This window comes from Vibrio sp. 1402, from assembly GCF_033340275.1.
Genome location: NZ_JAWOWE010000005.1, coordinates 317,108 through 404,373, shown reverse-complemented (window position 1 = coordinate 404,373; position 87,266 = coordinate 317,108). Strand labels below are relative to the sequence as shown.

The 87,266-nt window shown below is 46.4% G+C and carries 73 protein-coding genes and 1 pseudogene (1 of these 74 cut by a window edge); 32 read left to right on the top strand and 42 right to left on the bottom strand.

Annotation, left to right across the window (positions count from 1 at the left end):
- Positions 1 to 77: 77 nt before the first annotated feature.
- The 7 genes from R7044_RS12810 to R7044_RS12780 all read right to left on the bottom strand — a co-directional run bounded on the left by R7044_RS12810 (position 78) and on the right by R7044_RS12780 (position 10,667).
- A complete protein-coding gene (locus tag R7044_RS12810) occupies positions 78 to 671 on the bottom strand; it encodes a mechanosensitive ion channel family protein (RefSeq protein ID WP_033906604.1) in 594 nt (197 codons plus the stop codon).
- A gap of 493 nt (positions 672 to 1,164) precedes the next feature.
- Positions 1,165 to 3,279, bottom strand: a complete 2,115-nt coding sequence (locus R7044_RS12805; protein ID WP_005374556.1) for a type I secretion system permease/ATPase — start codon at positions 3,277 to 3,279, stop codon at positions 1,165 to 1,167.
- Between the two features lie 15 nt (positions 3,280 to 3,294).
- Positions 3,295 to 5,208 (bottom strand): EAL domain-containing protein, encoded by a 1,914-nt coding sequence (locus tag R7044_RS12800; RefSeq protein ID WP_005383568.1) that lies wholly within the window; start codon positions 5,206 to 5,208, stop codon positions 3,295 to 3,297.
- A 5-nt stretch (positions 5,209 to 5,213) separates the two neighbouring features.
- The gene (locus R7044_RS12795) at positions 5,214 to 5,897 is read right to left on the bottom strand and encodes a transglutaminase-like cysteine peptidase (protein WP_005374561.1); all 684 of its coding nucleotides are present in this window, start codon (positions 5,895 to 5,897) and stop codon (positions 5,214 to 5,216) included.
- Between the two features lie 114 nt (positions 5,898 to 6,011).
- Positions 6,012 to 7,403: an HlyD family type I secretion periplasmic adaptor subunit gene (locus R7044_RS12790; protein ID WP_005374562.1), complete on the bottom strand. Its 1,392-nt coding sequence runs from the start codon at positions 7,401 to 7,403 to the stop codon at positions 6,012 to 6,014.
- A 173-nt stretch (positions 7,404 to 7,576) separates the two neighbouring features.
- A complete protein-coding gene (locus tag R7044_RS12785) occupies positions 7,577 to 8,800 on the bottom strand; it encodes a sigma-54-dependent transcriptional regulator (protein WP_005383565.1) in 1,224 nt (407 codons plus the stop codon).
- Entirely contained in the window at positions 8,793 to 10,667 is a 1,875-nt protein-coding gene (locus R7044_RS12780; protein WP_017634535.1) for a sensor histidine kinase, read from the bottom strand. Before R7044_RS12780 ends, R7044_RS12785 begins: the two co-directional genes overlap by 8 nt.
- Positions 10,668 to 10,782: 115 nt before the next feature.
- On the opposite strand from R7044_RS12780, the gene pdxH reads away from it, so the two are divergent.
- Positions 10,783 to 11,418: a pyridoxamine 5'-phosphate oxidase gene (pdxH, locus tag R7044_RS12775; RefSeq protein WP_005374570.1), complete on the top strand. Its 636-nt coding sequence runs from the start codon at positions 10,783 to 10,785 to the stop codon at positions 11,416 to 11,418.
- Positions 11,419 to 11,491: 73 nt separating this feature from the next.
- Here pdxH and R7044_RS12770 read toward each other — a convergent pair whose 3' ends face one another.
- On the bottom strand, positions 11,492 to 12,211 hold the full coding sequence (locus R7044_RS12770; protein ID WP_017820063.1) for a PAS domain-containing protein: 720 nt from the start codon (positions 12,209 to 12,211) through the stop codon (positions 11,492 to 11,494).
- Between the two features lie 972 nt (positions 12,212 to 13,183).
- Between R7044_RS12770 and R7044_RS12765 the strand changes: the two genes are divergently transcribed.
- From R7044_RS12765 to putP, 4 genes are all read left to right on the top strand, one after another.
- A complete protein-coding gene (locus tag R7044_RS12765; protein ID WP_017820064.1) occupies positions 13,184 to 13,996 on the top strand; it encodes an AraC family transcriptional regulator in 813 nt (270 codons plus the stop codon).
- A 406-nt stretch (positions 13,997 to 14,402) separates the two neighbouring features.
- Positions 14,403 to 17,534: a bifunctional proline dehydrogenase/L-glutamate gamma-semialdehyde dehydrogenase PutA gene (gene putA / locus R7044_RS12760; protein WP_170897392.1), complete on the top strand. Its 3,132-nt coding sequence runs from the start codon at positions 14,403 to 14,405 to the stop codon at positions 17,532 to 17,534.
- An 11-nt stretch (positions 17,535 to 17,545) separates the two neighbouring features.
- Positions 17,546 to 18,253, top strand: a complete 708-nt coding sequence (locus R7044_RS12755; RefSeq protein WP_225455617.1) for a 1-pyrroline-5-carboxylate dehydrogenase — start codon at positions 17,546 to 17,548, stop codon at positions 18,251 to 18,253.
- Between the two features lie 136 nt (positions 18,254 to 18,389).
- Positions 18,390 to 19,883: a sodium/proline symporter PutP gene (gene putP / locus R7044_RS12750; protein ID WP_005374582.1), complete on the top strand. Its 1,494-nt coding sequence runs from the start codon at positions 18,390 to 18,392 to the stop codon at positions 19,881 to 19,883.
- Positions 19,884 to 20,007: 124 nt separating this feature from the next.
- Here the strand turns inward: putP and R7044_RS12745 are convergent, their stop codons facing one another.
- Positions 20,008 to 20,541: a GNAT family N-acetyltransferase gene (locus R7044_RS12745; protein WP_017820066.1), complete on the bottom strand. Its 534-nt coding sequence runs from the start codon at positions 20,539 to 20,541 to the stop codon at positions 20,008 to 20,010.
- A 148-nt stretch (positions 20,542 to 20,689) separates the two neighbouring features.
- On the opposite strand from R7044_RS12745, the gene R7044_RS12740 reads away from it, so the two are divergent.
- Entirely contained in the window at positions 20,690 to 20,929 is a 240-nt protein-coding gene (locus tag R7044_RS12740; RefSeq protein WP_005374587.1) for an RNA recognition motif domain-containing protein, read from the top strand.
- Between the two features lie 91 nt (positions 20,930 to 21,020).
- Here the strand turns inward: R7044_RS12740 and R7044_RS12735 are convergent, their stop codons facing one another.
- Both R7044_RS12735 and R7044_RS12730 read right to left on the bottom strand, forming a co-directional pair.
- Positions 21,021 to 21,455, bottom strand: a complete 435-nt coding sequence (locus R7044_RS12735; RefSeq protein ID WP_017820067.1) for a hypothetical protein — start codon at positions 21,453 to 21,455, stop codon at positions 21,021 to 21,023.
- A 5-nt stretch (positions 21,456 to 21,460) separates the two neighbouring features.
- Positions 21,461 to 21,736: pseudogene (locus tag R7044_RS12730) on the bottom strand (GNAT family N-acetyltransferase); the annotation flags it as partial.
- A 358-nt stretch (positions 21,737 to 22,094) separates the two neighbouring features.
- On the opposite strand from R7044_RS12730, the gene R7044_RS12725 reads away from it, so the two are divergent.
- On the top strand, positions 22,095 to 22,343 hold the full coding sequence (locus R7044_RS12725; RefSeq protein ID WP_130545664.1) for a hypothetical protein: 249 nt from the start codon (positions 22,095 to 22,097) through the stop codon (positions 22,341 to 22,343).
- A gap of 292 nt (positions 22,344 to 22,635) precedes the next feature.
- Positions 22,636 to 23,112 carry an Lrp/AsnC family transcriptional regulator gene (locus R7044_RS12720; protein ID WP_005374595.1) on the top strand — a complete coding sequence of 159 codons (477 nt, stop codon included), beginning with the start codon at positions 22,636 to 22,638 and terminating at the stop codon, positions 23,110 to 23,112.
- Between the two features lie 103 nt (positions 23,113 to 23,215).
- Here R7044_RS12720 and R7044_RS12715 read toward each other — a convergent pair whose 3' ends face one another.
- Together R7044_RS12715 and R7044_RS12710 are read right to left on the bottom strand one after the other, a co-directional pair.
- Positions 23,216 to 23,923, bottom strand: coding sequence for a DUF445 domain-containing protein (locus R7044_RS12715; protein WP_005374596.1), 708 nt, complete (start codon positions 23,921 to 23,923; stop codon positions 23,216 to 23,218).
- Positions 23,924 to 24,516: 593 nt separating this feature from the next.
- A complete protein-coding gene (locus tag R7044_RS12710; protein WP_054700574.1) occupies positions 24,517 to 26,367 on the bottom strand; it encodes an ABC transporter ATP-binding protein in 1,851 nt (616 codons plus the stop codon).
- A gap of 404 nt (positions 26,368 to 26,771) precedes the next feature.
- On the opposite strand from R7044_RS12710, the gene R7044_RS12705 reads away from it, so the two are divergent.
- Together R7044_RS12705 and R7044_RS12700 are read left to right on the top strand one after the other, a co-directional pair.
- Positions 26,772 to 27,773, top strand: a complete 1,002-nt coding sequence (locus R7044_RS12705; protein WP_033906610.1) for an arginine deiminase-related protein — start codon at positions 26,772 to 26,774, stop codon at positions 27,771 to 27,773.
- A gap of 265 nt (positions 27,774 to 28,038) precedes the next feature.
- Entirely contained in the window at positions 28,039 to 29,277 is a 1,239-nt protein-coding gene (locus R7044_RS12700) for a DEAD/DEAH box helicase (RefSeq protein WP_170897391.1), read from the top strand.
- 65 nt (positions 29,278 to 29,342) lie between these two features.
- On the opposite strand, the gene R7044_RS12695 is transcribed toward R7044_RS12700, so the two are convergent.
- Positions 29,343 to 30,035 carry an MOSC domain-containing protein gene (locus R7044_RS12695; protein WP_225455616.1) on the bottom strand — a complete coding sequence of 231 codons (693 nt, stop codon included), beginning with the start codon at positions 30,033 to 30,035 and terminating at the stop codon, positions 29,343 to 29,345.
- 111 nt (positions 30,036 to 30,146) lie between these two features.
- Here R7044_RS12695 and R7044_RS12690 point away from each other — a divergent pair, with 111 nt between their 5' ends.
- A complete protein-coding gene (locus R7044_RS12690) occupies positions 30,147 to 30,962 on the top strand; it encodes an AraC family transcriptional regulator (protein WP_033906852.1) in 816 nt (271 codons plus the stop codon).
- Positions 30,963 to 31,050: 88 nt separating this feature from the next.
- Positions 31,051 to 32,043 carry a zinc-dependent alcohol dehydrogenase family protein gene (locus R7044_RS12685; RefSeq protein ID WP_033906613.1) on the top strand — a complete coding sequence of 331 codons (993 nt, stop codon included), beginning with the start codon at positions 31,051 to 31,053 and terminating at the stop codon, positions 32,041 to 32,043.
- A 73-nt stretch (positions 32,044 to 32,116) separates the two neighbouring features.
- Here the strand turns inward: R7044_RS12685 and R7044_RS12680 are convergent, their stop codons facing one another.
- The 3 genes from R7044_RS12680 to R7044_RS12670 all read right to left on the bottom strand — a co-directional run bounded on the left by R7044_RS12680 (position 32,117) and on the right by R7044_RS12670 (position 34,316).
- Positions 32,117 to 32,812 carry a VC0807 family protein gene (locus tag R7044_RS12680; RefSeq protein ID WP_005383527.1) on the bottom strand — a complete coding sequence of 232 codons (696 nt, stop codon included), beginning with the start codon at positions 32,810 to 32,812 and terminating at the stop codon, positions 32,117 to 32,119.
- 166 nt (positions 32,813 to 32,978) lie between these two features.
- Positions 32,979 to 33,509 (bottom strand): sigma-70 family RNA polymerase sigma factor, encoded by a 531-nt coding sequence (locus R7044_RS12675; protein ID WP_255209459.1) that lies wholly within the window; start codon positions 33,507 to 33,509, stop codon positions 32,979 to 32,981.
- A gap of 120 nt (positions 33,510 to 33,629) precedes the next feature.
- On the bottom strand, positions 33,630 to 34,316 hold the full coding sequence (locus R7044_RS12670; protein ID WP_005383525.1) for a DJ-1/PfpI family protein: 687 nt from the start codon (positions 34,314 to 34,316) through the stop codon (positions 33,630 to 33,632).
- Between the two features lie 126 nt (positions 34,317 to 34,442).
- Here R7044_RS12670 and R7044_RS12665 point away from each other — a divergent pair, with 126 nt between their 5' ends.
- Both R7044_RS12665 and R7044_RS12660 read left to right on the top strand, forming a co-directional pair.
- The gene (locus R7044_RS12665; protein WP_017820076.1) at positions 34,443 to 35,399 is read left to right on the top strand and encodes a LysR family transcriptional regulator; all 957 of its coding nucleotides are present in this window, start codon (positions 34,443 to 34,445) and stop codon (positions 35,397 to 35,399) included.
- Positions 35,400 to 35,526: 127 nt separating this feature from the next.
- Complete coding sequence (locus tag R7044_RS12660) at positions 35,527 to 36,066, top strand: CAP domain-containing protein (RefSeq protein ID WP_031778865.1); 540 nt, start codon at positions 35,527 to 35,529, stop codon at positions 36,064 to 36,066.
- Positions 36,067 to 36,145: 79 nt separating this feature from the next.
- Here the strand turns inward: R7044_RS12660 and R7044_RS12655 are convergent, their stop codons facing one another.
- A complete protein-coding gene (locus R7044_RS12655) occupies positions 36,146 to 36,565 on the bottom strand; it encodes a VOC family protein (RefSeq protein WP_005374615.1) in 420 nt (139 codons plus the stop codon).
- Positions 36,566 to 36,794: 229 nt separating this feature from the next.
- On the opposite strand from R7044_RS12655, the gene R7044_RS12650 reads away from it, so the two are divergent.
- Entirely contained in the window at positions 36,795 to 37,364 is a 570-nt protein-coding gene (locus R7044_RS12650; RefSeq protein WP_033906616.1) for a hypothetical protein, read from the top strand.
- A gap of 245 nt (positions 37,365 to 37,609) precedes the next feature.
- Here R7044_RS12650 and ahpF read toward each other — a convergent pair whose 3' ends face one another.
- From ahpF to R7044_RS12635, 3 genes are all read right to left on the bottom strand, one after another.
- The gene (gene ahpF, locus R7044_RS12645) at positions 37,610 to 39,178 is read right to left on the bottom strand and encodes an alkyl hydroperoxide reductase subunit F (RefSeq protein ID WP_015313693.1); all 1,569 of its coding nucleotides are present in this window, start codon (positions 39,176 to 39,178) and stop codon (positions 37,610 to 37,612) included.
- Positions 39,179 to 39,335: 157 nt separating this feature from the next.
- Complete coding sequence (ahpC, locus tag R7044_RS12640) at positions 39,336 to 39,893, bottom strand: alkyl hydroperoxide reductase subunit C (protein WP_005395542.1); 558 nt, start codon at positions 39,891 to 39,893, stop codon at positions 39,336 to 39,338.
- A gap of 305 nt (positions 39,894 to 40,198) precedes the next feature.
- The gene (locus tag R7044_RS12635) at positions 40,199 to 40,657 is read right to left on the bottom strand and encodes a MarR family winged helix-turn-helix transcriptional regulator (protein WP_020195556.1); all 459 of its coding nucleotides are present in this window, start codon (positions 40,655 to 40,657) and stop codon (positions 40,199 to 40,201) included.
- A 137-nt stretch (positions 40,658 to 40,794) separates the two neighbouring features.
- On the opposite strand from R7044_RS12635, the gene R7044_RS12630 reads away from it, so the two are divergent.
- From R7044_RS12630 to R7044_RS12620, 3 genes are all read left to right on the top strand, one after another.
- Complete coding sequence (locus R7044_RS12630; RefSeq protein ID WP_005374640.1) at positions 40,795 to 41,217, top strand: organic hydroperoxide resistance protein; 423 nt, start codon at positions 40,795 to 40,797, stop codon at positions 41,215 to 41,217.
- Positions 41,218 to 41,481: 264 nt separating this feature from the next.
- A complete protein-coding gene (locus R7044_RS12625) occupies positions 41,482 to 41,724 on the top strand; it encodes a type II toxin-antitoxin system Phd/YefM family antitoxin (RefSeq protein ID WP_005383516.1) in 243 nt (80 codons plus the stop codon).
- 13 nt (positions 41,725 to 41,737) lie between these two features.
- Positions 41,738 to 42,073 (top strand): type II toxin-antitoxin system RelE/ParE family toxin, encoded by a 336-nt coding sequence (locus R7044_RS12620; protein WP_020195558.1) that lies wholly within the window; start codon positions 41,738 to 41,740, stop codon positions 42,071 to 42,073.
- 53 nt (positions 42,074 to 42,126) lie between these two features.
- Here the strand turns inward: R7044_RS12620 and R7044_RS12615 are convergent, their stop codons facing one another.
- Positions 42,127 to 43,224 (bottom strand): YdcF family protein, encoded by a 1,098-nt coding sequence (locus R7044_RS12615; RefSeq protein ID WP_005374642.1) that lies wholly within the window; start codon positions 43,222 to 43,224, stop codon positions 42,127 to 42,129.
- A 298-nt stretch (positions 43,225 to 43,522) separates the two neighbouring features.
- Positions 43,523 to 44,422, bottom strand: coding sequence for a GyrI-like domain-containing protein (locus R7044_RS12610; protein ID WP_225455615.1), 900 nt, complete (start codon positions 44,420 to 44,422; stop codon positions 43,523 to 43,525).
- 184 nt (positions 44,423 to 44,606) lie between these two features.
- Here R7044_RS12610 and R7044_RS12605 point away from each other — a divergent pair, with 184 nt between their 5' ends.
- Both R7044_RS12605 and R7044_RS12600 read left to right on the top strand, forming a co-directional pair.
- Positions 44,607 to 45,470 carry a helix-turn-helix domain-containing protein gene (locus R7044_RS12605; RefSeq protein ID WP_225455614.1) on the top strand — a complete coding sequence of 288 codons (864 nt, stop codon included), beginning with the start codon at positions 44,607 to 44,609 and terminating at the stop codon, positions 45,468 to 45,470.
- Positions 45,471 to 45,561: 91 nt separating this feature from the next.
- The gene (locus R7044_RS12600; RefSeq protein WP_017820080.1) at positions 45,562 to 46,149 is read left to right on the top strand and encodes a GNAT family N-acetyltransferase; all 588 of its coding nucleotides are present in this window, start codon (positions 45,562 to 45,564) and stop codon (positions 46,147 to 46,149) included.
- A gap of 111 nt (positions 46,150 to 46,260) precedes the next feature.
- On the opposite strand, the gene R7044_RS12595 is transcribed toward R7044_RS12600, so the two are convergent.
- The 6 genes from R7044_RS12595 to R7044_RS12570 all read right to left on the bottom strand — a co-directional run bounded on the left by R7044_RS12595 (position 46,261) and on the right by R7044_RS12570 (position 53,513).
- Positions 46,261 to 46,527: a DUF2999 family protein gene (locus R7044_RS12595; RefSeq protein WP_004746427.1), complete on the bottom strand. Its 267-nt coding sequence runs from the start codon at positions 46,525 to 46,527 to the stop codon at positions 46,261 to 46,263.
- A 79-nt stretch (positions 46,528 to 46,606) separates the two neighbouring features.
- Complete coding sequence (locus R7044_RS12590; protein WP_047102443.1) at positions 46,607 to 47,716, bottom strand: lipocalin-like domain-containing protein; 1,110 nt, start codon at positions 47,714 to 47,716, stop codon at positions 46,607 to 46,609.
- A complete protein-coding gene (locus R7044_RS12585) occupies positions 47,716 to 50,247 on the bottom strand; it encodes an ABC transporter permease (RefSeq protein ID WP_062730887.1) in 2,532 nt (843 codons plus the stop codon). The genes R7044_RS12590 and R7044_RS12585 overlap by 1 nt, the downstream gene beginning before the upstream one ends.
- Positions 50,234 to 50,944 carry an ABC transporter ATP-binding protein gene (locus R7044_RS12580; RefSeq protein WP_047102441.1) on the bottom strand — a complete coding sequence of 237 codons (711 nt, stop codon included), beginning with the start codon at positions 50,942 to 50,944 and terminating at the stop codon, positions 50,234 to 50,236. Before R7044_RS12580 ends, R7044_RS12585 begins: the two co-directional genes overlap by 14 nt.
- Before the next feature lie 226 nt (positions 50,945 to 51,170).
- Entirely contained in the window at positions 51,171 to 51,416 is a 246-nt protein-coding gene (locus R7044_RS12575; protein WP_005374689.1) for a DUF3297 family protein, read from the bottom strand.
- A 105-nt stretch (positions 51,417 to 51,521) separates the two neighbouring features.
- The gene (locus R7044_RS12570; RefSeq protein ID WP_225455613.1) at positions 51,522 to 53,513 is read right to left on the bottom strand and encodes a U32 family peptidase; all 1,992 of its coding nucleotides are present in this window, start codon (positions 53,511 to 53,513) and stop codon (positions 51,522 to 51,524) included.
- 227 nt (positions 53,514 to 53,740) lie between these two features.
- On the opposite strand from R7044_RS12570, the gene R7044_RS12565 reads away from it, so the two are divergent.
- Positions 53,741 to 54,187, top strand: a complete 447-nt coding sequence (locus R7044_RS12565; protein WP_042772558.1) for a DUF302 domain-containing protein — start codon at positions 53,741 to 53,743, stop codon at positions 54,185 to 54,187.
- 95 nt (positions 54,188 to 54,282) lie between these two features.
- Here the strand turns inward: R7044_RS12565 and ptsG are convergent, their stop codons facing one another.
- On the bottom strand, positions 54,283 to 55,725 hold the full coding sequence (gene ptsG / locus R7044_RS12560) for a glucose-specific PTS transporter subunit IIBC (protein WP_017447155.1): 1,443 nt from the start codon (positions 55,723 to 55,725) through the stop codon (positions 54,283 to 54,285).
- A 265-nt stretch (positions 55,726 to 55,990) separates the two neighbouring features.
- Between ptsG and R7044_RS12555 the strand changes: the two genes are divergently transcribed.
- From R7044_RS12555 to R7044_RS12545, 3 genes are read left to right on the top strand one after another with little or no spacing between them, the layout of a single operon-like run.
- Complete coding sequence (locus tag R7044_RS12555) at positions 55,991 to 56,698, top strand: response regulator (protein WP_005383484.1); 708 nt, start codon at positions 55,991 to 55,993, stop codon at positions 56,696 to 56,698.
- On the top strand, positions 56,688 to 58,118 hold the full coding sequence (locus R7044_RS12550; protein WP_206970564.1) for an ATP-binding protein: 1,431 nt from the start codon (positions 56,688 to 56,690) through the stop codon (positions 58,116 to 58,118). Before R7044_RS12555 ends, R7044_RS12550 begins: the two co-directional genes overlap by 11 nt.
- Before the next feature lie 2 nt (positions 58,119 to 58,120).
- Positions 58,121 to 59,365, top strand: a complete 1,245-nt coding sequence (locus R7044_RS12545; protein WP_206970565.1) for an ABC transporter substrate-binding protein — start codon at positions 58,121 to 58,123, stop codon at positions 59,363 to 59,365.
- Between the two features lie 73 nt (positions 59,366 to 59,438).
- Here R7044_RS12545 and R7044_RS12540 read toward each other — a convergent pair whose 3' ends face one another.
- The 5 genes from R7044_RS12540 to R7044_RS12520 are packed head-to-tail and all read right to left on the bottom strand — an operon-like array spanning position 59,439 to position 66,687.
- Entirely contained in the window at positions 59,439 to 60,641 is a 1,203-nt protein-coding gene (locus R7044_RS12540; RefSeq protein ID WP_206970566.1) for a type III PLP-dependent enzyme, read from the bottom strand.
- Positions 60,634 to 62,463, bottom strand: coding sequence for an IucA/IucC family protein (locus R7044_RS12535; RefSeq protein WP_206970567.1), 1,830 nt, complete (start codon positions 62,461 to 62,463; stop codon positions 60,634 to 60,636). Before R7044_RS12535 ends, R7044_RS12540 begins: the two co-directional genes overlap by 8 nt.
- Positions 62,435 to 63,640, bottom strand: coding sequence for an MFS transporter (locus R7044_RS12530; protein ID WP_005374702.1), 1,206 nt, complete (start codon positions 63,638 to 63,640; stop codon positions 62,435 to 62,437). The genes R7044_RS12535 and R7044_RS12530 overlap by 29 nt, the downstream gene beginning before the upstream one ends.
- Positions 63,641 to 63,646: 6 nt before the next feature.
- Positions 63,647 to 65,479: an IucA/IucC family protein gene (locus R7044_RS12525; RefSeq protein ID WP_225455612.1), complete on the bottom strand. Its 1,833-nt coding sequence runs from the start codon at positions 65,477 to 65,479 to the stop codon at positions 63,647 to 63,649.
- Complete coding sequence (locus R7044_RS12520; RefSeq protein ID WP_054575389.1) at positions 65,476 to 66,687, bottom strand: ATP-grasp domain-containing protein; 1,212 nt, start codon at positions 66,685 to 66,687, stop codon at positions 65,476 to 65,478. The genes R7044_RS12525 and R7044_RS12520 overlap by 4 nt, the downstream gene beginning before the upstream one ends.
- 250 nt (positions 66,688 to 66,937) lie before the next feature.
- Here R7044_RS12520 and R7044_RS12515 point away from each other — a divergent pair, with 250 nt between their 5' ends.
- From R7044_RS12515 to fecE, 6 genes are all read left to right on the top strand, one after another.
- The gene (locus R7044_RS12515; RefSeq protein WP_225455611.1) at positions 66,938 to 68,974 is read left to right on the top strand and encodes a TonB-dependent receptor; all 2,037 of its coding nucleotides are present in this window, start codon (positions 66,938 to 66,940) and stop codon (positions 68,972 to 68,974) included.
- Positions 68,975 to 69,094: 120 nt separating this feature from the next.
- Positions 69,095 to 71,233 carry a TonB-dependent siderophore vibrioferrin receptor PvuA gene (pvuA, locus tag R7044_RS12510; RefSeq protein WP_074190320.1) on the top strand — a complete coding sequence of 713 codons (2,139 nt, stop codon included), beginning with the start codon at positions 69,095 to 69,097 and terminating at the stop codon, positions 71,231 to 71,233.
- Between the two features lie 101 nt (positions 71,234 to 71,334).
- Positions 71,335 to 72,258 carry a Fe(3+) dicitrate ABC transporter substrate-binding protein FecB gene (locus R7044_RS12505; RefSeq protein ID WP_033906853.1) on the top strand — a complete coding sequence of 308 codons (924 nt, stop codon included), beginning with the start codon at positions 71,335 to 71,337 and terminating at the stop codon, positions 72,256 to 72,258.
- Between the two features lie 74 nt (positions 72,259 to 72,332).
- Complete coding sequence (locus R7044_RS12500; protein WP_375792656.1) at positions 72,333 to 73,292, top strand: FecCD family ABC transporter permease; 960 nt, start codon at positions 72,333 to 72,335, stop codon at positions 73,290 to 73,292.
- On the top strand, positions 73,289 to 74,260 hold the full coding sequence (locus R7044_RS12495; protein ID WP_033906635.1) for a FecCD family ABC transporter permease: 972 nt from the start codon (positions 73,289 to 73,291) through the stop codon (positions 74,258 to 74,260). The genes R7044_RS12500 and R7044_RS12495 overlap by 4 nt, the downstream gene beginning before the upstream one ends.
- Before the next feature lie 2 nt (positions 74,261 to 74,262).
- Positions 74,263 to 75,027 (top strand): Fe(3+) dicitrate ABC transporter ATP-binding protein FecE, encoded by a 765-nt coding sequence (fecE, locus tag R7044_RS12490; protein ID WP_005374717.1) that lies wholly within the window; start codon positions 74,263 to 74,265, stop codon positions 75,025 to 75,027.
- A 117-nt stretch (positions 75,028 to 75,144) separates the two neighbouring features.
- Here the strand turns inward: fecE and R7044_RS12485 are convergent, their stop codons facing one another.
- Positions 75,145 to 77,031, bottom strand: a complete 1,887-nt coding sequence (locus R7044_RS12485; RefSeq protein WP_005383451.1) for a methyl-accepting chemotaxis protein — start codon at positions 77,029 to 77,031, stop codon at positions 75,145 to 75,147.
- A gap of 364 nt (positions 77,032 to 77,395) precedes the next feature.
- On the opposite strand from R7044_RS12485, the gene R7044_RS12480 reads away from it, so the two are divergent.
- Positions 77,396 to 80,146 carry a M16 family metallopeptidase gene (locus R7044_RS12480; protein ID WP_033906636.1) on the top strand — a complete coding sequence of 917 codons (2,751 nt, stop codon included), beginning with the start codon at positions 77,396 to 77,398 and terminating at the stop codon, positions 80,144 to 80,146.
- A gap of 87 nt (positions 80,147 to 80,233) precedes the next feature.
- Here the strand turns inward: R7044_RS12480 and R7044_RS12475 are convergent, their stop codons facing one another.
- Together R7044_RS12475 and R7044_RS12470 are read right to left on the bottom strand one after the other, a co-directional pair.
- The gene (locus R7044_RS12475) at positions 80,234 to 80,686 is read right to left on the bottom strand and encodes a bactofilin family protein (RefSeq protein ID WP_080276973.1); all 453 of its coding nucleotides are present in this window, start codon (positions 80,684 to 80,686) and stop codon (positions 80,234 to 80,236) included.
- A complete protein-coding gene (locus R7044_RS12470; protein WP_005374721.1) occupies positions 80,590 to 81,543 on the bottom strand; it encodes a M23 family metallopeptidase in 954 nt (317 codons plus the stop codon). The genes R7044_RS12475 and R7044_RS12470 overlap by 97 nt, the downstream gene beginning before the upstream one ends.
- 427 nt (positions 81,544 to 81,970) lie before the next feature.
- Here R7044_RS12470 and R7044_RS12465 point away from each other — a divergent pair, with 427 nt between their 5' ends.
- A complete protein-coding gene (locus tag R7044_RS12465) occupies positions 81,971 to 83,725 on the top strand; it encodes a hypothetical protein (RefSeq protein WP_017634495.1) in 1,755 nt (584 codons plus the stop codon).
- A gap of 80 nt (positions 83,726 to 83,805) precedes the next feature.
- On the opposite strand, the gene R7044_RS12460 is transcribed toward R7044_RS12465, so the two are convergent.
- The 4 genes from R7044_RS12460 to R7044_RS12445 form a co-directional block, all read right to left on the bottom strand.
- On the bottom strand, positions 83,806 to 84,450 hold the full coding sequence (locus R7044_RS12460; RefSeq protein ID WP_149191699.1) for an START domain-containing protein: 645 nt from the start codon (positions 84,448 to 84,450) through the stop codon (positions 83,806 to 83,808).
- Positions 84,451 to 84,527: 77 nt separating this feature from the next.
- On the bottom strand, positions 84,528 to 85,712 hold the full coding sequence (locus tag R7044_RS12455) for a multidrug effflux MFS transporter (protein ID WP_064376320.1): 1,185 nt from the start codon (positions 85,710 to 85,712) through the stop codon (positions 84,528 to 84,530).
- Complete coding sequence (locus R7044_RS12450; RefSeq protein ID WP_132936235.1) at positions 85,709 to 86,353, bottom strand: recombinase family protein; 645 nt, start codon at positions 86,351 to 86,353, stop codon at positions 85,709 to 85,711. The genes R7044_RS12455 and R7044_RS12450 overlap by 4 nt, the downstream gene beginning before the upstream one ends.
- Positions 86,354 to 86,499: 146 nt before the next feature.
- On the bottom strand, positions 86,500 to 87,266 hold the 3' portion of the coding sequence (locus tag R7044_RS12445; RefSeq protein WP_017820101.1) for a LacI family DNA-binding transcriptional regulator. 241 nt of this gene lie beyond the right edge of the window; the window shows 767 of its 1,008 coding nt (coding positions 242–1,008); its start codon lies beyond the right edge, outside the window; the stop codon is at positions 86,500 to 86,502.

Below are 87,266 nucleotides of genomic sequence, written 5' to 3'. Positions count from 1 at the left end.
CTTTAAAATACAAAACGCCCGATGAAGTACATCGAGCGTTTTAGTTAAAAAGTGTCAACCCATATCAGGACGGGTCATTATTTCTTTCTGCGAGTATAAATTCGAGATTTGGCTTTACTTGGCTCTGGCTTGTTTTTCGCCAGCTTTAGTACCGCTTTTTGCAAAATCTGGTTGTTTGGGTAAGTGATCAAGTTTCCGTTGTCGTGCTTAATTAACACGTGAAACATACTGATTTCTTGAATCTCACCGCAGATGTCTTCATCTTTGTCTACGACTTTAATTCGGTCACCCACTCGGTACGGGAAGACAAAAAAGATCAAAAAGCTGGCAGTGATGTTGCTCAGAATTGACCACTGCGCAATAAACGCCACACCTAATACGGCAAAAATGGACGATAGGAACAAAGACACATCGCCATAGCCAATACCTGTGATAATGGCAAAAATAGAGGCGGTCAAAAATAGCAGCGCGACATTGAAACAGCGCTGAATAAAACTCAAACGAGCCTTTTTTACACCTTTCGCTGTTGCCAAATTTAGGATGGCTCTATTTACAATCCTCTTCAGGATGCGATACGCGATCAGGACAAAAATGCCCATCAATAGTTTGTAACCGAGGGAGCCCGTAGTGAAATACTGGCTCACTTGCTCTAATTGGATCCAATCATTCATTTCTTCATCTCGACGATATCTAGAAAGCGGCTTTTATAGCTGATTTTTTGCTGTAAGTAATCACAATTTTTCTTTACACCATTTGTCTCTGTGTTGAGGTTCCACAGAGTGCTATATAAGTTAATCAAAGACTTAGTGAGTATTACAAACTCTTTGGCTTTATTACTTATATTCAACCAAAGCTGACGTGATTTTGAAAAGAGCAATCTTTGAGCTGTATCCCATATCCGACATTCTATGACGCTAGTTCCTTATAAACGAGCTGAATATGACTTTTGTCCTGATAACCTAAGGTGTATTAATTGAAATAGCTTTTAGGGCGTTGAAAAATGGAAGAAGATGAAAAGGCGATTATGATTTTATTCGTGATTGTTGGCCTTGTACTCGTTTGGGTCGCGCTTGAAGAACTTAATTATCTCGGGCTCCCAATAAAATAAGCCCCGTTAAACACAAGTTAAACGGGGCCCTTGTTTTTTATCAATGTGAATTCAGGCTAGCTAACCGCACGCACTTTGCCTTGTTTCAAATCGTTCAGCACTTGCGCTTTAGGGCCATCTGCGATGATGCTGCCTTTCTCCATCACAATTACGCGATCAACGATGTCGAGCATAGACGTTTTATGCGTAATCAGAATCAGCGTTTCACTAGGTTTCAACTGTGCTAATTGATGTTTAATGTGCATCTCTGAGCGATTATCCATCGCACTGGTTGGTTCATCCATGAGTAGAACAGGAGGACGACCCAAAAATGCACGAGCGATCGTGACTGCTTGACGTTGACCACCCGAAAGCATTGCACCGCCTTCACCAACTTGGCGTTCTAAGCCCGCTGGGTCAGATTGCGTAAACGCAGTAACACCGGCACGATTCGCTGCGTCTAGTACGTCACGGTCATCGGTTAATGGGCGACCTAGCGTAATGTTGTCGCGGATAGAACCAAAGAACAGATTCGAATCTTGCGGCACACAACCAATATTACGGCGAATGTCGACATGATGCAGTTGTGCGATGTCGGTATCATCAATGCGAACATGACCTTCCGTCGGCTGATACAAGCCCATGATGAGACGCTCTAACGTGGTTTTACCCGAACCGATACGGCCTATGATCGCTACTTTTTCGCCTGGGTTAATGGTCAAGCTCAAATCTCGAATCGACGCCACCGGTGAATCTGGGTAGTGGAAGGTCACGCGTTCAAGTTCAATTTTGCCTTGTACTATTGGACGGTGAATGTAACGTTTACCTTCTTCTTGTTCATCCGGCATTTCCATGACTTGATTGATAATTGTCATAGAAGACTTCGCTTGGTTGTAGCGCGTAGAGAGTAAGGATAACTGAACCAAAGGACCAATCGCGCGGCCGCTAAGCATGGTTGCGGCAATCAAACCACCCATGGTTAAGTCGCCCTCTGCAATCAAGTAAACGCCTAGGATGATCATCCCTACGTTACTACTTTGCTGCACAAAACCTGCTGCGTTTTGAATGCTATCCGTAATTCGGCGGCTTTTTATATTCCAGTTCGCCATGTGCGCAACTGCCTCTTCCCAGCGGTATTGGAATTGGCTTTGCGCACTGAGCATTTTTACGGTTTCTAACCCAGCCAAGCTCTCTATCAAATTGGCATATTTTTGCGATGCTAGGCGTGAACCCTCCTCAATGGAGCGGCGCAGCGGCCCTTGTATCAGTAGCGAGTGAATAATCAAAATGACCACGCCCACCATCGGTACATACACAAGATCGCCAGCCATTAGCCATATAATCACTAAGAACAAAATGGCAAAAGGCAAATCAATGAGAGCACTGACGGTCGCTGAAGTAAAAAACTCTCGAATAGATTCGAATTCTTGTAAATGGCGAGCGAAGGCACCGACCGAAGGCGGCTTCGATTCCATTCTAATCCCCATCACTTTGCTGAACAGTTTGGATGAAATCAGAATGTCAGACTTCTTGCCCGCCACATCAATGAAGTAATTTCTCAGCGACTTGAGAATGAAGTCGAACAGGAACACGACAAAGATGCCGCTTGCTAGTACCCATAGGGTTTCAAACGCAAGATTCGGAACCACTTTGTCGTACACCAAGCGAGTGAATAGCGGAGCGGCAACCGCAAAGAGGTTGATGAGAAGTGATGCGATTAAAACATCACGGTAGATGCGTTTTGACTGCCACAAGGTTGACCAGAACCAGTGGCCTTCGTTGGTTTTGAGCACTTCGGGAGAACGCTCATCGAAACGGAATTGCTTTTTAACTAAAAAGTACCGACCAGTGTATTGCTCAAGTAGGTCTTCTAATGGAATAGAGATCGGCACCATTCCACTTTCTAGGGTGGTGACTTCGGCCTCGCGTTTCTCCATATTGATGCTGTTGAGAACGCAAGAGTCACCGCCTTTAAGAACTAAGATTGCCGGCAGAATTAGGCTAGAGATGCTCTCCAGCTCTGCGCGGTTTTCCTTGGCAACCAATCCGGCCCTTTCCGCTGCTCTTGGTAGCAAAAATGGGGTCAGTTTACCGTCAGATAGCGGTAGTCCGTTGACTAGCGCTTCTGGCGAGTTAGCTAACCCATAGTAACGGCTAACGTAGATGAGCGAATTCAGTAAAGGGTCTTTCATCGTTGATAAACCTTTTTATTCCTTGTCGACGATGAATCCTTGGAATACCTCAACAAAATGTTCAGTGAGGAAGTCCAACTGGATTTGAGTTTCGATACGCGATGCGATAGTCGTAATACCAAGGTTGTGGGCAGTACGAGAGATCGACGTTAGCGTGAATTTCTGTTTTTCGTCGTGCAAGTTGTGTGTGAATAGGTAATCGAGCTTCACATAGTTCGGGCGGAACTCTTGGATGTATTCCAAAGATTGGAAGTTACGTCCGTAGTTATCTACGCCGAACTCAGCACCTGATTGGCGAATGGCATTACATAACAGTGCTGTGTGGTGAGGCTGATCGATAAAGCATTCCTCTGGAATTTCAAAGTGTAGCTTAGAGGCCACTTTGGCGTGTTTTTCCAGCATGCTAGTTGTCCAGCGAATAAACGATGGTTGAGACAAGCTGCTTTGCGCGATGTTAATCGCGACTGGGTCATTAAGTTCACCACTTTCTAGCATCTTAATCATTGATTCAATGACATACTGGTCAAAGATGTTGGTGGCGTCTAACTGTTCTAGTGCGAATAGGTATTGATTCGCACGATACGTTTCACCATCTTTTTCGATGCTTGAAAATACTTCGTTGTGGAATACTTTACCCCATGTGTTTTTCGCAGCTTGGAAACGGAATTTAACCCAATCACTATGAATGGCTTCTTCAACCAACGCTTTCCATTGCTGTTTACCCATCAAACTAGAAGGTGTATCACTGCCAATGAAGCCGTATGGCTTGTCTGGTTGCGCTTTGGCTTTCGATAGTGCGTTGTCCACCATCGAGAGGATTTCAGAGCGCGTTTTCTGATCTTTGCTGTGTGCAACCCCTAGTGACGCTTTAGGTTTTGCTAAGCCTGTTGGGTCAGTATTTAGGCCGTTCACACAATTGACGATGCTGTCCGATAAAATGCGTAACTCGCTCTCATCCATATGAGGGAAAAGCAAGCCGAACTCATCACTAGACAAGCGAGCAATAGTGGCACCCGGTACATCAATGGTGTTTTTCAAACGTTGAGACAGTTCTTTAACGTGGGCATCTGCGCGTTGGTAATCTTTGGTCTCGTAAATGTCCCCAATGTATTCAGCATGGAGTAGCGCGATACCCCCTTGCGTTTGCTCTGCAAGCCATTGGTCGATTTGGTTGATGTAGAATGAGCGGTTACCCAATTTAGATATAGGATCGAGGTAAGCCTGAGCACGCAGACGTTGCGCCTCTTTGGCTTGCTCTTTGAATGATAGCTCGATTTGAGCAGACATCATGTTAATGCCATCTACCACCGCGATAAGATCTTTGGTTCTTGGACGAGCAAGCGGTTCACCAAATTGGTTATTCGCGATTTCATGCATTTTATTTACGATGGCCGTTAATGGTTTTAGCGAGCGACGTAGGATGTATGAAATTGCCACTAAACCAGCTAGAAAAATAACACTGAATACAGACAGCAAGCCAATAAAACCTTGCCAGAGCTGCTCGTAAGCTGCGCCTGGGTGGCTAATGATTTCTACTTCGGCGAGCTGCATCCAACCACTGGTCACAACACGCTTATCGTGAATCGCTTTAAATAGATTCATGTCGATAAACCATTGTGGCACCGTACTTGGTTTAACTGGGTAAGTACGCACGATCTGGTAGTCAGAATCTAATGCTGTAAGACGAACAACGGAGTAGGTGCTGCCGTCAAACAGAGCATTAATCACGGACTCAACCGCGACTTTATCTTTGTCCTTTAGGTAAGGAGCCAGTGCCAAACCTACGGTGTTAATAGTGTTGTTGACCTCTGAACGTTGCTGTTGCTCCAAGCTGTCTCGAGTCGTGTTGAATTGGATTACGAATACTGATGCCAACAAGAGTATAAAGACCGTAACCATCCCCACCACAAGCTTCTTATATAGGGTCATGTTTCTCACTCGTCATAGTTAATTTTAGGTTTATTTAACTGCAACTTACGTTCGCGCGAGCGTAAGTCATTCCAAAGGCTCAACCGTGATGCTTTCCCTGCCAGCTCTCCAGTGCTAGCAGATGACTTCATCAACCACAGGTTTGTACCATTAAAACTGTATATCGGTAGCAAGTCGCTACGCTTAGAGGCTCGGACAATGTCAGGATTGATATTATCGAGAATGAGCGGCTCAGAACTTGGGGTAGGGTAGTAAGCTAATACCATGTGAAACTGATTCAGTTCGATGGCTTTTACGTATATTAACCGCATCTTTGAATCTGGTATTCCTAGCTCGAGTAAAGAGAAGTACTTAGCAATAGTGAAATCTTCACAGTCTCCTGCGTTACTCCCTAAAAATTCGAGTGGCGTAGCCCAATAATCTGTCTTTCCCCACAGTTTTATGTCGTCAACGAAATACAGCTGATTAAAAAAGTCGTTAACGCCAGCGAGCTGTTCATGAGTCTCTAATTGTTTAAATAAGTCGAGGTTCTTTCGCCATGTATTTACGCGCAATCCCGCACGTTCGCCGTACACCGCTGTGACCGTATTGACCCATCGTTGTTCTTTACTGTTCAGCGCACCAAGTTGGAACGACAAACAACTTAAGCTGATTAATAATGTAACTTTACGCTGCAAATTGGATCGCATATTCGACTCGTATCACAAGTATACTCTTCTAGAGAGTTCGTCAGTGAGAAATAAGTGCTTTTTATTTAATCACTTATCGCTCAATACTCCCTATCGCGAGTATCTTAATGTGGTTTACTCCTTCAAGGCGTTCGTTTTGGCACTTAAAATCGGTTTAAGTAGATATTCCAAAACGGTTCGCTTCCCTGTGATGATATCGACCGATGCTGTCATTCCTGGAATGATTGGTAAATCTGCATCTTGACCAAAGTTTGTTTTTTCGGTGCGTACACGAACAATGTAGAAGCTGTTGCCTTCTTCATCTTGAGTGGTATCCGCGCTGATATGTTCCAACTCTCCCTCTAAACCGCCGTACTTTGTGAAGTCGTAAGCTGTAAATTTCACGATAGCATGAAGATCTGGGCGTAAAAATGCGATGTCTTTTGGCGCAATTTTCGCCTCTACCAATAGTGTGTCTTCTGTTGGTACGATCTCGACGATATCCATACCAGGTTGGATAACACCACCGACAGTATTGATGTTCAGTGTTTTGATTTTGCCTGTTACTGGCGAATTCACAACCGTTCGGTTTACTCTATCTTCCAAGCCCACCGCTGATTCAACCAAGGCAGATAACTGGTCTTGGGCGCTGTTGAGTTTCTCTTGCTGTTCAGAGCGGAATTTGAGTGCAACATCAATACGGTTGAGCATGGATTCTCGAATTGCTGATTGCAATACGGGAATTTTGAGCTCACTGGACGTCATTTCACGACGGGTATCGTTGACTTGGCGCTGTAATTTGAGCAGTTCAATACGAGGAACAACGCCTTCGTCTGCCAAAGGTTTGGTGATATCGAGTTCTTTTTTCGCGTATTGGTAGCTTTGACGCAAGTTCCTTACTCGCGCTTGGATCTCTACCAAGTCCTGCTGCTTTTGCTGCACTTGTTGGTCAATAACAGAAAGTTGGTTGCGCAAATTATCTAGATCTTCGCGATATTCTGCTTTTTGACGCTGTGTGAGTTGAGGTCGAGTCTCTTCCAAGGTTGGTGGGAAGGTCAGTTTACCGTAATCAAGTAGTACACTTTGACGCCAGTTTTCCGTTTCAAAATCACGATTAACGGCAACACTGTTAATAGAAGCGGATAGTTGCAGCACAGATGCGGTAAGGTTGGCAACTTGTTGCTCACGTTCACGAAAATCTGAGCGAAAGCGGGTGTCATCAATAAGCAGTAACTGTTGGCCTTTTTCAACCAACTGACCTTCTTTGACCAAGATTTCTTTGACTAAGCCACCTTCTAAGTTTTGGACTACTTGTATCTGTGAGGAGGGAATCACTTTGCCTTGACCAACCGTGACTTTGTCGATTTCAGCCCAAGATGCCCAACCTATTGCTGCAATGAAAAATAGCACCATAACCCAGAGCATAAAACGCGCGCTGTTGGGGGTATTGAGGAGCAATGCTGCAGTTTTGTCATCAACAAAATCCAACTCTTCATCGTTGAGTTTGTTGTAGTTATCTCGGCTCATCACAGTCCCTGCTTATATAATTACGGATTATCTTTTTGATCTTATTATTATTAACCGATCATGTCAGCATGCTCGGCTAATAAAATATGAGAAGAGGGTTATTCTCTCTTCAAATGAGCTTTCTTACACTTTCTAAATCAAACAAAAGCATAATTAGCGCCGGAGTATAGCTATTACGCCTTGAACTTGGCTTTATCCAACTGATGTTTTTTTAGTTTGTCGTACAAGGTTTTGCGTGATACCTGTAATTCTAGTTGAACCTCTTTGAGTCTGCCGCGATGTCTTTGCAATGCATCGAATAACAAGCAATATTCAAAGTATTCTGTGCGCTGAGTCATACTCTGAATTTCAAGACTTTTCTCACTGTTCCAATCTTCCATTCTAAAAGTATCTGGCTTGAGGGCACGAAGTTCAGCAAATTGGCGTAGCTGCTTAACGTTTTCTGGCCATTCGAGACTGGTGAGGTGTTTGACCTCTTCTAGGCTGATATGTGGCGGCTGTAACTGATATCGACTCGCTGTGTGGCGCACAAAATGCTTGTATAAAGGCCCTATATCTTCCTTTCTTTCATCGAGCGTCGGTAAGTGAATTAGAGTCGCCAGGGATTTTAGAGGTGGCTCGGCTTGGGTGGTCGCGCCAAAAACACGTTCAAGTTTTGGGTGCTTGAACAAGTATTCCCATTGCTCAAATGATACATGCTCTGCGCTATGTAAGTACAAACTGCAGTGGCGTTTTCCTTCACTTAAGCGGTGTATGGCTTTGTCGAGCGCTTCTAATGAAAGCTCATAGAGGTCTTCACCAGAAGCGGCGATTAGCTCACTATCTGGTGTTGCATGTATGTCGTGGGCAAATTGTGCAGCGAGTCGCCGACCCGTACCATCTTGACCTACAAAAATGAGCGGCTGGCTTGTAGGCGCACTGATCAAGGCGCGACGAATGCTCACCATGGCCTTACTGTGACCAATCATTTTCGGACCAACATGAGTTTGCATGTCGAGCTCTTTCTTAAGCCAGATGTTTTCTTGCAACAAGTTCAGTTTATCGCTGGCATTGTTGAGCGATTTCATGAGCTGTTCCGTTGAAAACGGTTTTTCTAGAAAGTCGTACGCGCCGCTTTTCATCGCATCTACCGCGGTTTTCACATCTCCATGTCCAGTAAGTACGATGAATTGAAAGTGATCGTTTTTGCTTCGCAAAGTTCGCATAAACTCCAAGCCATCCATCACGGGCATATGGATATCGGTAATGATAATCGCAGGTGTATTTGAGTCGATTACGCGTAAGGCTTCTACTGCGTTTGGTAAGCAGGTGACGTCTATCCCTTCAATCAGCAGGGCTTGAGACACGGCATCACGAATGTGTGGTTCGTCATCAACAAAGAAAACTGGGTTATTCATGGTCGTTTTCCACTTCTGGGGTACGTTTATTCTGATTGACTATTGGTAGCGTCACGATAAAGGTCATCCCTCCTGCTTGTTGTTCTGTGTTCTGATGTTTATAGGCACAGAGGGAGCCGTGATAGCTCTCTATAATCCGCTTGGAGATTGTTAAACCTAATCCAAGACCCTCCGGCTTAGTCGTAAAAAATGGGTCGAACACTTTTGCTAGGGCTTCGTCTGACATCCCTGGCCCGTTATCGGAAACAAGAATGTCGCAACTGTCATCATGACACTGAACAGCAATGGATATTTGCGGATCGATACAGTGGTTTTCCATCGCTTGTGCCGCGTTGTGGAAGAGATTGATCAGCACTTGTTCTAATTCAACGCTGTGAATGGCCAGCTTCACATCATAGTCGATGGCCGGAACTTTTAGTGTTACTCCTTGCTTAATAAGCTTGTTGCTCAAAATGCTGGTGGCAGTATGTACCGCGTCGTGCAGTACTGAGATTTCATTGTGTGAATCGTGCGTGGCTTTCCGAGTAAAGACTTTTAAGCGGGCAATGACTTCCGAAATGGTGTCATTGAGTGTCAGCATTTTGCCCAAATTGTCAGCGACCATTGGGTATTTTTCCATTGCCAACAAACGCTGCGAGTTTTCGGTATAGGTTCTTAGTGCGGAGAGTGGCTGATTTATCTCATGATTAATACTGGCTGATAGCTCGCCCAACAGTGCCAATTTCGCGGCTTGCGTCAGTTCTTGTTGTGTTTGTTTAAGCTCTTGTTGGCTTTGCTCATATTGGCGGATGGTCTGTTGTAGTTTTTGGTTGGCTTCACTCAGAACTAGTGTCCGTTGCACTACTTTTTCTTCTAGGCTCACATTGAGATGGGCAAGGCGTGCTTTGTTAACTAGGGTTTGGAACCACGCTAACGCAATTAGAGCAATGAGCGCATATAAGATCAGGAAGACGATATCGGCCTGTAAAACGGCGGCAAGAACGCTGTTGTGGTTAATTAAGGCAACGACGCGAAACCCTTTATCCAATAAATGTGTTGCGTATGCGAGGTAATTCGGTGATAGAAGCAATTGATTGTCATCAAACTCCGTGACACCACTGTGTGCCGTTAACTCACCAAAATATTCGGGTAAGGTATCGCCATATTGACGCGTTTCGGTAAGTTCATTTATTGCACTCGATGACAGTGGGAAAAGTGCACGATAGCGCCAGTCTGGTAAATTGCTCATAAACACGACATTGTGTTTATCTGTAATGAGTACGTCAGTCGTGGTTTGCGAAAGGCGCTGTTCTAATTGCTCCAAATTCACTTTTACTGTGATCACGCCAACGACTTCCTCATTTACCCACAGCGGAGACGAGAAGAAGTACCCACGTTTATTCGAGCGCACGCCTAATCCAACGTATTGAGCGGGCTCACCGCGTCGCGCATTTTTAAAATAGGGGCGATAGCTAAAACTAGAGCCAACAAACGTATCTTCTTGCTGAAAGTTACTTGAGGCAATGACTAACCCGGTGCGGTCATGAACGTAAATAGTATCGGCCAAACTTTGCTTCAACCAATCTGATAACAGTAGGTTGAGCTCTTGAGAGGGCGTTCCGCGCTCTACTGCTTTGAGTAGTCTTGGGTCGTGACTTAATAGGTTTGGTATCTGTTCAAACTTTGCCAGTTCGTAGTCCACTTCTTGTGACACTTGCGCGGCTTGTCTCTCTAGCTTTTGTTGCCATTGATCATGTTGGTATTGAGTTGCGTAATGATGAGTAAGCGCAAGCCCTGAAATGCCGACGGCACACAGTAGCAGTAAAAAATGACGTAGGGCTTTGGGGTTGAGTAAGTTCACGATCGGCTCACTGGTTTTTTGTGTCATGGTATCAAATGACGCACTGTGATGCTGTGAGCGGCAACGATAACAAGCACAATGATGTCCTTGTATTTCCTCAGTATCGGGAGCACAATCGACAAAAACGAGTGAAGGAGTAAAGATGGAACTTGCTGATATTCGTCGTGAGTACACCAAAGGTGGGCTGCGTCGTAAAGATTTGAAAGCTGATCCTATTGATCAATTTAATCTGTGGCTAGAGCAAGCAGTTGAAGCGGGTTTAACGGACCCGACTGCGATGACAGTTGCAACGGTTGATGAAAATGGCATGCCGTTTCAACGCATTGTTCTATTGAAAAACGTCGACAAAGATGGTTTTGTGTTTTACACCAACCTAGGCAGTCGCAAGGCCCAGCAGCTAGAGCATAACAGCAATATTAGTTTGCACTTCCCTTGGCATCCGTTAGAGCGCCAAGTTCATATTACTGGTGTGGCTGAAAAGCTTACCGCCGTAGAGAATATGAAATACTTTACTTCTCGTCCTAAAGAGAGCCAGTTGGCCGCAATCGCGAGCAAACAAAGTAGCCGTATTTCTGCCAGAGGTGTGTTGGAAGGTAAGTTTTTAGAGCTAAAACAGAAGTTTGCTAAGGGTGAAATACCAGTACCAACCTTTTGGGGTGGCTTTCGCGTAAAACCAAAGAGCATCGAATTTTGGCAAGGTGGCGAACATCGCCTTCACGATCGTTTTCTTTTCTCCCAACATGATGGAAGTTGGGACATTGATCGTCTAGCGCCATAGGCTTATGGTCCCTCATGAATAAACAAACACCGCCGAATTGGGGCGGTGTTTTTGTAGGTAGAAGCGATGCGAATTATCGCTCTCCATTCAACACAACCGATAATTGATGCTTAAGCAGCGTTTTGGGTACAACAGAGCCGTAGCCTGCTTCCATTGCTTTATCTATTAGCTCGTTCTTGCTGTTCGCTGCAAACTTATTACGTAAGCGTGCGACGTGACCTTCAACGGTTTTTGTTGATATGCCCATGACCTGAGAGATAAATTGAGGCTTTTTGCCATAGAGCAAGAGGAAAAGCGTTTCTTGCTCGCGGCATGTGAGCTTCTCTGGTTTTGGTTGTAAGTCAGAAAAACGAAAGATGGATTGTTGATTTGGGTTGGTACTGATTGCACGACAAACCCAATACCCGACTTCAATCACGGCGGTGTCGGTGAGTTCCCTTCCGTAGAAAATGGTGCCTACGATGTCGCCTTTGTCATCTCGCCACGGTGTTTTAGTAAATATATGTGCTCGCCAGCGGCCATCTGGATAAGGGTGGATATCCAGAATTTTTAGTGACTCGCCAGTTTCGAGAACGTGTTTATCTTGGCGTTGAAATTCTTGCGCGCATTCAGTGGTTGGGCTGGCCATATCAAAATCAGTTTTACCCAAGCACTCCTCGGGCGACGTGTGCCCTAACAGTTCTGCGTATTCCTGGTTTACGTATAGGAATACCGAATCTTTATCTTTGCATCCCCAACAACCTGGTAGCTGTTTAAGGAGGGATTGTTCTATGGTATCGACTGAAATATTCACAAAAGGACTCACTACATACTGCTTTTACCAATACAGAGACGTCCGTGTTACATGGCTCGTATTGATGTTGCCAAGTAGGCAGTTACGTTGCTAGAACACGTTCGTTGATTGGCGCTCAATCCAATTAAATTCATGGTGTTCGATGTTTTCGTCAGGTAGTCATAGACAACGACGAAATGGAACGAAGAGTTTAATTGGGAAAATGGTCTGTTTCATTACAGATATGTGCGCTCACGGATGTCCGCCTAATGTTCGGCTTACAACTCGTATCGTCCTTGATCATGCTTCCTACAACTCAGTTGTAATGTGTTTGACTTTCATATCACTTGTGAGCGAAAGAGCAGCACCTAAGCATATGAGAGGGACAGTGAGACAAAAGCTATGATATCAGCTTATGCCATTGTTTTCATTGTTGAGAAGCGAAAAAAAAGCCAGCCTGAAGACGGGCTGGCAACACAAGATATAATCTTGTCGACGTGTAGAAGAGGTTCTAAATTACCTAGCGAGGGTCTGCTAAGTAAGTTAGAGGTATCAATGAGATACCGAGAGCTTTAGATCGTATGCATCTTAAAGCTCGATAACTAATGTATTGAATCAGAGGCATATTAGTAAGGGGGGAAATCCCTCTATGTTGAGCTTAAGAGTGGGTTTCGATCCGTTTCAGGGGCGACTTATCTAATATGGAGCACGGTGTTTTACAAAATAACAGATTGTTCGGTAATAAGGATCTTTACATTGATTGATTATGTATACGTAAGGTGTTGCCTATATATCCGTTTTTGTTAATAAAATTGGTTGCTCACTGACCGTAAATTAACCTCGCATGATCATCGTTCCGGAACTATGATCATGTAAATGAACTTGATCATGCTGGTTTGATCTTGTCGATTGAGTTGGGTAAAAGTTGCAACCCAACAAAGAAGGTATATGATGCGAAGACGTAAGCTGACCGTGTAAAGACGACTGTTTAAAATGAGTGATTCAGATAACCAAAAAATCCTTTCATATCAAGAGATTATACTGCCAAAGCCGGCGGAGCTGATCACACTTCCGTCTTATATGGATTGCCACGATCATTCTTATACGCAGATCGTGATTGGTTTAAAAGGGCAAGCCGAATTTGAAGTGCGCGGGCGAGGTAATCTTGTCGGCCCTGGTCAAGGTTGTGTGGTTACCGCATGCTCTGATCATGCTTTCGGTGGCGTCATCAATCAATCGGATATTTTGGTGCTGAATATGCCCAAACCGACAAATGATGATCCTGAAATGCTTCAAAAAATCAATAACCTGGAGAGAGACCATGTCTACTTCCAGTTAGATAGTCAAATTCAGAAGCTGATACAGATGTTGGTTCAGGAAATGCGAAACCATCCGGATGACCTGCTGTTAAGTCGTGCGTGTAACGACACTGTGATTGCGTTAATGCAGCGCCATATCTCGGCATTTGAGACCAGTCGAAAAGAGTCGCGCTTTGATTTGGAGGCGATTGATCGTTACATTGAGCAGCACCTGAGTCATAAGATTAGTGTGGCTCAATTGGCCGGGCGAGTGTTTCTTGGGGAAAGTCAGTTCCATTGCTTGTTTAAAGAGCAGATGGGGATTACACCTCATCAATATGTTCTCGGAAAGCGAATCGACATGGCTCGCGAATTAATCGAGCAAGGTCACCTTTCTTTAGGGCAAATTGCCGAGTTTACTGGCTTCTCAAGCCAGAGTACTTTTACTCATACTTTTACTCGCTTACAGGGAATATCACCTTCCCGTTATAAAAAACAAGTTGGATAACAACGCGTTTTTTTAGGTCAAATAATCATCAATTAGAATAAAGCCATGCACTATGCATGGTTTTTTTATGTTTTATTCACGTGATCTATCTCTCGTTTTTTTAAATTCTCTGTTCTTTGCAGTGGTTGATATGCCACTTGATCCTACATTTTCTCTTAGAACGAGCTCTTCACAAAAATCTTATTGATATTCTTGATATTTTGTTGTGAATGCAATGAAAAAATTAAAATTTACAACACAAAATATTACCTATTTGAATGTGACTATGTGGATGTTTTGTTATAAAAGCGAGTTTTTGGCAAAAATGTCGTAGTTTTTGACAAGTATTCTTATCGGCCTCAAAATACACTGCCAGCCATTGATAATCCTCGAAGCGGTTTTCGAGGAGTGAGATTGAGGAACACACATGTTTACAGCTACGAACGTGTTGACACCGGAATTTATCGGGCAGCCGCTTGATAAGTTGTGGTCACTGATCTCGCCATTATATATGGTGGACGAGTCTCAATGGCTAGAGCAACTATTGCCACTAGCGACGCCGACAGAGGATGAAAAATCGGCGATCACTACCCAAACGACCCACCTTATCGAAGCCATTCGTGCCGATAAGAAGTCAATCCAGATGATTGATGCTTTATTGCTGGAATACAGCTTAGATACTCAAGAAGGTATCTTGCTGATGTGTCTTGCAGAAGCATTAATGCGCATCCCAGATGCCGCGACAGCAGATTCTTTGATTAAAGATAAGTTGAGTGTCGCAGACTGGAAATCTCACCTGAAAAACTCTGACTCTGTGTTTGTTAACGCATCAACATGGGGCCTTATGCTAACAGGTAAAGTGGTTGGTCTTGGTGAGCAAGGCACCCAGAGCCCAGGTCAGGCTGTAAACCGTCTGGTAAATAAATTCTCTGAGCCCGTGATTCGTAAAGCCATGTATCAGGCAATGAAGATCATGGGTCACCAGTTTGTTCGTGGTCGTACGATCGAAGAAGCGCAGAAGAACGGTCGCCCAATGCGCGACAAAGGTTTCACCTACTCGTTTGATATGTTGGGTGAGGCGGCGTTAACTACAGCGGACGCGAACAAGTACTTCAAAGATTACCTAATGGCGATCGAAGCGGTGGGTCGCGAGACTTACGGTAGCGACACTAGTCCAGCGCCTTCGATTTCCATCAAGCTTTCTGCATTACACCCGCGCTACGAAGTCGCAAATGAAGAACGTGTAATGACAGAGTTGTATGACTCACTAATGCAGCTATTGAAACGTGCAATTGAAGTCGACGTTGCAATCACAATCGATGCAGAAGAAGCGGATCGCCTTGAGCTTTCCCTGAAGCTATTTGAGAAAGTGTACCGTAGCGATCTTGTGAAAGGTTGGGGCAAGTTTGGTTTGGTTATTCAAGCCTACTCAAAACGTGCGCTACCAGTCTTGGTGTGGCTAAATGCACTCGCAAAAGAGCAAGGTGACGTTATTCCTCTGCGTTTGGTTAAAGGCGCGTACTGGGACAGCGAAATCAAGTGGTCTCAACAAGCGGGTTATGCAAACTACCCAGTATACACTCGCAAAGAAGCGACGGACGTTGCATACCTAGCTTGTGCTCGTTTCCTACTTAGCGAAGGTGTTCGCGGTAATATCTACCCACAATTTGCAAGCCACAATGCTCACACAGTTACGGCAATTGCTGTCATGGCGGAGCACAAAGAATACGAGTTCCAGCGCCTGCATGGTATGGGTGATTCACTGTATAACCATGTTATGAAAATGTACGGTCAGCCAGTACGTATTTATGCTCCTGTCGGTAGCCATGCTGATCTTCTTCCGTACTTGGTTCGTCGTCTGCTTGAAAATGGTGCGAACAGCTCGTTTGTACACCGTCTAGTTGATGCGCGTTGTCCGATTTATGAGTTGACCCATCACCCTGTGGATGTGTTGACGGGTTTTGACACGCTACACAACGACAAAATTCCATTGCCTGCCGATATTTTCCCTGAGCGTAAGAACTCATATGGCGTCAACATTGACATCGACAGTGAAGCGAAGCCATTTGAAGCGCAGGTAGAAAGCTTCATGGACAATCAGTGGGTTGCAGGCCCGATGATCAATGGTGAGTGTTTTGCCGAAAGCATGATCAAGGAAAATGCGGCTGAGATCATCACCGCACCGTACGATCGCCGAATTGAAGTCGGCAAAGTGGCATTTGCAACACTTGATCATGTTTCCGCTGCAATTGATGCGGCGCAAACTGCTTTCTCTGATTGGAAAGGTGTTCCTGTTGAGCAAAAAGCGGCTTGTTTAGAAAAGCTTGCTGACTTAATGGAAGAAAATCTGGCTGAGCTGGTGGCGATTTGTCACAAAGAAGCGGGCAAGACGATTCACGATAGTATTGATGAAGTTCGTGAAGCAGTGGATTTCTGTCGTTATTACGCGAAACAAGCGCAAAACCTACAGCCATTTGAGCTAGAAGGTTTTGACGGTGTGAAACGCATTTCTAGCCGTGAAGGTCTTGGTGTGTTTGTGTGTATCAGCCCTTGGAACTTCCCGTTGGCTATCTTCCTTGGTCAGGTAACGGCAGCACTGATTGCAGGTAACACTGTGGTTGCAAAACCTGCTGAGCAAACAAGCTTAATTGCCGCTCGCGCTATTGAACTAATGCTTGATGCTGGCTTCCCTGCAGGTGTGATTCAGTTACTTACTGGTCGCGGCGCTGAGATTGGTCATGCACTGACTTCTCATGATGCTATTGCTGGTGTGGCATTCACTGGCTCAACGGCAACGGCGCAACGCATTAACGTCACGCTCGCGGAGCGCAGCGCGAAACCGGTTCCGTTTATTGCGGAAACAGGTGGTCAAAACGCAATGATTGTGGACAGTACTGCATTGCCAGAGCAGGTGGTGCGTGATGTGATTCGTTCGGCGTTTGCATCTGCTGGTCAGCGTTGTTCTGCCCTTCGTGTTCTATTTGTACAAGAAGATGTAGCAGACCGTATGATCAACCTGATTCAAGGTGCGATGAATGAACTGCATGTTGGTTTACCTTACCTACACAAAACAGATGTTGGTCCGGTTATCGACAGCAATGCAAAACAAAAACTCCTCGCTCACCTTGAGCAAATGAGCAAAACACAGACTAAAGTCGCTCAGCTACAGCTGGATGAGTCGTGCCAGCATGGTGACTTTGTCTCACCAAGTGCGTTTGAAATCTCGGGCATCGATGTGCTGAAAGAAGAACAATTTGGTCCAATCTTGCACATTGTTCGCTTTAAAGCGTCTGAATTACCGAACGTGGTTGCGCAGATCAACAAAACGGGTTTTGGATTGACGATGGGTATCCATAGCCGTAACGAAACCACGTACCGTTGGATTGAGAAACATGCTCGAGTAGGTAACTGCTACATCAACCGAGACCAAGTTGGCGCTGTGGTTGGTGTACAGCCGTTTGGTGGTCAAGGCTTGTCGGGTACTGGCCCGAAAGCTGGTGGTCCACACTACCTATTCCGCTTTACTCAACATCTTCTTGCTCAAGCAGAAAACGCATAAGGAGTCGCATTATGGTTCATCAGATCACCTATTTTAAAGATGCATTCTCTGCGTGGGAGCAGTGGAATCTGACTGATTTTGATTACAAATGCGAGCATGTTCTGGCATTTAAATCTGCACTAGAAGGGCAGCAGTCTACCGTTGCCAAGGTGGTTTCTTACCACTTGCAACAAGCATCAGCTCTTCTTGCAGAAACTCACCAGTTAGTTGGCCCTACAGGGGAAACTAACGAACTGTATGCCGCAGGACGCGGTGTGGCTTTGGTGATTTGTGAAAACAACATCGAGCCTGCTGATAATGCGTTATACAGTGCTTTTGCGATGATCACCTGTGCCTTAATTGCAGGCAACAGTGTGATCGTTTGCAGTGACAATGCAGAGCTAAACCAATTGGTTAAGCAAGCTGTAGCGTTGGCAAACTTCCCATCTAACTTAGTCCAGGTTGTTGCGTACGATGCGTCTGCCCCGTTGCTTGAGAGCGATGTACGTAGTGTGGGTTATGTTGGGCGTTCACAGATTGAGCATGCGCTCAATCTTCAACTAGCTAAGCGTGACGGTGCAATCGTCGGCTTAGTTTCTGAAACGGATTTAGAGTCACCGAAATTGGCTCATGATCCTCATCTCTCGTTGCGCTTCATTACTGAGCGCACTCGAACGATAAATATTACCGCGGTGGGTGGTAACGCAACTCTACTCGAGTTGGGGAACGAAACTCACTAACCTGACTTGTAATGCCAATCTGGAGTAACTGGACTGAGAGCCGGTCCAGATTGGTTTTTTATACTCTGATGTATTGCTGAGACGGTAAAATATCAGGGCAGGCAAGGAAGGAAATAATTATAACGAGGACTATCTAATGATAGAAAATAGCTTTGCTATCACGTCCACTTTTGTGGCGTATTTACTGATTATGGTTGCTATTGGCGTTTACGCGTATAAGAGGACTTCCAATTCATCTGACTACTTCCTAGGTGGCCGTAGCCTAGGTCCGTGGCCTGCTGCATTATCTGCAGGTGCTTCAGACATGAGTGGTTGGTTGCTGCTAGGCTTGCCTGGCTATGCGTACGCTGCGGGTATCGAGGCCTTCTGGTTAGCCGGCGGTCTACTTCTTGGTACATGGGCAAACTGGCTCATCAGTGCAAAACGCCTCCGTACCTACAGTATCCAAACTGACGCGCTAACGTTGCCAGAGTTCCTGTCACGTCGCTTCAACGATAAGTCGAAACTGATTCAGACAATCTCTGCGTTTTTCATTCTTCTATTTTTCCTTTTCTACACCAGCTCAGGTTTGGTCGCAGGGGGCAAACTGTTTGAGACGGTATTCGGTCTAGATTATACCTACGCTGTTATCATCGGTACGGTGTGTGTCGTTTCTTACACACTATTCGGTGGTTTCCTAGCGGTATCTTGGACTGACTTAGTGCAAGGTCTGCTAATGGCGGCTGCGCTAATGATTGTTCCTATAGCGGTAATGGACGGTGGTTTAGGTCAGCTAAGTTCTGATCTACATGACATCAACCCAGAACTTGCAACGCTATGGAATGACGCGAAAGGCGAACCATTGTCTGCGATTGCCATTATCTCTCTAGCGGCGTGGGGCCTTGGTTACTTTGGTCAGCCACACATCCTAGCGCGTTTTAAAGCGTCTCGTTCAAACAAAGATCTAACGACTGCACGTCGTATCGCAGTGATTTGGACGGCACTATCTATGGTTGGTGCAATGCTTGTTGGTCTTGTTGGTCTGGTTTGGGTTACGGGTCATCCGGGTACTCAACTAGAGGACGGTGAGAAGATCTTCATGCTATTGGTTAACGCAGTATTCCACCCTGTCGTTGCGGGTATGTTGTTAGCAGCAATCCTAGCGGCGGTAATGAGTACCGCTGACTCACAGCTCCTTGTTTCATCTTCAGCGCTTGCAGAAGATTTCTACAAGCAAGTATTCAAGCCAGAAGCGTCTTCTGAAGAAATCGTAATGATTGGTCGTATCGGTGTTATCGTTATTTCGCTTGTTGCGCTATTCCTAGCGATGACGCCTGATAGCTCAGTACTCGGTCTTGTATCTTACGCTTGGGCTGGTTTTGGTGCGGCATTTGGTCCTGCGGTTGTACTTAGCCTTTACTGGAGCGGTATGAACCGTAACGGCGCGTTAGCAGGTATTCTTGTTGGTGGTATCACTATCGTGGTTTGGAAGCAGCTAACTGGCGGTTGGTTTGATGTGTACGAAATCGTACCGGGCATCATCTTCTCTACGCTTGCTATCATTGTGGTAAGTAAAGCAACGGGCGGTGCTGCGCAAGACGTGTTAGACCAACACCAGTCGTTCGAGAAAAAACTGGTTGAACTAGACTAGTAACTTCCCGTATATGAACACAAAGCCCGCTATTTTAGCGGGCTTTGTTTTATCTGAAACTTAATTAACGTTAATGGTGGTAGCTTGAGATCAAAGCTTAGCATTGCTCGGTTAGATTGGAGTGTTAGTCGCGACGAATTTTGGCGTAAATAACGGTGTTACTCAACTCTCCCGATGTAGTCAGACGTTCGTTTCTGAGCTCTCCTTCGAACTCATAACCACAGCGCTCGGCTACAGCCCGGCTCTTTTGGTTGGTGCTATCAGCATGAATTGCGATTCTCTTGGCGCCCAAGTCATCAAACGCATAGCGCTCAACTTCGAGCACAGCCTCGGCAACATAACCATTGCCAACGGCAGCATTATCTAACCAATAACCTATCTCAAAGGACGGTACGTCGGGATCTCGAATCATCAAGCCGACCGCACCCAGTAAGCGATCGCTTTCCTTTTCAATGATGTAGTAACGCAGCTCTTCTTCGAAGTTTTCAAAGTTTGCGATGGCTTTCTCTGTCCCTTCTATCATCGCTTCTAATGTCAGCACATGAGGTACCCACGGCAGATAGACTTCGAGAGTTTTTTGGCTGCGAACGACAGCTTGATGCGCCTCTTCGGCTCGTTCTAAACAAGCAGGGATGAGTTTGAGACGTTTCGTTTCCATGCCGACTCTCCTATGGGTGAAAAATGAACGGAAAATCATTTAAACAGATGTACTTAGAATGATCTAGTCAACGCCGTCATATTATTCACTTGGTTTGCCAGAGAGAAACTGAGAGAATCGAACCGTTATCAAACCAACTAGGTTCATTATGAAACTTTTAGTAAGAAACTTGGCTCGTCACATGACCGAGCAAGATATCCGCAAATTATTCTCAGCGTACGGCAAAGTAGAACTGTGTTCGCTAGTGCTTGATCAAGACACGGGTTTGTCGAAAGGCTTCGGTTTTGTCATCATGCCGGACGAAGCAGAAGCCATTTCTGCTCTTGAAGCACTGAATTTGACGAACGTAGAAAAAAGCAAAATTCGCGTGAAAGTCGCACAAGACTAATACAGAGAAAAGCCAGCGTTATTGCTGGCTTTTTTGTCTTTCTATTTAGAGACCAAATTGGCAACATTCTAGAATGTCTTCTCTTTTCGTTTTAGCGAGATTGATCATCAATTCTCTCTTCAAGTTGTTTCATTAAATCCTTTAACTGTAGAGAATCGAAATTGTCTGAATTCGGCACTTGGTAAGCGTCGTTGACTGTGTAGAGCATCAAACTTTTGCTAGAGAAGAACTCTTTCTGTATTTGGACTTTGACAATGTCATCAAGAGGTAGACGGAAGTAAACCGTTGAGCCCTGGCGGTACTTCAAGGTGTTGGTGCTTGCATCGATATCTAGCGTTTTAGGATTGAACGCGCGGCGCGTGAAGTACGTTGAGAGCAGTTTCAATCCTATTATTGTGAGTGCTACGAGTCCAAACTCGACGATCTTGTCTGCTAGGTAGGAAAAATAGAACAGCGACAACAATACAGTTCCTAGCAAGAAAGGGTTGTTCTTGGGCAGATTTTGTGAAGTTTCATGGATGATCATCCGACATATCCCTCTTCTATACGCGGTAAACTCACCGCACCAAGTAACTCCTCAGTGTTTCGCAAGGTAATAGCGTACGCCACGCCTTGATGCTGCTGATACATCGGATCGTGCCTATCTATCCATGCTTGCGCCATCGGTCGCTCATAAGGATGAGGGATGTTTGCTGTCATGTCGGCAATTCGCTTATCTCCAGCGAGTAAAGCCACTTGTTGGCAGTCATCGATATTGAATGGCCGGAGGACGAGTCTTTCGGTAGTGAGAATCGGTTGTATCGTCATGCATTTCTTCCTTGATGAGACGGCTATAGCTGCTAGCAACTGGTTTGCGGGGTAAATCGAGATAACAAGGCGTCTCGAAAGCTCGATCTAGCCAGGCGTGTAGTTGTCATGCGCCTTACTAAATAATAAGCCCGAACAATTGCTTATGTGTAATGTGTCGTATTATTACACACATAAGCACGTTTGCTCATATTGATGGTACAAAAGTTGAGGTCTGACCAATGTCTCAGTTTTTTGATACTTTCGTTCAATTTTTTGAAGATAGGGCACAAAAAATTAAAGGAGCTTTTTAATTGTGGAATTATTTTGAACAAAATATGTCAATTGTCAGTAGGACGAAAAAGTAGGGAGAAGAGAAATGCCGGATATATATTGCGCAGCTTGTAGAAAATCAACGCAACATAAAGTGATTATGAAGCGTTGCGAGCCTCAGTCTGTTGAGTCGTTAACAGGCAAAATGGTGAGTTTTACACAGCTGATGGCGAAATTTGTATCAGGTGAACATTATTACGAGATGGAGCCTCAATACTACTGCCGTTGTTGTAATCATCGTGCAATTGGAGAGGTTGTTCCACATCCTACACGGCATACATCGGCCGCACTCTAACTCTGAGTGATAGCCATGATTAATGGCTAAATAGGGCGGCGTTGCCCGAACGACATATCTATACAGGCGTGTCATGCGCTTTCAAATTTGCGACTCCGCGGGAGCCGCTAGGTTGCTTTTTCTCTTCATATCACGGTTACTAAGTGAGCGGTAATAATCATAGCTCTTTCCCTCCTTCGTTGTTTTCTGGTTATTCTCTGCTGAATTTCACATGCTGTGCATTTGATGGTTTGCAATTTTTTGAGCAACGATTAATGTGATGCTTTCTAAGTGGTTACAAGGAAGTGGGTTAATGAGTTATCAATTGGACCGGATTGATTTACATATTTTGAGAGTGCTTCATTCGAGAGGCAGAATTCCAGTTGTAGAACTAGCAAAGCTGATTAACTTAACGACTTCTCCATGTTCTGATCGTGTAAAGCGACTAGAAAAAGAAGGGTATATCAATGGTTACCATGCAGAGTTGAATGCGGAAAAGTTGGGGCTGGATGTGCAAGTATTCATCCATATTCGTTTAGACCAAACCAGTTTTTCTATTTTTGAAAAGTTTGCGAAAGCGGTGGAATTGATGCCTGAAATTGAAGAGTGCTACTCGCTCTCTGGAGATTTCGATACCATGATAAAAGTTCGTGTTAAGAGCATGAAAGCGTATCAGGAGTTTATGTCGAGCAAGTTAGGCACGCTTCCGGGCGTGATTCAAACTCGTAGTGAAGTGGTCATAGAAGAACATAAAACGGGATTTGGTGTTAATCCCGAGCTCCTTGGTTAGGCGAGGCATGTGTTGAGCCTCCTTATTTAGCGTGGCTTGGTATATTACTTTTTCACGATTAAAAAAGGAGCCGAAGCTCCTTTTTTAATAAATCGGTGAGCGATTATGCCCCGATAAAGGTGCTGATGACGCCAATTAAACCACCAAAAACACCGCCCCAAACGACTAGCCAGCCAAGGTGTTCTTTGATCATCTTTTGCACCATTTCTTTAACTAATGCCGGTGTTAATTCGCTTAAACGTTGATCGATGATACCTTCAATGTTCTGCTTTATCTCATCCATCATTGCAGGAGATTCGAATTGCTCTTTCAGTGCTTCTTTGATGTTATCGCTCTTGCTCAACTCAATGATGGATTCTTGCATCTTTTCGACGAAAGGTTGGCGCATGGGTTGTAGCGCTTCCGAGCCGCCAAACATCGCTAGCATGCCGCCAAATTGAGAGCCTTCAATTACTTCCACTAGGGAATCAAATGCTGGATTTAAATCTACTTTCTCAATTACTGGTTGAAGATCGATGTTCACACCGCCCGCCATTTCTTTATTCAAGAATCGGTCAATGTTCGCTTCAGTAAAAAACTGTTCCATCATTAAGTTTTTGATAGCCAGTTTAAACTCTTCAAATCGCGCGGGGATCACGCCAGAACCGTATAATCCAGGCACTTTCTCAAACAGCATATGGATGGCAAGCCAGTTGGTGATGGCGCCTGAGAACGCAAATAGCCCTGCATACCAAAGATAGTCGTTTTGTAATTGATGACCTCCAGCCATCAAAGCGATAGCGAGGACATTCGTTAGCAAACTTTTGTTCATAGTGACCAGTTATATATGAATATCGGAAAGAATAAGTGGGCCTGATTCTATACCTAAGTCACATTAAGATGCTAGGTTTTGCCGTGATGAGTAGTCTTGTAGAGAAGGGACAAAAAAATGAATGTTCAGAAAAACAAAACCCGACAATCATTGTCGGGCCACTGCTTTTTCTTAGAAAAACTAAGATTCTATTTTTAATTTTAGATGCGGTAGATCTTACAACAAAGTTGGCATTTCCATCTTTCTGAGTAGCCGAATAGCTTGTCAGCCCAACTTGGTTTGAGTTGTACGATCTGCATTGAACCACATTTACACATAAGCTAATTACCTTATTGTTAATATAATAACTAAGCCATCTATTGAGTATAGCTGTTTCTCAAAAAGTGAAATGACAAATGAAGACGGCTCAATACTCTGTATTGTGTTCATTGCAATGGATACGCAACGAGGCGGTATATTAGCAGAAAAAGTGTGAGCTTTATCATGGAGAGTGTTTCATATATGAGAAACCAAAATGGCTATATGAGCGTCTAGCCATGGATTAAAATAAAAAACGGCGCTTAAAGCGCCGTTTTTATTGAGCTTATCACTCGTTAAGAAGCGTGTTGATTGTCTAGTTCTTCAGCGATAAATCCGCCAGTTTGATGCGCCCAAAGCTGGGCGTAAATGCCGTTATTCGCAATGAGTTCTTGATGAGAACCTTGTTCAACGATGCTGCCTTTATCTAGCACGATGAGGCGATCCATTTGTGCGATGGTCGATAATCGGTGAGCGATAGCAATAACCGTTTTCCCTTGCATTAATTCATTCAAGCTTTCCTGAATCGCTGCTTCGACTTCTGAATCTAGAGCCGATGTTGCTTCATCCAATACCAGCAATGGTGCATCTTTGAGTAGCACACGAGATATTGCGATACGCTGACGTTGGCCGCCAGACAGTTTCACACCACGTTCACCAACTTGCGCATCGTATCCGACATTACCAAATGGGTCGGTCAGAGTTTCGATAAACTCATGGGCATGCGCTTGCTTAGTGGCTTTCAGCAAATCTTCTTCTGTCGCATCTGGATTGCCATACAAAATATTGTCTCGAATTGAACGGTGTAGCAGAGAAGTATCTTGGGTCACCATACCGATCTTTAAACGCAAAGAGTCTTGTGTGACTTCTGAGATGTTCTGTCCATCGATCTTAATGCTGCCGTCTTCGACATCGTGGAAACGAAGTAACAAGTTCACCAAAGTCGATTTTCCGGCGCCAGAGCGCCCAACCAAGCCGACTTTCTCTCCTGGTTTGATGTTGAGATCGAGGTGGCTAATCACGCCTTTGTTCTCACCGTAATGGAAGCTGACGTTATCAAAGTGAATGCCTCCTTCAGTGACAACCAAGTCTTTTGCGCCTGGTTTATCTTTAATATCAATAGGCTTAGAGAGCGTTTTCATTCCATCGACAACGGTTCCCATGTTTTCAAAGAGGGCGCCAACTTCCCACATTATCCACATCGACATACCGTTTACGCGCAATGCAAGACTAACAGCAATCGCAATCGCGCCAACGCTAATGGCACTATCTAACCACAGGTAAATCGATAAAGCAGCAACGGAAAAGACCAAAATATAGTTTGAGATCTCTACAGCGACGTCGAAGCCGGTCACTAGGCGCATTTGACGATAGACCGTATTCAAAAATCCTTTCATGCCTTGCTCGGCATATTGGGTTTCGCGCTGGCTATGAGAAAACAGTTTGACGGTTTGAATATTGGTATAACTGTCTACGATGCGCCCTGTCATTGTCGAACGTGCATCGGCCTGCGCTGAAGCGACGTCTTTGAGCTTAGGGACAAAATAGATTTGGATAGCGATGTAAGCGAGTAACCAGACGATCATTGGGATCATCAAACGCCAGTCTGCCGTCGCTAACATAATGATCATGCTGGTGAAGTAAACCGTAACGTAAACAAACACATCCATAGCTTTCATTACGGTTTCGCGCACAGCTAATGAGGTTTGCATGACTTTCGTTGCGACTCGGCCTGCAAAATCATCTTGATAGAAGTTCAAGCTTTGATTGAGCAAATACCGGTGTGCAAGCCAGCGGATAGACATTGGGTAGTTGCCCAATAACGTTTGATGAACGAGCAACGAGTACAAGATCACCAATATAGGCATGACAACCAGCAATAAGGCTCCGTAGAAAATCAAATCCGATTTGTTGTCTTGTAAGAACGTTTCTGGATTGCTGATAGACAACCAATCAACCAATTGTCCCATGGCGCCAAACAACATTACCTCAACAACAGCCACAATTGTGGCCATCAAAGACATGATGATCAAAGGCTTTTCATAACCACGAGTGTAATAACGCAGAAAAGCGAACATCCCTGAAGGAGGCTGATCCGGCGTAGATTTGGGGAACGGCTCTGTAAAGCCTTCAAATCGTTTAAACATAACTCATCCTAAAGTTAAAACAGTGCCATTTGGGGTGGCTAAATCCATCGATTCACGCTGCTTTGGACGAAACCGCGTGTATGAGAGTTTCTTGCCTGCTCCTCGATAAAGCAGACCGATTGACGAGAGGGGCGAAAAAATAGTCTAACCGATTGTGTCTTAAATGTAACTAGTTGGTTATGGGTGTGATTGTCTATGGTTCTGATTCTTATGATGAATTCTTATCATGTTCATCACGGTGCAATAAAAGCTTAAACCTGCAAAGTGACAATAAAATTTAGGGAAAAATGAACTTAATGCAGCAAAAATTACTTTTGGGCAATTAAATTAATTGTCAAAACAGCAAAACTGAAGTTAACAATAAATTTACAATCTCCTCATTCTAGTGATAAGGAATGTATTGGATGCTATTACACGAATCAGTGACCCAATTTGCTAATGGGAAAGAAGAAAGCACGCAAAGTGCTCAGCGCCAAACCGCGAACTGCGTAGTGATGGTGCCACCGAAAGAGTTTCGTTTTAATGAAGAAACCGCACAAGATAATGAGTTCCAACATAAAGTGTCACTCAGCCAAGAAGAAGTCTCACGTCGAGTAATGGCCGAGTTCGCGAGTATGGTTGCAACGCTGCGTCAAGAGGGCGTTCAAGTTGTTGAGTTTGATTATCCAACTTCAGATGTTGCGACGCCAGACGCGGTATTTCCAAACAATTGGTTTAGCACTACGCCAGATGGCACGTTGTACACTTTTCCAATGGCCTGTGAAAACCGTCAAAAAGAAGTACGTCCCGATGCGCTTGTGGCAGCACTAGCGCAAGCAGGGCGAGAAGTTCATCGACGCAGCAGTCTAACTGAATATCTTGACGAGCAAGCGTATTTAGAAAGCACGGGTGTGATGGTGTTTGACCACCTAAATAAAACGGTCTATGCCGCACTCTCACAACGTTGTGATCGTCTGGTTTTAGAAGATTACGCCGATCGTATTGGCTATGAACGAGTGATTTCTTTCCAAACTCGTTTGCCGTCTGGTGCGCCGATTTATCACACCAATGTGATGATGGCGGTTGGCGAACAGTTTTGCGTGATTTGTGACGAAGTGATCCCAGAATTTGAGCGTCGTTTTGTAATGAAGTCACTCGCCAAAGACAAGCAAGTCATCTCAATTTCGCTTGATCAGATGAACCAGTTCTGCGGTAACATTCTGCAACTAGAAACGATCAACGGCGACAAGGTGATTGCGATGTCGCAATCGGCGTACGATGCATTCTCACCTGCACAAAGAAAGCAATTGGCAACGCACGGTAAATTGCTGCCATTCGACGTTTCTACCATAGAATCTATTGGTGGTGGTTCGGTTCGTTGCATGTTGGGTGAAGTGTTCTTACCGAATCGTAAAGCTGTGCTTTAATAAACTGCACATTTCTTTTCAGCCGCAGTGAAAGGCTGACGAAGCGTTCTCTTCAAGGGTTTTTAGCCGTTAGCTCTGTGGCAGTACAGACTAACGGCTTTTTTGCGCTTTTTTGTTTTCTGACGATTTGCATAGGCGACGTTTGGTTTAAGCGCCTAAAATAGGATGGTTCACCTAGCAGATTGTGGTAAAGTCCGCGCCTGCGTTTTACCGCATCTTCATTATTTTTATTGCTTCTTCAACCCAAAGTACAAGGTTTTCGTTAATGCCATTTTCTACTCTCTCATTGAGTTCTGAGCTGATTCACGCACTGCCAAAAGACTTCAAGAAACCGACCGATATTCAAGCGTTGGCCATTCCTGAGCTATTGGCTGGTCAAGATCTATTGGCTTTGGCAAATACAGGCAGCGGCAAAACCCTTGCTTATGGTTTGCCTTTGTTGGAAAAGCTGGGTGTCAATCCAGAGCAAAAAGCGCTGATTCTTGTGCCAACTCGTGAGCTGGCAATGCAAGTGAGTGAAGCAATTAACCAAGTTGGTCAAGCTCTTGACCTCAACACAGTGTGTTTGTGTGGCGGCGTTGATAAAGAGCAACAACAGCAGGCGCTAGCGACAAATCCTCATATCCTTGTCGCGACGACTGGTCGTTTGGTTGATCTGGCAAACAACGGTTTAGACTTAAGCAATATCCATTACCTAGTGTTGGATGAGGCGGATCGTCTGTTGGATATGGGCTTTTGGCCTGACGTACAAAATATTGCGGGGCTGATTTCAAACCAGCGTCAAACGGCAATGTTCTCGGCTACGTTTTCAGATGAGTTAAAGGGCAAAGCGAAGCTACTTATGCAGGCACCAAAGCAAGTCGCAGCGCATCAAGAAAACAGCACGAATCAAGACATCGTTGAAACGTTGTACTTGGTCAATAAAGGCAGTAAAACCAAGGCATTGATTGAACTGATTCAAAAAAACGCGTGGACTCAGGCGTTAGTCTTTATTGGTGCGAAAGAGAATGCCGATGGCTTAGCGAAAAAGTTAAACAAAGCGGGCATCTCAACCAATGCACTGCATGGTGACAAGAGCCAAGCAGAGCGAGAAGAAGTACTTGCGCAGTTTAAATCTGGGCAAATGCAGGTGTTGATTGCCACCGATCTACTAGCGCGCGGCATTCACATTGAGCAATTACCTGTAGTGATCAACTTTGAACTGCCAATGCATGCAGAAACTTATGTTCACCGAGTAGGACGTACCGCTCGCGCAGGCGAACAAGGTGTGGCGATGTCATTGGTATGCCATGGTGAAATGGACGCACTAAACACGATTCGTCACCTGACTCAACGTGCATTGCCAGTGCAAGATCTGGTAGGTTTTCCAGTAACGGATAAGCCATCAACTGGCGAGAGCAAACGCGCGCCACGCGATAAAAAAGCCAACCGCCGAACTAATGCTAAGAAGAGCATTAAGCAGTTCCAAGGTAAGTCGAAACGCCCAGCCCCGAGTGCGAAGTAAACCAAAAAAACACGCTCTGACGGCATAGTCGGTTCAGAGCGTGGCTTAAATTTTACTTTGGGGTGTTAACCCACAGTTGGGCCAACCAAGCGCATTTCCCAATCTTCAACTTCGCCAGTTTCTAGGCGGCGCTCGACCAACTTGCCCCAAGACTCGACTAACGGCAGCTCAGACAGCTGAGTGAGTTCTTTTCTATCTAAACAGCCAGTGAAAACCGCGCCCATGATGCGAGCCAGTGGCCATTCTGGATAAGGTCTTTCGCACAGAATAATCTCGTCACCTGCACCGATATCGCCTTCTTCCAACACTCGGAAATACCAGCCTGTTCGAAGCGTATCTTGCAGTTTTCTCGCCATGTCGTGTTGGTCAAAACGTACGTTAAGTTTCCAACAAGGCATGCGACCTTGCGACACTTCCAGTAGTGTTGAGCCGATGCGAATTTTATCTTTCAAGCAAATCGTGGATTCGGTGACGCCTTCGGAGCTGATGTTTTCGCCAAAGCCGCCGGCGGATTGGAAAATTGGTCTTTCGCCTAATTCTTGTTGCCAGATTGGGTAGTGTTCGCTTGGGTAAATATGAAGCGCTTTTTGAATGCCACCATGAAAGCGCGGATCACCTTGCTCATCACTGATAAAACCAAGCTCTGTTGCATGCTGGCGCTCAGGCAGCACTTGTTTGTTGATTGCGCTTTGCGCTCCATGAGCATAAGGGACGGTTTTCCCTGCTAGCACAGCTTTTACGACGCCGATTTTCTTCATATAACCTCCTTATTATTTGAATGAGAGATAAAGTGTTTACCTTCATTCGCGATGCGGAGCATGATAGCCTAGTAAACGTGTGTCGGAGTAGGGATGAAAAGACAACTAACAATGCTAACTCGCCAAATTGATTCGAAGTCAGGCGTCGTCACCTCCAATAAGATGATGGACGCGAATCCCCATTCTCCTGTTTTGGTGAAAACCATCGACATGCCAAAAGGTTACATTGATGCGCTGCATCAACACACTTGGCATCAAATCATCTTTCCTATCAAAGGGTTATTGCAAACACAAACTGAGCATTATCAGCACTTGGTTCCGCACACCTCTGCGTTATTTGTTCCTGCGGGTGTTCAACACGAGTCGATTGCTCTAAGCAACACGATATTTGTTGGCATTTACCTCAACCCTGAGTTTGGCGCAACGTACGAGCAACAAGTGAGAACCATTGCTTTAACGCCGTTTTTAAATGAGCTTTTACAAGAGATCCGCAGACAGTGTGAAGGTGAGACAAGCCACGAAGAAGTGCTGCATTTGCTGGCGGTGTTGCATGATCAAATTTTGAAAAGCAACGTGCAGACATTTCAGTTATTGCTGCCACAAGACAGACGACTAAAACTGATTTTCGAGCAATTGACAGACGAGCCCGCGTTAAGCTGTTCGCTAAAAGAGTGGGGGGAGAAAATTGGGGCGTCTGAGCGTACTTTATCACGGCTGTTCGCCAAGGAATTCAACACTTCATTTCTGCTTTGGCGGCAACAAATTCGGCTAATTTACTCGCTTTCTTTGTTAGATGAATCGTTGCCAATCCAAGCCATTGCAGACCTAGTGGGTTATCAAAATGACTCATCCTACATCAAAGCATTTAAAGCCTATTTTGATATGACGCCACAACAGTTTAGAGTGAACGGCGCATCGCGCAGGTAGAAATACAGAGCTTCGACTTCACTTAATGCTTTTGAGTAGAAGTCGCGAAACTTCCTTTTTGAATTTCAATTACATGGTATGAATAACAATGGCACCAACGATAAATACTCGAGTGAATCAATTCTGTTTTGGTCAGCCCCAAACGTCGCTGTCGTTGGAAAAAGAGCCCCTCAAACCGCTTGCTCAGGGCAAGGTTCGGGTGCGACTCGAAGCTACAAACATTAACCCAAGTGACTTGCTTTCCATTCATGGTGTTGGGCAATACCGCCGCGTTCACATACCACCTCGCGTGCCGGGATTTGAAGCGGTTGGGCGTGTGGTGGAAGTCAGTGCAGTTGGTCAAACTGACCTTCAAGTTGGGCAAAAGGTGTTGGTGGCGATGAGTGGTACTTGGCAATACTACATCGATGCCTCGCCTGAGAATCTTTTTCCGCTACCTGAGAGTTTGGAGAACGGCTATGCCAGTCAGTTGTACATCAACGCGTTAACCGCGTGGGTGATCACCACTAAAGTAGCTAAGTTGAACAAAGACTATGTGGTGATCATCAATGCAGCAGGGTCAGCGATCGGTAAGATATTTGCCCAGCTCGCCCATTCACTGGGTTTTACACTGATTGCTGTGACCTCAAAGCCAGACGAGTATCCGTACGATACTATTCCAGTGTTGGACGCGAAGAAAGACTTACAAGCGCAGCTGCAAACGCGCCAACTGCCACAACCAACGGTCGCTCTGGACGCGATAGGTGGTGAGGCTGGCACGGATCTCATTCGTACCTTGAAAGAAAATGGCCAATACATCAACTACGGAACATTGTCGTTAACGCCTTATACGCCTGAGTTTTTTGAATCGATGAAGGCCAACAACATCGACTTTAGTACATTCTTTTTGCGGTATTGGGAAGAATCGGTAGGTAAAGGCGGGAGAAAGACGGTGTTCGCTGAAATGTTAGAACACTTTATTAGCAGCGACATAAAGTTAAACGTTGCATATGATCTGTCGTTAGAGGACTTTCAAACAGCGATTGAAATGGTTGAGCGACGCTCGTCAGCAGTGTCAGGAAAAATCATTTTGACGCTGTGAATTACAGTGGGCCTGTTGAGAAAAGGGAGGATAAAATCCTCCCTTTTTTATGGGTTTATTTGTAATGATAGGGCTATTTTAGATGGAAGATTTGCTCTGTTTCGAGCGATGTCATCGCACGTACTTGACGCCAAATGTAATAAAAAATACCGAACATCATCAACATACTTGGGATGGCAATCATTGGGTAACTGTACAGCGTCATTTTTCCTAACTCTTCGTTAAAGGCAGCAGTACCAGAAGGGCTAGTCACAATCCAAGTCGCAAGGAAGTAGTTCATTGCAGATGAGAACGCAAAAGTACTTGCAAACAGGTAGTTAGAAGACATAAGGCAACGTTCGAACGCATCGGTTTTACCATTTTCTTTTAAACGTTGGTTAATCAACGCGAGGTTCAACACAGTGTCATTCAGTACTAACTTCTGCATCAGCGGGTAGCGGGTAAACGTTGAACCCAAAACCGCTAAACCGATCAGGCCAGGAATCAGGGCTTCTTTTAGTGCTAACCAGCGTGTATCAAGCTCTAACAAGCCGATGCCACCAGTTAGTAGAACACTGATAAAGCCCAGAGCAGAAATAAAGTTAAATTTCTTGTTACGGACAAGGTCCATACCGCCATAAATGATAGGAAATAGCAAAGCGACAACCAGCGCCATTGCTGTCCCTAGATGCTCATCGCCACTAAACTTCATCAAAATGAAGGAAGGGATAAATACGTTGAAAAGGATTTCAAATAAGGGATTCGGCTTTTTCGCCGTCGTGTTACTCATAATGTTTTACTGACTCTACTCTATGTCGGCTGTTATTGTACTTTGACAAGAAGTGTTCATCTAGTCGCGCTTGATGTAAAGCGTTAAAGCGTCGAGTTGTGTAACGACTTATGAAATAGACCGGAGCATAGCCAGTTAGTTTACATGATTGACTACTTTTTGTGTCTTAATGACTCTCCTTCTGTGCGATGATCTGATTACGCGCTCTGAATAATCGAGTCGCCACTGTGTTGTGGTTGAGCCTCAAGGCTTGGGCAATTTCATCATGATTCAACCCAGCCACTAAGCTCAAGAGCAACGGCTCTCGGTATTTGGGTTCGAGAATCATCATTTGTTTTTGAAGCCAATCTTGGGCCATGTCGTAGTCACTGCCAGGGTAGGTTTTTGTCTGTATTGCACACTCATCAATGTCGACAAAATCGTACTGTTTTCTATCAAAGCGCCGAGCATTCTCACGACGCAAAATAGTAATGAGCCAAGACTTCGCGGCGTTGGGGTCATTTAATTTATCAAAGAATCGCCACGCTTTCAGAAAGGTTTCTTGCGCTAAATCTTGAGCAAGGTGGTGATCTTTGCATAACCAATACGCGAGACGGTAAATCTCTTGGTATCGATCTTTCGTCAGTGCTTCGTAACGTTTATGTTTTTCCATAGCATTAAGATAAAAAGTTTGGAGAGCACGTTGTGTCTGCCAGATGAACGACAACCCTTTTTATCGCTTTTACAGTGATAAAAAGGGTTGTTCGATTAGGAAGACAAATTCGAAGAGTTAACCTTCCAAATATCGAAGGGTGACTCTGATTTCTTTCTTACACGCTTAAAATGGTTGGTTGGAAAAGCGTGAGTACTGGATGGCATCTGCGACTTCCTGAGCTTTAGACTCTGAAGTCATAAGGTGAAGTAGCTTAAGAGCAGCTTGATAGCTAACTAGGCTACCGTTCGAAGTGATAACGCCATCATCAATGACAAAATTCTGGTCGACTTGTACTTTGACTGCTGGGTAATCTCTTTGAAAGCCGTTTTCACCTCCGGCCCAAGTTGTTGCTTTTTTGCCGTTTAAAAGGCCAGCTTCGGCTAACAAATACGCGCCAGAGCAATTACTTGCCATCCAATCTGCCGCCTTTGAGGTAGTTTTAATAAAGTGAATGAGATCTTTATTTTCGATTAGTGCATCCATGTCATAGCTGGATGTTAAAACCAATACGTCGAGTTCCGGCAGATCACCAATCCAAGCATCCACACCAATTTTTAATCCTTCTTCAGTGGTGATGGTTTTCTGATCTGAGACGGAAATGGTGAGCACGTCATAATCACTAAACCAAGTGAGACGACTTGCGACGCCAAAAACCTCTAAAGGAGCAGTAACATCAGAGGTCAGTACGCCATCGTAAACCAGAATACCAATTCGTTTATCTGCGGCATGTGCTGTTTGAAGCATCCCAAAGAATAGGACTAGTGTCGCTATCAATAGTTGTAGTGCATTCTTCAATCCGTTTTTACCCATGGTTTTTTCCTCGTTAACAGAGCATCAAGTTATTGAGGTTCATTATATTTAGGCTAATTAGTGATTGAAGAGCCACTTTGTCTTTACTAAAGTGAATAAAATTCATGAATAGAGTTCATTGGTTATATGGATAAGATACGGTCCCTACGATTTTTTATTGCCACTTTAGATGGCGGTAGTTTTGCTGCGGCTGCCAAAGTGTATGGCACTGACCCTTCGACCGTGAGTAAAGCCATACATCGTCTTGAAAGCGATTTGGGTATACAGCTTTTTCAACGTTCTACGCGACAGAGCCGCCTGACAGAAGCTGGTCGTAGGTACGCAAATACTGCTAGGTTTGTACTGGAGGAGCTGGCGGCATGTGAGGATTCATTAAAAAGTCACAATGATGCGCTTTCAGGGCAGCTTAAGATTAATGTGCCAGTCTCGTACGGTCGCCTCTATATTCGTCCTTTATTAAAAGAGTTTTGTCGCCGCTACCCTAACATCACTATCGATATTCATTACGATGACGCCTACGTTGATATTATTGAGCAAGGTATTGATGTGTCGATTCGCTCTGGTGTCGTTCACGATAGTCAATTGATTGTGCGTCAGCTCAGCCCTATCGATTTTATCATTTGTGCCAGTCAGGATTACTTAGCGCGCCATGGTGTTCCGAGTGGCCCGGATGTATTCAATGACCATTCTTGGGTTCGTTTTCGTTTTAAACAAACGGGGAAACTGTTGCCGATTCGGATGCCAGAACCAGACGGTGCGAGTGAATATGACCCCGAAAGAAACTACATTGTAAATGACGGTGAATCCATGGCAGAGCTTTGCGCAGAAGGCTTAGGATTAACTCAGATCCCTCATTTTATCGCGAGAGACTGGCTTAAAGCGGGGCGTTTAGTGCCGATATTTCCGAGCATGCGCCAAGCAGGAAATGGCGTGTATCTTCTCTATGCCAACCGGGAATATGTGCCTGCCCGAGTGAGGGTGTTCATCGATTTTATCACTCAAGCAATACAGGATATGGATGAAACGCCATTCCATACTTGGGCTGAAACGTTGCCGATTTATCGACCGAACCAAGGCGATTGAAAACTTCATGTGAGTCTTTGGTTAAAAAAACCTAAGCTATATGGTGCTTTTATTGGTTTTTGTTAGTTTATTGGGCGTTATTATCGAAAAGCGCAGTTTGCTCTTCGTCACTCATAAAGGAAAGACAATGCCAACTAAGATCTTAGTGCCTGCTTTGGCCCTACTTCTCAGCGCATGTGGCGGCGATGGGGAGTCGTCAGCCCCAGCAGAAAGCGGCTCACAAAACACAGGTTCCACATCGTCACAAGGCACATTTGCCGAGCAGATGCTTGCAGCGGTCAACAGCGCCCGCTCTACTACACAACAGTGTGGCGCAACCACCATGCCACCTGTTGGGGCCCTGACTTGGAGCTACGATTTGGAAAGCGCCGCTTATCGACATTCAAGCGATATGGCGAACAGCGATTTCATGAGCCACACAGGCTCTGATAGCAGCAAAATGTCAGATCGAGTTAACGCAACGGGCTATGCTTGGAGCGCCATTGGTGAGAATGTCGCAGTAGGGCAAAGCAGCATTAACGCCGTCGTTAATGCTTGGTTATCGAGTGAAGGCCACTGCCTTAATATCATGAGTGCGGATTTTGATCAGATGGGCGCGTCGCTTGTCGAAAATCACTCTGCACGCTACGGGTATTACTGGACTCAGGTTTTTGCCAAACAGCGCTAATGCGATAAAGAAGCCCGATAGATAAAAAATAAAACGCCAGCAGTCACTATCTGCTGGCGTTTTATTATTTACATCTCTTTTAGCTTGTCAGGTTACGAAGTTTTGGGTCATCCGCCAGGTATTCAACAAATTCAATCTCAAAACCGGCAGGGTCAACAAAATACACATTCTTGCGGTATGGTTCATCAGCACCAGGTTGGGCAATCGGATAACCTGCATCGGTTAGTCTTTTGATGATTGCATCGACGTTGTTGGTCACATAAGCAAAATGCGCTAGCCCAACTTGGTGCCCGCTCAACTCGCGGTTTTCTCCTTCGCCATGGTCACTCATGGCTATGTATTGATACTCGTCGCCAAAATGTAGCCAGTTTCTTGGCTTGCCACTCCATTCGCCTTTACCTTCATCACGCACGTACCAATGTGGAAATGCAGTTTGGTAAAACTTCAGCATTTCAGGGATATCTTTCACGACTAAGTTAATATGTTCTAGTTGGATCATGATGTGCTCCTTTTTGTCATTTTCTAGCCAACGATGAATATGCTAAAACCTCAAGTAAAGTTGAGGTAAAGGGCTTTTTTGATTTTATTTGTAGACGCCATGTATAAAGGTCAGGCCGCTGACACTGAAGAGTTGGCTCACACAGAAATCATTGAAACCTTGTGCAAGATTGGAAAGATGTTACATGATGGGGACTTCCAGTTAACCGTTTGATTTAAGTAAGCAAAAGATGAAGGTTTTTACACTTAATCATGATGTTGAGAATTTCCCTTTTTTACAAGAAACTCAACTAGAGATTTCTATACAATACTCGGATGGCGATTTGCGGGAGTTATGTGGTGAGCGTGTCGCTGATACTTGGATGATTATTGATTTGGAGTGGGTGAGTGATAACCACATGCTTACAACAAAACCTGATTTTGCAATCTGGCGTGCAGGCGAGTTTGCTTGTTCTGAGTCCGCATATAATCAAATAAACGAAGCTCTTGATTCCAGTTGTGAGTTTTTGCCATTACGCGTCGCTGGCGAGCGTTGGTATGCTATAAACATATTCAAAACTTGCGATGCCATTGATAAGGATCGCACTGTGTTAAATGTAAGAGCTAATGGTAAGCCAAGTCGTGTAAAGCGGTTTAAAAAATTAGTGTTGAGTAGTAAATCAATCAAATCCGGAGGCTTGTTCAGGATTGAAAATAACGGAAGCGGTGTTTACTGCAATGATGAATTAGGTGGTTTGTATGAAATTTACCATCGTTGTCAGCTAAAAGGTCTGATATTTGAAGCAGTAGAAACGAGTTAAAGCCCGCAATGTTTCACCCTAAGTGTATTTCGGCAGCTTTATTTTACTCTGTTATTTCTAGCAATAATTTGTTTTCCCCCCAAAAAAACCAAAAAAGCCAGCATTTAGTACCTGCTGGCAAAGTCTTTGGGCTTCTAGGTTTTTTGATTTTATTTCTTGTTACTCATCGCTGTCACGGTGCCCCGATTGGTTTTCAGGGGAAGAAAACACTGCACCGTGCGCTTTGTGTTCAAGAAATTTGGAGATTAACCTTGCTTACGGATTAGGTAGTCAAACGCGCCTAAGCTTGCTTTTGCACCTTCACCCATCGCAATGATGATCTGTTTGTAAGGAACCGTCGTTGCGTCACCCGCTGCGAAGACACCTTCCAGGCTGGTTTCACCACGGCTACCAACTTCAATTTCGCCGCGCTCAGAAAGCGCTACTTCTGAATCTTTTAACCATTCTGTGTTTGGTACTAGACCGATTTGGACAAAGATACCTGACAGTTCAATCTCTTTGATTTCATCTGTGTTACGGTCTTTGTACTTCAAGCTTGTTACGCGAGTACCGTCGCCCACTACTTCTGTGGTTTGCGCCATCGTGATGATGTCGATGTTTGGTAGAGAGTTCGCTTTGTCGATAAGCACTTGGTCTGCGCGAAGTACGTCTGCAAATTCAAGAACGGTTACGTGCTCAACAATACCTGCTAGGTCGATAGCCGCTTCGATGCCTGAGTTACCACCACCGATAACCGCAGTTTTCTTGCCTTTGAATAGCGGGCCGTCACAGTGTGGGCAGTACGCGACGCCTTTGTTGCGGTACTCTTGCTCACCCGGAACGTTCATTTCACGCCAGCGAGCTCCAGGGCTTAGGATGACACTCTTACTTTTCAGCGTTGCGCCGCTTTCAAGTTGGATATGAATCAAGCCATCATCTGTGTGTGCTGCGCCCATCAGTTTTTGCGCTTGTTGCTCAGTCACGACGTCTACGTCGTATTCTTTTAGGTGCTCTGCTAGGTCAGTCGCCAGTTTTGGACCTTCAGTACGTTTTACCGAGATAAAGTTCTCGATTGCCATGGTGTCCATCACCTGACCACCGAAGCGTTTAGCGACAACACCAGTGCGAATACCTTTACGCGCTGCGTATAGTGCTGCTGCACTACCACCAGGGCCACCGCCGACAACTAGCACGTCGTATGGGTCTTTTTCGTTCAGTGCTTTGGCGGCTTTCTCGCTCGCACCGTCATCCACTTTGTTTAGGATTTCAGTCAGAGACATACGGCCTTGACCGAATAGCTCTCCGTTTACGAATACGCTTGGTACTGCCATGATGTCACGTTGTTTCACTTCATCTTGGAAGAGTGCACCGTCGATCATGGTTGCTTTCACTTTCGGGTTGATCGCCGCCATCATGTTGAACGCTTGAACCACGTCTGGACAGTTTTGGCACGACAGTGAAATGAACACTTCAACTTCCAACTCTTTATCTAGCGCTGCGATTTGTTCAATCACTTCCGGCTCTAGTTTGATTGGGTGACCACCAGAGTGCAGCAATGCCAATACCAGAGAGGTAAATTCGTGACCCATTGGTAAGCCAGCAAAGCGAAGTGCTGTGCCTTTTACTGGGTTGGTCACCGTCATCACTGGTTTACGTGCGCTTGCGTTGTCGTCACGTTCAACGGTGATAAAGTCGCTCATCTCTGCGATTTGGTTCGCCAGAGACAGAATGTCATTCGATGCTTTGCTTTCATCTAGACTAACCACTAGACGAACGTCTTCTTTTACATTAGCCAGATATTGTTTGAGTTGTTGTTGGATCGCTTGGTCTAACATAGTTGTTGTTACCTTAAATAAACAAAAGAGTGGTTACTCTGGATAAAATCAGTAGGGAGAGAGCAAACCAGGCAGAAGGTCGTCAAGGTATCTAACCTGGAATGCTCTCTAAGTTAAGCGTCAATTAGCATGTCAAATTGAGCTTAAATTCAGTGGCTTAGATTTTGCCTACTAGGTCTAGAGAAGGAGCTAGCGTCTCTTCGCCTTCTTTCCATTTTGCTGGGCAAACTTCGCCTGGGTGTGCTGCTACGTACTGAGCTGCTTTCACTTTGCGTAGTAGGTCTTCTGCGTCACGACCGATACCTTCAGCAGTGATTTCCATTGCTTGGATAGTACCTTCTGGGTCGATTAGGAACGTTGCACGGTCTGCAAGGCCTTGACCTTCACGCATCACACCGAAGTTGTTTGTGATGTTGCCTGTTTGGTCGCCAAGCATGTAGTACTGGATCTTGCCGATTGTTTCTGAGCTATCGTGCCAAGCTTTGTGAGTGAAGTGTGTGTCTGTTGATACTGAGTACACTTCAACGCCGCGTTTTTGTAGCTCTTCGTAGTGGTCTGCTAGGTCACCTAGTTCTGTCGGACATACGAATGTGAAGTCTGCTGGGTAGAAGAAGAATACAGCCCATTTGCCTAGAACATCTTGTTCTGTTACTTCAACGAATTCGCCGTTTTTGTATGCTGTAGCTGCAAATGGTTTGATCTTTGTATTAATCATTTTTTACTTTCCTCAGAATGTTTTAGGGTGAGCAGTTCTTGCTTTCGGAAAGTATATTCGCATCGGATTGTGTTTAAGGAAAATTGCTTGTAACTATCCTATTGATAGCCATTTCCTATTTCACTTGATAGGGAAATCCGATGTAAGTGAGTTTGCTTTGATAGGTTTTATTGAAGATGAAGGCAGATTAGCAATAGAGAATACCGATGATGACCTTAAGTGGATCGTCTGGCTAAGATCGAAAGAGCCTGCATCTCGGCAGGCTCTTTCTAATAGGAAGTGGGGAAGCGGATGCTTCTATTTTGTTAGCTCAGATTGTCGAGCACTTTGCCACACAACTTCTTCAGCATGATCATTTCATCTAGCTCTAAGGTGATTTTACACATCATGGCGTTTGGCACTGACTTGGCTTGTTCTTTGAGGACACGACCTTGTTCTGTTAGGTTTAGTACGCGAACGCGTTCATCGGTTTCACTTCGGCCGCGTTCCACATAGCCTTTTGCTTCTAAGCGTTTAAGCAGAGGTGTGAGTGTGCCTGAGTCCAAATGCAGTTGTGACCCCAATTCTTTCACGCTGGCACCGTCTTTCTCCCACAGCACCATCATCACTAAGTACTGCGAATAAGTCAGACCAAGCTCATCCAACAACGGGCGGTACGCTCGGATCACTGCATTTGCTGCGCTGTAGAGCGGGAAGCAAACTTGGTTTTCGAGTAAGAGTTTATCGTCGTTGGTCATGGTGTTGTCGGTGTAACACTGGCTCATTGGCGTTGCCTACCTGCTCATAGAGAAAGAGAGTCATAAAATAAATTGTGCACAATATAGTTGCGAACGATCTTTACTTCGATATAAGATTGCAAGCAATTAAATTGTGCACAACTTAAATTAAGAAGGACACTCGCATGACTACTCTATACAAAACTCAAGCTACTGCTTTGGCTGGTCGTAATGGTCAAGTAAAAACAGATGACGGTCTTCTCGATCTAGAGCTGTCATACCCGAAGGAAATGGGTGGCACAGGCGCAGCAACTAACCCAGAACAGCTTTTTGCAGCGGGCTATTCAGCGTGTTTTTCTAACGCGATTCTTCACGTAGCGCGTGAAGGTAAAGTAAACCTGAAAAGCGCACCCGTAACCGCGGAAGTAGGCATCGGTCCTAACGATAACGGTGGCTTTGCACTAACAGTGAGCCTAGCGGTAGAGCTAGACATGCCACAAGAACAAGCGCTAGAGCTAACGCGCATTGCACACCAAGTTTGCCCATATTCAAACGCAGTTCGTGGCAACATTGATGTGGCAGTAACGGTAAACGGCGAAGCAATTTAAGCGGTTCTTATCACTGCACAAAGACAAGAAAGCCTGCAAATACGCAGGCTTTTTCTATATTTGAAGTAGAAGTCTAAATTTAAACTTAATTTGGTTTGTTCGAAATGCACAGGTATAGTTGGCAAGATTAGGTCAAAATCTAAACGAAAAATAGAATGTGATTAGCACTTTCTATTGATTCAAATATTTCGGTCAAACCTGCAGTATAGCTCGGCTGGGTTCGCTTGTTGTTACACCAGCGAGGTTGCCGATAGGAGTCATGTGATGAGCACTGAAACGGTAAGTTATTTAAAAAAGAATGCTGCGAAGCTTGAACTGGATGAACCAATGACGATTACGCAAAATGGTAAGCCTATTTATGTCGTTGAGTCTTATGAAGAACGTCAGAAGCGTGATGAAGCCATTGCTTTAATGAAGTTTGTTAGCTTTGCTCAAAATGATGTTGCGAATGAACGTGTAAAGTCATCAGAAGATATGAAGAGCACGTTAGCAGCACTCAAAGATTGAGTTTGATACGAGCATGGAAGCAAAAGTTCTCTATACACAAACCTTTGAAAATACGGCTATTCAGAGTATTAACTATTTATCGAACTGGAGCGCTCGCAACGATGTGATTGATAGATTAATTGCGGTTCAGCAGAGGTTTGAACACAACGTTTTGAATAACCCGTCTATCTATCCCCCTTGTTATGAACTGACAACAATCGGTGTTTACGACATCCGGCAATTTAGCTTTGATGGATTCAAGCTGCTTTACCGAATTGGTGACAAAAATACTATCTATGCTCTAGTGATTCTGAGTGATAAACAAAACCTACAAAACGCATTGATTGACCATTGCATCATGTTCAAATGATTCTATGAGAGACCGCATTAACGCGGTCTCTTTTGCTTTCTGGCTCTAGTGTATTAACGCGACTCTAGCGGGTAAGAGCGGTAGCTCCACATGCCGTAAGTACGCAGAGCATCGCGGTAGATACCAAGCAGTTCGCCATCGCTGGCTTTGGCTAAGTCTTTAAGTGGTTTGTCTGGGTAGCTCACTGTGTCAAAAGTGATGTCTTGCGGGCCAGTTTGCCAGCTTGCGATTTCAAACAAGGTTTGACCACGGCGCACATGGCTCGCTGAGCTTATGATGGTTGCGTGCTTGATGTTATGACGCGCCAATGCGTAGCTGCTGAATAGGGCGTTACCTACCGTGCTGGTGGCGTAGTTTTCTTCAATGATGCGATCTTTGCTGATGCCTTTTTCAATCAGCCAATCCGCCATTAACTTGCCTTCGGTTTTGTGGTTCTTCGGTACACCACCCGTCAATACGATCAACGCGTCTGGGTTTGCTTTTGCCATGGCTAGCGTGGTTTCCAAACGCTCAACCAAGATTTGATGCATTGAACCATCTGGGTTCAGTGCGTATCCCAATGTGACGATTGCGCCTTTGTCATCCAGTTTGCCTTTGTCGGCTTTCTCTTTCAGTGGCGTGGCAAGTACGCGGTCTACGGTGTCGAAGATGCGTTGGATGTCTGCGGCTTTACCTGCATTGAGCTTAGTGAGCGTAGCCATGTGTTTCGCTGATTCCGCTTGGTTGCCCTCAAAGCGTTGCCACACTGCTAAGTAGGCGTGCAAATCCACATCGTCTGGCGCAACAGAAAGGGCTTGTTCAAACAGTTCAATCGCGCGGTCTGCATTCTTGTTGTAGATCTGCGCGTTTGCTGCAGAAATCAGTAGGTCAGTACGGTACGGCTCGAGTTTGTATGCTTCTAGTAAGCGGTCGGTAACAATCTCCATGTTGCTCGGCATTTTGGCGGTAAAACCCGCATGCGAAATACGCGCAGGGGATTTGAATGCTTGTACCGCGTCATTCAGCAGTTGGTCGACAACCTGACGTTTGGTGACGATCTGTGAGTAGTCGGCGGAAGATTGAACGGCAGCATCGTTAGCCGCGATAGAGTATGGGGCAGCAGTCAGCGCAATTACGCTACCAAGAGCAATAGCAAGTAAGTTCTTCTTCATGGAATGTCCTAGAGGTGCTGTAGTACCTAGTTTTTATTGTGCTTAGTGTTGTAGGTCGAACGGGGTCGATGGAATTTTTTCAGTCTAGGTTCGCTTCATGAATAATCTGTGAAATGAATCCCAACTCAGCCGAGCGAATGAACGCGCGTGGTCAAAACGCGAAGTAGGATCACGAAAATACTGAGGTATTCGTTTGTGTTCTAAGTCATTGGATTAAAAGATAAACAGCGTTTGGAAGAACGGATTTAAGCAACCAGAGTAAGAAATGAAAAAGCCTGCAACGATGCAGGCTTTTGGTTTATTTGATGGCAGTGCAGAAGCTAACGTCTGCATGGTGCGTTTGTGGGTCGAAGCTGTGGTAAAGCTCAAAGCAAGGACGGTCGTCGTTCTCAATACCGGATTCAATCACTTTGCTCATGACATCATCCCACGCTTTTGAGTATTGGCTCGGGTCAGTAATGTGCTGGCGCATCACGGCATATTGACCGCCGGGGAAGTCTTGCAGCTCAATGCCTTTCGGAACTTCGGTATCTTCTGGCACCATCAAGCAGATATCAGTACGGCACTTCTCGTCTGGCGTGATTTCTGGGTTGTCATGGTAGATGAAGATGCAGGTATTGCCTGCCAAACCTTTCATTCCTGCCCATTGATACAAGCGACCTGATGGCTCCTCATAGCCTTGGCCGTAAGGGCCGTTTACGCGAATGTAAGCCAGTTTTGCTTTTTCAAAGTTTTGCGTTTCCATTGTCATGCTCCATTTGGTGAGTTCAGAGCCAGTATATGAATCGCTTGGTGTTACTACGTTTCCATTCTTGCGCAACGTGTGTCCAATCTTGCTGTTTCGTGCTAATTCAGAAAACTGCTGGTAGTTTTCGCAGTCACGAAAGGCCGTCGGTGTAACGCCATAATGTTGTTTGAAGGCTTTGGCTAAGCTCTGTGAGCTAGAAAATCCGTACTCTAGGGCAATGTTCAATACCGGTTGCTTGGATTTGAATAAGTCATCGGCGGCGGCTTCTAGACGCAAACGTCGAATGAAATCGGCTAATGTCTCGCCTTGCACGGCTTTGAAGGTGCGATGAAAGTGATAAGGGGAAAGGTTCGCCAGCGCGGCCACTTCTGGCAGGTTGAGTGGTTCATTAAAGTGTTGTTCTAAATAACGAATCACAGGAACCAGTCGTTGGTGGTAGTCGACGCGCATCGGGGGATTTCCTTGTTCTGTTCAGCTTGTTTTCTCTGCTCAAAGCCTACCGCAATCCAACAAGCTTGCAAGGGAACTGGGTGAGAAATGCGTGGCGAGATGAGCGTCAATCAGTCACACTCAACGAACAGGTGTTTAAGCAAAAATGTTGCGCTTATTATCTTAACTAACCGCTAGGACAATCATGATAGCTTGGAAGCAGTCTCTGCCAGAGTACGAATGGCTCATTCATCAAATTTGGTACTTGGAAGTGCCAGAGGGTGAAGTCATTGACCCCAAGCCGCACCTTATTCCAAACCCGCGTGCTCATTTACTCTTTACGCCACCAGAGCAAGGCTACAGCTACGACACGGGAGACACAAAGCTTGCTGGCAAAGGCTGTCACTTATTAACGGCTAACGAACACTTGCTGTTGTTGGAAGATAGGGCGCCCATCAAGCGTATCGGCATCACTTTTCGCCCAGAGGGTTTGTATGCCATTGAGTCACGGTTTAGTGATGTATCCCAAGTAGCTGCAATTAACCAATGCGAATGGTTTGATTGGCTTAACGCGGCGTTTGATGAGCGCTTTCAACAAGGCTTATGGCAGTTAGAGTTGCAAGGTTCATCGCAATGTTTGCTGAACTACATCAAACAACATTTAGATGCGTTAGATATCGAACCTTGCCGTACCAAACCGTTTTTGGCGTCACAAAAAGCGGTATCCGTGATGGACGCTCAAGCGCTACGTTCACCTGAGTTAGCGATGGATATTGATGAGATAGCCAAACAGTGCGCCTGTTCTCGCAGAACGCTTGAGCGCAGTTTCAAACAAGTGGTGGGGTTGAGCGTTAAGCAGTATCAACAAATGGCGCGTCTGGAGCAGATGATTTTGACTCTCTACAAGCAACAAGAAGCGATTGATTGGGCGAGTTTCTCACAACAATTTGGTTTCAGTGACCAATCGCATTTGATTCGTACCCTCAAACATCAGCTAAGAAAAACACCGAGCAAATACCTGAAAAAACGTGACTTAACCATCGATATCTATGGCGATTTTGAGTCGTAATACATTGCTAATCAGCCCGAAAGTTGTCGCAAAAATCCAATTTTTCTCTTATCCGCTGGGCTACTATTTTCAGCAGATAACGAGGTAACACATGTCATATCAAAAACTAAAACAAGGCGAAGCCATTCCATTTAATGAATCGTTGACTATCCAACTGATTCAAGGCTCTGATCTACAAGATATTATCGAGATGCTGAACGACGATAAGGTCAATCAGTATCTGTTCTTCGCACCTGCTGATAACAACCTGTATGAAGGCTTCTTTGGCCCTATTATTGAAAATACGGCACAAGCGATTAAAGACGGTGTTTGGTCAGATAGCCCAACGTTCGTGATTCGTGACCAGCAAGGTCAGTACATGGGAATGTGTGCGGTGACCGCAGTGATGTTCTTAACTGGCAACTACGAAGTGGGTTATCAGTTACCTACTTGCGCATGGGGCAAAGGCGTCGCGACTCGCGCTTGCCAAATGATGACCGAGATTGGATTTACTGAGTTAAACGCCCATAAAGTCAGTGCCGATTGCTACGCTTCTAATGCTGGTTCTTACAAGACGTTAGAGAAAAATGGTTTTACTCAAGAAGGCCGTCAGAAAGACTACTATAAACTAGAGCAAGGCTTTGACGACAAGCTCTACTACGGTATGACCGCAGAGCAATTCGCGTCTTTAAATCGCTAATAATTAGCCGACAAAAAAGTAGCTAACAACAACGTAGCGAACAAAAAAGGCCGTTAACCCACATGCTCGGGTTAACGGCCTTTTCTATATTCAGCGCTAAATGGCTAAGACTTAGTTGCCTTGGTTTTGGCTTTGAAGCTTCTCTTTTGCTTCTTCAACCTTTGAGAAATCCAATCCCAACTCGTCTACGGCTTCTTTGATTAGCGCAGGGTTTTGCATCACTTGCGCCATCAGCATTTGTAGCTTGTCTTGTGGCAAACCTAGTTGGCTGATTGTTGCCATTGCCGCTAGAGGGTTTTGCGTCAGAGTCTGAAAAATCTCGTTGATTTGCTCATCGCTGATGTTGTTCTCTTTCAGCAAGGCGATAATTGGGTTCATCATATTTCCTTTCAATCAGTGTATGACTTGGTTGCCAGTATTTGTTCTAGTAGAATAATTGGGGCTCCCGCGCAATATTTCAATACCCTGTTAGCTCCATGTAACCAGTCCCGGAATGAGAGCCATCAATACGCACTGGACCTTCCCAATAAGGCACAGAAAGTGGCATTTTCGCATTCGGGTTGAGTGCAGAAACCATAAGTTCGATTTGCTGGTTAGGAATCGACACTTGCCACTCGGTTGGATACTTTCGCCCTTGGATTTCGGTTTGCTTGGTTGCCTCTAACTGAATGTCTTTTTGTGGGATAGCAAGGCCGGAACCATCTTGCTGCATCAGCCTTGCGCTGGAGTAGCTGGCTGCTCCAGTTTTGGAATCACGCAATTGGAACACCACCAAGCTGGTTTCGCCACTCAATCTTAAGGCAAACCAGTCCCAGCCTTGTTGTGAGTCGAGTAAGAATTGCGAGCTCCACTCTCGGTCTATCCAGCCTTTGCCGGATACTTGATGGGTTTTGCCGTCGATCGTGACTTCACCGGAGACATCAATAAACGGTTGGCTGTAGTAATACGAAGCCACCTGACCATCGGCGCTTTTGGTGCTGTACCCTTGCTCGCCTTGCTTTTGATAAGGTGCGCTGCTGGTAAGGGTCAGCGCATAGCCAAACTGTTCGGAGTTCGCCTTCAATGTTGCAGGGAAGAGGTCGTTGGTTGAAGAGGTCCACTGCCAATCATCGAGATAAACTCGAAATGGTGAAGTGTCGACGCCAGCGAGGGATGTTTGATCGCGCGACCATTTTTCATCGGCGTAGTGTTTGTCCGCGGTCGTGACTGCGCTGTGCGCCATGTAGATTTGTTGAGCTTGCCACTCGGTTTTCTTCACGTCATCTTCGTCCTTTGGCGGCGCAGCAGCAAAGCGAAATTGTGTCCACTGGACGCCAAGTGGGTTGCCGTTTGCATCGATTAAGTTAGCGGTTAAGTACCACCATTCATGACGAAAATCCGGGTGTGCTTGATGATCGGTAGGAAAGGTGAGTTCAACCCCTTTTTCTACGGGTGTGAATAGGTTGCTCTCGCTTTGCATATCTCCACTGCCCAGCAAAGTGCCCATATTTTGTTGTTGGGGATCTTCACAACCGAACAGGAACAGACTGCTCATGAATAGAGTAAGTGTGCTTGCTAATCGAACCATCACAACACCTCGCTTTGCAAACTGGATACGACAGGCTTGCTGACCAATCGCCACAGCGGAATCAAGGTTGCAATCACCGCCACCAAGATGGTGATCGCCGCAATACTGAGGGCGTCACTCCAATTCCACAGATAATTTAAGCTCCAACCAAAAGCGCGTAAGGTGACGATGTCTGTCAGCACATAACCCACCATGGCTCCGAGGGGCAGGGCGACAACCAGAGTAAAACTGACTAAAGCGACGATCTGCCCGACCACCATGGTCATTAATTTACGACGGCTGACGCCAAGTGCATACAGCCTTGCAATGGCGGCTTTGCGCGCGTCGAGCAACATAAAACAAGCACTGAACAAACCAATCACCGCGACCATCAACGTCACGCCGTTGAGTGCGCGTGTAATGGCGAAGGTCTGCGAGAAAATATCCAACGCGATGGATTTGATTTGCGCCTGGTCGTAGAGTTGACTCGGATGCAGATTCAATTGCTCGCGCAGTTGCTCGTAGACGATTTGTGGGTCCCCTGAGACTTTAATGCCAAGGCTTGTTGGCAGGTCGGTAAAGCCACTCTCTTGCCATAACTTTGGTGCTAATAAGACTTCACCGTTAGGTGAGCCGTAATCATGGAATACCGCACCCACAAGGAGGTTCTTATTTGGAACGGCATCAAGCGTGAGCTCGCTACCCAGAGATAAACCCAGTTTGACCGCGGTTGGTTCACTGATAGCGACCAACTCACCTTGGTAAAAGCGTGACCAGAAGTTCTCCAAACGCGATTTGAACACCATTGTTTGCTCTAAGGTGTCTTTGTCTTTGGTGCCAAGCAAAATCGGTAAGCCTTGCAGGTTATCGTCGACGTAGTATTGCTTGTAGACGGTCTCAACATTGTCAAACTGTCCTAATGCGCGCTCTACATCTGCGATTTCCCCTTGCGCAGGGCTGACGTAAATATCGGCGTGTAACCTTTGTTCTAACCACTGCTTTAGGGTGGATTCAAAGCTACCAACTAGCTTGTTCATCCCCATATTGGCAGTAACGGCGAGTAGCAGTGCCATCATGGCGAGAGAAAGCGGAGAAATCAGCTCACGCAGCTCAGCAAACAGATACTGCATCAAACCGGAATTGGTGCGCTTCTCACACCAATTGGCTAAGACGCTGAGTGTTTTGGGTAGGTACAAAGGAATCGACACTACAAGCACGCCGAGCCACGCCATGGTGAAGCGGTGATGCTCACTCAGCCATAACCCTGCGAGTGCGAGAGTCGTCAACGCAGCACCTATCACGAACAATTGGTTTTCGTTAGAGGCTTCAGGCGCTTGATAAAACCCGCCATGAGAGGAAAGCGGTTGGCGCACTCGCTGTTTAAAGTGCTGCCAACACGCCAACAGGGTTGCGGTTAACGTGAGCAGCAGCGCTTGCGCCCACCATTGCCACTGCCAAGTTCCGGGCAGAAGTGTCGCGCCATAAAGTTGTTCTAGAGTCAGTGCCACGGTCGGATGTAGCCAATGGCTAAGCTGCATGCCCAATACAAAACCGAGGGAAGCGCCGATGGTAACGAGAACAGTGAGTTCAACTAACAGCGCAGAGAGCACAATGCTCGGCGCAACGCCCGCCTGTTGAATCTGCACTAACAGCCGATTGCGTTTAAGCAAGCTGTACTTAACGCCGTTGTAAGCAATGAACAGCCCGACTAAAAACGCGAGTAAGCTCATTGCGGTGAGATTGAGGTGAAAGCTGTCGGTCAGTGAGCCAAGGTCTGTGCTTTGATTATTGGAAATCCATTGTCCTTGCTCGCCAATGATGCTTTGCCAATTTGCTTGCGTGTCTTTATTCCCTTTATCACCCGAATGGAAAACCGCAATGTAACTGAGCTGCCCTTTTTTATTGAGCAGTTGCTGGGCAAAGCCAATGTCCATCAACATTCGGCTACCTAACTGCCATTCGTCAGGCAACACCACCACTTGGGTTGGAATGTCGTCCAGAGTTAGGGTTTCTACCTCTCCTAAGTTTTGATGTTGAGATTGGCTCATCATCACGATTGGCTTGCCAGCTAAAAGCTCAGGTAGAGGCAAAGCACTGTCGAACAAAGACACGTTCTGTTGGTTATCTGATGACTTTTGCTTGTTATCCGTTGAGTAGCGCGAACGTGAAGAGATGGCAGCAATTAACTCGCTACCTTGTACTGACCAACGACGACCTTGTTCGTCTCTCACTCGCCCTTCGATTACAGGTAGTGCTGCACTGAGCCCGTTTTGTCTAAGGGTGAAATAAAGAGACTCGGGCAGATAGTTTTGCCCTGCTGGTGGAATAATTAAGTTCTGAGCTTGTGCGCTAAGCTGCTCGGTAGATTCCGCATAACTTCGTTTGGCATTGAGGTTGATGGCTTGCACCGCAACAAATAAGGTCACAGCCAACACGATACCGATCAGAATCGCGGCGGCTTGCAGTGGTGCTTGTCGATAATGTGCCGCAAACAGATCCAGGGCGAGTCGAGTATGCGTGAATCTGGTGGTTGATAGCTTAGCTTGCTTCATGGCGAAGCTCATGTTTGTTTACTTGATGACTGTTCTGTAGCTGACTGTTATCCAATCGCAGCCGTGCTTTCATAAATTCAGCGCATTCATGGCTGTGTGTTACCAATAGCACCGCCGTATTGCCCTGGGTGGTGATTTCACTGAGCAGTTTCATCACTTCCAAGCCTGCTTTTTGGTCGAGGTTACCTGTGGGTTCATCAGCAAGTAGCAGTTTAGGTTTGTGTGCTAAAGCACGTGCGATAGCGACTCGTTGCTGTTGACCGCCGGAAAGGGCTGAAACATGCCTGTCGAGCAGTTGGCTGATGCCTAGAGTCTCGACCAAATAATCGCACCAGTCGTTCCATTTTTGTTGATTCAAATGCAGAGGGAAGGCGATGTTTTGCTGCACGTTGAGCGGCGTTAATAGATTGAATTGCTGGAAGATAACACCGAGTTTTTGGTGTCGAAATCGGCTCCATTGCGGGTCTTTCCAAGCCGCCGTGTTATCACCATCTAACCACAACTCACCTTCGGAAAGTGGCTCAAAGCCAGCGATGACATTGAGTAAGGTACTTTTGCCGCTGCCACTTGCGCCCGTCAACGCAACACTCGCTCCTGTGTTCAACGTAAAGTCGACGCCTTCCAACACGCGATGTGTCTCTTTACCATCAACAAAGCTTTTGCTGGCGTGTTTGAGTGTGACAAGTGGGCTTTCCATTTCCTCTCCCTGTATTAAAAAGGTGTCGTTTCTTTTGGCAATCGCTATTGCAGTTCGTTCTTTAGAAACTTTAGACAACAATCAGATAAAAATAGCGATTTACATCGATTTCTTAATAACTTGTACTGAAAAGAAGAGGGAAGAGATTAAATGAGGAAGGGATATGACAGGCATTAAAAAAGCCCGAGTCAAACTCGAGCTTTCAAAGATATTCAGCGTGGTCAGCTTACACGTAGTACGCTTCAACTTCGCCTTTAAGCTTGATTAGCATTGGGTTACCGAAACGGTCTTTTGCTTTAGGAGAAGCAATTTTTACCCAACCTTCGCTGATGCAGTATTCTTCTACGTCAGTACGTTCTTGACCGTTGATACGAATACCGATTTGGTGCTCGAAGCATTCTTTGATGAAGAATGGGCTACGTGGGTTACCTGCTAGGCGATCTGGTAGAGCTGGTTTAGCTGTGTCTGTCATTTTGTGTGACCTAAATTCCGTAAAAAGTGCGCTATTGTAGTCAGTGCACTGTGTGTGTTCAAGATATGTTGAGAGTCGATGCGTTGTTTAACTTTCAAGTAACTCCTACAACCCCTTTAAATACTGCGCGTTGGCTGTTGGTTGAATCATGGCATTCAGCGTTTGGACGGTTTGTTCGCTGTGTTCTTCAAGTAGAGCTAAGAACGCGTCAATCAACTCAGGTTTGCTTGCTGAGACTTTCGTTTCGGTTTGGATATCACGCAGATCGATCAACACATCGGTAAACAATTGCGGCAGATCGTGCAGCACTTGCAGGTTCAATACGTTGTGCTCGCTGTAGATTGAATTGTGGCTGCCTTTCTGTTTTTGCACCACGTAAGGATTGTCTTTTAAGTTGATGATAGACGTGCGTTTATCACAGTGTTTCAAACAACCTTTGTTGACCTTCACCTTACGGCATCCTTCGGTTTGTTGGAACAAACATTGGCGGCTCGTGAGTAGGGTATTTGGATGATAAATGCTGTAGAAGCTGCGCATGTTTTTCGGACGCTTTATGTGACGCATCTGCTTCATATTCAGCTCGTTAGAAACAAACGCGCCACTTGCCGCGAACTCGTCTTGAAGGCATTTAAACGCGTATGAGTTCACCGTGTTCATTTGTGGGCCTGCCACCCAGCCTAAGCCGAGTTCTTTTGCGATCATGCCGACGCCTGAGTTGTTGGTGATCAACAATTCAGGTTGGATGGTTTCCAAAAATACACGAACTGCTTGGTAGTCTTCGCCAATCAAAATGGCAGGGAACCAAGGTTTGAGCATTGGGTTGGCTTGGAACAACTCAATCATCGCGCTCAGTTCACCAGACAATCCCATTGGCAATTGATAGTAAACATCAATGTCTTGGTATTCGCACAGCATGGCTTCTTGTGCTGACGAGATCAGAACCGATAATTTTGGCGCACCTTGGCGAGGTTCTGGTTGAGGTAACGCTGGCAGAGTTGGCACATCAATCGACCCTTTCAAGCTGCTGCCGGATACTTGTGTTGAAGTGATATCGAACGACTTGGTTTGCTCTGCCACTTTCTCAATGATCGCGGTTTTGTCGTCGTAGAGTTTCTTTTTCACCGCTTGCACATCATCAGCAGACTGGCATTGATAAACCTTCGAAAAATGCTTTACAGCGTGGTCGCGCGGGTTGTCGATGTACATCGCCTTGCCGAAATCACCTTGCAAAAATGCGTTGGAGAAATCGCGGTTGAATACCGTGTATAACTCGGTGGTGTCTTCAGCGAGTTCCAAACCCTCGCACAAGCGATCGATTTGCTGACGCCAATTATCGACCACGGTATAGACGTAGTGTGATTTCTTGATTCGTCCTTCCACTTTTAATGAATACACGCCAGCATCGGCAAGCGCTTTCAAGTCCCCAAAGGCGGAGTTGTCTTTCATATTGAGTGGGTAGTTGTTGCCCGTTTTGGTCGTTTCGTACTGTTCGCGACAAGGTTGGCTGCAGCGTCCACGGTTACCTGATGCACCATTGCGAGCGGAACTGATATAGCAAATTCCGGAGAATCCGATGCAGTATGAGCCGTGGACAAACACTTCCATCATTACGTTGTGCTCGCGACCAAATTGCGCCAGATGTTTTATTTCATCGATGTTAAGTTCGCGAGATAAGTTTACTCGGCTTGCGGTGAGCTGGTTGAGAAAGAGGATCTGGCCTTCGTTATGCGTGTTTAGTTGCGTTGAAGCGTGCACATCCAAATCGGGAAAGTGATGTTTGAGAATGTAGGCCAGACCGAGATCTTGCACGATCACGCCGTCGATTTTGGTGGTGTTCAGTTGGCTGAGTAAGCGAACAATCGCTGGAATTTCACTTTCTAAAATCAGCACATTCAACGTTAGGAAAATCTTACAGCTGTGCTGATGGGCCAACGTTAACACGCCATTTAAGTTATCTAAGGTGAGGTTGGTCGCTCGGTTACGAGCATTGAAGCGGTCGAGCCCACAGTAAATTGCATCGGCGCCAGCGGCAATGGCGGCTTTGATGGAATCTAAATCACCACCGGGTGCTAATAACTCAAATTGATCGCGTGTCACTATTTTTCTCTTTCTTACTAAAATAGGCTGCAAATGTTACGTATTTCACGCTTTTGATGCTCAGCTAGTTAACGCTTTATTAATCTGAATCAATTAATCCGTGTTACACGGTCGACTCTTGAGTGGGTAGAGTGCAATTCGCGATAGCGGAATCTGACTTCTATAGTTTTCCTACACTTGGTTTTTCTATATCTAGTTTTCGACTCAGAGAGAGGAAGGGACGACAAATGAAAAAAGTAATCATCGGGTTGGTCGTGGCGTTGACGTCATTGAGTGCGTTGGCTGGTGAGGGTGTGGTAACCGTTGCGAGCACGCATTCAGCAAAAGATACGGCGGATAAATTTGTCGCTATCGCGCAAGAAAAAGGGTTGAACGTCTTTGCGCGCATTAACCATCAAGAGAATGCCACGAAAGTCGATATGACGTTGCGACCAACCGAAGTTATCGTGTTTGGGAACCCTAAAGTGGGCACGCCACTGATGATCTGTGCGCAGGAGGTGGCGCTCGATTTACCCCAAAAAGTGTTGGTGTATGAAGATGCTGAAGGCAAAACGTGGTTAGCTTACAACGATCCGATGTATTTAAAACAGCGCCATCATATTGAAGGCTGCGACGAGGTATTGAACAAAATCAACGGCGTGCTGGGCAATTTAACCAACGCGGCGGCGAAGTAGGGCTGGTTATTGGCTTCGCTTTTTTTACTCCGAAAACGAAAAAGCCAACCTCACAAGGAGGTTGGCAAATCTTACCTAGATTGGGGGAGGTAAGATCAGGAGGTGGCGAGTACGCTGTGCACTTCTGACTTAATTGAGTCAGACTGCGTGCCGAAAATCGCTTGTAAACTGTCGCCAATCACTAACACATCTCGCGCGCCAAGTGCTTTTAGCTTAGCAACATCAACGTTAGCGATGTCTTTCACCGAGACACGTAGACGAGTGATACACGCATCGACTGACTTGATGTTGGCTTTGCCGCCCAATGCTGCTACTACATCCACCGCAATTTCATCAGGTTGTCCGGCAATCTTCACTTCTGCAATGTCGGTTTCACGACCTGGCGTTTTCAGATCCAACTTCACAATTAGGAAGCGGAACAAGCCATAGTACAGCGTCGCCCAGATTGGACCGATGATGATGAACATCCACGCATTGCTCGACATTGGGTAGTAAAGGAAGAACTGGATCGCGCCGTGCGCAAAGTCAGTACTGTGTTTGATTTCCAAAAATGCGGTGATCGCAAATGCAATACCAGTTAGGAAAATATGGATCACGTACAGCACTGGCGCGACGAATAGGAAGGTAAATTCGATTGGCTCTGTGATACCGGTTAACCAAGAGGTCAACGCCGCAGACATCATCAAACCGCCGACGATTTTCTTACGCTCAGGAGACGCGCAGTGGTAAATCGCCAGTGCCGCTGCTGGTAGCGCCCACATGGAGTACATAAAGCCACCAGACAGATAACCTGCGGTTTTATCGCCCGCGAAGAAGCGAGTGAGCTCACCGGTAAACTCTTTGCCGGTTTCTGGGTCTACGTAGCTGCCGACTTCAAAGAAGAACGGCGCATTCCAGATGTGGTGCAAACCAACCGGGAGTAGTGAACGTTCGCCCGCGCCGTATACCGCCCACGCGAGTACAGGGTTTTGGTATGCTGCCCAATGAGAGAATGCATCAAGAAGTTGTCCGACAGGTGGCCATGCAAACGCGAGAATCGCACCAACGACGATCGCCGATAAACCGGTCACAATGGGCACAAATCGCTTACCCGCGAAGAAGCCCAAATATTCCGGCAGTTTGATGTTGTAGAAGCGGTTGTACATGATTGCCGCGACCGCACCGATAAAGATGCCGCCAAACACCCCGGTTTGCAGCGTCTCAACGCCCATGATGGTGGCGTCAGTTTCTAAGCCACGCAAGCCTGTCACGATACCGAGCGATGCGTTCATAATAATTAGGCCAACTAAGCCTGCGAGCGCCGCGGCACCGTCATTGCCTTTTGATAACCCGAGCGCTACACCGACCGCAAACATCAACTGCATGTTGCCGAACACGCCCTCACCGGCGGCGAGCATCACTTTGTTGACCGCGTCTGGAATAAACGCAAAGCCCGCGTTACCAATACCCAGCATCAAGCCGGCCACTGGTAACACCGCCACAGGCAGCATCAACGACCGCCCTATTTTTTGTAGTTGTCCAAATATACTTGCAAACATGGTTTCCTCCTGACGAATGCCAGTGTTGTAGGACCTGATTCCTTCAGGTCATGTTGTTTCACGTAAAGTCAGGATGATCATAGCGAGCAAGGCGGCGCCTAAGGTTACAAAAGGCAATCAGTTTGTAAGTGGCCGCTTACAAATCTCTTACACCGAGAAGTGAAAATTGTAATCGGCTCGATTGTGCATGGGCGTTTAAGAATGCATCATATTGGCCAGCGCCAAACTCAGGGGCAGGCACAGGGACGGACACAGGGAAAGTAGGATGGAAAACAAGCAGATACTGGTCGTCGATGACAACCTCGACCTTCGCGAAGCGTTGTCGGATTACCTTGGTCGCGCTGGGTTTGAAGTGCTTTGCGCGGAAAACGGCGGCGTGATGTGGCAACTGCTCAACGATCACCATCCTGATTTGATCATCCTCGATATTATGATGCCCGGTGAAGACGGCTTTACCCTGTGCCAGAAACTGCGCAAAAACTCCGATATCCCGATCATCATGCTGACCGCCGTCACTGAAGAAGCCGACCGAGTCGCAGGGCTAGAAATGGGCGCCGATGACTACATCACCAAATCATTCAGCCCGCGAGAACTGCTCGCGCGCATCAAAACGATTTTGAGACGCAGCCAATCGACCGCCAATAGCAAACTGACGCGTAAAGTGCGTTTTGACGATTGGTTATTAGATACCGTAACCCGGCAACTGACCCACGTTGCTAGCCGCGAGGTTAAGCAACTGAGTGGCGCGGATTTGTCGCTGCTCGGTTTGTTCGTCAACCACGCGCAATCAATATTGTCTCGCGATGACATTGCGCGCGAGATCTGGGGACGCGATGCCGACCCGTTTGAACGCGGCATTGACGTGCAGATCAGCCGCTTGCGTCATCACCTTGAAGATAAAGACCGTTCGCTGATCCTAACGGTGCGCAACAAAGGCTACATGCTGACCACGGATGTACATTATGAGAATTAAACGCTGGACGGGATCACTGGTCGTTCGTACCAGTGTGTTCCTGTTGCTGGTGATCATTTTGGCGCAGGTATTATCCGGGATTATCTGGTATCAACACGCCAGCGAACGCGACAAAGAAGGCCTGACCACCACAGTCAAAAGCTTAGCACTGAGTGCTTCTTCTACCATCGCCTTCTTTCAAACCCTCCCTTCGGAATATCGCCACTTGGTGCTCAATCAACTACGCAACATGGGGGGTACGCGCTTTTTCGTCTCACTCAACAATCACCAGATTGACGTCGACCCACTGCCAGAGAGTGAGCGCAAAACGTTGGTCATCAACCAAGTTCGCGAGGTATTAGAAAGCGAGCTGAGCGGCATTCCTAATATCGAGGTGGAGTTCACCCAGCGCGACAAACTCAAAGTGTTCAACAACGAGCTACCTATCGACGAACTGCCGTTATTGTGGGCGCATTATTCGCTTTCGTTTGGTGACCTCAATCCGCCTATTCTGGTGATGCAGGTCGAAGTCGCACAGAACGAATGGTTTTATCTCGCGGCGGTGCTACCCGCGCCTTACATCAACCTAGAGACTAACTATTTTGAGCTGCGCCAATGGCTCACGCTATTACTGTCCGCGCTAATGCTGTTGCTGTGTACCTGGTTTATCGTTCGTAAAGAAATTCAACCCATTCGAGAGCTGGCAAAAGCCGCAACCCTGATGTCGAGCCGATTAGACGTGCCCGAAGTCTCTGAGCGCGGCAGTAACGAACTGAAAGCGGCGGTACGTGCGTTTAACAAAATGAACCGACGCATCGACAGCCACATTAAAGACCGCGAGATGCTGTTCAGTGCCATTTCACACGATCTGAAAACGCCGATTGCTTGCCTAAAACTACGGGCGGAAATGCTGGATGACGAAGCCGACCGAGAACGCTTTATCCGCCTGAGTAACGACCTAGATTTGATGGTCAAAGGCGCATTGCAATGCATTAAAGAGACCGATATCCACGAGGAAATCGAGCCGATCAATTTCACCCAACTGATTCAGCACATTTCCGCCAATATCGCCGATGCGCCGGACACAATTCGCATCCACGGTGAAATCCGCACCCACTTTGCTGGTAAACCGTTAGCGATTAAGCGCTGCATTCAGAATCTGGTCGATAACGCGCTCAAATACGGCCATCAAGCGGACATTACGCTGAGTGAAAGCCCAGAGTCGATCCAGATTGAAATTGAAGATCACGGTGATGGTGTTGACGATTTATTACTTGAAAAGCTCTGCCAGCCATACTTCCGCGCTAGCAACGATAAAGAAGGCAGTGGGCTGGGGTTAACCATTTCACAGAGCATTGCAAAGGCTCATGGTGGCAACTTGTTGCTGAGCCATTCTCAGTTTGGCGGCCTCTGCGCCACACTGACTTTCCCGAGAGACTGACTATGAACAAACTGGCATTCTTGTTCCCACTGTTGCTCGCCCCTTGCGTCGCTCGCGCTGAGTCGCCACAAGGGGTAGAGTTTTTACATTGGTGGACTTCTGACGGCGAGCAGCAAGCGCTGCAAACACTTAAAGCTCAGCTAAAACGGCACGATATTGAGCTGCTGCAAAGCCCGGTGTTAGGCGGTGGTGGCGACAGCGCGATGACGGTACTGCAAGCTCGCGCGCTGGCGGGCAATCCACCGAGCTTCGCGCAAATCGAAGGGCCAAGTATTAAAGCGTGGGATGCCATCGGTATTTTGCACAACGTCAACGCGGTAGCGGATGAGCAGCGCTGGGACGAGGTGCTCTACCCGCTGTCTATCGAAATCAATAAAACACAAAACGGCTATATCGCCCTGCCACTTACGCTGCACCGTTTGAACTGGTTGTGGGTCAACCACAAGCTGCTTAAACAACTGAATCTGTCCGCGCCGAACAACTGGCAAGAGATGTTCGCCGCCATGGAGCTTGCTAAGCAAAATGGCATCGTGCCGATCGCGGTCGGCGAGCAGCCGTGGCAAGTCGCCCAACTTTTCGAGAACTTAGTGATCTCCACAGGCGGTGTTGAGTTCTACACCAATGCGATGGTTAAACTTGAGCGAGACAGCATCGACAGCGAAACTCTGCGCCAAGCGCTGGCGCAATTTCGCCGCCTGAGTTTGTTGATCGACAACCAATTACCTGACAGTAAGTGGGATACGGCGACCCAAGCGCTAGCCGACGGTCATGCGCTGTTTCAAATCGGTGGAGATTGGATTTTGGGTGAGCTGCTCGCCAATCAAGTCTCAGTTCCGCAAGAGATCGGCTGTTACCCAACGCCGGACAGCGATGGTGTATTCCTCTACAACATGGACAGCTTGGTGTTTATGTCGAGCAAGTCGTTTTCTGCCGAGGCGGCTCTGCAAACCGCAAGCGCGCTGGCAGACGTCGAGTTTCAAGCCAAGTTCAATAAGGTAAAAGGTTCGATTCCGGTACGCACCGATATTGACATCAGCGATTTTAATCCGTGTCAGGTCCAGTCATATCAAGACTTTCACTACGGCGTTAAACACAACCTCGCTGTGCCGAGTATGATTGATTCGATGGCGGTCAATCCGGTTGCTCAGCAAGCGATAAACTCGGAAATCTTCCGTTTTTACCGTAATCCCAAGATGGAACCCGACGAGCTGATAAAACGCATTATTGCTATTTCGCAAAGCGGTTAATGGCAATGAATTTGTGCCGAGTGGAATAAAAAAGCCCCAATGATTGGGGCTTGAATGAAGCGAAGTATGCCGTTTAAAAATAGTGGAAGATCGGCGGTTCATGCATCAAGAAGTTTTGATGGGAGATGTTCCACGCATACGCGCCCGCTAAGGTAAACACAACGTAATCACCAATATCGACGTGGGCGACGTGTTGATTGCGTGCCAGCACATCTTTGGGCGTACAAAGCTGGCCGACAAAGGTCGCTTGTGCATGCTGAATTGGATGAGAAACCTCATGGTGTTGCTCGCTTTTCAGGATGACGAATGGATGATCATGGCTCTGTGCCGCTGGCGTGCGGAAGTGGTGAGTTCCCCCGTGCGCGATGACAAAGTTTTCGCCAAGATTTTGCTTAATATCCAGTACTTCCATCACGTAATAACCGCATGCCGCCGTGATGAAACGTCCGCATTCAAAACGCAGTGTCCAATCTTGCACTTGCTCTTTAGCGATGAGGAATTCCAACTTGTCGCAAAACTCCATCCACGGAAAGTGTTGCTCAGGGTTTTGGTAGTTGATGCCCATGCCGCCGCCCAAGTTGATCATCAGCTCACCGAGTTCGAACTCCTGCTGCCACGCCTTCACGACTTGGAAATAGCGCTGCATTAACGCTAAGTGGCGTTCAACATCAAGCTGATGCGACATCAAGTGAAAATGGAAGCCTTTGAGTGACACTTGCGGGAAATCGCGCAGCAACATCAAAGCATTGCTCAGTTCGGACTCGTCCAAGCCAAACGGAGTCGGCTTGCCGCCCATTGCCAACTTGCTGAGCGTGATGTCGCCAATATCGATGTTCATACGCAAAAAGATCGAAGCAGGGCGGTTGAGGCGCTCGGTTAGCGCACCAATGCGTTGCAGCTCAGTGAGGCTTTCGACGTGAATCGCATCGACATCAAGTTCAATCGCTTGTTGCAATTCACTTGGCATTTTTCCTGGGCCACCGAAGATCAATGGTTTATCGAGTTGTTGCTGGTGGAGGTGTGCCAACTCCCCGCCAGATGCCGCTTCAAAACCATCGACATACGGCGCGAGCGTTTTGAGAATCGGGCCCGATGGATTGGCTTTAGCTGCGTAAAATAGCTCGACATTTTTCGGCAAAACGTGACGCAGTTGTTTGATGTGTTCTTCTAAGGCGCTTAGGTCATACACGTACGCGCACAAGGGTTGACTTTGCTGCTGTGCGAGCGTGTGAACTTGTTGGCAAACGCGTGTCGGTAGAGAGAGTGAATTAGACATGTTGCGATCCTTTTTCGTGTTGCTGCCAAGGCGCGGCGACTTGGGTATAGCCCGACTCCTTATCGGCTTTTTGCATCAAACGCGTGGTGAAATTATTTTTGCTTGGGAAGTGACCGCCATTTAGCAACGTTTCTAGTTCCGGTTGTTTTCCATTCACTGATTGCCAATGCACAATGGCACTTTGCACCGCATTCCACAGCGTTTGCTCTAGTGGCTCATCACCTTCTGCGATGAAGAAAATCGCTTCGCTGATGTTGTTGATAAAGGTGCAGTATCCGATGCGATTCCAGCCTTGTTCGCGACTGTAGTAAACCGATTGTCGCGCGCGTTCAGACAAATCAGTTAATGTTTCTGCTGGCCAGAACTCTGGCAGTAATTTAGTGCCTTCCAAATCACGAATCCAAACACAACACGGCATCTCTTGCTCAAAGCCAATCAAGGTGTTTTGCAAATGCGGCTCAAACGCCACCCCGTGTTTGAAGTAGTAATTAAACACGCCCGGAATTAGGCAATGCAAATAGCGCTCAAACCACAGTGTCGCGATGTCGGAATAGCGATTTTGCGTAGTACGCGCTTTGTTTTTAAGGCGTTGAGCAATGCAACTGTTGCCGTTTTTGTCGTAAGCAAACAGAGCGCCAGCGAGGGTTGGTTTTAAGATATCGACTTCGCTCAGCGAGAAATTTTCGCGATACAAAATCCCAAACGATTCGCGCGCTTTGGTGTTGGCGTCCCAATTACGCTCAGCGACACTTTCTAGATTCAATGTGGTGGCGTAAGGCTCTGTCATCACTTTAAATACGGGGTTGTGCAGCTGTTCGTTTTCTCGAATTGGTTTGAGAATCGACGTGAGCTGCACGGCGCTGTCGAGTTCGTACCACGCGTTTTTTCGCACGCAATTGGTTAATCGTACGTTGATGGAGAATTTCGCAAACCAATCCATATCTGGGTGGTAGAGGGTACGAACTGAAGAGGTCGGCTGCATCTTTTCACCACCTAAACCCAGTGGCGTGATCTTGCCTTGTTCAATGGCACGCTTCACGCTTGGGTTGCTCAAAATGGTGTAGCTTTCCCAAGGATGGCAAGGGTAGAGGGTCTTCCCATTGCTGGTGGTGTGTTGTGGCGCGAGCTGTTGTAGCATGCGTTGCGCAGGGTTAGCTTCTCCGTCGGAACTCAGCACATCAAGTAACGATGTATCCACTTCAAACCAGTACAACGGGACTTGCGCGCCGACTTCTGGAGAAAACGCCAAGAGATCATCCATGGTGACGCCCGAACGACTTTTCGGGGTCGGATGGAAAGTATGCCCCCAAATCAGAGACTGTTCCGAAGCGATAAACTCGTTGTGATGCGATTTGGGCGCGACGTTGAGAAACTGCTCGGTAACCAGCACGCTATTTTCCAGTTGTTCGATCAGCTCATGGTTGAACGGGATCGCCAACACCTGCTTGAGATAGTTAAGCAAAAGCGTAAGAGTTTGCGTGGCATCCAATTTCGCCCAACCAGATCCCGGCATTTTCGCCCACGGCAGTTCTGCCAATTTGATTTTGCCCAGTTTGCTCGCGTAGTGAATCGGCAAAACCAGCACGCCATTTTGTTGAGAAAGATGAACGGCTACCCGCTGCTTGGCGGAATAGTTGCGTTTTAACGTTTGGGGTAGCGATGTCGATTGGTAGTGCCATTCCACTTGTTGATTCGGTAGCGCAAATTCACGTAAGTAACAATTAAGAACACCCATTATCGTGTTGAGTTGGGCTTTCTCACGGTTGAGCTGCACCTCATGTGCGCGCAACTCGCTAGTCTGAGAGGATTGAGTTTGTAACATGTTGATTTCCAAATTTTGAGTGGAGAACCAGCGCGATCAAGGTGATTACGCTGACTATCGCAGAAAGTAGGAAAGGAACCTCAAGTAGCCCCAAGCTAGAAATGAAAGAAGCGCAAAATCCCGCTGCCACGCCACCCCATTTGGACATGGCATCAAAGCGAGAAAATACTTTGCCACTGAGTTTGCGATCCAGATTGCTCGCAAGATGCTGATGCAATCCGTGATAACAACACACCATCGCGATGCCGAAGATAATTCTCGCAGCAATGAGTGCGGTTTCGGACGCAATCAAATGCAAGGCAGAGCTCACGGCAAGCAATGCAAACCCAAGCCACAACGTGCGCAGCGGTTGATGGCGATTCAACCCATCTGACAACACGTGAATTTTTCCTGCCAGCAACAGATAGACGCCATGCGGCAGTGCGTACAAAAAACCGATCCATGCGTGGTTAGTGATGCCATATTGCTGTACAAACGGCGAGAAGTAAGGAAAGGTCACCACCATAGAAAACGCAAACCCGAATTGAGCAAAGAAGATCCAACGAATGGCATGCATTGCGTTTTTCTGTGCAACCGGTTTTTCTTGCTGAGGTTCTGAGTTTGGCTTTTCGAGGTTTTGGTCGGCGGGTTTATCCGCTGGCAGTGTTAGCGTGATGCCCATAGCAATTAAAGGCAAAACGCATAACCACAGGTACGCGTTGAGCGGGTTGGTCTCTGACAAGCTCCAGCCGAGCCCAATGGGCGCAACGATCAGCGCCAAGCGAGCAGATAGTTGGGTTTTATTGAGTGACTTGCCGAGTGTTTTGGCTTCTTTAATTTGACTAGATAAGTAGCTGTTCGAGGCGGCCATGGTGCCGCCAAAGGTTCCTTGAACAATAAGACCAAACACAAACATGGCGAGGTTGTCTGCCAAGCCGCACAGCGCAAACCCTGCTGCAAGGCCAAGTTGCGCACGCAAGAGTGAGAGGCGGCGACCGTAGCGATCGGCAAAGTTGCCCCAAAATCGCGCCGCCAACGCAGTACAAAACGTAGGTAGGATAAACAATACCCCTGCCCAGTCCGCATCAATGCTTGCGCCTAACGTTGGCAACACGACGGGTAGAAATAGCGGCATACCTAACGCGGCAAACGCAGCGATAAAGTGGCACAACAACACACTGTAGATGAGTTTGGTCATAATCGTTTAACGTACGCTTTTTTTGATGGCTTCTAAGTAGGCGCGTTGCGCTTCTTCGTTAGAAAGCAGCAAGAAGTTCGGAGCCGACAAACCATAGAACTTATTGATGTCACTCGCGCCGGAGGCTTCTTTCGAGAGCAAACTGCCAGAGCTCAACAAGTACTTGGCGTACAAATCAGGCGCCTCTTGCAGTAACTCGCGTGCCAGTTTTGTCTCTAACCCTTCGCCTTCTAATCGGTTGAGTTGCTCTGCAATGCTTTTGGCCACGATGGCGTAAAGCGATGCTGAAGAGGCAATGCCCTTCGCTGCCATAGATTCTACAATCGCTGCGATATCCAGTTGCAGTGTGATGGTGGTAAACATCTGACCGAGCGCCAATTCATTGTCGACTTTGATGCGTTGGTCGAGCAGTTCATCGCAATCCACTGGAATTGTTCCTGCGCCGTGTTTTTGGGCTGCATGCTCTGTTGCAAAGTGGAAGCGCTCTGGCCAAATTCGCGCCGCGTCGTTGTCTTTCATCGCGAGCGTCATTTTGCCCTGTTGATCAAATGCAATGATGGCGTTTTGCTGGTTGGACTCCAATGCGATGCCATAACGAAGCCACAAGGTGAGGTGCACTTGGCATAATAGATCGACGTAATCTTGGAACCACGCCAGCGTATCTTGTTGATAGTAATGTTCTGCCAAATGTTCTAAGAACAAGCGGTCGTCAGGCATTGGGCTTGCTAGTGCTGCAACCGGAACTAACGCTTTGTCTTCGCAATGAGTAAGTGGGTACTCACGTACGATGTACGCGAAGGTTTTATCCTCGCCGATGTGTCCACCGTGTTTTTCGTTGCAATGGAACAAGCGACTGTTTAAATCGGCGTCCGTTTGTTCAAGGTGGCTGAGTAGGCGTTCAAACCAGTGGCCGTCATACAGTGTTGAAGGCTTGATTAAGCGAATATTTCTCGTGCCTAGCGATCGCATGATCAGCGGAACCTTGATGTGAATGTGCGGTGCCTCGTTGACGACCACAGTACGAACGGAAAGCGTCGGCGTCACGTCTAGATACGTTAAAGGCGCTTCTATCACACCTTCGGGTAAGGCTTCTAAAGAGCGAAGGGTGAGCGGATGCGCAGGGAACAGTACGTGGCTCAGTGCAAAATCAGCAGGAAGCCCCACTTGCTCCATCGTCGGCCAGCAATCAGGTTGTTCGCTGGTTAATGTCACCAGTGATTTTTCAATCGCAATCCAATGCAGAGCAAAGCTTTGTGCGAACTCGGGCGCGTACTTAGCAAGGTCTTCATCGCTCAGACCAAACTTCGCACGCGCAGTTGGATAGTACGGGTGGTCAAGGTAAGAAGCGATCTGGTCGGCAAGCAGCAGTTTTTGATGCCAAGAGCCAAGCTTGGATATTGGTTGAGAAATGTGGTCGGTGTGGTGACGAAACGCTTGGTCACACAGTGCTTTGTGTTTCTCTGCACATTCCAGTTCTTGAAGATACCCCGCCAACAATTCGTGAGAGCTCTCATGCGCCAGTGTCGTTAGTAGCGCAATCCACTCTTGATAATGCTGCTGATGCTCGACTTGGCCATTTTTCTCCACCCACCAACCTAGCGGCGCTTCGCCATTGGCTTGGCCGTAGCACCAATGCTGCATGTAATACGTTGGCACAACAGGTAAATAGAGCGTGAAATCCTGATTATCAAAGGTCAGCCAGACTTGCTCGCTTTGAGGAACAATTACCCCTTTGGGTGCGGCGCTACTGAACTTGGCCTTCGATAAAATGCCAAACATGTCTTCGCGCAGGCAAGTATCGATCAATCGTTGGGTTAGGTATAAAGCGTTGTGATTCATGCTGCCACCTCGCGAGTCGGAGCTAGATTGAAATTGCTAAGCGCGTTCTGCAGCGCTTGGTCGAGGTTTCGTCCTGATGGTGAGACAATCGAAATTCGGGCGAGATAATCCTTGTTGGAATAACTCTGTTGGAAGAGTTCTCCCGCGGTTTTTAGTACCTGTTGCTGGGTGATGACATCGCCATCGTGTTGGATGAAGGAGGTCGAATCTCCATCAATCACACCACTGTGCTCCGCAACCACATAGTGCACGTGCGCTGACCCATGAATTTGGTAATCGCCGGCCAATCTTCGGCCCAAATGCAGACCCAAAATTGTGCTAAACCAACCGAAGTGAGCGAGATTGTTGAGCAAGAATTCGCGGCCATCTCCAATACTGCGGTAGTTAATTTCCACCAGAACCGGGCCATTTTCCGTAATGATAAATTCGCTGTGGCAAACTCCAAAACCAACGCCGAACGCTTTAAGTTGAGCCAAGCAAGCTTCTCGGTGAGCAATGCCGTTTGGTCCGTTCCAGTCTGCGGCGGTTTCGATAAAGTAAGGCGGCTCAGAGAGCGACACATCAAAACCGCCCACGGCGATAAGTTGGTTACCGTCTCCTAAAGTTTCGAGCGTAACCAACGGTCCTTGAAGAAACTGCTCCACCAGAATGGCGGCGTTTGGGTGCTTTTGCCAAAACGCCTCGCAGTAAGCATCGAGCTCGCTTTGGGAGTCACAGCGCTGTACATCTAAACTTGCCACGCCTTCTTTGGGTTTTGCTACGACAGGGAAGGCCATGCCTAATGCCACATTCGAATGGCGATGCAGCAAACAGCTTTGTGTGTTGGGTAAGGATTTTTCATTTAACACTTGTCGAGTTAAGTGTTTGTTTTTGGCCTTTAACGTGACAGACCAATCTTTGGATGGGAGGCCAAAAAATTGCGCGCAGATGGCGGTGGAAGTTTGTAAGTGATCACTATTGCTGAAAATAGCGTCTGGCTTTAATTCATGCTCCGTGATGGTTTCGATGAGTTCTAATGGGTTGAAGACATCACATTCTAGAATGGTATCCGGATTAAAGTGACTATCATGACTCGCCAACTCTAAATGGCTGAGCTTATGGTCGGTGATAAGAACGACGTGAAGGTCCATCGCTTTAGCTGCAGGCACAAAGCCGTGAGTGACTGCATCGTTAACGACATGACTTACGATAATCATCGTAGATTTCATGAGCTTTCCTAATTTTCTAACATTTTCTTCTAACGTTGATAAAGTCGCTCACGGTCGTCTTCCAATGTGCCTCTCTCGAGACGGAGGGCAGAAGTTTTAGTATTTATTGTTATGATATTTGGTTTTTTTTGTTGTTAGTTGTGTTTTTAGGGTAAATAAATATAGAGCATAAAATTAATATTGCAAATAGAAATAATATTTGTTCTTATTTCCATCCGTTGGCTTTATAACAACTAAACGGAATTATGGAATGAATAAATTATTGACCCTGACCCCCTTGGCGGTCGCGATTGGTTCTTCATTAGTAGCACCAAGCGCAGTGGCTTCAGAAGAGACGAACTCAACCCCATCAGCAACTGAAACGATTCAAGTCTTCGGTCATCAGTACGAAGGTTATGCTGAACACATGCCTCAATCAGGCACCAAAACCGATGTGGAATGGCTTGATGTGCCACAAGCGGTATCCGTAGTAACGAAAACAGAAATGCAAGACCGAGGCGCGGTGCGTTTAGTGGATGCGCTAGATGGGGTAGCCGGGGTCAATAACACCTTGGGCGAAGGCAGCCGCGATCAGTTCATGATCCGTGGTTTTGATTCACTCAACGATATGTACCGTGATGGCTTGCGAGATGACGGTACGTTGCAGTCTTACCGTAGCTTAGCGAACGTTGAACGCGTTGAAATTGTGAAAGGCCCTGCGGGATCTTTGTATGGCCGTGGTTCGGCTGGGGGCATCATCAACTTGGTGACGAAACGCGCTAACGGTGAGAATTTTACTCACGTAAACGGTAGTGTAGGCAGCAACAACCAGTATGTTGGTCAGGTCGACAGCTCAATGGCGTTTACAGATAAGGTCAACGGGCGTATTAACTTGGAATACCGTCAAGCCGACTCGTACGTTGATCATGTTGATTCAAACGATTTCTTCATTGCACCGACCATTCGTGTGTTACCAGCGGAAGGTCACACCATTGATATTGACGTGGAATACGCCCATCAAGAACTAGTGCCGTATCGTGGTGTGCCATCAAAAAATGGCAAGCCAGTTGATTTGCCAGTAAGCACTTACTTTGGCGGCACAAACGACTATCAGGAGTCAGACAGTCTCCGTATTGCGGTGGATTACGAATGGCGTCTGAATGATCAATGGGTATGGAACAACCGAGCGGCGTTCAACCATATCGAACTTGAGCAAAAAGGCACGCGTCAGGGCAAAGTGACGGGTAATGAAGTGTCTCAAACCGTTAACAACTTTGGTTACGATCCACGTACTACGACCACTTTACAATCTGAGTTGGTTTGGGAAACCAGGGACAATCAATTGATGGTGGGTGCAGATTTCAACCAGATCGATATCGACCTAACGTTGGCAAGTGACAAAACGCTTCCTCCGCAAAATATCTACGACCCAGTCGTTGGTCCAACGCCTGATCCGGGCTTTAAGCCATTTCGTGACAATACCACCACCACGACAGGTTTGTATGTGCAAGACGTCTATACGTGGGGTGACCTTTCTTTGATCGGTAACGTGCGTTACGACTCGATGGAACTCGAACAACAAAAAGCGGGCTCAGATAAGGAAAAATTGGATGATGACAAAGTCAGCTACCGTGCTGGTTTGGTATACCGCATCAATTCCGACACATCCGTATACGCCAGTTTAGCGCGCTCTTGGCAGTTACCGTACGCTGGTATCTACATCAATCCAAAATTGGCGGAATTCTTCCACACCGACTTAAAAGAGGTGGGTGCGAAAGCGTACCTTTTGGATAACGCATTAATGTTGAATGCGGCACTGTTCCAGATTGATCAAGAGCAACCACAAACTAACGTGGACGGCGATGTGATCGATAAAATTGAAGTGCGTCACCAAGGCATTGAATTAGAGGCTCGCGGCCAAATCACCAAACAGTGGGACATCTCTGTTGGTTACAGCTACTTAGATGCGGAAGACAAAGCCACAGGCAAAAAGCCTAACGATGTATCAGACCACTTGTTCTCTCTTTGGAGCACTTACCAATTGGATGACAACTGGCGTTTAGGCGGTGGGGTGAAGTACGTGGGCGACCGTTACGCAGGTAACGACGAAGCCGTCGCACTTGGCGATTACACAACGGTGGATATGATGGCGGCGTACACCACTGGTCGTCACAAAATCCAAGCGAACGCTTACAACATTTTGGATGAGAAATACATTCTTGGCGCAACAAACGGCACGTCTGGCTTAAACCAGATTGGCTACGGCGCACCAGCCGAGTTCATGCTCAGCTACGGATATCAGTTCTAGGTTTTTTGTGCGTAGTTAGCGCCTGTTAGCCGATTTTTTCCTCATATTGAGGATGTTTAGCCCCGAGAGCCTACGGGATGTATTCTGCCCGAGGCTCAATTTCTCGCAAAGGAGATCTTAATGTCTTACCAGAATTTGGATGGTAAAGTGCGTGTACGTGCTGGTTTGTCTACCACTTACAGTGTGCTTGCGATTGCAATCGCTTCTGCCACATCCATGAGCGCGGTTGCCGCTCCTGCTAAAAAAGAACAAACTACCGCGATGGAAACTGTCGTTGTCACTGGTAGTGTGATTGGTAACTCTGAAATTGAAGACGTCAAAGAGTACCCTGGTGCTCGTACCGTCATTACCCGTGATCAAATTGAGAAAACCGCCGCAGGTTCGATTGATAACGCGCTGCAGCGCGTGCCGGGTATTAAAGTTCAGGATGAAAGCGGAACGGGCGTATTGCCTAACATTTCCGTACGTGGTTTGAAAGCAAGCCGTAGTGGTCATGCTCAGTTCTTGATGGATGGTGTACCGCTAACACTTGCGCCATATGGTCACACTGGTCAGTCTATCTTCCCAGCAACACTGTCGATGCTTGATCGTATTGACATTGTACGCGGTGGTGCCGCAGTACAGTACGGCCCAAACAACGTCGGTGGTGTGATCAACTTAGTGACCAAACCGATTCCACACACGTGGCAAACTGAAATCAGTAACCGCCTTACCGTGTTTGATGGCGGTGATGCGCCGCTGAATGATTTTTACCTACGCACGGGCGGCTGGTTAAGCGACACATTTGCACTACAGTTGGAAGGTAACTTCCTAAAAGGTGAAAGCTTCCGTGAACATTCCGATACGGACGTGAAGAACTTCCAAGCCAAAGCACAGTGGCTACTGAGTGACACTCAAGAGATTCAAGCATTCCTGCAACGTTACGATGCTGAAACGCAAATGCCGGGCGCACTTTCGCCACAAGATTACGAGCAAGATCGTCACCAATCGAAACGTCCTTACGATGATTATGAAGGTAAGTCGACGCGCTGGAGTGTTAAGTACATCCACGATTTGCCATTTGCCGACAGTGCCGAGCTAGAAGTGCTAACGTTTGGCCATAAGTCAGAGCGTCTTTTCAAGTGGGGCTTTAACAGCGCGGGTGGCCATTGGGCGGATCCGGCTCTGCCAGCGACGGACGTTCGTACCTCTCCACGTGAATTTACCGTGTATGGTATAGAGCCAAAAATGGCGATGTACTTTGGCGAAGGTAAATCCGTTACTCAAAACTGGATCGTGGGTACCCGTTATGTTAATGAAGACATTGACTACAAACTCACTCAGACTCCAATCGCCGGTGGTGCAACCAGCGTTCCGCGTGATTGGCATCTAGATACGGACGCGTTTGCTGGATACGTTAGCAACGAAATTGGTTTGTTCAATGATACATTGAAGGTAACGCCTGGGTTGCGTGTTGAGTCGGTTCGAATGACGTTTACCGATCGTGGTAAAAAACAAACGGCAGACAACACCGTGACGGAATGGTTGCCAGGTTTGACGGTGGCATACAACTTAACTGACCAGTGGGTGACGTATGCGAACGCGCAAAAATCACTTCGTGCGCCACAAATTGCCTACATCCGAGGTTTGGGTGAAGAAGGTAGCGAACTGGCTTGGAACTACGAAGTCGGCGCGCGTTACACCCAAGATGCGACCAGCTTTAACGCTGCACTTTATCGCATCGACTTTGAAGATCAATTGCAATGGCAAAGCTCAACGCAGACCTTCGATAACATCGGAAAAACACTTCACCAAGGCATAGAGCTTTCTGCTCGTTACGTGCCTGAAGCACTACCTGCACTGAGTTTAGGCGCAAGCTACAACTATCTAGACGCTACGCTTGAAGAAGAAGGCGCGAATAAAGGTAATCAACTGCCTTACACCTCTAAGCATCAGCTTGGTTGGGATGCAACCTACGCATTTTACGGCATGGACACCACGCTATCGGGCTTCTACTTTAGTGATTCGTATACCGATAACGCCAACACCAGTGCCGAAGATGCAACTGGCGCAACGGGTAAAGTACCATCTTACATGGTGTGGAACTTCAACTTGGGGACGGATTTATACAAAGACGACAAAGGCAAGTTACGCATGAATGTTGCGGTGAACAACTTGTTTGACGAGGAGTATTACTTCCGCGGGATTGATACAAGCCCAGTTGGTCGGTACCCAGCTCCGGGACGCTCTTACACACTGGATCTGAACTATCAGTTTTAAGCGTTTCGTTCACCGAGTTTGAAAAGAAAAGTCGCCAATTTACCTTGGCGACTTTGCCGATCTTAGATACTGGAAAACTCTTAGCACTGGAAAAAAGCAAGATGAAAAATAAAAAACAATTTACGATCAAACACTTTTCAACCGTTTTGCTGATGCTACTGAGCTCAGCTTTGATGTCATTTAGCGCATTTTCTCAGGCGCGCAGCGTGCAAGATGAGCAAGGCACTTTTGAGCTAGAAGCGATACCTCAACGTATTGTGGTTTTAGAATTTTCGTTTGTCGATGCATTAGCGGCAGTCGATGTCTCACCGGTAGGCGTCGCCGATGACAACGATGCCACACGAGTCATTCCTGCTGTTCGTGCCAAGGTTGAGCCTTGGCAATCGGTCGGCATGCGCTCGCAACCGAGTTTAGAGGCGATTGCGGTGCTCAAGCCGGATTTGATCATTGCTGATGCAGAACGTCATCGCGCGATTTATCAAGATTTGCAGCGAATTGCGCCAACTTTGCTGTTAAAAAGCCGTGGTGAGACATATCAAGAAAATCTCGAATCCGCACACAAAATCGGCGTGGCAATTGGCAAACAAGCGAAAATGACACAACGAATTGAGCAGCACAAACAGACCATGGCGGAGTTCAAACAGCATTTTGCAACACAAGAAACCATTCAGTTTGGTGTGGTTTCTGACAAAGGGATGTGGCTGCATAGCCCGGTTTCTTACGCTGGTGGCGTTTTGAGTACGCTAGGCATCCAAAGCCCGCTGGCTCCATCTGAGCAAAAAGCGTATATCCCAACCAGTTTCGAACTTTTACTAAAAACCAACCCTGATTGGTTGTTAGTTGGACTTTACTCTCAACCAAATATTGTGGATGAGTGGCGCAAAAATCCATTGTTTAAGTTGCTAACTGCTGCAAAAAAACAGCAACTTGTTGAGGTTTCTCCTGAACTGTGGTCGTTAAATCGCGGCATGTTGGCTGCGGAAGAAATTGCCCGCAATCTTGAAGCGTTATTGGAGCGCTCATGAGTGCGGCGATAAGCTCGGAAAGCGCGTCTTCGGTTAGCAAATCGCATTGGAAAGCGAGCTTGTTTGTCTGTGCTATGGCGTTGTGTACGCTCTCAGGCTATGCAGCCTCAATGATTGGCTGGTCCAACTTTTCTTTGAGCGTTAATGATCTGACAAGCTATTGGTTTGCGTTTGATGAGGGCAATATGCTGCATCAAATCCTCGAGACGCTGCGTGCGCCTCGTACCTATGCTGGGTTACTAATTGGCGCTTCGCTTGCGGTATCTGGAGTGCTGATGCAAGGATTGACTCGTAACCCTTTGGCGTCGCCATCCATTCTCGGCATTAATGCTGGTGCGGCTTGTTTTATGGCCTTGGCGTCCATCGGCGTACCATTCTTTAGTCAATTGAACCCAATCATCAACGCAGTACTCGGCGCGCTACTAAGTGGTGGTGCGGTCATGTTGTTGGGTGGTTTTTTCTCCGCGCGTTCTCACCCATTGCGTTTAGTGCTAGCGGGCATTGCCATCAGTGCACTGCTGATAGGGTTAACTCGTGCGTCGGTAATTTTGGCGGATGACATGGCTTACAGCGTGTTGCATTGGTTAACGGGTTCACTCTCTGCCGTAGATTCTGAGCAGTGGCAGCAACTGTGGCCTTTTGTGACCTTAGGTTTGGTGCTCGCCATGGGCTTAGCGCGAAACTTAAATTTACTCGCGTTGGGGGACGAAGTTGCTGTTGGGCTAGGTGGTAACATTCGTCTTACGCGATTAATCAGTGGTTTAGCGGTTGTGCTGTTGGCGGGTACTAGCGTGGCGATTGCTGGGCCAATTGGCTTTGTCGGGTTGTTAGTGCCGCACTTGGTACGCCCGATTGTTGGTCACAACTATCACATTCTCATTCCGGTTTCCGCTTTGTGTGGCGCGGCATTGGTGACGTGGTCAGATGCTTTATCACGATCGATTGCCTTTCCGGCTGAAACGCCAGTGGGCGTGATTACCGCGCTGTTGGGCACACCTTGCTTTATCGCGATTGCAATGAGGAAATCATCATGATGAATCAAACCAAACTGTTTGCATTAGTTGGATTGTTGCTGATTGCGTCTTCTCTCACGCTGTTTGTTGGCGAGGCGAACATGTCGGCTCAACAGGTTTTTGCATTACTGTTTTCTTTCTCTGACTCGGACTTTGTGATTCACCAATATCGATTACCGAGAATGTTGCTCGCCATTGGCGTGGGCGCTGGGTTGGGGCTGTCAGGCGTTTTAGTTCAAGGCGTCATCCGTAACCCACTTGCCTCACCAGATTTAATGGGGATAAGCGCCGGAGCAGGACTGGCGGCTACCGCTTGTTTGGTGCTGTATCCGAATGCGCCAGTGGCAATGTTGCCGATGGTCGCTATGGCGGGAGGCTTGCTTGCTGCTGGCTTTATTGCTGTGCTGGCTTACTGGTCGAAACCAACACCAGCACGTTTGGCGCTGATTGGTGTTGCTGTCAGCGCATTTTTAGCCAGCGGTATCGATTTTCTTCTGATTGTGCACCCTATCGAAATCAACACGGCGATGGTATGGCTAACCGGCAGTTTGTGGGGACGAAATTGGCAACAAGTGCCGTTTATTTGGAGTGCTCTATTGCTGCTACTGCCATTGGCGTTTTGGCTGGCTTGGCGGCTAGATGTTATGGGACTGGGAGAAGAAAGCGCTACTACGCTTGGCACGAAACCAAGACAGATCCAAATTCTTGCGCTGATTGCTGCCGTGCTATTGGCGAGCATCAGTGTGTCTGTGGCAGGCACGATCAGCTTTGTTGGCCTGCTTGCGCCGCATCTTGCGCGTTTGCTGTTTGGCCACAACCACAAGTTGTTGATTCCAGCCGCTGCAACCCTTGGCGCTTTGTTGGTGATTTGCGCCGATGGTTTAGCGAGAGGCTTACAGCCGCCAATTGAGCTACCAGCGGGAGTGCTAACATCTGTTATTGGCGCACCATATTTCATTTTTCTTTTGTATCGTTACAGAGGTTGGTAAGCATGTTACGAACGCAGAACTTATCCGTCGCGTACGGCAAACAGACCATCATTCCAGATCTCTCTTTGTCGATTCCTCAAGGTAAAATTACCGCACTAGTTGGTCCAAATGGTTGCGGTAAATCGACACTATTAAAAACCTTGGTACGCATCAATAAACCTGCTTCTGGCCAAGTGTTGTATGACGACAAACCACTAAGCAGCTACGGTGATAAACGCTTGGCGCGTTCGTTGTCTTTGCTGCCGCAGATTCTTGTCAGTCCTGAAGGTATTACCGTCAGAAAACTGGTCGAATATGGCCGCTCGCCTTATCTCTCTCATTGGGGCAGGTTAAGTCAACAAGACAAAGCCTTGGTCGAGCAAGCAATGCAAGATACTGGCGTGATTGAGTTTGCTGACAAGCCAGTTGAATCGTTGTCTGGTGGCCAAAGACAAAGGGCGTGGATTGCGATGGTAATGGCGCAAGATACCGACGTAGTGATGCTTGATGAGCCAACCACTTACTTGGATCTCTCTCACCAAGTTGAGCTGATGAAACTCATGAGGCAGATGAACGACAAAGGCAAAACAGTGGTGGTAGTGCTGCACGATCTAAACCAAGCGTGCCGTTACTGCGATCATTTGGTGGTGTTGGAAAAAGGTCAGTTAGTCACGCAGGGAACACCGCAAGAGGTACTGACAGAAGGTATGTTGGCATCGGTGTTTGATTTACAAGCGAGAGTATTTAACGACCCAATCTCAGGCACGCCGATGTGTGTGGCGGTGTAGGTTTACGTCTTTCGAAAGCTATCTGCAATAAAAACGTCGATCCATAAAAACAAACCCCTCTAGTAACAAAGTCGCTAGCGGGGTTTGTTGTTTTTAAGAGCGTCCTTAATGTGGCGTTTAAGCCAGTTTAAACGTTGCCACTTTCGAGTTGAGATCCTCAGCTTGCGATTTCAGCTCAGCAGATTGATTCATCGATTCTTCGGCACCAACTACCAAGTGATCGGTCACATCTTTAATGGACGTGACGTTTTGCGTGATTTCATTGGTTACGTGCGTTTGCTCTTCGGCGGCTGTCGCAATTTGCGTTGCCATATCGCTGATCAGCGCAACGGCCGCGTTGATTTCATCCAGAGCCAGTGCTGCGCGATCAGCATCTTCCACCGAACCTTGCGCGAGCTGAGAGCTTGTATCCATGATAGTCACAGCGCGTTGTGTGGTTTGCTGCAAGGTCTCGATCGTCGAGCGAATTTCTTCGGTTGAGGTGTGTGTGCGTTGTGATAGCACGCGAACCTCGTCTGCAACAACGGCAAAACCGCGACCTTGTTCACCTGCACGCGCCGCTTCAATCGCCGCATTCAGAGCCAGTAAGTTGGTTTGCTCTGCGATGTCTCGAATCGTTGATAGCACGGTTGAGATGTCTTGCGCGTGCTGGTTGAGCTCACCGATGACAACGCTCGCTTGGTTGACTTCAGAAGACAAATTATTGATGGACGATTTGGAGTTGATCACCAACTCATGACCATTTTGTGTGCTTGCTGAAGAGTCTTGAGCGGCTTTAGCCGTCTGCTCTGCATGTGCGGCAATCTCTTGCGTTGCCGATGCCATTTCGGTCACAGCGGTCGCCACCATAGTGATTTCTTGTTGCTGATGGTTCAGATCAGAAACCGACTGATTCGCGCGAGTCGTGCTCAGTTCTGATTGCTGGCTTAGTTCTTCCGCTTGGTGACGAATATGACCAATAAGCTGCTGTAAACTTTCAACAAACTGGTTGAAGTTTTCAGCCAGTTCACCAACTTCGTCACGGTTTTCTACTTTGATGCGTTGAGTCAGATCGCCGCTACCGTTGGCGATTTGCGCAAGCGCATTCGAAACATTGTAGAGCGGACGGAACAAGATGTTACATAGCAGGTTAAACAAAGCCACACAGATAACGACGACGATAGTGGTTGCGATGATTTGATCCCAAACTGCATCGTAAAGTGGGGCAACCAACGAGTTTTGATCTAACACTGTGACCGTTGTGAGTTTGGTACCCTCTATGTGGCGCGCGTAAATCACATATTCGATGCCGTTAATAGAGACGCGACGTTCTGTACCTGAACGTGCGGCTGACGTAATGTCGTTGTTGTTGAGGCCTAGCTTGCTAACCGGTTGATTCAGCAGTTTACCGTTGTTATGAGTGAAAATATTGCCCTGTTCATTGGCAATAAACATATAACCTTCACCCGGTAGGATCACTTGGTTGAGGCTGTTCAGGATATCACCGATCTCTACGTCAGCACCCAGAACGACGGTTTGACCATGCAATTGCAGGGCTTTACCGAGCGACACCACATTCGCACCAGTTGCAGCAGCAACGGTCGGATTATCCATAAAGACTTTCGATGGATTGGCAATGGCGTTGGTGTACCAGCCCCACTTGCGAGGATCGTTATTACCTGGTGGCAAAACCACCCCATTAGCGTTGTCTTGTGACCCGTCCGGGTAAGCGAGGAAAACGTTATCGAACGCGCCAGAGTCTCGGACTTGTTTCAAATGTGTAACCAGAGAACGTTTCTCTGAATCAGAAGAGAGTGAAGTCAGTGCGCGCTCTTTAGAGAGTAGCCAGTCCTTTACGTATTGATTGTAAGATGCGCTAGTGCTTTCTAGTCGCTGTGCGACTTCGACATCGAGCCTATTTAATGAATCTCGAAAAGACAGCCCCTCTACCAGCACTCCCCCTAGAATGATGGCGGCACTGGCAGAGATTGCCAGTTTGTTTTTTAATGATAGATTTTTGAACATAAAGCGAATAATAGATCTTTGAATAATAGTTGTTGTGTTTTTATTCTCATCAGTGCTCTCTGCGCTGTTGAATATGCAGCAGAAAGTCAGATTCGAATCTGTTCAATAATTATATTTTATTGCTCAAAATAAATACTGACTCCATGTCGCGAATTTGAGTTTTACACCAAATAAGCAAAAGGATTTGGAACGATATTATTTATGTATTTGTAAAGTAAGGATTTGTCGATTTTTGTAAATGAGAATTGATTTCAATAAATGGTGATCTTTATCACATTTGCGTGTCTGATAATCCATTAAAAATGTGAAGGTTATAGCACCGGATATATATTGATTAGCTTAATCATTGTTATGGGCAATCGTTATGCGCAGTATATTGTTAGTCCCCGCGTTATTAGTGTCAGGGTGTGCTCTGATACAACAGTCGACGCCGATTCAACCTGACGCCAACTGGCACGTGGACCAGTTATCGAACGGTATGAAATACCATCTCTATCCAACAGAAGACCAAGAAGTCTCGGTCCGTTTGGTGATGAATATCGGCTCATTCCAAGAAACATCTTCTCAAAAGGGTTACGCTCACTTTGTTGAGCATATGGCGTTTAATGGTAGTGAGCATTTTACCGGTAACGACGTTGTCAAACTTTTTGAGCAATCTGGTGGTAGCTTTGGCGCTGATATCAACGCTTTTACCAGTTATCAGCAAACGTCTTACCAACTTGACCTTGCGAATAATACGAAGCTAGAAGATGCCCTGAAGTGGATGAGAGATATCGGTAACGGACTTGAGTTTGCTCCTGAGCAAGTAGAGAAAGAAAAAGGGGTGATTCTTGGGGAATGGCGACGTGCTAATCCAGATGATAAGTCCTTTTCTATGCATGCTTACCAAGCCTCGATTGAAGGCACTATGTATGGTGAACATGACCCAATTGGTACTCGCGAAGCGATTCAAAACGCTTCCTCGAGTAAGTTAAAGGCGTTTTACGACAAGTGGTACCAGCCACAAAATGCCGAGTTGATTGTGACTGGTAATATCGACGTAGATTCACTGTCCAAGATTATCAAAAGCAAGTTCTCGAACTGGGAAAGTACCTCGGATACGGTAATAGAGAAGCGCCGTGATATTCGAGTGAACAACGAAAACAGAATCTTGCCAAGTAACACGATGGAATCACCAAGTCTTCATTTAGTGATTGAGCGTGGTCTAAGTGGCAGCGCGACGATTGAGCAACAACATGAAGTGTGGCGTGATGAAGTCGCAACACAACTCATTCAACAGCGTTTGATCCGTGTACTCAGTGATGCCGCTGAACCTTTTCAATACGCTTATGCAGAGCCCTATTACTCTAACTATCAGCGTATGATGTCGGCAGGGATTTCGTTTGCACCAGATCGCCGCGAACAAATGCACCAGACTTTCATTCGTACCTTGGCGTCGTTAAGAGATTATGGTGCGACTCAATCCGAGTTAGATAGCGTTATGTCAAATTGGCAAGGTGAACTTGCAAATATTGATTCAGATTGGAGTCAGCGTAAGCCAAACAGTTACGCAGAAGCACGTGTTTTTCAAATTGGACAAGACAGTGTCAGCCAATCAAAAGAGAATTATGCCCAGAGTTTGGCAGAATTCATCAACAACGAGAATTTAGAGAGCATTAACACACAATTGACGGCTTTGTTATCTCAGCAGCCAAGCTTTTTTATTGGTTTGGGGAAAAGCGAAACGTCAGAACAGTTCAATGGTGTATTTGCCGCTCTAAACAGTGCCTATCTTCAAACTGGCGAAAAACCGTTAGAGATGTATGACAAAGTGGATGGATTCTTAAAGCCTACCCAGGAAGGCAGCATCACGAGCATGCGTCAGGAAGCGGGTGGTTTTCAAGTCTATACGCTATCAAACGGTATCGAAGTGTGGTTCCAAAAAGATACTAAAGCGGGTGGTCGAGCGTATATTTACTATGCGAGCCAAGGTGGTAAAGCCGCTGTTGATCCGACGTTGTATGCCGCTTATGAAATCGCAGCAACAACGGCAATACGCAGTGGGTTAGGGACATTTTCTGGTTCAGAGCTAGATAGCTACTTACGCAAAAACAACATTGCGCTTGGCGCGATGCTTGATGCGACCAGTCACGGAGCTCAAATTACGGCGCCAAATACGCACCTAACTGATGCTTTGAATGGACTATACAACCTAGCGACGGAGATTAAAGTCGACGAGCGCCAGATGGAAGCAGCGAAGCAAGAGTTTAAACAGCAGAGCGGCGCTTTTTTTGAATCACCGATGGGAAAACTGATTCAAAAAGCAAACGGCAATTCTTATTTGCCGGGTAGTCGTCATCGTATAGTGTCCAGTGATGATGTTGAACAAGTGACTTCCGAGCAGATACTAGCGGTGCATGAGCAACTTTTCAAAACCAATGATGGTTTTAAGATGGTTATTGTTGCAAACGTAGAGCCGGAAGAAATTACACCACTTTTGCGTAAGTATGTGGCCTCTATCGAAATGAAACCGAGTCGTTCGATTGATTATCACGTTGCGTTTAACCCGGAAGTGCCGGAGCGAACTGTGGTTGCGGATGGGCATGAACCTTCATCGTTGTATGTAATGCGTTTGACTAATACGAGCGATTACCAACGTACGGCAAGAGACACGGTTATCGAAGATATTTTGCAACGTATTAGTAATGCACGTGTTTTGGATATTGTGCGAGAAGAGTCTAGCCTTGATTACAGCCCGAGCATTTACACCATGACACAAGATCGCGAACCCATCTCTGATTGGCTCTTGGAGTCTCAAGTTGAGCCCGAAGACGTGGCACTTTTAGAGAGTAAACTGGGCAAAGTGTTTGATGGTTTAGCGTCAAATATTACCCAAAAAGAAGTGGATACGGCCGCGAAACAACTGGCAGTCGCGATGCAAGGATTGGATGACAACCCAGCACAGAGATCATGGGCATATACTCGTTATTTGGTGCATGATTACGGCGTCGATGTGTTGCTTGACGTTGAGAAAGTGGCTAAGAGTGTGACGTTAGATGAAGTGAAAGCGCATGCAAAATCAGCTTTTGGTCCACAAGCAAAACGCTCGGTAATGGTTTTAAATCCGGCCGAATAATCACGTAGTTTCTGACGAAAATCGTGGCAATAGTAATAAAAAAGACGGCGTGAAAGCCGTCTTTTTTAAGCACTTTAATCAAAGCTTTTATGCTGATTTACGCGAAAGTCGCTTTTCATTGTTGGTGTTATTTTCTTTTGTGATCGCACTGTCTTGAGCCTTACCCTTTAACGTTACCACTTCCTTTTCAGGTAATTCGGCTGCTTCACCAAAGAATTTGCCACCAGGTTCAATGCTGAGGTTATTGCTCCAGATCCTACCGCTTACGCGTCCCTTGGCAAGCACTTGAATGTGTTCTGCGTGACAGTTTCCGTCCATCATGCCATTAATGATCAGCTGTTTAGCGTAGATTTCACCGTTTACTCGCCCGCTTTCTGCGACAACGAGAGTGCCTTCCACGTTAATTTGACCATCGACGATGCCATCAATCTGGACATCGTTTTCTACTTTGAGTTCTCCGCTAAGAGAACAGCCTTTGGCGATGAGAGTTGAAGCTGCTGAGCTACTCGTTGTTCCACTGTTTTGATTAAAGATTCCCATCGTATTCTTCGCTCCTTAGTAAAAATGTCTTCGAAATCATTAAGGCTCCAATCGACAAATGGTTTCGGATTCAGTGCTCGCCCAACAAATCGCACCTCGTAATGCAGGTGAGGGCCAGAAGAGAGCCCACTGTTGCCGGAAATTGCAATCAGCTGCCCTTTTTTGACGAACTGACCACTTTTTACTTTGAACGCTTTCAAGTGCGAATAAGAACTCGAAAAACCGAAAGAATGTTGTAGCCTGAGGAAGTTACCAGAGCCTTTATTACTGCGGCGGGTAACTTCCACTACCCCATCGGCAGGGGCATAAATTTTGGTACCGATATTTACGGCAAAATCGAGCCCACGATGCATTTTGGCAACTTTTGTCACCGGATGGATACGCTTACCGAATCCGGAAGATAGCCGTACGTTGCCGACTGGAGAGCCACTTGGTATTTGGTTTAATAACACCATGCGAACGTTTGAGGTTATCGCCGCTGCATCGAGCCTAGCATCCAAGTTATTTGTCGAGGTATGTTCTCCAACCCCAAGCACTTTCTCTAATTCACCCAAACGTTCCGAAACAAGTTGTACCCGTTCTTCCCGTTCTGAAAGGTCATTTTCTAGCTCTGATTTAAGTGTTTTCAGTGTGCTGAGCTCTTCACCCATGGTGCGTGAATGCTCTGTCAATTCAGCTTGTTTTAACGCTGCATTATCAACGCGAGTGTACAAGTGATGAATTAAGATTACGGTCGCGGCCAGAGCAACAACAAAAAAAACGAAAAACGTTTTTATGTTGCGTTGCATCCTTTTACTGAAGTACCAATGTCTTGAGCCATTGATAGTTGATATAGAGATCGTCAACTGGTCTTTCATCGTCTTCTATTGCTCGTATTTGGTATACGTCTCGTCACTGAGTTAGTAGGAATGTAAGGAAAACGAGTAGGGACTGCCAGAGGCAAATTGGAAAGAAGTGTCAGGTCGTGAGGCGTTTTCAGATATTAGATAAAAGACTCAATAAAGATTTAATATTCTGCTGATTTTGGTCGTAATTACTCCAAATCGCTTCATTTAACTGAATATTATGATTTTTAAGGCGGTTATCCGAGAAATTGGATTGTGAATATTGCCAATAGCATCCGCACGCAATTCAACTTACTTCACGGTTTGCCTTATAAATGTTGGATAATTTATCAAACCGACATTCATTACATCGATAACTTGTTTATGATAGCGGTTGATATAAAGCACTATTCATTGGCTTTAAACCTAAGCGTTACATTTCGTTTAGGAACACATAACTATGACAACGGAGTTGGTCGTGAAAAAACTACTATTGGCTACAGCAGTGGTCGCAGCAGCAGGGGGCGCTGGCTACCTGTACCAAAACAATACTACCGCGAGTGATGCAGGCTCACTGTTAACGCAAGTTCCTGCAGATTCACTTATGGTGACGTATCAGACTGAACCTTTTAACCATTATAAATACATGAACGCATTCGGTACGGCGAATCAAGGCTCGATTGCAGAACTTTTTGCCGATGAACCACTGTCTCCACAACAGCAGTTTGCAGTTAACTTATTCGATGGATACCTAGAGAGTGCTGCGTCGCCAGAAACATTAAAAGCTTATTTGGGCACCGGGGAAAACATTAATCCTGTGTTGTACACAATTGGTATGGTACCGGTGTACAAAGTGGATATTGAAGACCCTGCCGCGTTATGGAAAACACTGGATCATGAAGAGCAGATGAGCGGCGCTAAGCATGAGTTGGTTAAGCTTGGTGAAGTCGAGTATCGTCGTTACGAGATGACTGATTCAATTGACCCGCAGGACGGTATTGGCTTGGTTGTAGCCGTGGTTGATAACGTGCTTACGTTAACGGTTGATGTTCCGCAACTGGGCGTTCAAAACCCGATTAAAATGGCATTAGGGCTTGAAGCACCAAGTCAAAATATTGCTGACAGTGGACGCCTTGAGGCGTTGCAAGCCAAATACGGTGAAAACAACAACTCTTTTGGTTACTTTGATCATCGCGAAGTGATTAAAGGTTTGACGACGAAAGATGGCAATATGTTTGCTCGTCAAATCAGCACGTTGGATGCAATAGATCCTGAACCAACTATTGAGGAAATGCGTTCACCAGCCTGCCATACTGAGCTTACTCAAGTTGCAGAAAACTGGCCTCAGTCCGTCGCGTTTGCAGAATACAAGATGAAAGGCGATCAGGCGTTCATTAAAGGTTCTTTTGTTGTTGAGTCCAACAATAAAGTGATTCTAGATGCGCTCAAGTCAATTCGTGGTGTATTGGCAGAGTCTAAAAGTGATAAGAGTTTCTTTAGTATGGCGCTTGGTTTAGACATTAATACGCTAGCGCCATCGATTGGTCAGATTTGGGCTGACTTGACCCAGCCTCAATATCAATGCTCTTTATTGACACAAATGCAGCAAGAGATGGGCGGCCAGAATCCAGCAGCCGCTGTAAGCATGGGGTCAGGCATGGTTAACGGCCTCAAAGGCTTAAGCCTGCAAATGTTTGATATCAAAGTAGATACTAATGCTCAGCATGGTGAAGTATTTAGCCAGCTAGATGGTATGTTGTCTCTTTCTGCCAATGATCCAATGATGCTTATTCAAACTGCGCAAATGTTCGTTCCTGAACTTGCTCAATTGCAAATTCAACCGGATAACCAACCTGTTAATGTCAGTGACCTATTAGAAATGCATACTGGCATGAAGGTGGACGTGTTTGCTCGTCTAAACGAAAACCATTTCACCCTTTACAGTGGTGATAGTGCTGCGGAAGCAAGCAAAGAAGTGATGGCGCAATCACTTTCTCCAAATGGCTTGTTCAGCTTTGATTTTGATTCAGAGCGTATTTTGGAAGTGTTAGAGAGTGCGTCGTCAATCACTGGGGAGCCGGTTCCGGATGATGTTGTCAAAAGCTTACAAGGCGAGCTTGTTGGTGGTATGACGATGGACGTGACAGACCAAGGTATTGGTTTTGAGTTTGATTACCGTGGTGCAACTAAACCTGTAACGGTTGCACAACAGTAACACATTGAGTAGAAAAAGGCGGCATATGCCGCCTTTTGTTATTATGTACCGCATTAAAAAGCGAGTGGGAAGAGCGACGCTTACTCATCTATTTGAGGATGAGAGTATTGCTGATATTCAGGTAACTCTTTTCTTAAGTTACCAAATGTCGCCCATGCACTTTCTTTTGAAAGTTTGTTGATCAGCCAGTTTGGCAATAGACCTCCGGGATCAGCAAACGCCTTGTATTCCACGAGTGTTGTATCGTTTGTGAGTTTTTGTAACTCCCAAGTCGCATCAACCGAGCGAATTCGAACATAACCATTTTGTTCAGCAAGATATGAGTCAGGTGCGCTTTTGATTTCTATGGTGAATCCCAGCTCATCGACCCAGTACTTTGAGTAGGTGACCATATCCCGATTTTTGGCAGGCCATGGTGCTTTAAACTGGGTGTAAACGATGTTCTCGGTGGCCGATATCTGATTTAAAACCCGGCTATGACTGGCATTGTCAATCCAGTTCGGGATGTTGTCACTGTCTTCCAGTAGCGTTAAAAATGCACCATAGCTGGTGGGTGTGAACATCCGGGCACGGATCTCAACTAAACCGTCACTATGTTCTCGGGAGTAAATTGTGATTCCATTCTTGTCACTCTCGAACTGCCAGTTCTCGTTGGCGCTCGCATCAGTACCAGCGGATATCAATGTGGCGAGTGTTACGGCGCCCATTCTTAAATGCAACATCATGTTAGTATCCGCCAACTTTTCCTAAATTTAAATTTATACGATTTGTTGTAGCTATAAGGACAATAGTATGTTTGTTGTTATTGTTCTGAAGGTTGCTCTGCACTAAAGCCACGTTGAATGTTGGTGAAGGTAAGCGATGCAAATATTACGATAACGATCGCTAGATGCCATGCTTGACTCAATCCAAGCTGCACCAGAGTTAAGCTGACCAATGAGGAGACGACCATTTGTCCACCACCAGACATTGCCGCTGCGGCACCTGCTTGCTTTTTATAAGGTTGCATTACCATCGCTTGTGCACAAGGTAGGGCAATACCATTACCCAAGATCATTAATAGCTGTCCTAGCATCAGAAATAGAGGCTCAACAGGGCAGAAAAATAACCATATTGCGGCAGCGAGGTGAAGAAATGGGGTGCAAAGCAGCATTTTTTTATTGCCAATAATTGGCCTTACTCGGTTACAAATCGTGGTACCACATAACATACCCAAAGCGGGAATGAGCGCCCACATCGCGTATTGAGCGGAGGTCATGCCAATTTGATCTTGCATGATAAATGGCATCACAGAGACTGTCGTAATCATTAAGCTGAAGTTTAACCAACTGATACTGGCGAAACTCATAAAGTAACGAGACGTAAGTAAGCTCTTGTATTGGAGTAACATTTTTCGGGGTGACGGAATGACAGAACGTTTTGTGATGGTTTCTGTGAACTTAAAGGCGATGATTACCCAGGCCAGCGAGACATAGCCCAATAGAGAAATAAACACCATACTCCAACCGAAGTGGAAGTTGATAAAGCCGCCAATCACAGGTGCAATAAGTGGCGTGATTGAAGCCGCCATGGCGATGTAAGACATTGCCACTGGGAGTTCATCCCCGCTAAATCTATCTCGAGTCGACGCCCTCGCGAGTACCGCGCAGCATCCTGTACCTAACCCTTGTAAAAAGCGCCCCATTACCATCCCTGTAAATGTGTCACTGAAGAAAATAATCATCAGCAGACCAGACATCGCGATGAGTAAACCGGTAAGTAATACTCTTTTTCGTCCTAAAGCATCTGACACTGGCCCGTAGATAAATTGAGAGGGGCCAAAGCCGAGCAAATAAATACTCACAAGTAGTTGAGCTTGGTCGAGGGAGATGGAAAAGTCTTTTGCTATCCATGGCAAAGAGGGCATGACTAGCCCCATGCTCAACTGGCCAACGCTAATAATAAGACAGGCGAGTAGTATAGTATGAAAGTTGATTGGGCGACTCATGACTGGTCTCCATTCAAACAACCTTTTTGGCGTCGTGATCTTAAGCCGCCTTCGTCATCCACTTCATTTAGCTTTGCTTTGACCCGCTTCACAGTCGATAGACTGACTTCGCATTGCTCTGCCACGTTTTGCAATGTGTAGCCTTCTAGCAGTAACGTTGCGATCTGTTGGTGTTTGGTTTTGTTTGCGGGGCGGCCGCGAAACTTCTGTTTCCATAATTCTGGCTGCTCTTTAATGGCCTGTCGCCCTTGCTCTGCGGCAAACAGGCGATGTTCAGTCTGCACTTTCCCATATCCAGATAACACTGTGAGTAGTGTTTGAGTTTGAACAGAACCTGGCTCAAAAGTTAGTGATTCACATACGGTTTTCAATGTTACCCCTTTATCGAGTAGCATTTTTATTGTGTTCAATGCTTGACTAAAGTCGCGACCAAATGCGGTCAGCCACCAGAGCACAATCGTATCCCCAGTTCTGACGGAATCGAGCAGTCGTAAGAATGCCTCTCTCTCGGTTGGAGGCATGCAACCACGAACCTTATCCTCAAAATGCTGAGCTTCGGGCGCAAAAGCTTTTAGAGTATTAAGGTGCTCTTGGTAAGCTCGATTTTTTGGCGAATAACGAGTGTAAAGATACGTGGTCATAAGGATTATGAGCCTCTTTTTGTTTGGTTCATATAGTGTAATGGCTCATAAATATACATGGGTTCATTAATGCTTACAACACTAAATGAGCCGTTTGGGAGTCAGAGGCAAATAAAAAAGCCAACCGAATGGCTGGCTATAGCTATTTAAGCTTTTGTTGTCTGGCGCTCGATTAACTTCACTGGCACCATCATTTTTACTAGGCTGCCGTTTTTCGTATTAATTTGATCAACAATGATCTTCACGCACTCGCGAGCGAGGCGACGGAAATCCTGGCGGAACGTGGTTAATTGATAGCTTAACCATTCTGTCTGAGGAATATTATCAAAACCAATGACTTGTAAGTCCTGAGGAATCCTCAACCCGCATTCTATACGGGCGATATCCATGACCGCCATCGCAAGGTTATCGGTTGCACAGAACACCGCTTCAGGCCGATTTTTGTCTGCCAGTATGGCACGGACTTTATCAAGTGAGCTCGCGTAGTCATAGCTGGCTTCAATGATGCGTGGCGTCTTGCCGGTTAGGTCTTCAAATTCAGAGCAGAAGCCGCTTTGACGTTCGTCATTCGTAAAGGTTGGCACTTCTCCCGTCAAATAAACCGCGTTCTTCACGCCACTTTTGTGCAGAAGTTGCGCAGCTTGTTGGCCTGCTTCGTAGTTGTCACTGATAACGTAGCTACTCCTAGTACCTTCAACAACTCGTGCGTATTGAACAATTGGGATATTAAACTCTTCACATTCTTCATAAAGGGACTTATTGAAGGTTGCGGAAGCAGCAATGACACCATCGACGCGATACTGGAAGATATTTGGGATTGAGTGGCCCTCTTCTTCATCCACTTGCCATGGAATCAATACGGCAGAATAACCTTTTTTCTGTAACTCACTGGAAATTAATTGCAGTGTTTTCA

What these genes read in the sequence shown, in the direction of transcription:
- R7044_RS12810 (WP_033906604.1), bottom strand. Translation starts at nt 671, where the DNA reads ATGAATGATTGGATCCAATTAGAGCAAGTGAGCCAGTATTTCACTACG.
- R7044_RS12805 (WP_005374556.1), bottom strand. Translation starts at nt 3,279, where the DNA reads ATGAAAGACCCTTTACTGAATTCGCTCATCTACGTTAGCCGTTACTAT.
- R7044_RS12800 (WP_005383568.1), bottom strand. Translation starts at nt 5,208, where the DNA reads ATGACCCTATATAAGAAGCTTGTGGTGGGGATGGTTACGGTCTTTATA.
- R7044_RS12795 (WP_005374561.1), bottom strand. Translation starts at nt 5,897, where the DNA reads ATGCGATCCAATTTGCAGCGTAAAGTTACATTATTAATCAGCTTAAGT.
- R7044_RS12790 (WP_005374562.1), bottom strand. Translation starts at nt 7,403, where the DNA reads ATGAGCCGAGATAACTACAACAAACTCAACGATGAAGAGTTGGATTTT.
- R7044_RS12785 (WP_005383565.1), bottom strand. Translation starts at nt 8,800, where the DNA reads ATGAATAACCCAGTTTTCTTTGTTGATGACGAACCACACATTCGTGAT.
- R7044_RS12780 (WP_017634535.1), bottom strand. Translation starts at nt 10,667, where the DNA reads ATGACACAAAAAACCAGTGAGCCGATCGTGAACTTACTCAACCCCAAA.
- pdxH (WP_005374570.1), top strand. Translation starts at nt 10,783, where the DNA reads ATGGAACTTGCTGATATTCGTCGTGAGTACACCAAAGGTGGGCTGCGT.
- R7044_RS12765 (WP_017820064.1), top strand. Translation starts at nt 13,184, where the DNA reads ATGAGTGATTCAGATAACCAAAAAATCCTTTCATATCAAGAGATTATA.
- putA (WP_170897392.1), top strand. Translation starts at nt 14,403, where the DNA reads ATGTTTACAGCTACGAACGTGTTGACACCGGAATTTATCGGGCAGCCG.
- R7044_RS12755 (WP_225455617.1), top strand. Translation starts at nt 17,546, where the DNA reads ATGGTTCATCAGATCACCTATTTTAAAGATGCATTCTCTGCGTGGGAG.
- putP (WP_005374582.1), top strand. Translation starts at nt 18,390, where the DNA reads ATGATAGAAAATAGCTTTGCTATCACGTCCACTTTTGTGGCGTATTTA.
- R7044_RS12745 (WP_017820066.1), bottom strand. Translation starts at nt 20,541, where the DNA reads ATGGAAACGAAACGTCTCAAACTCATCCCTGCTTGTTTAGAACGAGCC.
- R7044_RS12740 (WP_005374587.1), top strand. Translation starts at nt 20,690, where the DNA reads ATGAAACTTTTAGTAAGAAACTTGGCTCGTCACATGACCGAGCAAGAT.
- R7044_RS12735 (WP_017820067.1), bottom strand. Translation starts at nt 21,455, where the DNA reads ATGATCATCCATGAAACTTCACAAAATCTGCCCAAGAACAACCCTTTC.
- R7044_RS12725 (WP_130545664.1), top strand. Translation starts at nt 22,095, where the DNA reads ATGCCGGATATATATTGCGCAGCTTGTAGAAAATCAACGCAACATAAA.
- R7044_RS12720 (WP_005374595.1), top strand. Translation starts at nt 22,636, where the DNA reads ATGAGTTATCAATTGGACCGGATTGATTTACATATTTTGAGAGTGCTT.
- R7044_RS12715 (WP_005374596.1), bottom strand. Translation starts at nt 23,923, where the DNA reads ATGAACAAAAGTTTGCTAACGAATGTCCTCGCTATCGCTTTGATGGCT.
- R7044_RS12710 (WP_054700574.1), bottom strand. Translation starts at nt 26,367, where the DNA reads ATGTTTAAACGATTTGAAGGCTTTACAGAGCCGTTCCCCAAATCTACG.
- R7044_RS12705 (WP_033906610.1), top strand. Translation starts at nt 26,772, where the DNA reads ATGCTATTACACGAATCAGTGACCCAATTTGCTAATGGGAAAGAAGAA.
- R7044_RS12700 (WP_170897391.1), top strand. Translation starts at nt 28,039, where the DNA reads ATGCCATTTTCTACTCTCTCATTGAGTTCTGAGCTGATTCACGCACTG.
- R7044_RS12695 (WP_225455616.1), bottom strand. Translation starts at nt 30,035, where the DNA reads ATGAAGAAAATCGGCGTCGTAAAAGCTGTGCTAGCAGGGAAAACCGTC.
- R7044_RS12690 (WP_033906852.1), top strand. Translation starts at nt 30,147, where the DNA reads ATGCTAACTCGCCAAATTGATTCGAAGTCAGGCGTCGTCACCTCCAAT.
- R7044_RS12685 (WP_033906613.1), top strand. Translation starts at nt 31,051, where the DNA reads ATGGCACCAACGATAAATACTCGAGTGAATCAATTCTGTTTTGGTCAG.
- R7044_RS12680 (WP_005383527.1), bottom strand. Translation starts at nt 32,812, where the DNA reads ATGAGTAACACGACGGCGAAAAAGCCGAATCCCTTATTTGAAATCCTT.
- R7044_RS12670 (WP_005383525.1), bottom strand. Translation starts at nt 34,316, where the DNA reads ATGGGTAAAAACGGATTGAAGAATGCACTACAACTATTGATAGCGACA.
- R7044_RS12665 (WP_017820076.1), top strand. Translation starts at nt 34,443, where the DNA reads ATGGATAAGATACGGTCCCTACGATTTTTTATTGCCACTTTAGATGGC.
- R7044_RS12660 (WP_031778865.1), top strand. Translation starts at nt 35,527, where the DNA reads ATGCCAACTAAGATCTTAGTGCCTGCTTTGGCCCTACTTCTCAGCGCA.
- R7044_RS12655 (WP_005374615.1), bottom strand. Translation starts at nt 36,565, where the DNA reads ATGATCCAACTAGAACATATTAACTTAGTCGTGAAAGATATCCCTGAA.
- R7044_RS12650 (WP_033906616.1), top strand. Translation starts at nt 36,795, where the DNA reads ATGAAGGTTTTTACACTTAATCATGATGTTGAGAATTTCCCTTTTTTA.
- ahpF (WP_015313693.1), bottom strand. Translation starts at nt 39,178, where the DNA reads ATGTTAGACCAAGCGATCCAACAACAACTCAAACAATATCTGGCTAAT.
- ahpC (WP_005395542.1), bottom strand. Translation starts at nt 39,893, where the DNA reads ATGATTAATACAAAGATCAAACCATTTGCAGCTACAGCATACAAAAAC.
- R7044_RS12635 (WP_020195556.1), bottom strand. Translation starts at nt 40,657, where the DNA reads ATGAGCCAGTGTTACACCGACAACACCATGACCAACGACGATAAACTC.
- R7044_RS12630 (WP_005374640.1), top strand. Translation starts at nt 40,795, where the DNA reads ATGACTACTCTATACAAAACTCAAGCTACTGCTTTGGCTGGTCGTAAT.
- R7044_RS12625 (WP_005383516.1), top strand. Translation starts at nt 41,482, where the DNA reads ATGAGCACTGAAACGGTAAGTTATTTAAAAAAGAATGCTGCGAAGCTT.
- R7044_RS12620 (WP_020195558.1), top strand. Translation starts at nt 41,738, where the DNA reads ATGGAAGCAAAAGTTCTCTATACACAAACCTTTGAAAATACGGCTATT.
- R7044_RS12615 (WP_005374642.1), bottom strand. Translation starts at nt 43,224, where the DNA reads ATGAAGAAGAACTTACTTGCTATTGCTCTTGGTAGCGTAATTGCGCTG.
- R7044_RS12610 (WP_225455615.1), bottom strand. Translation starts at nt 44,422, where the DNA reads ATGCGCGTCGACTACCACCAACGACTGGTTCCTGTGATTCGTTATTTA.
- R7044_RS12605 (WP_225455614.1), top strand. Translation starts at nt 44,607, where the DNA reads ATGATAGCTTGGAAGCAGTCTCTGCCAGAGTACGAATGGCTCATTCAT.
- R7044_RS12600 (WP_017820080.1), top strand. Translation starts at nt 45,562, where the DNA reads ATGTCATATCAAAAACTAAAACAAGGCGAAGCCATTCCATTTAATGAA.
- R7044_RS12595 (WP_004746427.1), bottom strand. Translation starts at nt 46,527, where the DNA reads ATGAACCCAATTATCGCCTTGCTGAAAGAGAACAACATCAGCGATGAG.
- R7044_RS12590 (WP_047102443.1), bottom strand. Translation starts at nt 47,716, where the DNA reads ATGGTTCGATTAGCAAGCACACTTACTCTATTCATGAGCAGTCTGTTC.
- R7044_RS12585 (WP_062730887.1), bottom strand. Translation starts at nt 50,247, where the DNA reads ATGAAGCAAGCTAAGCTATCAACCACCAGATTCACGCATACTCGACTC.
- R7044_RS12580 (WP_047102441.1), bottom strand. Translation starts at nt 50,944, where the DNA reads ATGGAAAGCCCACTTGTCACACTCAAACACGCCAGCAAAAGCTTTGTT.
- R7044_RS12575 (WP_005374689.1), bottom strand. Translation starts at nt 51,416, where the DNA reads ATGACAGACACAGCTAAACCAGCTCTACCAGATCGCCTAGCAGGTAAC.
- R7044_RS12565 (WP_042772558.1), top strand. Translation starts at nt 53,741, where the DNA reads ATGAAAAAAGTAATCATCGGGTTGGTCGTGGCGTTGACGTCATTGAGT.
- ptsG (WP_017447155.1), bottom strand. Translation starts at nt 55,725, where the DNA reads ATGTTTGCAAGTATATTTGGACAACTACAAAAAATAGGGCGGTCGTTG.
- R7044_RS12555 (WP_005383484.1), top strand. Translation starts at nt 55,991, where the DNA reads ATGGAAAACAAGCAGATACTGGTCGTCGATGACAACCTCGACCTTCGC.
- R7044_RS12550 (WP_206970564.1), top strand. Translation starts at nt 56,688, where the DNA reads ATGAGAATTAAACGCTGGACGGGATCACTGGTCGTTCGTACCAGTGTG.
- R7044_RS12545 (WP_206970565.1), top strand. Translation starts at nt 58,121, where the DNA reads ATGAACAAACTGGCATTCTTGTTCCCACTGTTGCTCGCCCCTTGCGTC.
- R7044_RS12540 (WP_206970566.1), bottom strand. Translation starts at nt 60,641, where the DNA reads ATGTCTAATTCACTCTCTCTACCGACACGCGTTTGCCAACAAGTTCAC.
- R7044_RS12535 (WP_206970567.1), bottom strand. Translation starts at nt 62,463, where the DNA reads ATGTTACAAACTCAATCCTCTCAGACTAGCGAGTTGCGCGCACATGAG.
- R7044_RS12530 (WP_005374702.1), bottom strand. Translation starts at nt 63,640, where the DNA reads ATGACCAAACTCATCTACAGTGTGTTGTTGTGCCACTTTATCGCTGCG.
- R7044_RS12525 (WP_225455612.1), bottom strand. Translation starts at nt 65,479, where the DNA reads ATGAATCACAACGCTTTATACCTAACCCAACGATTGATCGATACTTGC.
- R7044_RS12520 (WP_054575389.1), bottom strand. Translation starts at nt 66,687, where the DNA reads ATGAAATCTACGATGATTATCGTAAGTCATGTCGTTAACGATGCAGTC.
- R7044_RS12515 (WP_225455611.1), top strand. Translation starts at nt 66,938, where the DNA reads ATGAATAAATTATTGACCCTGACCCCCTTGGCGGTCGCGATTGGTTCT.
- pvuA (WP_074190320.1), top strand. Translation starts at nt 69,095, where the DNA reads ATGTCTTACCAGAATTTGGATGGTAAAGTGCGTGTACGTGCTGGTTTG.
- R7044_RS12505 (WP_033906853.1), top strand. Translation starts at nt 71,335, where the DNA reads ATGAAAAATAAAAAACAATTTACGATCAAACACTTTTCAACCGTTTTG.
- R7044_RS12500 (WP_375792656.1), top strand. Translation starts at nt 72,333, where the DNA reads ATGGCGTTGTGTACGCTCTCAGGCTATGCAGCCTCAATGATTGGCTGG.
- R7044_RS12495 (WP_033906635.1), top strand. Translation starts at nt 73,289, where the DNA reads ATGATGAATCAAACCAAACTGTTTGCATTAGTTGGATTGTTGCTGATT.
- fecE (WP_005374717.1), top strand. Translation starts at nt 74,263, where the DNA reads ATGTTACGAACGCAGAACTTATCCGTCGCGTACGGCAAACAGACCATC.
- R7044_RS12485 (WP_005383451.1), bottom strand. Translation starts at nt 77,031, where the DNA reads ATGTTCAAAAATCTATCATTAAAAAACAAACTGGCAATCTCTGCCAGT.
- R7044_RS12480 (WP_033906636.1), top strand. Translation starts at nt 77,396, where the DNA reads ATGCGCAGTATATTGTTAGTCCCCGCGTTATTAGTGTCAGGGTGTGCT.
- R7044_RS12475 (WP_080276973.1), bottom strand. Translation starts at nt 80,686, where the DNA reads ATGGGAATCTTTAATCAAAACAGTGGAACAACGAGTAGCTCAGCAGCT.
- R7044_RS12470 (WP_005374721.1), bottom strand. Translation starts at nt 81,543, where the DNA reads ATGAAAGACCAGTTGACGATCTCTATATCAACTATCAATGGCTCAAGA.
- R7044_RS12465 (WP_017634495.1), top strand. Translation starts at nt 81,971, where the DNA reads ATGACAACGGAGTTGGTCGTGAAAAAACTACTATTGGCTACAGCAGTG.
- R7044_RS12460 (WP_149191699.1), bottom strand. Translation starts at nt 84,450, where the DNA reads ATGATGTTGCATTTAAGAATGGGCGCCGTAACACTCGCCACATTGATA.
- R7044_RS12455 (WP_064376320.1), bottom strand. Translation starts at nt 85,712, where the DNA reads ATGAGTCGCCCAATCAACTTTCATACTATACTACTCGCCTGTCTTATT.
- R7044_RS12450 (WP_132936235.1), bottom strand. Translation starts at nt 86,353, where the DNA reads ATGACCACGTATCTTTACACTCGTTATTCGCCAAAAAATCGAGCTTAC.